Here is a 111475-nt window from a genome sequence, read left to right on the forward strand (position 1 = left end):
TCTTTTAACCCATCTTCCCAAAATCTGCAGGAAGTAGGATAATCAGGATAAGAAAAAGAAGTTGTTAAAAATAAAAAATCTTTAGGAAGATATTGTGGTTGCCAAGGTTTATCTCCAGCACAAAAAACAAACCAGGTAAAATCTTTTAAAATTTTGAAAAAAATAGATTCATAAAAATGAGATTTTTCGTGCGTATAAAGAGCTTCAAAATGATTAAAATAAACTAAAGAACCTGAAAGTAAGGCTTCACGAAATATTATACTTAACAACTCTTCTAATTTAGTGGGAGAATCTATAACATAACTGGTATTTACTTCAAGAAGATTATAGCCTATGGCTTGAGCTAAATCTAAAGCAAAATTTTTTCTCCCAGAGCCATATGGGCCATAAATATAGAAAAAGAATTTTTTCCTTTTTTCTATACCTGTGTTTATAGCATTTAATAAATTTTTTATTTTAACTGATGATTCTCTTTTTTTGGAAACAGAAAAAAACAGCTGAGCAAATGTCTTTACTCGGTTATCTAAACTATAATATCCCAAAATAAAATTTCTAACCGATTCTTCTAATCTCAGTGGACAGGAAAGCCAAGAAGTTTCTGTAGAATTTCCTACAAATCTTAAAAGGCGGAATTTAAAAAGGGGAGAATGAGGTAAAAAATAAGGTAAAATCTTTAGTCTTTCTGTTTTATTTTTACAAAGGAGGAAAGAAATTAAAGAAATGGTAGGATATTTGCGAGTAAGATCATCTTGAAGATAGGCATATATCCTTTCATACTTCACATCAATTTCAGGAGCAAGAACAATTAAAAGAATCTGTTTTTCTAATTCAGAAAGATGAAATAACTTTCCTAAAATATCTAAACCTGGTAAACACTGCTTTGATATAAATGTCTGTTTAGCATCAGAATTAGAAGATTTTAAATGTCTTTCTACTTCTTCAGGTGTAATACAAAAGAATTTAAATTCTGTTGATTTTAAAATATTTTCTTTTTCTATCTTTTGACTGATAAGTCCATCAAGATAAGCAAATACTTCATGGAAATTTAATTCCATAATTATTTTTTTATAATGGATTTTTAGATTTTATGTCAAGAAAAAAATTTTTCAAAGGTCCGAAATTTTTTGGAGCCAGCGAGGGGATTTGAACCCCTGACCTGCTGATTACGAATCAGCTGCTCTACCACTGAGCTACGCTGGCTTTGGTAAATTTAAGCAATTTGTATAAATTCGTCAATGATTTACTTTTTCCATTTTTTATCAAGTACATAAATAAAAGCTAATACTTCAGCTACTGCTTGATACAAACGAGGGGGTATTTCTTGCATTATATCTAATTGATATAATATTTCAGTTAAAGCTGGATCAAGATAAATAGGTATATTGTGTTTTTTTGCCAATGTAATTATTTTTTCAGCTAAATTACCGGCTCCTTTAGCTATTACTTTTGGCGCTCTCTCACTTATTTTATATTTCAAAGCTACTGCTTTTTGTCTTTTTTTATTCATTATACCCTCACATCTACTAATGTAATTTGGGTTAAATTTATCCAAAGATCTTTTTGCCAATATTCTTTATTTGCTACTTCACAATGAAATCCTTTTATTTTGAAATTTAAAATTTCAAGTATTTTATAAAGTTGAAAAATATTTGTTTGGATAAATTTGGCTATCTCTTCTTTTTCTACTAAAAAATCCAAAAATAGGTCATTTTGATTCTCCAATCTAATGATCCCTTCTAGCTTTTTTAAATGCTCAAGTTCTAACCTAAAATGAAAAAAATAATGTCCTATAAAGACTTCAAAATCTTTAAATTCTTTATTCCATTGAATAGGCCAACGAAGATAAAATCCTTTTTCTTTTAAATGATGATTTATATCTCTTAACCAAGTTAAATAAGATAAAAAATTTTTAATTATTTCTTTTTTCTCCTTATCACTTTCGCTTTCTAGAAAAGTAAAAAATAATTTTTCTAATATACTCTTTTCTTTCTTTTTAGAGCTTAAGCAGATGCCTGCTAAAAGTTTCCAGAAAAAATCTTTTTTAATTTTTTCTTTATCTGCTAAAAGCAAATATAATGTTTGTTTTATATCATGTTCTTGCCAAGATAAAATTTTTTTAAAAAGGGCAGAGATAGGGTCTTTAAATTCCAAATCCTTTATTGATTTAGAAGATGAAGATTGTTTTTTTGGTAAGAGTTTAAGTAATATTTTTGGACGTAAAGCCTCTACCTTTACTTTAATAATTTCTCCAGGGATTAAGGGAATAGATGTTTCAGCTAAAATAAGCTGTTCATTAAATTTGAGGAAAAAACGAGAATCAGTTAATTTTTCTATCACCTGAGCTTTTAATATTTGGCCAATGCGTGTAAAAATTGTTTGAGCTTCTTTTTGAGAAACTAAAATTAATTCTGAAAGTCGATGAAGTGGCTCCATTTAATTTATTTTTCGGCCAGAAATAGAAGCTGTTCGAGTGAGAATGATAGTTATTTCTCCTTTGATTTCTTTTAATTTTTCTTGAATTTCTTTTATTTTTCCTCTTATTATTTCTTCATGAAGTTTTGTCACTTCTCTAGCAATTACTATGTTAGATTCTGGATAGATTTCTTCAAGAAGTTTTAATGTTTTTTTGAGTCGATGAGGTGATTCAAAAAATACAATTGTATAATGTATGTTCTTTAAGCTTTCAAATAATTTTCTTTTTTTTCCTTCTTTTTGTGGTAAAAAACCAAGAAAAAGAAATGGATGTATAGGAACACCAGCAATGCTTAAAGCTGCTACTAAAGCAGATGGTCCTGGTATAGAGACTACTTTTATTCCTTCTTTTAAAGCTAAGTCTACTAAATGTACACCCGGATCAGAGATACAAGGTGTGCCAGCATCACTTACTAAAGCAACATTTTTTCCTTCTTTTAAAAGCTTAAGTATCTTTTTTCCTTGTTTTTCTCTGTTTTGTTCCCGATAACTAATAATACGTGTTTTTATATTATAAAAATTAAGTAATTTTTTTGTATGGCGTGTATCTTCTGCAGCAATTAAATTTACTTCTTTAAGAACTTTTAAAGCCCTTAATGTTATATCTTCTAAATTTCCAATAGGAGTAGCAACAATATAAAGGATACCTGATTTAGAGAGTGAATGCATTATGAATATGTTCTATCTCTTTATTTTTAAGATTTATAGCTATAACATCGAATCTTACTTTTAAATTTTTCTCATTAAGTGTTTTTAAATAACACATTGCTACTTTTATAATTTGTTTTTGTTTATGTTTATTTACTGCTTCTTTAGCTAAACCAAATCGTTTGGTAGTCCTTGTTTTTACTTCTACAAATACAAGGGTATCTTTTTCTAAAGCAATTATGTCAATTTCACCTAATTTGTTTTTATAATTAGTAGCAATAATTTTATACCCTTTTTTCTGCAAAAATTTCTTGGCTAATATTTCCCCTTCTGTGCCTATTTTAGTCTTGCCAAACTTCCAAAATTTCATATTGTTCTAAATGAAAATTGGGCTCAGAGATAAATTCAATTTCTTTCCCTAAGGATTTTAAGATATCTTGCCAAATAATTGTCTCTTTTTCACGAATATGATTAATTAAATCTGGGTGTGCTCTTAATTTCAATCGTTTTGCTAAAGTTGTATGCTGTTCTAATTCACGTAATATTTCATAAAAAATAGTTCTTTTTGATTTTGTAAATCCTCTTCCTTTACAACATGCACAGGTTTCACCAAGGCATTTAAGCAAACTTTCTCGCGTACGTTTTCTGGTCATCTCTACTAATCCAAGTTCTGACATGTGAATAATGCGTGTTCGACTTCTATCTTTTTTTAAAGCTTCTGCTAGTGTGTCTAACACTTTTTTCCGATTGCTTTCCTTTTGCATATCAATAAAATCAATAATTATAATACCTCCTAAATCTCTTAACCTTAATTGTCTTACAATTTCATGAACAGCTTCAAGATTTGTTTTTACAATAGTTTCTTCTAAACCATTTTCACCTACAAAACTTCCAGTATTTACATCAATAGTTACCAAAGCTTCTGTTTCTTCTATTACAATATAACCACCAGATTTTAATTCTACTCTTGGTTGTAAAGCTTGATTAATAGCTGTATCTACCCCAAATTTAGTAAAAAGTGGTTCTTTTTCCTGATAAAATTCAATGGCAAATTCAAGATGAGGCAAGAATTCTCGTGCATAGGCTAATAGATTTTTATAAACTAAAGGATCATCTACTATAAGACGTTTTGTTTCCTTTACAAAAAAGTCTCTTAATGCCCTTAAGCCCAAATCTAACTCTGCATATACTAACCCTGGCAAAGATGTATGTCTTTTTTTCTCTAATATTTTTTGCCAAAGAGCAATTAGTTTTTCCATTTCATGAAGAAGTTTTTCAGCTTCAACTCCCTCACTAGCAGTGCGTACAATAAATCCCATATTTTGAGGTTTAGATGAAGAAACTATATTTCGTAAACGTTCCCTTTCTGCCTCATCTTCAATACGACGTGAAACTCCAACATAATTAAGCATAGGCAAAAGCACTAAATAATGGCCAGGAAGGGTAATACGGGTAGTGAGTCGTGCACCTTTTGTACCTATTGGTTCACGTACAATTTGAACTAAAACTTCCTGCCCTTCTTTAAGAAGATTTTCAATCCTTTCAGAAGGAGGATTTAGAGAACCAAATTCGCTTTCTAAATCCCATATATTAGGTAGTATATCGGAGACATAAAGAAACCCTGCTTTCCCAAAACCAATATCTACAAATGCTGCTTCCATCCCAGGTAATATTTTAAGTACCTGTCCTCGATAAATATTACCTACTAAACTAGGTTCAAGTTTACGTTCTAAATGAAATTCTACTACTACTCCATCTTCTAGTACTGCTAATCTTGTTTCGTAAGGACGAGCATTTAACAACAATTCTGTTATCACATTTCTACTCCTACTTTTAAGATCTGCAATCTAGGAATATCTTCTTTTTTAAGTGAAAAAATTGCACTTATAGCTTCAGTAATTTTAATGCCTCCCTGTGAAGGGAGAAGTAAAACAATTTCTACTTTTTCTCCCTGTTTAGGTATAAGACATTTTACAACTTTCTTTAAATCAACTTGTCTTACTTTTCCATTATGTAATACCTGCCAGATGAAACTCTTTTTTGCTTGGAATTCTTCTATTTTTTTTCTATCCAGGCCAAATGCTGAAAAGTCAACAAGGAATCGCTGTGCAGAAGGAGGAGATAAAGAGGCATTAAGTGGAACTTCTATGGCATGAGTGATGCGTAAACCTTCAGGAAGATGTGGATTGATTTTGCCTAAAAGACTTTTTCCATCATATTTACCATAAATTTCTATATCTAATATCTCAACTAAACTTTCCACTCCCACAGGTAAAGCAACAGCAAAACTCATTTTTGGTAAAGGATGAAATCCTTTTGAATAAACTAATTTTAATCCAGCTCGACGAAAGGCACGATGGAAGATATTTATTAATTCTAAGTGACCAAAAAAACGGGCTGTATTGAGTTTACTAAAAGTTAGTCGATATTTATGTGGTTCATTAAATTTAAATGTTTGCTCTTTTAAAATAATTTCACTTTTTTCTTTATAAATTATTGGGGCAATTTCCTTAAAATCACATACACCACATTGCTGGCAAGCTTCATAACGACAATCAGGGGTTATTTCTCCTCGCTGGCTTTTAAGTCTTTCTTGCCATAAAAATTCTGCATCTACACCTATATCAATCTTTGCCCAAGGTAAAATTTCATCTTTGCTTCTTTCTACTAAATAAAAATAAGGATTAAGTCTTGCATCTTCAAAAGCTGCTTGCCATAATTCAAATCTAAATCTATCACGCCAACTATCAAATCTAGCTCCTTTAAGCCATGCTCTAAGTATTACTTCATGTAAACGCCTATCTCCTCTAGAAAAAATACCTTCTAAAAAACTTTGTTCTGGTTCATGCCATCTTATCCGAAAACCATATTTCCAAGCCATCTTACGTAAAAATTTTATTTTTTCTCGGCTTTCTTGAAGAGAAATCTGGCGTTCCCATTGAAAAGGAGTATGAGATTTAGGGACAAAAGTAGAAATACTTACAGTGATTTGAAGTTTATGTTTGCCTAATTTTACTAATTGTCTTGCAAGTTCTGCAATAGCTTTTATATCTTCATCAGTTTCACCTGGTAAGCCAATCATAAAATAAAGTTTTAAAGAAGGCCATTTTCTAGAAAAAACTTCCTTTGCTGTTTCAAAAAGCTCTTCTTCATTAATTTTTTTATTTATTCGATTGCGCATCTCTTGTGTAGCAGCTTCTGGTGCAAACGTAAAACCTGTACGTCTCACTCTGCTAATTTGTTCCATTATCTTTGAACTAATTGTACCTACACGTAAACTTGGTAAACTTAGTGCTATTCCTTCATTACTCAATCTATCCATTAAAACAGGTAGTAAATCTTTTAAAGGTTGATAATCACCAATACTTAAAGAGAGCAAAGAGACTTCTTCATATCCTGTATTTTTAAGAGACTTTTCTACAATTTCAAACACCTTTTCAGGTGAGCGTTCTCGAACAGGTCTATAAATAAATCCAGCTTGGCAGAAACGACAACCATGAGTGCAACCACGTGTAACTTCAATAGAAAGGCGATCATGAACAGGTTTGTGATAAGGCACTATAGGGCAGGTAGGAAATGGGGCTGTATTTAAATCTTTTAATATGCGTCTTTTTACTTTATGATAACCTGTTAATAATTCTTCAATTTCTTTGATACTACCATCTAAATAATATCGAGGATAAAAGGCGAAGGGCAGATAAAAACCAGGTATTTGAGTTAAACGATTTAATAATTCTTCCTTATTTCCTCCTTCTTTTTTCCAAGAGATATAAGTTTCAATTATTTCCAAAATCGCTTCTTCACCATCACCAACAATAAATCCATCTAAAAATGGACTAATAGGTTCTGGATTCATACTAATAGGTCCACCACCAATAACTAAGGGATGATTCTCATTACGCTGGCGAGAATAAAGAGGTATTTGTCCTAAGTTTAAAATATTCAATACATTGGTAAAACAAAGTTCATGTTGAAGGCTAAATCCAATGATTTCACACTCTTTTAAAGGAATTCCTGATTCCAGTGTAGTTAGAGGTACTCGATTCCGACGTAACCACTCTTCTAAATCAATATCTGGAGCAAAAACACGCTCAGCTGCCACACGTGGATCTCTATTAAGAATATGATAAAGTATTTGTAAACCTAAATGAGACATACCGACTTCATAAAGGTCAGGAAAACAGAGAGCAAATTTTACTTCTACTTTTTCTAAATCTTTTCGTATAACATTTATTTCATTACCTAAATAACGACTTGGTCCTTTTACATAGGGAATAAAATCCTTCATAAAACACCTCTTTTTTTCAGTATATTCCAAGCATTTTTGATAGATTCTTCAAAGTCTTTTTCATCTAAACCTGCTCCTAAAGTAATCTTCTTTGCCATTTCAAAATTTAAAAAATCAGAAGGAGCATGTCCGTCTGAATTTATCACTATTTTTGCCCCTATTTTTTTTGCTAGTTTAGCTACATGACCATTAGAAAAACAATGTCCTTTTCTACCAGAAATTTCTAAACAAATATCTCTTTCTTTTGCTAATATTACTTCTTCTTCACTGATAAGACCTGGGTGAGCAAGAATATCTATGTCTGCTTCAAGGGCAGCTCGATTAGTACCAGGAGCTACTGGCTCAACTAATGTTTCGCCATGAACAACAATAATCTTTGCTCCTAATGTTCTTGCTTTTTTTGTTAATGAAGCAATAAGTTTTGGTGGAACATGAGTTAATTCAACTCCAGGAATAAGTTTTAATGAAGAATGGGCATTCCATAAAGAGGCAGCTTTTAATAAAGATTTAATAACAATTTCTAAATTTGAACTATCTACATGATCAGTGATAGCTACCGCACCATAATCCATTACTTCAAGACGTCGACATAATTCAAATGGTATAAGCTCACCATCACTGAAAATAGAATGGGTATGTAAATCAATCATTTTAAAAGCCATTTTCCACTCCAAATACTAGCCAAAAGACCGCCTAAAGAATTTGCTAAAGCATCAAAAAAACTAGGTTGCCTATTGGGAACAAAAGTTTGAGCAATTTCATTAAAGATGCCATAAAAAGTACAAACAAAAACAGTAATAAGGCCAATCTGAAAGAGAGAAAGAGAACTAAAACTACGATTGCAAGCTTTAAATACCAATATACCTAAGATAAAATAAGCAAGAAAGTGAAAAAATTTATCCTGATAAGAAAAACTGTTTTTAATTGGCAAACTGCTTTTAATAGAAAGAAAAAACAATAATAAAGCATAAATAATTGTTAATAACCATAACCAATAATTTCCCTTCATTATTACATCTTGTATTTTCCAAAATCATCAGGAGAAAGATTTTCCAAAAGTTCTGTCCACTTTTTAGCTTCTTCACTTTCCACACCTTCCTGAACCTGATAAGCCTGTCGTGATTTTTCTAATACTTTTTCATCTACAAAAATAGGTGCTTTTACACGCAAAGCAAGGGCAATAGCATCACTAGGTCTAGCATCAATTTCATATTTTCTTTCTCCAACAGTTAAGTATATGAGGGCATAATAGGTATTTTCTCGTAAATCGCATACTACAATACGTTCTACTTTAGCTCCAATAGTATCTAAAATATTTTTCAATAAATCATGAGTCATCGGACGACTAAACTTTATCTCTTCTAATTCACTGGCAATAGCAGTGGCTTCCATTACACCAATCCAAATAGGTAAGGCATCATCACCATCCATTGCTTTTAAAATAACAATAGGTGAGTTTGTTACAGGATCTACTGTCAAACCAAAAACCCGCATTTGTAATAACATATGACCTCTCCTTTAAAAATTTTTTAATCTATTATTTTAACTACTTTTCCCCTTAAAGAATGAGCTAAAGCTCTTTCTATTTTTACCTCCACTAAATGTCCTAATAATTTAGGTTCTGCCTCAACATTAACTACACGATAACATCTGGTTCTACCAGAAAGTTGTTTTGGATCCTTTTTACTATAATTATCTAAAAGCACTTCAACTACTTTACCTTCCTTTTCTTTATTTTTGGCTTCAGTAATAGGTGCCTGAATTTCAAGGACTGTTTTGAGTCTCTCTGCTTTGATTTTTTCGTCTATCTTATCTGGAAATAACACTGCTTTAGCCGGTGGTCTATCTGAATATTTAAAGGCAAAGATAGCATCAAACTCTACCTCTTTCAAGAGAGAGAGTGTATCTTTAAAATCATCTTCTGTTTCACCAGGAAAACCTACAATAATATCAGTAGTAATAGCAATATTAGGACAAATTTTACGTAATGCCTCAATTTTTTTTAAATAATCACTTCTAGTATATTTTCGCCCCATTTTCTTTAAAATTCGATCCGAACCTGCTTGTACTGGTAAATGAATTTGCTCACATAAAATATCAATTTCTTTAAATGTTTTAATAAGTTCTAAAGAAAGATCTTTAGGATGAGAGGTAATAAAACGCAATCTTTTTAATCCAGGAATCTTTGCTAAAGAATGTAATAATTCAGGAAAACTTATTTCATCTGGTCTATCTTGTCCATAAGCATTCACATTTTGCCCCAATAAAATAATTTCTTTTACTCCTTGCTCTACTAAAGTTTTTGCCTCTTGCAAAATTTTTTCACTTTTGCGGCTGATTATCCTTCCTCGTACATAAGGCACAATACAATAAGTACAGAAATTATTGCAACCCTGTATAATAGTAATATAGGCACGTCCATAACCATCTCTTGGAAATGGTATTAAATCATAAGGAGGTTCAATCTGATTAAATTCTATAAAACAAATTTGTTTTTTATTTTCTTTAATATACTCAATAAATTCTAAAATACGATAAAATTGATGTGTGCCAAAAACAAGATCTACAAAAGGCATTTTTTTTAAAATTTTTTCTCCTTCTTTTTGAGCTACACAACCTCCAACACCAATGATTAAATCAGGTTTCCTTTTTTTAAGAGACTTAAGTCTTCCAAGGAAACTATATACTTTTTCTTCTGATTTTTGTCTTACAGCACAAGTATTAACAATAATAATATCTGCTTTTTTAACATCTTTAGTTTCAATATAACCAGCTTTTTCTAAAAGAGTAGCCATATATTCACTATCATGTACATTCATCTGACAACCATATGTTTCAATAAAGAACTTCCCCTTCACTTTTTCTCCTCTTTCATCTTATCGTTTAAAGAAAAATTTGACAAGGAATTTAAAAAATTTTTCTTTTAAAAAGATAATGCCCCCGACTGGAGTCGAACCAGTGGCCTAGGGATTAGGAATCCCTCGCTCTATCCTCCTGAGCTACGGGGGCAACAATAATATTTAAACCTTTCTTTATTTACTTTGTCAAGGTTAAGTAATATTCAATGGTTTTTTTAAGACCTTCTTCTAATTCCCACTTAGGAAAATAATTTAGCTGTTTTTTTGCTTTTTCTATACTTGCTAAAGAATGACGTATATCTCCAGGACGAGGAGCGACATGAATTGGTTCAATTTTTGTTTGTAAAATATCTTTTATAATCCCTGCTAATTGATTGATGCTTGTACTTTGTCCATAAGCAATATTAAAAACTTCTCCTCCAATACCAGGTGTTTTCATTGCCAAAATATTGGCTGTTACAACATCTAATACATAAGTAAAATCCCTTGTTTGTTCACCATCACCGTATATTTCAGGAGATTTATCTTGTAAAAAAGCTGTAATAAATTTTGGAATAACAGCTGCATAAGGGGAATTTGGATCCTGACGAGGGCCAAAAACATTAAAATATCTTAAAGATACAGTTTCTAAACCATAAACATGATAAAATATAGAACAATAATATTCACCTGCTAGTTTAGAACCAGCATAAGGAGAAAGAGGTTGAGGGATAAGCGTTTCTGTTTTAGGAGAGATTGGCTGGTCACCATAAACTGAAGAGGAACTTGCATAGATAAATCGTTTTATTCCTTTTTCTTTAGCAGCCCAAAGCAAATTGAGAGTTCCTTTGATGTTAATTTCATTAGTAGTAAATGGATCTTCTATTGAACGGGGTACTGAAGGTAAGGCTGCTTGATGTAAAACATAATCTATATCTTCCATTACTTTTCTGCAAGTTTCTATTTCTCGAATATCTCCTTCAATAATTTCAATTTGTTCAGAAGGAATATCTAAGCTTTGGATAAATGCTAAATTTTCTTTTTTTCCAGTAATAAAATTATCTATTACTCTAACTTTATATCCTTTTTTTAATAATACTTCCACTAAATGCGAGCCAATAAATCCTGCACCACCTGTAACTAAAACATTAGACATCTTTTCTCCTTTTAAAGTTTAATAATTTTTTCATTATGAAATTTCTTAAAAGCATTTCTTGTATCTATTATTAATTTAGCATTTTCAGCAATATAGGCATAATCGAATGCTTTATGATTAGTGATTAATACGGTGCAATCTGCTTTAGTTACTTCTTTAAGAGGCTTTGCTTCAAGCGTAATTGTTCCTAAAACAATTTTTGGTACATATGGATCAGAATAAGAAAGTATAGCACCTTTACGATGAAGTAATGTTATAATATCTAAAGCAGGAGATTCACGAACATCATTTACATCTGCTTTATAAGCAACGCCTAAAATATGAATATGGGAATTTTTAATACTTTTACCATAATCATTAAGGGCATCAGTAATTTTATCCACAACAAAATGTGGCATCTGACTATTTATTTGTGTAGCTAATTCTATTAATCTTGCTTCAAAACCAATCATCCTTGCTTTCCAGGTAAGATAAAGTGGATCAATAGGAATGCAATGCCCCCCAATTCCTGGTCCTGGGTAAAATGGCATAAATCCAAAAGGCTTAGTTGCTGCAGCTTCTATTACTTCCCAAACATCTATTCCTAATTTATCACACATAAGTGCCATTTCATTAACAAGGGCAATATTAACACTACGGAAGGTATTTTCCAAAAGTTTGACCATTTCTGCTACTGTAGCAGAAGATACAGGTATTACTGTTTCAATTGCTTGATTATAAAGACTACAAGCAAGCTTAGTACATATTGGTGTAACACCACCAATAATTTTTGGAATATTTCTGGTGGTATATTTTTGATTTCCAGGGTCTACCCTTTCTGGAGAAAATGCTAAAAAAATATCCTTTCCTACTTTAAAATTGTTTTTTTCTAAAATAGGTTTTACCATTTCTTCTGTTGTGCCAGGATAGGTAGTGCTTTCTAAAACTATCAATTGAGGTGGATTTAGATATTTGCTTATACCTTCAACTGCTGACATAACAAAAGAAAGGTCTGGGTCCTTTGTTTTGCGTAAAGGGGTAGGAACGCAAATGATAATGGCATCACATTCTTTAACAAGTTTATAATTTGAAGTGGCTTGAATTTTTTTCTCTTTAACTAAAAGATTTAATTCTTCAGATTCTACATCTAAAATATAAGAAATTCCTTCGTTGATTTTTTTAACTTTTTCTTTATCTATTTCAATACCAAGGATATAAAAGCCATTTTTAGCAAATTCTACTGCTAATGGTAATCCAACATAACCTAGACCAATAATAGCTATTTTTGCATGTTTATTTTCAAATTTTTCTTTTAAATAAATTTCCTGATTCATCTTGCTCCTCTCCTTAACAAAACAACTTTTGAAGTTTCAAAGACAATGGCTAAATCAAAAAGAATGGACATATTCTTGATATAATACAAGTCATATTTTAACTTCTCTAAAGCATCTTCAACTGAAGCACCATAAGGATATCTAATTTGTGCCCACCCAGTAATGCCAGGTTTTACAGCATGTCTTTGAATATAATAAGGAATTATTTTTTTCAATTGTTTAACAAAATATGGTCTTTCTGGACGAGGGCCAACAAAACTCATATCTCCTTTAAGTACATTAAACATTTGAGGGATTTCATCAATTCTCAATTTACGAATAATTTTACCTACTCGTGTTACTCTTGGATCTTTTTCTTTTGCCCAAACAGGTTTGTCTTTTTCTGCTCCAATATGCATAGAACGAAATTTATAAAGTATAAATATTTTTCCTCTTTCTCCTACACGTTCTTGTTTAAAAAGCACAGGACCTGGACTGTCTAGTTTAATAGCAATAGCTGTGATTATGGAGATAGGTAGAGAAAGGAGAAGACCTAAAGAGGCAAAAATAATATCTAAACACCTTTTTATTCTTCTTTTTATCCCATTGGTTTTAAATCCATCAGAGAAAATAAAATAACTTGGATGGACTCTTTCTACCATTACCTTTCCTGTAAGATGTTCATAAAACTCTACACCATCTTGAATAGTAGTGCCTTTTAATTTAATTTCTAAGAGTTCTTTAAGAGGTAAAAATCCTCTTTTTTCCTTCATAGCTATAATAAGTCGATCATAGCAAAGATTTTCAGTTACAGAAAGAATGTCATTTATTTTCCCTAATATTTGATATTTATATGGTTTCTTTGGAAGAGAGTTTTCAGCAAGGATGCCTACAATTTTAAAAGCACTGTCTTTTCTTTTTTTTATTTCAGTTATAATTTTGTCTGTCAACTCATCAGATCCAAGGATCAATACCTTTTCGGTAAGTTTTTCCGTTTTCAATACCCAATTGTAGACAAGACGCCAACAAAGGACAAAGCTTACAATAAAAAATAAACTAAGCATGAATACTTTTTCAGCAATAATAAAGTTTGGGAAAAAGAAATAAATAGCAGCCAAAGTAAGACAAGAAATTCCTAATGCTTGCAATAATCTAATGATTAACTCTCCATATTCACTTACTTTATTAAAGTCATAAAGATCAAGATAATAAAGACTAAGAATACATATAACTGTAATTAGTGCTACTTTTGGTAATACATTTGTCCATTGAAAGACCTGAGCATCAATAAATTCAATTTTAATAATAGAGGCAATTAAAATAGAAGAAAAAATTGAAAAGGTTTCAATAAGAAAAAAAACAAGATTTCTAATAGGATAATAGAAATTGAATATTTGAAAAATCATATTTTTTTCTTTTTATCTTTTGATCGGTAATAAGAATAACCGTATTTATATTTTAATAATTTGAAATCTACTCTATTAAATACAATACCTAATATCTTTTCTCTAGGCAAGGACAATAATGCTCTTTCTAAAGAATTTTTTGGAGTTTTACCATATTGAACTACAAGGATAATCCCATCTACTTGTTTTACTAAAATATCTGGTTCAGAAGTAAGCAAGATAGGTGTAGAGTCAATAAGAATATAGCGATCTGGATATCTATTTTTAACTTCTGTGACTAAATTACGCATTAATGACGAAGAAAGAAGTTCAGCTGGACTCTTTGTACGTTTTCCAGCAGGGATAAGAGAAAGTTTTGGTATTAGTGTTTTATAAAAAATTTCTGAAATTTTAACTTTTTTTTGAAGATATTCAGAAAGTCCTTTTTTTTCTTGCATTCCTAAAAGCTTATGCAAACTTGGTTTTCTTAAATCTGCATCTATTAAAAGCACATAACTTTCTGGTAACTGAGCAAAACATACTCCTAAATTAGTTGTAACTACAGTTTTTCCTTCTAAAGGTAAAGCACTTGTTATAAGAATGACTTTTTTATCAGAAAAATTTGTTAAAATTTTCATACAAAGTTTTCTAAATTGTTCAGCAACTTCTGATTCTGGGTCCTTCCAAGCAATAACTAAGTCGTCAATTTCAGATGGCTTTTCTTCTTTAATAGGCTCTTTTGAAATAAATTTCTCAATTTTCATAATTTGAATAGAATCTTTTTTCTCTTTTTCTGCTTTTTTTAAAGCTTTATATATTTTACTCAATTTAACTCCTTTTTATTAAACGTTTTTGCTTTTTCTTTATTTCAGGAATGTTAGCAATAACAGTTAAACCAGTAGCTTTTTCTAAATCTTCAACTTTATAAAAAGATTGATTAAGATATTCTACAAGAACAACTAAACCAATACCAGCAGCTAATCCAAGGAAAAGACCCATTAAAAGAAGCTTTGGCCGGTTTGGTCTAATAGGTTTTTCTGGAACTTTGGCTGGATCAAGTATTCTAAATGTTTGTCCTTTTTGTTTCCTTTCCATATTAGCTGCTAATTCAGCCTGAAGTTTTTTATCTAGTAAAGATTGATATTCTTTTTGTGTTACTTCATACCCACGAGAAAGTTCTTTAAGCTGTTGTTCTACTTTTGGTGTAATTTCCACTCTTTCTTCATATTTTTTTATTTCGGCTTTTAATCTTTTTTGTTCGGCTTTAAGCTGAGCAATTTCTGTATCTAATTGAGCTAATTGAGCCTCAATTTGAGCTTTCCAGGGAGAAGTACTTTCTGAAAATGTTTCAGTTTCATCTTCCTGTTCTTTCTTTCTTTCTTCTTTTTCAAAACGAGCAATAAGTTTCTTTAACCTTATTATCTCTGGATGCTTATCTGTATATCTAAGTTTAAGTTGAGCAAGTTGTTTTTTTAACTCAGTAAGTGTCGGATTTTCATATGAAGTATCTATAGATTCTTCAGTATCATCAATGGTAATAAATGAGCCCATATTTTCCATTTGAGAAAGTTGTTGAAGTAATGATCTTTTTGTCTCTTCTGCTACTTTTAAAGATTGTGTAACATTTTGGAGTTGTAATTGTAATCTATCAAGTGTTCGTAAATTAGCCTCCAGTTGTTCTGGTAATACTCCAAGATGTTTTGCTCTAAATTCTGAAATCTTTTTTTCTTGTTCTTTTAAAAGCTTACGTACCCTTTCTAATTCTTTTTCTAAAAATAAAAGAGTTCCTTCTGCCATTTCCTCTCTCACTTTTAAATTTTCTTCTATAAAAATAGAAGCCAAACGATTAGTTACTTTCATAGCTATTATAGGGTCTTTATCTTCGAAGGAAACACTAAAAGCACGTCCTTTTCTTACCTGAACCTTAATACATTTTCTCATTCTTTCAATAATATTTTCCATAGGAAATTTATTTCTCATTTCAGAATAGAGATTAAATTCTTTAATGACCTTTTCTAAATAAGCTCTACTCATAATCTGTTCTGTAATAGTACGTAATTGTGTTTGTATACTTTCTGTTACTGTTGGTCTAACATAAGAAGTTGGTACTTTTTGAGATTCAACAAGAATTAATGTTGTAGCTTGATATATATTAGGTGCAGTTTTTACATAAAATATAGTAGCAGCCATAATAAGAACAAATGGAATAATGAAATACCATTTTCGTCTTAAACCAATTTCTATATAATCACGAAGATTAATAGCTTCATTTGTCATTTTAATCCCCCTAATAAATTAATCTGATTGAAAGTATAACTCGATTTATATCATAATTTCCATAAAATCCAGTAGTATCAAGGTCTTCATGTTGATAATTGATTTGTCCATGAAACCATCTTCTGGGTGTCCAATTAAGACTAACATGAGTAGACCAATATTTATCTTTTATTGAAAAATATTGATACTTGCTTTCACGATAAGAACCACCCATATTTCCTGACCAATGAGGTGTAAATGTATGTTTAAAATCTAATGATACTTGCCAATAAGTACTAAAGCCAAGGTTTAAAACAGTAAAAAATACTTCATTATAACTTCTTTCTGCTCTAAGATTTAATTGAGAACGTTCATAAATATAAGTTAGTAGAATATTTCCAGAAAACCCTTTACTATCTTCTCCTAATTCAGGATGATAGAAAAAATATCCTCCTTGTAATGCAGTTAAAAATCTTGGGGTTAATTTTTTTTCTATACCTAACCCAATTTGATAAATTTCATAATCCGGTGCCAAACTATATTCGCGCAAACTATAACCACCTGTTAAAGTAATAGTTGTATAAGGATTTAAGAGCCAATTATAACCTATATTTATAAGATGGCCATTTAAAATTCCCCATTGTTGGTATAAATCACCATATGTGTAAATATATCCTAAATTTAAAATTCCTTTTTCAGTTAATCCATAATTAAAATTAAGATTTACAGAGTGTTCTTCGCTATTTTGATAACCACCTGAAAAATGCAAAATATTATATTGATAACTTAATCCAAAACTATTTCTTTCTGCAAATTGCCAGTTTATGCTAGGGTTTAAACGATTTTGCCAATAGGAAATCCTTGCTCTTCTAATCCCATAAATGTCTATTTCTGAAAGACTACGAGACTTTATATAGTTTTCTGTTAATTTAAAGGTTAAATTTTCAGTAGCTTGATAACTTGCTTCTCCATTAAAATTATGAGTAACTGTATTTTCAATACTATTTTCTACAAAGAACTCAAAATTTGCTTGATAACTTAATGTTAATTCTTTATGATATTTAGGCATATGTAATACAATTCCTGGTGTGATTCTATTAATTATGTCATCTTCTTTTATTTCTCCACCATAAATATTATCATTGTATTCTGTAGAAAGACCTATACTTAAAGTTAATTCTTTCGCATATACGTAGAAATTGGGTAAGAAAAAAAAGAGAATAATAAAACTAAGGAACAATAATTCTATCTCCAGGTTGTAATTTAATATCCATTGCCCCTTTTCCTTTGATAATCTTTTCAATGTTGACCACAATTCTTTCATCTCCCTTTCCTGTTTTTCGCAAGATTATCACTCTACTCTTTTTTGCCCATTCTGCAAATCCACCTGCCATGGCTATGGCTTGTAAAAGGGTAATTTCACTTCGCAATGGATAAGCACCAGGTTGGTTTACTCGGCCAAGAACATAAAACTTTGCTCCATTAATTTGTTGTATAATAACAGTAACAACTGGATTTTCTAAATATTGAGAAAATGCCTTTTCTAAGTCTTTTGCTAAAGTTGCTGGTGTTTTTCCTTGTGCTTGAATATCACCTATAAGAGGTAAAGAAATTTTTCCGTCAGGTCGTACTAATACTACCCTTGAAATATCTGGCTCTTTCCAAACATTAACTTCAATAACATCTTCAGGTGCAATTAAATACTTTTCAGCAAAAACCAAACTACAATAAAATACTATAAAAAAAATAAAAAATAATTTTTTCATTTTAATCCTCTATTTTTTCAGTTAAATGTGGGAAACAAATAATATTTCCTCCCCTTTTTTGAGCCATTTTAAGCATTTTTTCTGCCATAAGCATTAATTCATTTTTTTCTACACTATTTGTTGGAAAACAAGCTCCACCAATGCTTACAGGAAGTTTTTTATCTGGTTCTTTAAGAAATTCATAATTATTCACATGTTCCAATACTCTTTTAGCCATTATCCAAGCACCATCTAAATCAGCACCTATCAAAATAATGCCAAATTTATAACCATTTAATCTTCCAATAATGTCAGTTTCTCTTATGTTTCTTTTGAGTACTTTTACAAGTTCTCCAATGCTTTCTATATGTGATACCTTTCTATCTGGTTGAAGCATAACCAAAGTAGCAAATGCTTGATACCGAAAACTCCTTTTGATTTCATATTCTAAGAAAAAATCAAATACTGGAGTGCAAAATACCCCTGTTTCCTTATCAAAAAGATCAATTTTGTTAATAATCATTTTATCTTCAACTCCCTTATTTTATAAAGCAAAGCCTTATAACTAATGTTTAAGATTTTAGCTGCTTCTTTCTTATTCCATTTTACTTTTTCTAAAACTTCTTTAATAGCTTTTCTTTCAGCTTCCATAACTGCCATTTTAGCAATTCTTTTTAAATCATAAGTTTCAACAGGTTTAGGAGTACTTTCCAATTTAGATTCCAATTCTCGTATTACTGCTTTTTCTCCTAATATAACCAATCGTTTCATAGCATTTTCTAATTCCCTTACATTACCAGGCCAAGGGTATGTGGTTAAAAGATCTATACAATGAGATGAAAGCTTCACAATAGGTTTATTGTATTCAGCTGCAAATTTCTTTTGAAAGAACTTGATAAGATATGGGATTTCTTCTTTTCTTTCTCGAAGAGGAGGCACTTCTAATTTAACAACATTTATACGAAAATATAAATCTTCCCTAAATTTTCCTTCTTGAACCATATCTTCAAGACAACGATTAGTAGCCGAAATTACTCGAATATCCACTTTTATATCTCGATAACTACCCAATCTTGAAAATTCTCCTTCCTGCAATAATCTTAATAATTTTCCTTGAATAACAAGAGGGACATCACCAATTTCATCTAAAAATAAACTTCCTTTATTAGCAAATTCTACCCGTCCTGGTTTACTATGATACGCACCAGTGAACGCTCCTTTTTCATAGCCAAAAAGCTCGCTTTCTAAAAGTTCTGCTGGAATATTTACACAATTCACTTTAATAAAAGGTTTATCTGCACGTATAGAACGTTTATGAATAGCTCTAGCAACCAAATCTTTACCTGTTCCACTTTCTCCTGTAATCAATACAGGAATATTTGTGGGAGCAACTTCTTCAACAATTTTTCTCAATTCTTGCATTGCTCTACTTTGCCCAAATAAGTGCTCAAAAGTGATACCTTCAACTATTTCAAGCATACGCAAAATCTATACCAATTTTTTATTTTCAGGAAGTATAGGCAAATCCAAGAAAACTGTCAAGGTAAAAGGTGAAATTTTTGAGAAAAATTCCCCTTTTTTTCCCAAAATAGGAAAAATTTTTCTTATTTTTATCATTGTTTTAATTTTAAATTTTTCAACATTTCATTAGCTTTTTCACGATAAGGAGAATTTGTTTTTAAAAGTTTTTCTAATTCTTTTTTAGCCATTTCTTTTTCACCTTGTTTTAAGTATGCCATAGCTAAATGATAACGGATGACTGCAGCTTCAGGTATTTGTTTTAAAGCATCTTGAAATAAACCAATAGCTTTTAAATAAAGACCTTTTTTATAATAAATCCAACCTAAGGTATCAGTTATAGCTGGATTATCCGGCATTTTTTCTTTTGCTCTTTCTGCCAAAATCAAAGCTTCATCTAAGTTACCTCCATATTCAGCATAATTCCAAGCAAGATTATTAGCTGCAGGTGCAAAATCTGGATCTATTTTCAATGCTTGTTTATAATAATAATTAGCTTTTTCTATTTTTCCTAAAGAATTGTAAATTGCTCCCAAAATCATGTATGCCTGTATAAAGTTTGGTCTTAATTCAATAATTTTTTTATATTCTTTTATTGCTTCTTCTGGTTTTTTTTCAGATAAATATACATTTGCTAAAAGCACATATGGCTCAATTAATTTTGAATTTTCTTCAATAGCTTTTGTAAGATAAGTTTTTGCTGTTTTATAATCTTTTATATTTACATGAATCCTGCCCAGTTGGTAATAAATAAATCCTTTATCTTTAACTTGTTCTAAATATTTCTTACAAAGAGCAATAGCTTGTTTTGATTTTTTTTCAATCAAATAAATGCTTACTAAATTAGCCAATGATGCCTTTGAGTTAGGATTTAAATTTAATGCTTTCTCAAAATGTCTTATTGCCTTTTCAAACTCTCTTTTTGCCATATACACTCCACCGAGTCTTGAATAAACTAAAAAATTTTTTGGCATTAATTTCATAGCTCTTTCATAATTATTAATAGCTTTATCTAGCTTATTTTGCATTAAATAAATATCGCCAATGGCTATATAAGCATTAAAATTATTAGGGTTTATTTTTAAAACAGTCTTTAATTCTTCAATAGCTAAATCAAAATTTCTTTCACGAGTATAAATACTAGCCAAAAGACTATGTGCTCTTTCATGATGAGGATTAAGTTTTATAGTTTGAAATAACTTTCCTTTAGCCATATTTTCATTACCTTTTGCCAAATAAGCAATAGCAAGGAAATAATGTGCCATTGCATATCTTGGTCTATTTTTTATTACTTTATTTAATTTGGCTATGGCTTCATCCCATTTTCTTTCTATCATTTCTATTCTAGCTTGCAAAAAAATGGCATCTATATTTTTTGGATTAGTTTTTAGTATTTTTGTTAAAATTTCTTTTGCTTTTTTTGGTTGATTTAAATCTAAATATAAACTAGCTAATTTTATACTGGCTATTTGTCCCTTCTTTTCAAGAGTTTCTGCTTTTTTGTATGCTTCTATTGCCTTTTGTGTTTCTTTTAAAATAAGATAAAAATCCCCTAAAATAATAAAACTTTTTGCATTTGGACTTAAACGTGTAAGTTCTAGAAGTAATTTTTCTGATTTATCTTTTTGACCACGGCGATAATAAAATTCAGCTAAAAATAGTCTTGCTTGCAAATTTTTAGGTTTTAGAGAGATTGCTTTTTGTAAAATAATTTCTGTTTCTTTAAAACGTTTTTCACGAAAATAAAGTCGAGCAAGAGCAAGATGAAAACTGATAGCTTCAGGTATAGCTTTCATTCCTCTTTTTAAAATTTCTTCTGCATTTTTAAAATCTCTTTTTGAAACATAATAATTAGCTAGTAAAAGATAGCCCATTTCATATTTTGGATCTATTTGAAAAATTTTTTCAAATATTTCTTTACCCTCTTTCTCTTTTCCTTCTTTTAACAGTCCTTTTCCTTTTACAAATAAGGCATCTTTATTTTCTGGTTCTGCTTTTAATACAGGTTCAATGAGTTCCATTGCCTCTTTTGCTCTACCAGTGACAAGATAAATGTTAGCTAAATTTATTCGCGCTTTAAAAAGTTTTGGATCAGAATCAATAGCCTTTTTTAATTCAGATATTGCTTGTAAAATATTACCTGTTTTTTGATAAATTTCTGCTAATTCAAAATGGGCTAATGCTGATTTTGGTTTAATCTTAATAGCATTCTTATATTCAATAATAGCTGCTTGAAAATTACCTTTTTCTTTGTATGCTCTGGCTCTTTCTAAATGATTTGAAAATTTTTTTTCTGGATTACTACAACTAATTCCTAAAAAAAGACAAAACAATAAAAACTTAACTATTAATTTTTTCATTTAATACTCTTTATTAATTTCTTATTTTGAATGTAGCAGAAGTTTTATATTGTGTCAAACACCACTTGATTTCAGTTTAAATTTGGTCTTGAATTAAATTATGATAAAAATTAAATTTTTTCCTGAAGGTAAAGAATTAACGTTGGAAAAATCAATTACTGTAAAAACACTTTTAAAAAGGCTAAATCTTTTACCAGGTACAGTTTTAATTATTAAAGATAAACAACTATTAACCTCTGATATGGTAATTAAGGATGGGGAAGAGATAGAGATTCGTTCTGTACTTTCTAGAGGATAATCATGAAATGCCGCCGTTGTGGAAAACAAGCTGAAGTTGAATTAAGAAGCCATCATGCGGCTTTTTGTCGTGATTGTTTTTTTATTTTTTTTAGAAGGCAAGTAGAAAGAGCTATAAAAAGATGGCGCATGTTTAAACCACAAGATAGAATTTTAGTAGCTATATCTGGTGGAAAAGACAGTCTTAGTCTTTGGGATATTTTGTTAAATATGGGTTATAAAGCAACTGGTCTTTATATTGATTTAAAAATAGATGGTTTTTCTGAAAAGGCAAAAGAAAAAGTGGAAAAATTTGCTCAAGAAAGGAAAAGCGATTTAATAATTGTTGATTTAGAAAAAGAAGGTATCCCTATACCAAAAATTATTCATTATAGTGGCAAAGAGCCATGTTCAATATGTGGTCAGATAAAACGATATTACTTTAACCGTATGGCATATGAAAAAAATTTTCATGTTTTGGCTACAGGTCATAATCTAGATGATGAAACTACAAGGCTTTTAGCAAATATTTTACGCTGGCAGATGACTTATCTCATTGATCAAGCACCAGTATTACCACCTATTTATCGTTTTGTTAAAAAAGTAAAACCACTTTATCGTTTAGGAGAATATGAAATAGCTGCTTATGCTTTTTTAAAAAATATTGATTATTTTGCCTATCGCTGCCCATTTAGTAAAGGAGCTACTTTTTTAAAATATAAAGAATACATAGCATATATAGAATATAAATTTCCTGGCACAAAATTAGATTTTTATGAAGGTTTTTTAAAAAAATTAAGACCTCTATTACAACCACTTCAGCGTCAATCAGCTAATACTTTTCATATTTGTCCTGAATGTGGTTATCCTACTTTAGCTCCTCAGTGCAGTATATGCCGACTTAAAGCAGAAATGAAAAAGTAGCTTGTTTTTTTACAATTTTCTTGATAAAAAGAAAATATGAACTTTCTTCAAAATAAGCGGATTCTCTTAGGTGTATCAGGAAGTATTGCTGCTTATCGTAGTTTAGATTTGATTAGACTTTTACAAGAAAAGGACGCAGAAATAAAAGTAATTTTGACAAAAGGGGCAACAAATTTTATTACCCCTTTAAGTTTTTCTGCTATAAGTCGTCATCATGTATATACTGATATTTTTAAAAATTATCCTACAATAATTCATTTAGAATTGGCTAATTGGGCAGATGTTCTTATTATTGTTCCAGCTACTGCTAATATTATTGCTAAACTTGCACAAGGTATAGCAGATGATCTTTTAAGTAGTATAATTTTAGCTTTTAACAAACCTATTTTAATTGTTCCGGCTATGAATCCAAAAATGTATGCTCATCCAACTGTAAAAGAAAATATTGAAAGATTAAAAAGCTATGGTTATCAAATAATGCAACCTGCTGAAGGGAAACTTGCTTGTAATGAAGAAGGAAAAGGTAGATTGCCTTCTGTTGAAGATATTTTAGAAACAATAGAAGCCTTATTTTTACCTAAAGATTTAAAAGGTTATTGTGCTATAATTACTGCTGGGCCTACAAGGGAGGCTATTGATCCAGTAAGATTTATTAGTAATTATTCTTCAGGTCTTATGGGTTTTGCTTTAGCGAAAATTGCAGCTCAACGTGGAGCAAATGTTATCCTCATAAGTGGACCAACAAATTTAAAGCCTCCTTATAATGTTAATTTTATATCAGTAATTACAGCAGAAGAAATGAAAGAAACTGTTTTAAAATACTTCCCTCAAGCAGATGTTGTAATGATGGCAGCTGCTGTAGTAGATTTTAAACCAATTTATCAGTCTGAAAAGATTAAAAAAAGAGATAAAATAAATTTAAATTTTGAACTCACGCCAGATATTCTCAAAATACTTGGTGAAAGGAAAAAACATCAATTTTTAATAGGTTTTGCTGCTGAAACTGGAGAACTTGTCGTAGAAGCTATAAAAAAACTTAAAGAAAAAAATTTAGATATAATTGTTTTAAATGATATTACCTATCCTAATGCAGGTTTTGGAGTACTTACTAATAAAGTAAGGATAATTTATAAAAATGGTGTTCAAGAAGTATGGCCTTTATTAAGTAAAGAAGAAATAGCTATGCGTCTTTGGGATAGGGTAAAAATGGCGTTATGCAGGAATTATTAGAAGATATTAAAACTTATTTATCTTGGTTACCTGAAATAAGCATAAAATATATATTTCTTTCAGAAAAGATGAAAGATCAGCTTGAAGAATTAAAAGAATCTTCTTTAAGAAAAATTAAAGAAGAATTAGGTGAATGTAAACGCTGCCCTTTATGGGAAAATCGACATCATATTGTATTTGGTGAAGGACCAGCTAATGCTCGTTTAGTGATTGTTGGTGAGGCACCAGGAGAAGAAGAAGATTTACAAGGGAAACCTTTTGTAGGTGCAGCTGGGGAGCTTTTGACTAAGATGTTAAAAGCTATAAATCTTTCTCGAGAAGAAGTCTATATTACTAATATTGTGAAGTGTCGTCCTCCTAATAATCGTAATCCTCGACCAAAAGAGATTGAAAAATGTAAACCATTTTTATTAAAACAGTTAGAAACTATTCATCCAAAAGTAATTTGCACACTTGGTAGTATAGCAGCTCAAACTTTACTTGAAACAAAAACCTCTATTTCTCTTCTTAGAGGAAAGATTTATATATGGCATGGAATCAAACTTATACCAACATTTCATCCTGCCTATCTATTGCGTAATCCCCGTCAGAAAAAATTTGTCTGGGAGGATTTAAAATTATTAGAAAAAACTCTTAAAAGTATTTGATAATGAAAAAATATATTATTTTAACGGTTTTTATAATTCTTATTTTTCCTGTTTCTGTATTAACAAAAGAGGTTTATTTTCTTGAAATTGAAGAGATTATTTCTCCAGCAGTAGCTGAGCTTATTCTCTCTACATTAGAAAAAGCAAAAACACACAAACCTGAATGTGTAATTATTCAGTTAGATACCCCAGGTGGCTTAGCTAATTCTATGTATAAAATTGTGAAAATTATTTTAAATAGTCCTATACCAGTAGTAGTTTATGTAGCTCCTAGTGGAGCTAGAGCTGCTTCAGCTGGTGCTATTATTACTATGGCAGCACATATTGCTGCTATGGCACCTGGAACAAATATCGGTGCTGCTCATCCAGTAAATTTAGGAGGGAAAACATCTAAAGAAATGACTGAAAAAATAGTTAATGATATGGTAGCTTATGTAAAAAGTATTGCTCTTAAGAGAAATAGAAATGCTAAAATAGCAGAAAAAATGGTTAAAAAAAGTATTTCTCTTACAGCCAAAGAAGCATTAAAAGTGAATATAGTTGATATAATAGCAGATTCTTTCTCTGAACTTTTAGAAAAAATAAATGGCAAAAAAGTTTCTACTGTTTTAGGTAAGAAAATAATTAAAACTAAAGATTGCAATGTGATAGAGATTAAAGGTGGGATACGTTATGAAATTTTGCGCATTTTAAGTAATCCAAATATTGCTTACTTATTAATGATGATAGGTTTAGCTGGACTTTATTTTGAACTTGCTCATCCAGGAGTGGTTTTGCCAGGAGTAATTGGCGCCATTTCTTTAGTACTTGCCTTTTTTGCCTTTCAAGTATTGCCAGTAAATTATGCAGGTGTGCTTCTTATTTTATTAGGAATCATCTTTTTTATTCTTGAGCTTAAAATAACTAGTTATGGTCTTTTAACAATAGCAGCTATTTTTTGTTATGCTTTAGGTTCCTTAATGCTTTTTCATGAAGCTCCAGGTTATTTTCACATTTCTTGGAGTGTTTTATGTCCTACTTTATTATTTATTTCTTTATTCTTTATTGGTGTGATGGGTTTAGTAGTTAAAGCTCAAAGAGCAAGGGTAAAGATAGGTAAAGAATCATTAATTGGAGAAATTGGAGAAGTGGTTGAGGCTATTTCTCCAGGTAGTTTGGGTAAAGTCTTTGTTCATGGAGAATATTGGAATGCTGAAAGTGAAGAACATATTTCTAAAAAGGAAAAAGTAAAAATAATTGATGTTAAAGGGTTGAAATTAAAAGTAAAAAAAATAAAAAATGGAGGAAGTTATGTATAGTTATGCCCTTATCACAATTTTAATTTTAATTCTTTTATTTCTTGCTAGTGCCATTAGGGTGCTAGCAGAGTATGAGCGTGGAGTGATTTTTCGATTAGGACGGGTTATAGCAGCCAAAGGGCCTGGTTTGATTATTCTTATTCCTATTGTTGATAGGATGGTAAAGATTAGCCTTAGGCTTGTAGCTATGGATGTTCCTCCTCAAGATGTAATTACAAGAGATAATGTTTCAGTCAAAGTAAATGCAGTTGTCTATTTTAGAGTGGTAGATCCAATAAAGGCTGTAGTAGAAGTAGAGAATTATCTTTATGCTACCTCTCAGTTGGCTCAAACTACTTTGCGAAGTGTGTGTGGTGAGGCTGAACTAGATGAACTTTTATCAGAAAGAGAAAAGATCAATACAAAGTTACAAGATATTTTAGATAGACATACTGATCCATGGGGAATAAAAGTAACTACTGTTGAGATAAAACACATTGATCTTCCACAGGAGATGCAAAGAGCAATGGCTAAACAAGCAGAAGCAGAAAGAGAAAGGCGTTCAAAGATTATTAATGCAGAAGGTGAATTTCAAGCTGCTACTCGACTTGCTGAAGCAGCAGCTATTATTGAAAAGTATCCTGTAGCTATTCAACTTCGTTATTTGCAAACTTTAAGGGAAATTGCTACTGAAAACAATTCTGTTACTGTATTCCCAATACCAGTAGATCTCATCACACCATTTATTAAATTTAAAGCAGAAAAATGAAAAAAATAATCATCTTTTATCTTTTCTTTTTTTTATTTGCCTGCATGACCAATGTGAGAATAAAAGGAAAACCACCTGTTATAAAAGCTGCTTTTGCACCAAAAGTAGTAAAGCCAGGGACAGATTGGCGAGTATATTTAGAAGTAGAGGATTCTGATGGTGATTTAGAGAAAATTTATGTATTTATCTATCAACCTGGTATTGGTATGTATCCACCTTGGGTGGCCAAAATTCCTCAAAAACATAGTTTAAAATTAAAAGGTTATTTTACACTTTTTATCCCTAACAACTTATGGTGTTCAAAATTAAAGATAGAAATATTTTTTAAAGATAAAGCTGGTCAGAAAACTGAAACTGTTTACTTCCCATTAAAAGTAGTTTATAAAAAAGAGCCTTTATTAAATGTGAATTCAGATTTTAAAAAATATTTAGGTAGGATTGACATAAATTTAATTTCACCTTTATTTGATAGGTATAAATTAGGAACAGATTGGATATGGGGGAGGTAAAAAGATGGAAGAAACTCAAGAAAAATTAACTCTGCCTGATAAACCTATTGAAAAACTTACTATTAAAGAATTAAGGGAAATTGCTTTAAAAATTCCTGGTGTAGAAGGTGTACATGGAATGAATAAAGAAGAGCTTATCATTCTTATTAAGCGTTATTTTGGGATTAAGGAGGAAAAGAAGAAAGATGTTGCTTCGATTCGTGAGTTGAAAAGGAAAATAAAAGAATTAAAAGCAAAAAAGGAAGAGGCAAGGGCAAGAGGAGATAAAAAGATGGTAGAGATATTAAGGCGTCGTATTAGTCGTTTGAAAAAAAGGACAAGACGTTTGGCTGCCTAATTGATTTTTTAAAAAAATTAAGTTATAAGCAAGACTGTTTATAAGCTTTTTTAATTTTAGGGGAGATTGGTGAATCTAACATTGCCAAAATATTTGCAAGAACTTAAACCTTATATAGCTGGTAAATCAATTAGTGAAGTGCAAAAAAAATATGGAATTTCTAAATTAATAAAATTGGCTTCTAATGAAAATCCTCTTGGCCCATCTCCTAAGGCAATAGAGGCAATTAAAAATGCATTAAAAGATATTCATAGATACCCAGATAGTCAGATAAAAGAATTGAGATATAAAATTGCTGCTATTTCTCAATTAAAACCTGAACAAGTAGTAGTAGGTAATGGTTCAGATGAAATTATGGGATTAATTGGACAAGCCTTGCTTTTACCTAAAGAAGAGGTAATTATTCCTTATCCTGCCTTTTCTATTTATGAAAAGGTGGCTACCCTTGCCCAGGCTATATTGATTAAAGTACCATTGAAAAACTTAGCTATAGATCTGGAAACAATCAAAGAAAAAATTTCAAAAAAGACAAAATTGATATTTCTTACAAATCCTCATAATCCTACTGGCAGTTTCTTTGATGCAAATGCCTTAGAAGCATTTCTTAAAAATATTCCATCTTCTACTTTAGTTGTATTAGATGAAGCTTATGTTAATTTTGTTTCTCAAGAGAAAAGATTTGATAGTGTTATTTATTTAAAAAAATTTCCAAATCTTATTATATTACGCACTTTTTCTAAAGCTTATGGTCTAGCAGGATTGCGAATAGGTTATGGGCTTATGAGTGCAGAATTAGCTAGTTTTTTAGAAGCTGTACGTTATCCTTTTAATGTTAATTTTCTTGCTCAAGTAGCAGCAGCCGCTGCACTTGAGGATAAAGAATTTCTTGAAAAAACTTGTCAAATTGTTCAAAAAGAAAGAAATTTTCTTATTAAATCTTTAACATCCATAGGAGTGAAAGTTTATCCTAGTGAAGCCAATTTTCTCTTGATTTATGTAGGAAAGCGAGCTATGGAAATTTATGAAAATTTGCTTAAAAAGGGTATTATTGTTAGACCATTAACAAGTTATGGTTTATCTGATTATTTAAGAATAAGTGTAGGTAAACATGCAGAAAATCAGGTTTTTATTGAAGTTTTTAAGGAATTATGGCAGAGATAGTGATTACTATTGATGGGCCGGCAGGAGTGGGAAAAACATCAGTGGCACAGATATTGGCAAAAAGGCTTGGTTTTAAATATTTTGATACAGGAGCAATGTATCGAACCTTGGCTTTAGTTGCTTTTGAAAAAAATATTTCACCAACAGAGAATGTTTTGCTTGGCAAACTTGCTCTATCTTTACCAATTTCTTTTCATGAAAATGAGACAGGATTAAAGATTTTTTTGGGGAAAAGAGATATCTCTAAAAGTATCCGTCGTCCTGAAATAGGAATGTTAGCTTCTACTATTTCGCAATTAAAAGAAGTAAGAGAGGCTATGTGGAAATTGCAGAGGCAGTTAGCAAAAAAAGCAAAAAAAGCAGTTTTTGAAGGAAGAGATATGGGGACTGTTGTTTTTCCTAAAGCACAAGTAAAATTTTTTCTTACAGCTTCACCTGAAATAAGGGCAGAAAGACGTTGGAAACAACTTAAAGCAATGGGAAAGGAGGTTAGTTATAAAGATATTTATGAATCTCTTTTAAAAAGAGATAAGCAAGATACTGAAAGAGTTATATCTCCTTTAGAACCAGCCAAGGATGCAATTATTATTGATACCACTGCCCTTAGTTTAAAAAGGGTAGTGGAAATGGTTTTGAAATATACTTTGAATAAATTGGGAGGTCTTTGGGATGAGCAATCTGGAAGAGAGAACAGAGACGAACGATGAAAATTTAATAGCTTTTTATGATGAAAGTCTTAAAAATATACGTCCTGGCGAAATTGTCCAAGGTAAAGTTGTGCATGTAGGGAATGATTATGTAATGGTAGATGTGGGTTTTAAATCAGAAGGGGCAATTCCTGTAAGTGAATTTAAAGACAGTGAAGGCAATTTGGCTATAAAGGAAGGTGATGTTGTGGATGTGCTTTTTCAAGGAGTAAATGAAAGGGATGGAAGTGTTTCTCTCTCTAGAATAAAAGCTATACAAATACTCACATGGCAAAAGATTGAAAAAATATATGAAAAAGGTGGGACTATCCATGGGAAGATTGTTGGACGAGTTAAAGGAGGTTTTACAGTAAATATTGGTATACCTGCATTTTTGCCAGGTTCTCAGGTAGATATTAAGCCAGTCCGTGACTATGAAAGTTTTGTAGGGAAAAGTTATAATTTTAAAATTCTCAATTATAATCGTAAATTACGTAATGTTGTCCTTTCCCGTCGTCGTTATTTAGAGGAAGAAAGAAAAAAAAGAAAACAGCAAACATTAGCAAGACTTAAAGAAGGGGCTATTGTTTATGGTCGGGTAAAAAATATTACTGATTATGGAGTTTTTATAGATTTAGGAGGAATAGATGGTCTTTTACATATTAGTGATATTTCATGGGGAAAAATAGGACATCCAGCAGATCGATTTGAGATTGGTGATGAAGTAAAAGTAAAAGTGCTTAAATTTGATCGAGAAAAGGAAAAGATTGCTTTAGGTATGAAACAGCTTTATCCAGATCCTTGGGAAAAAGTACCCCAAAAATATCCGGTTGGTAGTAGAATTAAAGGGAGAGTAACAAATTTAGCTGACTATGGTGCTTTTGTAGAGATAGAAGAAGGAGTAGAAGGTCTTATTCATATTTCTGAAATGACTTGGTCAAAACGTTTAAAACATCCTTCTGAGATTATCTCTGTAGGTGATATTGTAGAAGCAGTTGTGCTTGGTATAGATAAAAAAAGGAGGCGTTTATCTTTAGGTTTAAAACAAATTGGGCCTGACCCATGGGAAGAGATAGAAAAGAATTATCCAGTAGGTAGCATTATAGAAGGTAAGGTAAAAGGTGTAACTGATTTTGGTATTTTTGTAGAAGTAGTAGAAGGTATTGATGGTTTAGTGCATATTTCTGATATTTCCTGGACAAAGAGAATTAAACATCCAAAAGAACTTTATAAAAAAGGAGATATTGTTAAGGCTAAAGTACTTGAAATCAATAAAAGTGCTGGTAAGCTGGCTTTAGGTATTAAACAGCTTTTTCCAGATCCTTGGTTAGAAGTGTCAAAGAAATTCCCTGTAGGAAGTATAATTAAAGGAAAAGTTACTCATGTTACTGATTTTGGTCTTTTTGTTGAAGTAGAGGAAGGAATAGAAGGGTTAGTACATATTTCAGAGGTAAGTTATGAGAAGATGAAAAACTTAAAAGAAAAATTTAAAGTAGGAGATGAAGTTAGAGCAAAGGTTATTCGTGTAAACCCAGAAGAAAGAAAATTGGGTCTTTCTATTAAACAATTAGAAGAAGAGGAAGAAAGAAATCAATGGCGTAAATATACTTCAAGTCAAAAGGGTATAAAATTAGCAGATTTGATTAGGATTAAACAAGGCAATGTATAAGTGTTGGTTGCAATTAATATGTGGAGCTTTAGTTATATTTTTTGCAGGTAAAAATTATACTCCATATAGTCAATTTTTTATTGCACAAGCAGAGATTAAAACATCCTGGTTTCAAGCATTACTTTGGGAAGTTTTAAAAGCATTTCCTGAATGTTGTGTAATGGCTCTTATCTTATATATTACAAAAGACCCAATTTTAGGGTTAAGTACAGCTTTAGGAATAATCTTAGTGCATTTTGTTATAATTGCTTGGATCTTATATCATCGAATCGAAAAAATAAAAGTTCCTTTTTCTTTTTGGTTGCTAATGAGTTTTGTCATATTACTCACTATTTCTATAACGCAAAAATTAGGATTTGGCTTTTTAAAAGTAGGTCTTGCAAGTATCTTGCTTTTAGCTGGTTATGTAGCCTATTTTAGGATTATGTTAGTTGAAAAAGAGGTGTCATTACCTGACCTTCATTTAAAACCTATGATAATTTATTTGCGCTTTTTTATTGCTACTATTTTAATTATAGGAGGTGCTGGTCAAGTAACTTATGCTTCTAAAGAGATTATTACTCAACTCCATTGGTCAAGTCCATGGGTTGGAGCATTAATTCTTGCTCCTATTGCCTGTTTCCCCAAACTTTCATTTGTTTTGTCAAAAAAAGATTTTGATATTGAAGAATTACTTCAATCAAGTATTTTTATTTTAGGAGTATTTGTATTTTTAATAGATTTTTTCCATTTTCATGAAGTAGTCTTTATAAAAGCAGAAAAAGGGCTTTTTTATTTAGTTTTAGAAACAATGATTTTTTCTTTTTTAATTTTGGGAGCTATTACTTGGTTGAAGCAGAAAAAAATTTTTAGCATATTAGTAATACTTGGTTATTTGGGTAGCTTTATTTCTTTTAGTCGACTTTTGAGGTAAAGATGACAGAAGGGAAACATAGTTTTTTACGTTTTTGGCTAAAGCTTTTTATTCTTCTTTTTGTATTTTTATTAGGATTTGGCTTAGCTAAACGTGTTACAGAAGAAGGAAAAATATCCAAAGATACTATTGGGGTGATTGAAATTAAAGGTATCATAAAAACAGCTCGACCTATATTAGAACATTTGGTTAAATTTCAAAAAAATAAAAATATTAAAGCAGTAATTTTAAGGATAGAATCACCTGGTGGGGCAGTGGGCCCTTCACAAGAAATATATTTAGAAGTAATGAAATTGAGAAAAATTAAACCTGTAGTGGCTTCTCTTGGAGCTATAGCTGCTTCTGGTGGATATTATATTGCAGCAGCAGCTAACAAAATTGTTGCTGTACCTGGTACCCTTACTGGAAGTATTGGTGTAAAAATGGAGTTTCCAAATCTTGAAAAACTTTTTAAAAAATTGGGAATAGAGTCTGAAGTAATAAAAAGTGGGCCGTATAAAGATATTGGTTCTCCTATAAGAGAAATGACAGAAGCAGAAAAAATGTTGCTTGAAAGGGTAGTAAAGGATGTGCATCGACAGTTTTTGGAAGCTATAGCTAAAGGTAGGAATCTTCCTTTAGAAAAAGTAGAAGCAGTTGCTGATGGTTCTATTTTTACAGGTGAACAAGCTAAAAAACTTGGGTTGGTAGATGAGTTGGGCAATTTTGAAGATGCAGTGAGATTGGCTGCCAAATTAGGCGGTATTAAAGGGGAACCAAAACTTTATTTTCCTAAAGAGAAATCTCGTTTAACAAAATTGCTTTTTGAAAGTTTAAGCGAATTATTGTGGGAAAATATTCATCAAATAAAATTTCATTATTAGGTGGAGGCAATGCTGAAGAAAGATTTGGTTGTTGAGTTAAGGAAAAGGTTTCCGCAGTTTTCTAAAAAAGATATGGAATTGTTTGTAGATGTATTGTTTGAAGTATTGAAAGATGGTGTAAAAGCTGGCCGGATAGAGTTAAGAGGGTTTGGTGTGTTTACTTCAAAAATTAGAGCATCTCGGCAGATGCAGCATCCAAAGACTAAAAAAATTGTAAAAACTACTCCTCATCGAGCTGTAAAATTTAAACCAAGTTTTGAAGTGCCGTTAAATGTTTTAAAAAAGAAATAAAATTTAATTCCGGCCAGGATTATTAAAAGAAAAGTTACCTAAAATATTTTCTATTTTTTTGACAAGTAAGGGTAAAGTTTCTGGCTGGATGGCAGATATTGCTATAGCTTTATAACGTTGGCATTGTTGAGCTACATATTCAGCAGAAACTAGATCTTTTTTGTTAAATACTTTTAATACAGGAATGTGAGTAAGGTTTAATTTGTCAATGATTCCTTCTACTGTTTCTATATGTTCTTCAAAATGAGGATTACTAATATCAATAAGATGAATGAGAAGATCTGCTTCTTTTAACTCTTCTAAAGTTGCAGCAAATGCTTCTATTAAATCTTTTGGTAAATTGCGGATAAAACCCACTGTATCAGTAATGATAGCTTCCTTTTCATTAGGGAAACGAAGACGACGACTTGTGGGATCAAGAGTGGCAAAAAGTTTATTTTCAGTTAATATATTGCTTTTTGTTAAAGCATTAAGAAGTGTGGATTTACCTGAATTTGTATAACCAATAATAGAGATTATTGGTAAATTTGCTTTTTTGCGTTTTATCCTTCTCTGTTTTCTTTCATTTCGAATAGCCTTTAATTCTTGTTGTAATCGATGAAGGCGTTTTTTTATTCGACGTCTATCAATTTCTAATTTAGTTTCTCCAGGACCTCTTCCACCAATACCACCTGCCAATCTAGACATTGAAGCATCTTGTTTAACTAAACGAGGTAAAAGATATTTGAGTTGAGCTATTTCTACTTGAATCTTTCCTTCACGACTCCTTGCCCTTTGGGCAAATATGTCTAAAATTAATTGAGTACGGTCAATTACTCGCAAATCAGTAAAACTTGTGATTGCTTTTACTTGAGAAGGATTAAGTTCATGATCAAAAATAAGAAGATCAGCACCTGCTTGTAAAGCACGGATTACCACTTCAGCTAATTTCCCTTTACCAATAAAAAATTTTGGATTAATTTTTTTTCGATACTGAATAATCTTATCTACTACTTCTACACCTGCAGTATATGCTAATTCACTTAACTCCATTAAAGAGATTTCAGCTTCAGTTTTAGTATTAGAAGTGCTAACATGGATTAAGATAGCTCTATCTTTATTTCTTTTTACAGTATGTGCCCTTTGTACTCTTTGAAATTCTTCTTCAAGTGCCTCTATTAATTGAGAAAAGTTAAGATTTAAATTTCCATAACGTATTGGTTCTAAAATTCTCCAGCCTTGACCGTTTTCATTTACTGGTAAGAGATGAGCAATATGATAAAAAGAAGGCAATCCATTTTGATTTGTAGTGATAGCACACATTAGATCAAGACGTAATAAGGCAAGGTCCGTTAAGTCTTCTTCATTTAAACCTTCTTCTTTAAGATGAGTGTGAATACATCTTAAACCTCTTAATCGTGCTAGTCCACTACGATATCGACTTAAATCAGGCAATAAAACACTTTTTTGGTCACCTATTACAACAAACTCTATTTTACCACTTCTTTCAATAAGAAGTGCTATTTGGCGGTTAATTTCAAGTGAAATTTCACAGATTTGTCGTGCTAATTCATGTGTAATGATTTTATCAGGAGGAATGCGCTTTTGATAAATCTTCTCTAAACGCCGAAGATGATTAGGTTTTAAACCTTGAAGATTCCCAAAAACTTTTGGGATAAATCACACCTCCTTGTTTTTATAAAAATAATAAACATTTATACAAAAAGTGACAACTCTTTTTATGAAATTATATGTGGCCAATGATGAATAATAATGGCTGTTAAAATAATAAAAAATTGACGTAATCCATTAGAAAGAAGCATGATTTGAGTTCCTAAACGTGGACCAAAAATACCCCAATAATAAGGAATAAGATAACGGAGACTTACAATACTAGTTATTACTGTGCCCCAAAGAAGAGCAAGAATTATTTCATAATTTTTAAGAAGTCCATTGACAAGCAAATTAGAGGCTACAGTATAAGCAGCAATATGTCCGCCAAACTGAGCAATAATGATAGAAAATGCTTCAGGAGATAATGGTAAATACCTTATAATAGGTTTTAAATGCTGAGAAATAAATTCAAAAAAACCAAAATGAATAAGGTAAAAAGTAAAGATGGTAATAGGTATGGTCATAAATATAATTCGTTTCAATATGAAACGAGACTGTATTAAACTTTGTTTAAAAGCTTGATATAGAGATAAATGGGGGGATATAGATTTATTTGTTTTAAAAATAGGAGGGGGAGGCAATAAATAACGAGCGATGATAAGTGTTAAGCTTGTTTTTAAAAAACCTATTAATACAAGTAATCCAAAATAAATTAGTCCTACTTTTCCTAACAAAGGGATAATTATAGGTAACATAGTACGTCCATGCATAAGAATAGCTGGGAAAGAATTGCTTAAGGAAGCAATAAAAAGCTCTTTTTTATTAATTTTACCTTTTTGAAAAAATTCCATAAGCATGGTATTAGCAGCTGTAGGTGAAGCAAAGGCTGTAATAAAAGAAAGGGCACATTCACTACGTAAATGACTAATTTTCATAAATGGTTTAATTATCCAAGTTAAGCGATTTAAAATGCCAAGAGCAATAAGAAAGTTTACTAAAATTACTCCAATAATCATGGAAGGAAGTATAAAAGAAAGATATTTAATAGCTATAAAAAAAGGTTTCATGGAACGGATAATAGACTTATAAAATCTAATTGGCAATAGGATTTAGTTATGTTATACAATGACAAATTAAAAGGAGGAAAGCGTTGCCAGTTTTTTGGACAATCATCATTTTAGGTTTACTTATCTTTGTTCATGAATGGGGTCATTTTTTAATGGCTAGATGGTGTGGGGTAAAGGTAAAAACATTTTCTTTAGGCTTTGGCCCAAAGTTAATTAGTAAGGAGTTTGGGGAAACAGAATATGCCATTTCTGCTTTTCCATTAGGTGGATATGTAAAACTTTTAGGAGAATCTTTAGAAGAATATATTCCTGAAGAAGAAAAATATCATGCTTTTTTATGCCAACCACTTTGGAAACGTATTTTAATTGTTCTTGCTGGCCCCTTTTTTAATATTTTATTTGCTGTAGTGATATTTATTTCTCTTTTCGCTATTAAAGGACAACCATTGCTTTTACCTAAAATTGGTGATGTTCACCCTAATTCTCCAGCAGCTATTGCTGGATTGAAAAAAGGTGATTTGATTCTTGCAGTTAATCAAACACCAATAAAAACATGGGATGAGCTTGCCTTTAAAATTAAAGAATCAAAGGGAAAATCATTAATATTGCTTATAAGTCGTAATGGAAAGAAAATTTCTGTTGTTGTGAAGCCTAAAATAGAAAAGTTAAAAACTATTTTAGGTGAAGTAGTGGAACGCCCAATAATTGGTATTGTAGCAGCAGGTGAAGTAAAAATTCGTTATCTTTCTCCTTGGATGGCTGTTTGGGAGGGATTAAAACAGAGTTGGATAACAACAAAATTAACAATTATTTCTTTGAAAAACCTTATTTTAGGTAAAATTTCTTTAAAAATGCTTGCAGGACCTGTAGGTATAATTCAATTAACAACTAGACAAGCTAAAGCTGGCTTAGCAGCTCTTTTTGCATTTGCTGCTTTGCTCTCCATTAATCTAGGCATTATAAATCTTTTCCCTATCCCTATATTAGATGGCGGTCATTTAGTATTATTTGCAATTGAAGCAGTAAGAAGGCGACCTTTAAGCAAAAAAACAGTAGAAATTGCCCAAAAAATAGGCATAGCTATCTTGGCAGTCATAATGATTATGGTTATGTATAATGATATCTTACGCATAGTACAAAAGACATCCTTTCCATGAAAATATTAACTATTGATACATCTACTAGCATAGGTAATGTTGCAATTGTAGAAGAGGGGGAGATAAAAGGTGAAGTAACCCTTAATTTACCTTTAACTCACAATCAACGATTAATAAAAAGCTTAGAAACACTTTTAAGGATTACAAAAATTTCTTTTTCTGAAATAGATTTGCTAGCAGTAATAAAAGGGCCAGGTAGTTTTACAGGTCTTCGTATTGGTGTAGCAACAGCTAAAGGATTGGCTTTTGCTTTAAAAAAACCACTTATTGGTGTTAATGGATTAGATACATTAGCATACAATTTTTCCTATATATCTTATTTAATTTGTCCTATGTTGGATGCTCGTAAAAAACAAGTATTTGCTGCATTTTATATAGTAGAAAAAGGAGAGATAAAACGTATTTCTGATTATTATTCCATATTTCCTGAAATTTTATTAAAAGATCTGAGACGTAAAACCATTTTTATTGGTACAGGTGCATTGATTTATAAAGAACTTATTAGACAAAAATTAAAAGAAAAAGCTATTTTTCCTCCTTCTCACCTTCATCGTATTCATCCTGAAACTATTGCTCAATTAGCTCTTAAAGCTATAGAAAAAGGAGAAAAAACTGATCCAATTACTTTTGTACCTTTTTATATTCGTCCTTCTGATGCAGAAATTAACTTTTATAGAAAAAATTAAATTATTAGAAAAACTATATGCACAATTTGAAGAAGAGGTAAAAGAGTTTAAAAAGAATGCTGTTTGCCATAAAGGTTGTGCTGATTGTTGTAAACAAATGGCAAAGATTGATTTGACTACCCTTGAAGCTTTACGTATAAAGGCAAAGATTGAAACATTTGATGAATCTACTAAATTATGGATTAAAAAGCAGTTAAAAAAAGATTTAAAAAAAAGAAAAAAGAAAAATTATGCCACTTGTCCTTTTCTCACTAAAGAAGATACGTGTCTTATTTATGAAGTACGTCCATTTAGCTGTCGATGGATTTATTCTTTGAAAAAGTGTAAAGGCAATCCACCACTTATACATAGCTGTGTTTTTGAAAAAGCCAAAGAAGCTATAAAAAAAATAAAACAACTTGATAATAATGGTTATTCAGGACATATTAGCATTATTCTTCAATTATTAGATCAAACGGAATTCAGAGAGAATTATCTTTTAGATAAACCTAATAAAATTAAAATAAAAAGTTTTCTTCCTTACATTTTACCTAATAAAAACAAATAATGTAGTCAACAACTAGCGATCGTTAAATTTCTTTTCATATCTTATAATTTCTTTAAGTTTTTCTCTTATTCTGCGTTCATCATATATGTTAAGGGACTTTTGAAGACGTGCATCTCCAAGTCTTATAACCATTTTTAGATTTTCCTCTAACTTTCTTTTGTTTCCAAGAATTTGATAGATACGTGCTTTAGCAAGATAAGCAGGGGCATATGTAGGATTGATTCTCAATGCTTCATCAAAATCTGCAAGGGCTTTTTTATATTCTTTAAGCTGTAAATAAACCAACCCTCGATTATAATAAGCACGGGCATTTCTAGGATCTAATCGAATAGCTTCATCAAAATCTTTACAGGCATTTTGATAATCAGAAATCATTACATATGCTACACCACGGCTTCTATAGACCTCACTAGATTTTTCGCCATTTTTAATTGCTCTAGAAAAGGCATCAATACTTTCTTTATATTCCTTTTGAACTAAATGTTGTTTACCTTTTTTTATTAAATCTTCCATTTGTTAAAATTTACAAAATACCATTTATTTTTGCAAGTAAAATTTTAAAATGTTATTATTTTTTAAAAATTAAAAGAGGGATTGAAAAATGTTTAAAATAGGTTGTTGTGGTTTCCCAATAGCTCAAAATAAATATTTTAAAGAATTTTCTACAATAGAAATACAACAAAGTTTTTATCGCAACCTTACCGAAAAACAAGTAAAAAATTGGCGGAATAAAGCTCCATTAGAATTTGAATTTGTCTTAAAAGCCCCTCAATGTGTTACTCATCCTCCTAATAGTCCTACTTATCGACGTTCAGATTTAACAGAAGAAAAAAGAAAATATTGTGGTGGGTTTAGGTTAAATGAAGTAATAGAAGAGATAATGGATATATTTTTTAAACGAGCAGCAATATTAAATACAGAAAAATTTGTCTTTCAAACACCTGCTTCTTTTAAACCTAATTCAGAAAATATTAAAACTATGATTGAATTTTTCAATTATTATAAAAATAAAGGAATTTTTATTTGGGAACCAAGAGGAAAGGAATGGACACAAGAAATTGTTAAACATATTTGTCAGAAAGCCAATCTCATTCATGCAGTTGATCCATTTTTACATGGCCCTCCAGTTTGGGGTAATTTCACTTATTTCAGACTTCATGGAAATCTAAAAAATTATGTTTATTCTTATTCTGATGAGGAGCTTAGAAATATTATTAAAATTTCCTCTCCTTCTGGTTACATTATGTTCAACAATTCTGAAATGTATGAAAATGCTTTAAGATTAAAAAAGATGTTAGCAGAAGACAAATAAATTTTGTGTCAAAATGGCACAGTCTTTTTAGAGGACATATTTAATGGCAGTTTTATTCTTTCATTCAAAACTTTAAAGTGCCTTTTTGACACATTTAAAATCTGTCTTCTAATAAAGTCCTTTCTATTTATTGGAATTTCGTTTGGCACATAAGTTGCTCAAAGCTTCAAAATGAAAACATGACTATCTTAAAGATATCAATAGGAATTTTATTGATAATGATGTCTGTATCTTTTGGAAAGGCAGAGAATTTGGAAGAAGGGATTAAGGCATTTAGGACAGGCAAATATGAAGAAGCCAAGAATAAACTAGAATTATTTTTAAAAAAACATCCACAGTCTCCCAAAGCTATTTTGTTTTTAGGACGAGTTTACAAGAAAATGGGTAAATTTTCTGAAGCTGAAAAAATATGGCAAGAAGCCATTCGCAAGTATCCTAAAAATTCATACTATCATTTATTTTTCTATGAATTAGGTATTCTTGCTTATGAATTAAAACAACCAGAAAAAGCCATAAAATTGCTTTTAAAGGCTTTAGAAAACTGTAAAGATAAGCAGCTTTCTATGGAAATCTGTTTTGCTATTGGTAACTGCTATGTAGATATGAATAATTATTTAGCTGCTCGCAATTTTTATCAAGAAGCTTTAAATAAAGGAATTTTGCCTTATGAATATCTTAAAAAGCATCCTAAAACTTATCTCAATGTAGCTGAAATATTCTTTATTTATGGAAATTATGAAAAAGCAGTTGATGCTTATTTAGAAATCGCTTCTCTTTTTCCTAAATCAGATTTTGCTCCAAAAGCATGGTTAAGAGCAGGGGATGCTTTAATAAAAATGAAAAAGTTTAAAAAGGGATTAGAAGCTTATGCAAAGGTTATTTATCTCTACCCAGAAAGTGAAGAGGTATGGCTTAGTAAATTTCGTATGGCAGATTTAGCTACTGAAAAACCTGGTTTAAAATTACCACTTACTAGTTATTATGAAGCATATAAGCATCCATATGAAACATATCTAGAGCTTACAAAAGCTCCATTACCAGAATTATCAGAATTAGCCTATTTTAGGCTAGCACAAATTTTTTTACGAGAAAATCAATTTGCTCAAGCAGTAAAGTTTCTGGAAAAACATCAAAATAAATTTCATCAGCTTAAAGAACATGTATTAGATTTAATGAAAAAAGCTATTATTGGCTGGATTAAAAAGGCATATCAAGATCATCAATATTTGCTTGTTTTGGAAATCTATATGAAATATCAGTCTTATCTTGATAAGGTTGATAAAGATTTCCTTGAAAAGATTGCTGAAGCTTATTATGAACTCGGTTTTTATGAAGAAGCTTTAAAAATTTATCAAAAAATCTCTTTAAATTCAGAAAGCTTATTAAAACTTGCTAAAATATATTATGCTCTTCGTTGTTATCCTGATGCTTATCATCTATTACAATCATTTCTTACAAAAGTAGCAGAATTTTCTAAAAAATGTGATGCCACTTATTTATTAGCAGAAGTTAATTTAGCTCAAGGCAAATATAAAGAAGCAATACCACTTTATATTGAATTCCTTGAACAATGTACTCCTTCTAATCCATATGCCCTTTATATACCGATTGCTAAATGCTATGCCGAGATAAATGCCTATCAGGATGCTATTTCATTTCTTGAAACTATGTTCAGTTTTATTGAAAAAAAGGAATTTGAAAAACAATTTATTAGAGAAGGACATTGGCTTCTAGCAAATTGTTATTACCAGGTAGGAGATTATGAAAATGCTTTAAAACATTATTATGAAGTACTATCTCTTGAAAATGACGAAGATTTTACTCTCCTTGTTTGGTATTTTATTGCTGATTGTTATCTTAAAACTGGCCAAAAAGAAAAAGCAATTAGTACTTATCAAAAACTTAAAGAAAAAGATTCTTTTTGGCAAAGCTTAGCTAATTATGCACTAGACAATATAAATTGGAATAAAAAGTATCAAAGGTATCTAAAAGTCTTTACATTTACAGGAGGAAATAATGATAGAGAGAGTTAGTTTTAATGATTTTGAGATAGTAAAAAATATAGCAGAAAAAAAGGATTCTTCTTTTGGAGAAATTTTAAAAACTTATCTTCAAAAGGTTAATGCTGAACAAAAAATAGCTGATGAAATGATAAATCGTTTTCTTGCTGGAGAAGCAGATATTCATCAAGTTATGATTGCTTTGGAAAAAGCAGAACTTTCTTTTCAATTAATGATGCAAGTGAGAAATAAGCTAATTGAAGCTTATCATGAAATTATGAGGATGCAAATATAATGATGGATAGGTTAAGAGAAATTATTAAAAAAATTAAATCTTTATCTTTAAGTCAAAAAATTGCTTTAGTTATTATTGTTGCTTTGATTATAAGTAGCATTTGTGTAAGTTTTCTTTGGATATCTTCTCCTGAATATCAACTTCTCTATGGTAATCTTTCTCCAGAAGATGCAGGTACAATAGTAAAAAGATTAAAAGAATTGCATATTCCATATAAATTGAAAAATGGTGGACGAGATATCTATGTACCTCAAAATAGAGTATATGAAACCCGTCTTACTTTAGCCAGTGAAGGTTTACCAAAAGGTGGACAGATTGGATTTGAAATCTTTGATCGCCGTATATTTGGCATAACTGATTTTGTGCAGAAGTTGAATTATCAGCGAGCCCTTCAGGGAGAATTGGCTCGGACAATTTCTAGTCTTAACGAAGTTAAATGGGCTAGGGTACATATTGTAATACCTGAAGAATCTTTATTTACTACTGAAAAAAAGCATCCTTCAGCTTCAGTACTATTAAAATTAAATCCTGGTCAACAACTTAATCGAGAACAGATTAAAGCTATTACTTATTTAGTAGCTGCAAGCATTCCTCAATTAAAACCTGAGGAAGTAGTTGTAGTAGATACTAGTGGAAATATGTTGGCTGGAGGTAAAAGTAATGTCTACTCCGGAGAAAGACTAACAGAGCTTTTAAAGGTTCAACACCAATTGGAAAATCAATTAGAGCAAAAAATAAAAGATTTATTAGAAAAAGTCGTAGGGTCAGGAAAGGTAGTGGCAAAGGTTTCAGTTGAAATGGACTTTTCAAAATTAGAAAAAACACAAGAACTTTATGACCCAGAATTAAAAGTAGCTAGAAGTGAGCAAGTAACTGAAGAGATAGCAAGTGGAAGTGAAAATATTCCTGCTGGAATTCCAGGTGTAGTTTCCAATTTACCTCAAACACAAGCTACTGCTTCATCTACTAAAACTACACCTTACAAGCAAAAAAGAACAAATAAGATAGTCAATTATGAGATTACTAAAACAATTCAGCATATTACAGAACCTATGGGAAAAATTAGGAAAATATCAGCAGCTGTTCTTGTAGATGGTATTTATAAAGAAATAGAGGGAGAAATGCGTTATTTTCCTCGTACAGAAGAAGAAATAGAAAAATTTAAAGCTATTGTAGAGAAAGCAATTGGTTTTAGTAAAGAAAGAGGTGATCAAGTAGAAGTAGTAAATATACCATTTGATCAAACATTCTTTAAAGAGCAAGCCAAGATTGAAAAGGAAATGGAAAATATAGCAAAACGGCAATGGTGGTATCAATTAGCTATTTCTGTTATTAAAGGTATTGTACTATTAGTTCTTATCTTTACACTTATACGTCTACTGAAAAATTTAACAAAATCTATAACTCCAGAAGTATCTGTACCTAAAGAATTACCAAAACCTGTTAAGGAACTTGAAGCTACTGTAGGTGCTTTACCTGCTGAGAAAGATCTTGAAGAGATGAAAGAAGAGATAAAACAAATCGCTCAAAAAGAACCTGCTCGTCTAGCTCAAGTAGCTCAGGCATGGCTTAGGGAGGAATAAATGCATAAGAAATTGAATGGTTTAGAAAAAGCCTCAATTTTACTACTTAGTTTGGATGAAAATTTAGCTGCTCAAGTGTTAAGAAATCTAGATGATAGAGAGATTCAAAAGTTAACTCAATGTATGTCTCAATTAGAAGTTGTTAGTAAAGAAGAAATAAAAGAAGTATTAAAGGAAGCTATACAGAAGTTAAAAGAAGTTGGGATTGTAGGAAAAGGAAAAGATTTTGTCTCTAGACTTCTTACTAAAGCCTTAGGAGAAAAAAGAAGTGAAGAGCTTTTGAAGGTATTAAAAGGAATTTCCACTTTTCCAGGTGAAACAGGAAGTACATTTCAATTGGATAGCAAAATGCTAGCTACACTTATCCAAGATGAACATCCTCAGATTATTGCCCTTATTCTTTCATGTATGGATCCAGAAAAAGCAAAAGAAGTTATTAGTGAATTGCCTCAAGAATACAGAGCAGACATCATTTATCGAATTTCTACTATGGAAAGTATTCCTCCTGAAGTAGTAGAGGAGATTCAAGAGACACTACGTAATAAAATTACTGGCACAGGTATAGGAGAGGCAAGACATGGAGGATTAGATAAAGTTTTAGAGATTGTGAAAAAAATGGATAAAAATACAATTGAAGCTATTTTAACTGATCTTCAAGAATTAGATTCAAATCTTGCTGTTAAAATAGAAAATCAATTGTTTACTTTTGAAGATCTAATTCATCTAGATGATCGTAGTGTTCAAACTTTACTTCGTGAGATTGATACTCGTGATTTAGTATTAGCCTTAAAAGCCGCTAGTGAAGAGCTTAAAGACCTATTTTTGAGAAATGTTTCTCAAAGAGCACGGGAGATGATTTTAGATGACATGGAAGCCATGGGGCCAGTAAGATTGAAAGATGTAGAAGCAGCTCAACAAAGAATCGTTGATGTAGCAAAGAAATTAGAAGAGGAAGGTAAGATTATTTTACAAAGAAGTGGAGAAGAAAATGTCTTTGTCTAATGTGAAAAATTTTGAGTATCAAGATGCTTCTGTTTTTGAGATTAAAGGGGATGTAAAAGAAATAACACCACTTTTCTCTTTACCCAAAGAGGCATCATCTGAAGATTTACTTGTTAAAGCAAAGGAAGAAGCAGAGCAAATTAAAAAACAAGCTTATGAAACTGGTTTTAAACAAGGATTAAAAGAAGGAATAAAACAAGGAGAGAAAGAAGCAAAAATAGAAATTTTGAAAAAAGCTGAAAAAAAATTGGAAAACTTAGAGAAAATAATTGAGGAAATTGCACAGTTTAGACAAAAACTTTTCCAAAAAATGGAAAAAGAGATCCTTGGATTAGCATTAGCTATTGCAAAAAAAATTGTCAAACAAGAAGTAAATATAAACAAAGAGGTAATTTTAAATAACATTCGAGAAGCAATTAATAAATTAACAGAAGTTGATAGGGTTTTTGTAAAAGTAAATCCTGAAGATTATGAATTTATTCAACAATATAGACCAGATTTTTTAGAAACATTAAATCAAAAGCAAAAGATAAAACTGATAAAGGATGAGACAATAAAACGTGGTGGATGTTTGATTGAAACAGATTTTGGACAGATAGATGCTAGAATTGAAACACAATTGGAAAATCTTACAAAAGACTTATGCAGGGCATGATAGATTTAAATAAATATTATCGAAGAATTGTTGAATCTGAACCGATTTTAGTAAGGGGTAAAGTGAAAAAAGTAGTTGGACTTGTTGTTGAGGGTGCGGGTGTGAAGGCTGCTGTAGGTGATGTATGCGAGATTGTAACAAGTGATAAAAAAATAGAGGCAGAGGTGATTGGTTTTAAAGAAAATATGCTTCTTTTAATGCCTTTTGGTGAAATACGAGGAGTTTTACCTGGAAGTGAAATTCTACATTTGGAAAGACGAGCTACAGTAGGTGTAGGTAAAGGATTATTGGGGAGAATAATAAATGCTTTAGGAGAACCACTTGATGATAAAGGAGGAATAAAAATAGAAGAAGAATACCAACTTTATGCTCTATCTTCCAATCCACTTGAAAGAATTCCTATAGATACACCACTTGATGTAGGCATAAGAAGTATAAATGGATTACTTACTTTAGGAAAAGGCCAAAGAATAGGCATCTTTTCTGGTAGTGGAGTGGGAAAAACAACTCTGCTTGGGATGATGGTGAGGAATGCTGAAGCTGATGTGAAAGTAGTTGCCCTTATTGGAGAAAGAGGAAGAGAAGTGAGAGATTTTGTGGAAAAGCATATTAAAAATGCTATGAATAAAACAGTTCTAGTAGTAGCAACTTCTGATCAACCGCCTCTTTTACGTATGCGAGGTGCTTTTGTAGCAACAGCTATTGCCGAATATTTTAGGGATCAGGGAAAAGATGTGCTTTTAATTATGGATTCTCTTACCCGTTTTGCTATGGCTCAACGTGAATTAGGGCTTTCTGCAGGTGAACCACCTACTACTAAAGGCTATACACCTTCAGTTTTTGCTACTTTACCAAAGCTGTTAGAAAGGGCAGGTTATTGGCAAAAGGGTAGTATTACTGCTCTTTATACAGTATTAGTAGAAGGTGATGATATGTCAGATCCTATTGCTGATGCTTCAAGGGCAATCTTAGATGGACATATCATACTTGCACGAGAACTTGCCAGACAAAATCATTATCCTCCAATAGATATTTTAAACAGCGTTAGTAGAGTAATGCCAGATATTGTAGATCAAAAGCATCTTTATTTAGCAAATGAATTTCGAGATGCTTTGGCTGCTTATAAGTCTGCAGAAGATTTAATTAATATTGGTGCCTATGTGAAAGGAAGTAATCCGCGCATAGATAGATCTTTAGAACTTATAGAAAAACTTAGGACTTATTTAAAGCAAGATATGAATGAAAAAGTTTCTTTTGAAAAAAGCATAGAACAATTACAGGAGATCTTCTATGAAATTTAAATTAGAACAAGTTTTAACATTTCATCAAAAACAAGAAGAAAGATTATCAAAAGAATTAGCAGATATTAAATTAAAACTAGAAAATCAACGAGCTCATTTGCAGTCTTTAAATGATGAAAGAATAAATTTGCTTAATTCTATTCGTGATCATCAAGAAAAATCAGAAGGATTGTGGGATGTTATTGCCTGTTTTCATTATTTAAGTGTTTTAGACAAAAAAATCGAAAAGGCAAAGGAAGGGATTAATATTCTTAAAATTCAATATGAAGTAAAGCAGAAACAGCTTATTGAGACAGCTAAAGAAAGGAAAATCTTAGAAAAACTTAAGGAAAGATGGTGGAGACAGGAACAGAAAGTTTTGCTTAAAAAAGAACAAGTATTATTAGATGAATTTGCTATTAATGGTTATGTGCGCAGGGAAGGTTAAAAAAATAATTTGTTTAATCATAATTTGTTTAATTTTAAATTGGATTAAAGTACTTGCACAAGAAGATGCTCCAAGGTTTGAAAAAGAAATTAAGCTTATAGAGCTTTTAAAACAAAAGGAAAAAAAGCTTATGGAAAAAGAAGCTATTTTAAAAGAGAAAGAGAAAAAATTATCTGCTATTAAAGATGAAATCACTGCATTATTAAAAAAATTAATGGCATTAAAAAAGGAATTAGAAAAATATTTTGCTCAATTAGAAGCTGTAAATGATGACCGTCTTAATCAATTAGCTAAAATGTATGAATCCACTCCACCAGAACAAGCTGGAAAAATGCTAGAAGTGCTTGAACCAAAATTGGCAGCACAGATTATTTTACGCATGGATAAAACAAAAGCAGGTGCTATTTTAGGATATTTAAATCCTCAAATTGCTCGAAAAATCACTGAAGAAATGACAAAGCTGAGGTAATTATGGATATTGCTACTATTTTAGGTATTATTTCTGCCTTTGGTTTAATGATTGCAGCTATTTTGCAAGGTAGTGGTTTAACACTTTTTATAGATATTCCATCTGTCTTAATAGTAGCTGGAGGAACTATTGGTGCTACATTAATAGACTTTCCTTTAAAAGAAGTTTTTCGAGCAGTAAAGGTAGCCAAAAATGCTTTTTTTAACAAACTGGAAGTTCCTACAGAGTATGTACGCCTTCTTGTTTCTTTTGCTGAAAGAGCACGTAAAGAAGGGATTCTTGCTTTAGAAGCAGAAACTGAAAAGATAGATAATCCATTTCTTAAAAAAGGTCTTCAAATGCTTGTAGATGGTTTTGAACCAAGAGTAATAGAAGATACTTTAGGGAAAGAGATAGATTATTTAAAAGAAAGACATAAATTGGGAGCAGATATTTTCACTGCTATGGGTACATTTTCTCCAGCTATGGGAATGATTGGTACTCTTATAGGTTTAGTGCAGATGCTTCAAAATATGTCTGATCCAAGTTCTATTGGGCCAGCAATGGCTGTTGCATTGATTACCACTTTTTATGGAGCTGTCTTGGCTAATGTAGTTTTTCTTCCTATTAGTGGCAAACTTCAAGTATTAAGTAAATATGAGTGTTTAATAAAAGAAATGATTTTGGAAGGAATATTGGCTATTTCAGAAGGACTCAATCCTCGAATAGTTGAGCAAAAACTTCATGTATTTTTAGAACCAAGGCTAAGGGCATTAACTGAAAAGAAGGGAGAGTAATGCCAAGGAAGAAAAAAGAAGAAGAAAGTAAAAGACCTAATACTTTTGTAATTAGTTTTGCTGCACTCTCTACTATTATTCTAGCATTTTTCATCACTATGACTACAATGGCCACCATTGTTGAAGAAAAGGTAGTAAGAGGTTTTTATTCTATTAGAGCAAGCTTTGGGGTAACTGGTGGGAAAATCTCTCCATTAGAAAGTTTCTTAGGTACCCTAGAGGAATACACTTTGGAAGGTGTAGATCATAAAGCAATTTTACAATTACAAGAGTTTTTACGTAAGCATCCTTTAGCAAAGGATATTCATTTAGGTATTACAAAAAGAGGATTGATTGTAGCATTGGGAGCTGATTTGCTATTTTCACCAGGAAGTGCAGAATTACATCCTCGCATTTACCCAATTTTGGAAAAAGTTGCTTGGTTAATTAGTAGTTGTAAAAATCAAATAAGGATAGAAGGTTATACTGATAATACTCCTATTCATACTTCACTTTTCCCTTCTAATTGGGAGCTCTCAGGGAATAGGGCATTAGCTGTTTTGAAATATTTCTTAAATAAAGGAATTCCAGCCAAAAGAATGGTAGCTGTTGGCTATGGAGAAACAAATCCTCTTTTCCCTAACGATACTCCAGAACATCGAGCAAAGAATAGAAGAGTATGGATTGTTTTAGAAGGAATACCAAAAAAAATAAAGAAATCAGAAATTTTAAATGTACGAGGTTTTATTTTCAAAGTGAGGTAAAGAATGGCTAAAAGAGATCCAAATTTTTGGATGCTTACTTATTCTGATATGATGACACTCCTTCTTACCTTTTTTGTGATGTTAATTTCAATGTCTTCATTTGATATTGAGAAATTTAAAACATATGCAGCTAGTGTAGGTCATGCTTTAATAAGTGGAAATGGTCTTGGTATATTTAAAAAAGGAGGAACAGGAAAGATTGAATTAATTTCTCGTCGTGAGATTTTAGAACAATTAAAGAAAACTGTACCAAAAAACATAGTAGCAGAGCTTACCAGAAATATAGAAGTAATACCAAGAAAAGATGGGTGGATTTTTAGAATTCCTGCTGATATTCTTTTTGCTCCAAATAGTCAAGAAATTTCTCCTAATGCTTATCCCATTTTAGATAAAATTTCTATGTTAATTAAAAATTTATTAGTTGATGTGGAAGTAAGAGGTCATACTGATGACAAAGAGAAAAATAAATGGGAACTTTCTTTAAGACGGGCAGCAAAGGTACTTCGATATTTTACTGAAAAGAAAAAACTAAATCCTGAGCGTTTTGTTCTTATGGGGTTTGCTGATACAAAACCTATAGTGCCTAACATTAATGAAGAAAATAGAGCAAAAAATAGAAGAGTAGAAATTATTGTTAAAAAGAAAAAATTTATTATAGGGAGCTAATTATGGCAGAAGAAGAAACTCAAAAATTGGAAGAGAAAAAAGAAAAAAAGGACTTTCTTAAGCTAATAATGGTGATTTCTCAAATTCTCATTCTGCTTTTAGTTGTAGCAATATTTGTTTATTTTAAATTCTTTTTCTCTTTACCCACTGTTCCTGCTACAGTGGAATCACAAGAAAAAATAAAGAAGCAAGAAGAGTCTACTGTACAAAAACAAGTAATTTCTCATTTAGATCCTTTTGTTGTTAATCTTTTAGATGAAGAAGGGAGACGTTTTTTAAAAGTAACAATAGATTTAGTAGTGGAGTCTGAAAAAGTAAGTAAAGAAATAGGAGAAAGATTGCCAGAAATAAGGGACCTTATTATTGTATGTCTTAGTGATAAAAGTTTTAATGAAATTTCAGACCAAATGGGGAAAATGAGGTTAAGGAATGAAATTAAACAGCAGCTTAACAGTCTACTTACCACAGGAAAAGTAACCAAAGTTTTATTTACTGAGTTTGTAGTGCAATAAGGAGGAAAAATGTCTCAAATATTAACAGAAAAAGAAGTAGAGGTTCTACAAAAAGCCCTTAGTGAAAAGCAAGTCTCATTGGAAGGAGAGAAAAGAGTACCAAAGGTTCAAAAATATGATTTTATTGTTCAAAAAAGGATAACTCCCCGCATTGCAGCTATTTTAAATGTAGTTTTTAACCGTTTTTTAGTAAACTTTAGGGCTTCTCTTTCTTTAAAATTAAGACGAGTTATTAGAATGCAACTTTTGCCTTTTGATAATCAAAAATTTAATGAATTGACCGAAGGATTACCACCTGTATGTTGGTTAGAAATTATTGAAATAGCACCATTACCAGGTCAATGTCTTTTTATTATTAATCCTGAACTTGTTTCCGTCTTAGTAGACCTTCTTTGTGGTGGAAATGGGAAAAGACCAACAAAAGAAATTCAAGCTGTTTTTGCTCCCTTAGAACAATCAGTAATGAATAAAATTGTTGTTTTAGCCCTTAAAGATTTGGAAAGTGCTTGGGAAACAGTGATGAAGGTAAAAGTAAAGTCAGTAGGATTAGAATTTAATCCACAATTACTTACAGGATTTTCTCCTGATGATTATTTCTGTCTTATTCCTGTTAAGGTTACATTAGGAGAATTCAATAGCATGATGGCCTTTGGTTTGCCTCATTATACTTTAGAACCTTTAAAAGAACAATTTTTAGAAAAAAAAGAAGTCCAACCAGTTGACCAAGAAGCTATGCAAAAACTACTAAATCATCTTTTAGATACAGAAGTTGAAGTTACTGTAGAATTAGCAACCAAAGAAATGCGTTTGAAAGACATTATGGAAATGGAAAGAGAGAAAATCATTGATCTTAATAAAAGTCTTTCAGAGGAAGTAATTGTAAAAGTGGAAGGTATGCCTTTGTTTAAAGGTTATCCTGTCCAATTTAAGGGCAACAAAGCAGTAAAGATTTCAGAGGTATTAAAATCTTTTTCTCTAGAGGAGGAAGTTCATGAAACAAACAATACCAAAGGATAAAGTGAAGGAAATCTTAAAAGAAGCTGCAGATCAACATATAGCAGCACCAAATTTAGAATTAATTTTAGATGTTCCTTTACAAGTTACTGTAGAGTTGGGAAGGACAAAAATGACTATTAGAGATCTTTTACGTTTAAGAGAAGGCTCAGTAATAGAGCTTTCCACTCCAGTAGGAGAGCCGTTAGATATTCTTGTTAATCAGAAACCCGTTGCTAAAGGAGAAGTTGTGGTTGTGAATGAAAGATATGGCGTGAGAATCCTTTCAGTAATAAGTCAGATGGAAAGACTAGAACAGCTTAAATAATGGAGGAGATATGAGATTTTTAGTAACTTTTATCACTCTTTTTCTTATAATGATTTCCTTATGTTTTGCAAATGAAGCAAAAAAAGATATTGTAAATGAAACTTTAGACAAATACATTTCTCCTCTTAAAACAAATCCTGATAGAAAAATGATATCTGAAAATTTTCCTCAATCATCACTTCCTTCTTTATTGAAAAGTTTAAGTGCTTTATTTTTCGTTTTAGGGATAATTTTATTAAGTTTTTGGGGTTTTAAAAAAATAATAAAACGGGGAATGAAAAATATTAGTGGGCAAATGATAAAGGTAATAGCTCTTCATCATCTTTCACCACGTCAAATGATTGCAGTAGTAGACATTATTGGTGAAAGGTTGGTTTTAGGAATAACACCTAATCAGATTACTACTTTAGCTAAATTAAATACATCTAAAGTAGATACAGAATTTGCTGTGAATTTTAGACAAGAAGCTTTAAAGACAGAAAATGCTATGTCTCAGATGTTGGCGATTTTAAAAGAGAAAATGGGGGAATTAAAGCGAATATGAAGAAAGTAATTGCAATAATCATTTTAACTATTTTTTGCTGTCCTAATATAGGTTTTTCTCAAGAGTTTTTCAATCATTCTTATACTATAAGTACAGTTATACAAATTGCTATTTTACTTACAATTCTTTCCTTAGCTCCTGCTATTTTAATTATGCTTACTTCTTTTACTCGCTTTATAATAGTTTTTTCTATCTTAAGACAAGCTATGGGTACTCAACAGATGCCTCCTAATCAGGTACTGATTGGAATTTCTCTTTTCCTTACTTTCTTTGTAATGACTCCTGTATGGCAAAAAATTAATCAGCAAGCATTTAAACCTTATCTTTCTCATCAACTTTCTTTAGAAGCTGCCTTTGTTAAAGCTTCAATTCCTTTACGTGAATTTATGCTTAAACAAACTCGAGAAAAGGATTTAGCCCTATTTGCAAAATTAGCAAAAATTACCCCAGCGACACCAGCTGATTTACCAATGACAATTATTATCCCAGCTTTTGTCATTAGTGAATTGAAAACAGCATTTCAAATAGGCTTTTTCATTTATATACCATTTCTTGTTATTGATATGGTTGTAGCCTCTGTCTTACTTTCTATGGGAATGTTGATGCTACCGCCTATTATGATTTCTCTACCATTTAAATTAATGCTTTTCGTATTAGTAGATGGATGGGGATTGATTGTGGGTTCACTGTTACAAAGCATTAATTTTTAGGAGGAGAAAGATGACACCTGAATTTGTTTTAGGTATAGGACAGGAGACTTTAAAAATAACACTGCTTATCTCTGCACCTATGCTTTTAGCTGGTTTAATTGCAGGAGTACTAGTAAGTCTTTTTCAAGCTGTTACTCAAATCCATGAAATGACTTTAATTTTTGTACCTAAAATTTTAGCAGTAGTAGTAGCTTTAATCTTTTTTTCACCATGGATGTTACGTTTAATGTTAGATTTTACTATACGCATTTTTACTCAATTTCCTATTTATTTGGGATGAAAAATGAAGGAATTAACTATTTTAATAACAAAATATTTACCTTATAGTACTTACTTTTTCCTTATCTTTGTCCGAGTCTTTGGTATAGTTTATTTCTTTCCTTTCTTTAACAGTATGATTGTGCCTTGGCAGGTAAAAGCAGGACTAGCAGCTATTATGAGTTTTATTATTTTACCATTTTTTAAGTTTCAAGTTATATCATTTGATATTTGGGAATTGGGAATAGCAGTTATCCGTGAATTATGTGTTGGTCTCAGCTTAGGATTTATCATTCAAATAATATTTGATGGTATTCATTTAGCAGGTCAAATAGTCGGTTATCAAATGGGTTTTGCTATTGTAAATGTGATTGATCCATATATGAATACTCAAATTTCTATTATTGCTCGATTTAAAGGATTATTAGCTTTATTAATATTCTTTAGCCTAAATGCCCATTATTTAGTAATTTCAGGTTTACTTAAAAGCTTTGAGCTTGTGCCTATTGCTGGATGGACATTCAAAAACCGCATGGCAGCTCAACTTGTTCGGTGGACAGGAGACATATTTATTATGGCATTAAAAATTGCCTCTCCTGTACTTGTCACTCTTTTTTTAACTAACATCGCCTTAGCTCTTATTGCCCGCACTATGCCCCAAATAAATGTATTTATTATTGGTTTTCCATTAGAAATAGGCATAGGCTTTTTAATGCTTGGAATTACTATGCCTTTTTTCTCTTGGTGTTTCCGACAATTTTTTGAAAAAGGGCTTTATGAAATGTGGTTTAATCTCCGTTTAGGAGGATTATAGTGCCTTGGTTTAGAGAAGAAGATAAAACTGAACCGGCAACGCCGAAAAGGCGAGAAGAAGCTCGCAGTAAAGGGCAAGTAGCTAGGAGTCAAGAAATCCCTTCAGCCTTTATCATTTTAGGAAGTACTTTAGTTCTTTATTTCTGTGGAAATTATATGTGTCGTCAGTTGGTTTGTTTTAGTAAAGAGATTTTTATAGAAGCAGGTCGTTTCCCATTAAATGATGTAAATTTCCTTAAAATAAGCATTTTAAGTATAAAAACTATAAGTTATATAATGTGTCCATTATTTGTAACCTTGGTGATAATTGGTTTTTCAGGTAATTGTTTACAAACAGGTTTCCTTTTCACTACTTATCCAATCATTCCTGATATTTCCCGTATTAATCCTATAAATGGTATAAAACGTTTATTTTCAATGAGTTCTTTTATCGAATTAATTAAATCTTTATTTAAATTGTTACTTATAGGTTTTGTTACTTATAGGACTATTAAATCAGAATTACCTTATCTTTCTATGTTAAGTACTACTTCTTATTATGATGTATTTGTTTATACAGCGAAAATAACATTAAAACTTTGTCTACAAGTAGGTTTAATTATGTGTATTTTAGCTATAGCAGATTATTGTTATCAAAGATATGAATATGAAGAAGGCTTAAAGATGACAAAACAGGAAGTAAAGGAAGAATATAAAGAAAGAGAAGGTGATCCAAAGATTAAGGCAAGATTAAGAAGTATGCAACGGCAGCTTGCTAGAAGACGTATGCTTCAGGAAGTACCTAAAGCTGATGTAGTTATTACTAACCCAACATTAATAGCTGTAGCACTCAAATATACCTATGGAGAGATGCCAGCACCTCAGGTAGTAGCTAAAGGAGCAGGATTTTTAGCAGAAAAAATAAAACAAATTGCTATAACACACAATATTATGATTGTAGAGAATAAATGGCTAGCGCAAATTCTTTATAGAACTGTAAATGTTGGTGATTTTATACCTCCTAAACTATATCAAGCAGTAGCTGAAGTTTTAGCATATGTCTATCAGATTAAAGGGAGGAGGATAGCAGTCTGATGTTAGAACAATTAAAACGAAGTGATCTTTTTGCCGCAATAGGGATTGTTGTTATTTTGATGGTGATGATCATCCCTATACCTCCTTTCTTAATGGATATTTTACTTACTTTTAGCATTAGTTTTTCCCTTATTATTTTGCTTGTAGCTATGTATATTTTAAAACCTTTAGAATTTTCAGTATTTCCTTCTATTCTTCTTGTAGCTACTCTATTTCGACTTTCTCTTAATATTGCCTCTACTCGCCTAATTTTACTTCATGGAAATGAAGGACCAACAGCAGCTGGACAGGTAATACGTGCCTTTGGCCAATTTGTGGTAGGCGGAAATTATGTTGTTGGATTTATAGTATTTCTCATCCTTGTAGTTATTAACTTTGTAGTAATTACCAAAGGTGCAGGTCGTATCGCAGAAGTAGCTGCCCGTTTCACACTTGATGCTATGCCTGGAAAGCAAATGAGTATTGATGCGGATTTAAATAGTGGTCTTATTGATGAAGCTGAAGCAAGAAGACGGCGAGAATTAATTTCAAAAGAAGCGGATTTTTATGGTGCTATGGATGGAGCAAGCAAGTTTGTAAGAGGTGATGCTATTGCTGGCATTATTATTACTCTCATCAATATTGTTGGAGGACTAATTATTGGTGTCCTTCAACAGGGGATGTCTTTATCTAAGGCAGCTAAGACTTACACTATTTTAACTGTTGGTGATGGTCTTGTAAGTCAAATACCAGCCCTTATTGTCTCTACAGCTGCTGGCATTATTGTTTCTAGAGCTGCTTCTGAATCTAACCTTGGTCAAGATATGGCTAAGCAATTATTTAACTATCCTAGAGCAGTATTTACTGCTGCTTTTATTGTCTTTTGCTTTGGCTTTTTGCCTGGTTTGCCTCATATTCCTTTTTTGCTTCTTGGACTTGCAATTGGTGGTTTAGGTTATGTGGTAATGCAAGCACAGCAAAGAATAGAAGAAGAGACTATGGCTGAAGTACCTCTGGAGGAAGAAGAAGAAATAACAGAAGTGCCTCCTTTAGATCCTATTGGACTTGAAATTGGTTATCGCTTAATTCGTTTAGTAGACACATCTCAGGGAGGTGATTTATTAGAGAGAATAAAACTTTTGAGAAAAAAATACGCACAGGAAATGGGCTTTATTTTACCCCCTGTGCGGATAAGAGACAATCTTCAATTATCTCCTAATGCTTATTCAATCCTTATTAAAGGAATAGAAATAGCTAAAGGAGAGTTAATGATGGGTTACCATTTAGCCATTAATCCAGGAAATGTAAAAGGGAAAATAGAGGGTATTGAGACTAAAGAGCCAGTTTTTGGACTTCCTGCCCTTTGGATACCAGAAAAGGAGGTTAAAAAAGCTCAAGCCCTAGGTTATACAGTTGTTGATCCCACAACAGTACTTATTACTCATTTTACTGAAGTAATCAAAAGACATTGTTATGAGCTTCTTGATAGACAAGAAGTGCAAGCACTATTGGATAGTTTGCGAAAGACACATCCTAAAGTAGTGGATGATCTTATTCCAAATGTATTAAGCCTTGGTATTGTGCAGAAAGTGCTTCAGAATCTTTTACGCGAACAAGTGCCTATTAGAGATTTAGTAACCATTTTAGAGACTTTAGCTGATTATGCACCAATGACAAAGGATCCAGAAGTTCTTACAGAATATGTAAGAGAAAGATTGGGTCGCTATATTGTAAAACAATATCAAACAGAAGATGGCACACTTCCTGCTATTATGCTTGATCAGGAAGTGGAAGATCTTATTAAAAAGGGTATTGAACAAGCAGAATTTAAATCATATCCAGTGTTGGAGCCTCAAGTGCTTAATAAACTTACTGCCCAATTAAATAAAGCCATTTCTCAATTAACAACTCAAGGATATTTGCCCGTAATTTTATGTTCTACTAATGTGCGCAGATATTTTAAAAGACTATTTGAAAGAATAATGCCACAATTAATAGTGCTTTCATATAACGAAATACCGAGCAATATCAAAATAAAGTCCCTAGGAGTAGTGAGGTTAGGAGATGAAGATTAAACGTTTTGAAGCACAAACTGTTCAAGAGGCAATAAAGCAAATAAAAGAAACATTAGGTCCTGATGCTGTAATTCTTTCTATTAAAGAAATCAAGAGAGGAAAGGGTATTTTAGGTTTTTTACATAAAGGAGTGGAAGTAACAGCTGCTATAGATATGCCTGTAGAGCATTCTGAAAGTCCTGTTGAAGAAAAATTTGAAAAGATAGAGTCTTTTTCTAATTTAGTTCGAGTAATGGAGGAACTTAAATTAGAGATAAAAGAGCTTAAAGATTACATTCAAACATTTATGCCAAGTCCTACAGAAGCTAGTACAGAAATTTTTAATCTTTGCCAACAAATGAGAATGAATGGTTTAGCAGCGGAGATTGCCTTAAAGTTAATTGAAGGATTTAAAGAAGGATTTTTAGATACAATTGATGAAAATATGAACATTCAAGAATTTCTTAGTTATTTGTTAAGTAGTTTAGTTAAAATTTTACCACCATTAGAGGATATAAAAGATGAGCAAAAAATTGCTGTTTTTGTAGGTCCTACAGGTACAGGTAAAACTACCACATTAGCTAAGATTGCAGGAAATTTAGTTAAAGTAGGTAAAAATGTAGGTATTATTACATTAGATCCTCGAAAATTTGCTTTAGAACAGCTTAACTTTTATGCCAATAACTGGGGAATACCAATAGAAAAGGTAAAATCACCAAAAGGACTAATAAAGGCAATTAGACGTTATGTAGAAAAGGATGTGATTTTTATAGATACTTGTGGTTGTAGCCCTAACAATGAATTTCAGATTAAAGACCTTGGTCGCTATTTACATCAATTGTCAAAACCATTGTTAATTTATCTAGTCTTAAGTGTGACAACAAAAGAAGAGATACTTTTAAAAACAGCAAAACAATTTGATTTTCTTTCTATTTCTAGCCTTCTTTTTACCAAACTAGATGAAGGAGATGCACATGGCACTATTTTCAATCAGATGATTTATACAGGTAAACCGTTGTCTTATTTAACTACAGGGCAACGGGTGCCTGAGGATATAGAGATAGCCACCCCTGAACGGGTGATTGATTTAGTTATCAATAACTTAAGAGGTGATAGCGATGTTGAGAGAAACGCTCAGATATCGTGAGAAAATGCCAAATGCTGCGTATTATGCAGGTAATAGGTATAAAATTAAAGCTCCTCAGGCCCGAGTTATATCTATTACTAGTGGTAAAGGAGGGGTAGGTAAGACAAATGTAGTAGCTAATCTTGCCTATGTCTTAAGCCAAATAGGGAAAAAGGTTTTAGTAGTAGATGCGGATTTGGGGTTAGCAAATATAGATATCCTTTTAGGTCTTACTCCTAAATATAACCTCCAACATGTGATTTTGGGAGAGAAAAGACTAAGTGAGGTCATTATTTCTGGCCCAGGTGGTGTACGAATTCTTCCAGCTAGTTCTGGTGTAGAAGAACTTGCTGCACTTAATTCTGAACAGAAAAAAAGGCTAATAGTAGAATTTTCTTTTTTAGATGATAATTATGATTTTCTTCTTATTGATACAGCTGCAGGAATTTCACCAAATGTTATTTACTTTAACTTAGCTGCTTCAGAGATTGTTATTTTAGTTGAGCCAGATCCTACTTCATTTACTGATTCTTATGCAATGATAAAAGTGCTTTCAGTAAAATATGGTGTGGATTATTTTAAAATTCTTTTAAATAATGTAACTTCTGAGAATGAAGCAAAAGAAATTTTTGAAAAACTTCATCTAGTTACAGATAAATTCTTGCAAGTTCGTTTAGAATATCTCGGCTATATCTTTCATGACAAAAAACTACGTGAGGCAGTAAGGATGCAACGTGCTGTTGTTGAAATTTTTCCTTATGCTAAATCAAGCCAGTGTTTTCATCAAATTGTTAAAGCCCTTTGTGATGAGCCAACAAATCTAGGTGGGAATAGTGTTAACCGATTTATAAACCGTTTATTAGGGAGGGATTATCTATGAAACCACTGGCTGAACGAATTACTGATGTAAATAAAGAGAAAGAAACAATACGAACTCAAATGATTCTTCAGTATCTTCCATTAGTGAAATACACTTTAGAAAGGATGAGTCTTTTTATTCCGCCTACAGTGGATAAAGAAGACCTTATAGAAGCTGGTATTCTTGGATTAATTGATGCAGTTGAAAAGTTTGATCCTACAAAAAAATGCGATTTTAGTACTTATGCAAAATTTCGGATTAGAGGTGCTATTTTAGATGAACTTCGAAATTTAGATTGGATGCCAAAGTCATTAAGGCAAAAGGCTAGACGATTAGAAGAGATTTATCTGCGTCTGGAGCAAAAATTAGGTCGCCCTCCATCAGATGAAGATGTGGCTATGACATTGGGTATTAGTGAGGAAGAATATCAACAATTAATTCAAAAATTAAAAGGCATTAGTATAGTCTATTTAGAGGATCTTCTTAATAATGCAGAATTAGAACGGGGTAATATTTCTGATATTGTAGTAGATCAAAATGCTGAATCAGCTATTGAATTTATCTATTCTAAAGAGCTTGTATCTATTTTAAGTCAGGCCATAGCAGAATTGCCAGAAAGAGAAAGACTTGTAATTTCTCTTTATTACTACAATGGTCTTACTTTAAGGGAAATTGGTGAAGTTATAGGGGTGGCTAAATCTACTGTATGTGAATTACAAACAAAAGCTTTAATTCGTTTACGAGCTAAATTAAGACATAAACTAAAGGAGAGATAAATGAAGTTAATAGAATTAAACCAAATTATATCAAATACTCCTTTAGTAGAAAAAACACAACAAAGCCATCAAAAAATGGATGAAGAAGCTAAAAAAATGTTTTTTCTCAATTTGCATAAAGAATTAATGCGTAAAGATAAACAAATTTCTAAACCTCCTGAGACAAAAGAAGCAAGGTTAGAAGAGAAAAAAGAAAAGACAAAGGAAGAGAGAAAAAAAAGAGAAAAGAAAGGGAAATCTAAAACAGAAGGAGGTCTTGATATTAAGGTATAGGAGGTAAACATGGAGTTATTTGGTGGTGCTTTTAAAAACATGGAAAAAGTTTTAGATTTTTATGCTTTAAGACACAATTTATTGAGTGCTAATATTGCAAATGCTGAAACACCTAATTATCGAGCTTTTGATCTTGTATTTAAAGAACAGTTAAAAAAGGTTTTTTCTGATAAAAACTTACCTTTATTGCTTACTAATAGTCGCCATATTTCATCAAAACCAAAGGATATTTATGAAATAAAACCTGTTTTAGTTGCTACTTCTCCTCTTACTTTAGGTCTTGATGGAAACTTTGTAGATATTGATTATCAGATGTCTCAACTCGCTCAAAACACTTTAGAATATCAAGCATTAGTGCAAATGTTAATAAGGAAAATTGCAATTTTGAGATATGCCATTAATGAAGGAAGGAGGTAAGTATGGATCCTTTTTTAGCTTTTAAAATTGGTGCAACTGGTTTAGCTGTACAAAGATTGCGTATAAACCTTATTGCAAGCAACATAGCTAATATAGAAACAACTCGCACTCTTAAAGGCACACCTTATCGGCGTAAGGATCTAGTTGTTATGGCAATGCCTGTTATACGTCCAGCAAATTCTAATAATCCTTTTGAAGAGAAATTAATCAGAGCACTTAAAGCAGTAATACCTGTAGAAGTAGTGGAAGATTCAAGACCCTTTAAATTAGTTTACAAACCAAGCCATCCTGATGCTGATGATAAAGGTTATGTAAGATTGCCAAATGTTAATCCTATTGAGGAAATGGTGAATATGATTTCAGCATTAAGAGCTTATGAAGCAAATATTACAGTAATTAACAATACCAAAATGATGATGATAAAAGCATTAGAAATAGGTCGTTAGGAGTAATGATGATAAAGAGTGATTTAATAATAGAATCATTTAATAAAAAATTTATTAATCTGAATTTGAAATCTTTTATACAAAATGGGGCTGATTTTGGTGAGCTTTTACAGTTATTAATGCAGTTAATTTCTGATGTTAAACCTATTTTGAATGAAGATAAAAATGTTTCTCTTTCAATTTCTTCAAAGGAATTTCCAAAAAAATTAATAAATCTTAAGGAACCATTAAAAGGAGAAGAAATAGTAAAAAATGAATATTTGGAAGAACCATTAGAAAAACTATCAAAAGACAAAGGTATTTATCCAGATTTAATGATTATTGTTGAAACTGGAAGAAATCAAGAAAAGAAAACACTATTTTTTACAAATCCAGAATTAAAAGAAAAAAATTGTTCTAAGTTTTGTCTTTTTCAAATAAAAGATGAGTTTGAAAAAAAGATTGAATATAAAAAATCTTTAGAAAAAACTATAAAAATTGATTTTGCTCCAAAAGAAATTAATATTGAAGAGGAAAAATTATTTATGTTTAAACAAGTAGAAAAAAATATTGATTATAAAAAAGCATTCCAAAATGGAAAAAGATACACTTCATCTAAATCTTTTGAAAATCTTCCTCAAAATAAAGTTATAATTCACAACACAATACATTGTTTAAAGCAACCAAAATTAAAAATAAAACAAGAAAATATTTATCCTATAAATTTGGAGAATCAAACTGTAACTATAAATGAAAAGGAAAATATTGAAAAAAACACAATAAAACTAATTTTTCCCCAATTGGAGATAGAAGAAATGCCTAAAAAATTAAAAGAAGTTTCAAAATTAAAGATAGATGAAAATAAAGAGCAAAAATCTGTTATTGGCAATCTCTTTAACACTGACATAAAGAAAGAAGTTGAAAAATTGCAGATTTTGAAAATGAATAGACCACTTATTAAAATTGATCAGGATGCAATTATTGAACAAATTGTAAAAAAAATAGAGGTTCAATTTCAAAATGGGAAGCAAGAAATTATACTAGATTTGAAACCAGAGGTATTAGGAAAACTTAAAATTCATATAAGTATAGATAAGGGCACTCTTAAGGTGCACTTTTTTACTAACACATACATAGTGAAAGAAGTGATAGAAAAAGGACTAGAGATGCTTAAACAGAGCTTTGGACAACAAGGATTTTTAATAAGTGAGTTTAATGTTTCTTTAGCTAATGAACATTCTGAATTTTATATGCCTAGAAATGGAAGACAATTGCCTCAAACTTATAAAAAAGAGAAAAGAGAAAAAGTTGAAATAATAAAACCAAAAATTTCAAAAAATCTTTCAATTAACTCAAAAAGTATAGATTTTTGGGCTTAAAGGAGGTAAAAAATGCAAGTAAACAGTATTTATACCCCACAAAGGACTTCTGAAGATAAAATAAAAAACCCTAATACATTAGATGAAAATGATTTTTACCAAATTTTAATTACTCAATTACAAAATCAGGATCCACTTGATCCACTTAAACCAGATGAATATGTTGCTCAACTGACTCAGTTTGCCCAATTAGAAGCAGTAAATGATGTAAAGCATATGTTTGAAAATCTTATGCTTTATCAAACTTCTATAAATAATCTACTTGCTTTAAACCTTCTAGGAAAGGAAGTTAAAGCAGAAGGCGATATTATTCATTTAGAAAAAGATAAAGATGCTACGATTCATTATCAACTTCTTGATGATGCACAAAAAGTTTCCATTCATATTTATAATGAAGACGGAAAACTTGTTCGAACTATAGAAGTGGGTGCTCAATCAAAGGGAGAACAAAGTATTATTTGGGATGGTAGAGATGATAAAGGTCATCATTTACCTTCAGGTGATTATACATTTTCTGTAACAGCTATAAAAGATGGTCTTTCTGTTGGTGTTAATACATATATGTTAGGGCCTGTAACAAAAGTAGAATTTGATAATAATAAACTTTATTTAACTATTGGTGAAAGTAAACATCTTGTAAATTTAGAAGACATTATAGAAATTAAACAATAAATGAAAGGAGGTGTTAGAAGATGTTAAAGTCATTATTTACTGGTGTGAGTGGTCTAAATGCTATGAGTTTGGCGATGGGGACTATAGGCAATAACATTGCCAATGTAAATACAGTAGGTTTTAAGGGTTCACGTAATGTTTTTGCTGATTTGCTTTCCTCTTCAATAGGAAGGCTTAGTATTGGTGGTGGAGTCAGAATGAGTCGTGTGGTACCCAATTTTATGCAAGGTTCTATTATTACTACTGGCAATACTACTGATTTAGCTATTGATGGTGATGGTTTTTTTATAGTTAATACTGGTAATGGGATTTATTATACACGTAATGGTCTTTTTCTCTTAGATGCTGATGGTTATTTGGTAACTTCCGAAGGTTATAGATTACAAGGATGGCAAATCAATCAAAATGGCACTATCAGCAGTACATTAGGAGATATAAATCTTTCAAATATCATGAGTGAAGCACACGCAACATCAAATGTAAGCTTGAAAGCTAATCTTGATGCCGAAGCTGAAATTATTACTGTTCCATTTGATCGGGATGATCCCTCTACTTATAACTATTCTACTACTCTCACTGTTTATGACTCCCTTGGAAAAGCTCATGCTATAAGTATATATTTTGTTAAAACTAACGTTAATACTTGGGATGCTCATTATGTATATGTAGATGGGACAGGTACAATTAGAGATGCAGGTACTCAGACACTAACTTTTAATTCTGATGGTTCATTAAATGATGACAATGATACACCTATTAATTTTGATTTTGGTGGTGGCGCAGTTTCCCCTCAGGCTATTTCTTTTAATTATGGTACTGGCACTAGTGAAGGAGGCACAGGTTTAGATGGTTCTACACAATTTGCTGCACCTTTTTCCACTAATTTTTTAGGACAAGATGGTTATCCAGCAGGGGATTTAAAGAGTATTTCTATTAATGAAGATGGAATAATAGAAGGTTTATTTTCTAATGGTCAAGTAAGAAATCTTTATCAAATCGCTTTAGCTGATTTTGTTAGCCCATGGAATTTAGCCAAAGTAGGAGACAATCTTTATGCTGAAACTGGGGCTTCAGGTCAACCTATTATTGATGTGCCTAATACAGGAGGTAGAGGAAAGATTATTTCTGGTGCTTTAGAGATGTCTAATGTTGATTTAGCTACAGAATTTACTAATTTAATCCTTATTCAACGAGCTTTTCAAGCAAATGCTCGTGTAATTACTACTAGCGATGAAATGCTTACAGAATTAGTAAATATTAAACGTTAATTTAGGAGGTAATTATGCATCCCAGCATTTACATAGCGCTTTCTGGCAGTATTGTTCAAGAGGAAAGGTTAAATACTATTACGCATAATTTAGCTAATGTGAATACTCCTGGTTATAAAAAGGATATAATAGGATTCCGCCAATATTTTCTTTCAGCCCTAGAATATATTCAAATAGATTTTACTCCCGGACCTCTTCTACCTACAGATAATCCCTTTGATTTAGCTATAGAAGGAGATGGCTTTTTTGTAATAGAAACCCCAGATGGTATAAGATACACTCGCCGTGGGGATTTTAAACTGGATCAGAAACATCGATTAGTGACAAAACAAGGTTTTTTGGTATTGGGTAAAAAGGGGGTGATTTTCGTTAGAGGAAAGGATTTTGTTGTTGATCAAGATGGAATAGTAAGAGTAGATGGTGTAGCAGTAGATTCCTTAAGAATAGAGAATTTTCCAAAAGGAACTATTTTAAAAAAAGAACAAAATGGACTTTTTGTTCCTATGAATGGAGCTACTTCATCATCTGTTCAAGCAAAGGTGAAACAAGGTTATTTGGAAGGTGCCAATGTTAATATTGTTAAAGAAATGGCAAACATGATTCAGACATTGCGTAATTATGAAACCTGCCAGAAGTTAATTCAATGTATTGATGAAATTACTGGAAGAGCAATTAATGAAGTTGGAATAATAAAAATTTAAGGGGGTGATAAAATGATTCGAGCATTATGGATTGCCGCTAGTGGTATGGAAGCTCAAAATTTAAACGTAGATGTTATTGCTAATAATTTAGCTAATGTTAATACTGTAGGATTTAAAAAATCTCGAGCTGATTTTCAGGATTTAATGTATCAAAGCTTATTAGCACCAGGTACAGCCTCTACTACTCAAACAACAGTACCTACAGGTATTGAATTGGGTCAAGGTGTGAGACCAGTAGCTGTACAGAAAATTTTCTCTCAAGGTGATTTTCAAAAAACAGATAATCCTTTGGATATGGCTATAGAAGGGGATGGATTTTTCCAAATCCTTTTACCAAATGGTGAATTGGCTTATACCCGTTCTGGTGCCTTTAAACTAGATAGAGAAGGTAGAATAGTAACTTCAGATGGTTATCTACTTCAACCTGAAATTGCTATCCCCGAAGACACAATCAATATTACTATCGGTTCTGATGGCACTATTTCTGTAACTCAACCTGGCCAAAGTGTAGCTAGTCAAGTAGGTCAATTACAAATTGTTAAGTTTATTAATCCTGCTGGTTTAAAAAGTATTGGAAGAAATCTTTTTATCCCTACAGAATCTTCAGGAGAACCTATAATCGGCATACCAGGTGAAGAAGGTTTTGGAACAATTGCTCAAGGTTATTTGGAACTTTCTAATGTTAGTGTTGTTGAAGAAATGGTGAATATGATTATTGCCCAGCGGGCTTATGAAGTAAATGCCAAAGCCATCCAGACAGCAGATGAAATGCTGCAGATGGCAAATAATGTTAAAAGGTAAAAGAATATGAAAAAAATATGTATTATTTTATTGATTAGCTTTTTTATCAATATTACTGCTGCTGTAAAAAATATGGCAGATTCTCCTAATTTGTATATACCAAAAGAAATTAATCTCTGGTTAGATAAAGAATTTTTTGAACTCTTTCACTGTCAGCCTTCGGATGTAGTAATTTATGCAACAAATGCTGATGAAAAGATGTTATTACGTCAAATCGTTGAGTTGATGCAACTTCAATTAAAGACTAATCTTATGCTTATAAAGCAAAATGAACGTATTATTAATCTTTTGGAAAAAATTGAAAAGAAAAAGCAATGATGAGGATTATTTTAACATTTTTTGTTTTTCTTTTAATAATATTACCTTTAAATGCTGAAATTTTACATATAAAAATACCTTCAGAAATAAAAGTAAAAAATTCTATTGTTCGATTAGCTGATATTGTTGAAGAGCCAAATAAGCTACCAAAAGTTTGGCAGAAAATGGTTTTAGGAAATATTGTCAATCCTGGTGGTAGTCTTGAGATTTCGAGAGATTATTTAAAAGCAAGGCTTTTACAGGCAGGGGTTTTTCTTGAAGATTGGACATTAGAAATGCCAAATAAGGTAAAAATTATACGAGATTATTTGCTTATTTCTAGAGAGAAGATAGAAAAGATTGCCTATCGTTGTGTTTATGAAAGACATCCTTGGAAAAATTATCTTAAAATTTTAGAAATAAAAGCACCTTCAGATGTAATTTTACCTTCTGGTAAAGTAAGCTTTTTTTGCCAATTTCCTAGTCAAAAACAATTTTTAAGTAGTTTTTCTCTTCCAATTGCATTTTCTATAAATGGTCAAATAGTAAATAGAACTTGGGTTACAGTAAAAGCTAAAATAAGTCTACCAGTGGTAGTGACATTACGTCCCTTAGCTAGAGGAGAAGTAATAAAAAAAGAAGATGTTAAAATTGAAAAAAGAGAATTTTCTAAAATAAATCCTAGAATGTTTTCTCGTTTAGAAGAAGTTATTGGTAAAAGGATGAAAGTAAGTATTGGTGCTGGTGAAATACTTACTTATGCACAAGTGCAACCTATTCCTTTAATTCATCGAGGTGATATTGTAACTATTGTAGCTGAATCTCCAGTGTTAAAAGTGACAGTTAAAGGTAGGGCAAAAGAAGATGGATGCAGGGGAGATTTAATTAAAGTTTTAAATTTAAATTCTAAAAAAATTGTTTATGGACGAGTAATTGACAATCATACCGTTAAAGTGGAGTTTTAAAATGAAGCTTAAGAAATTAATAATATTTTTAATATCAATTATAGGCTGTGCCACTATTCATAAAACTACACAAAAGACTCCTTCTTTTGTTACACCACCTCCCACTGAACTTAAAAAACATTCACTTTTATTAGAAAATAGTCCTCAGGCTCGCCTTTTTTCTGACTTACGAGCATATCAAGTGGGAGACATTATTACAATTAAAGTAGTTGAAACAACTATAGCTTATAATAAAGCAGAGACAAAAACTTCACGAAAGTCAGAAGTAAAAAGTGGTATTAGCAATTTTTTTGGTATTGATTTAACAGATCATACTTCTCTTTCTGCTAGTGCTGAAAATGCCTTTGAAGGTAAAGGAGAAACTAATCGAAGTGAAAAACTTATAACAACTTTTACTGCTCAAGTAATAAAAGTATTTCCAAATGGAAATCTTTTGGTAGAAGGAAAAAGAGAATTAGTAATTAATAATGAAAAAAGAATCATGATTTTAAGAGGGATTGTGCGTCCTATTGATATTTCCCGTGAAAATGTAGTGCTTTCTACTCATATTGCTAATGCAGAAATAATTTATAAAGGTAAAGGAGTAGTATCAGACAAGCAAAAAACAGGATGGTTTATAAGAATTTTGGATAATATTTGGCCATTTTAGAGATGAAAAAACTATTTTTAATTATTTTAATTTTAATCCCATTAAATGTTTTAGGTGCTCGTTTAAAAGATATTGGTTATATTTATGGTGTAAGGGAAAATCAGCTTATTGGTTATGGTTTAGTAGTAGGACTTGCAGGTACAGGAGATCGAGAACAAACAATATTTCCCATTCAATCATTAGTAAATATGCTTGAAAGATTTGGAGTAAAAGTTGATCCTAAGCAAATTCGTACTCGTAATGTGGCTGCTGTTATGGTTACAGCCGAAGTTCCACCATTTGCTAAAATAGGTATGAAATTAGATGCTCTTGTATCATCTATGGGTGATGCTAAAAGCCTTGAAGGGGGTGTGTTATTAATGACACCTTTAAGAGGACCTGATGGCAACATTTATGCTATTGCTCAAGGTCCCATTTCAGTAGGAGGTTTTGCAGCACGAGGTGCTGGAGCAAGGGTTCGGAAAAACTTTCTTACTGTAGGTCGAGTTGTTGGAGGGGTAACAATAGAAAGAGAAATCCCTATAAATTTTATGGAAAATGGCAAACTTTATTTTATTTTAAATGAACCAGATTTTAATACAGCAGCCCAAGTTGCAAATGTGATCAATGAAGAACTTAATGCTTATGTTGCTGAAGCTATAGATGCTAGTACAGTAAAAATTGTTATTCCTAATGAGTATCTAACAAGTCCAGTAGATTTAATAGCTAGATTAGAAAACCTAACTGTTGCTCCAAGTTCTATAGCTAAAGTAGTAATTAATGAACGCACTGGTACAGTTGTAATCGGTGAAAATGTTCATATTTCTACTGTAGCAGTTGCACAAGGAGGTTTAAGTGTAATTATTAAAGAAACTCCAAAAATTTCTCAACCAATGCCATTTTCAGCAGGAGAAACAGTAGAAACATTTGAAACAGAAATAGAAATAAAAGAAGAAAAAACACCTCTTTATCTTGTACCTCCTGCTGCTACTATTGGTGAGCTTGTGCGAGCTCTTAATGCTATTGGAGCCACACCACGCGATTTAATTGCTATCTTACAAGCAATAAAAGCAGCCGGTGCCTTACATGCTGAATTGGAGGTGATATAATGCCAAATATTTTTTTATCTCCTTTAGAAGGAAATAAAAATCAAATTCAAAAGGAACAGGCATTAAAAAAAGCTTGTCAAGATTTTGAGGCATTTTTTATTTATTATTTATTAAAAGTAATGCGAAAAACTATTCCTAAAACAAAATTGTTTTATGGTGGGATTGCCCAAGATATTTATACTTCTATATTAGATGAACAACTTGCCAAAAAAGCAGGAGAAACTAATAGCCTAGGTTTAGCAACATTACTTTATCAGCAACTTAGCACTTTACAAAAATTTCCGAACATTTTAAGAAAATAGTCGATATTAAAACTAGGTAAAAGCTCAAAGTGAGGTGATAAAGATGAAGATTTCTAAAAAGACTGTGGGATTAGAACCTGGTTATCTTGAACAAATGAAAAGTGTTCAAGAAAAGGTTAATGTAAAGAAGGTATCTAAATTTAACAAAGTTAAAGAAAAAGTAGAAATTTCAGCTAAAGCTCAAGAACTGCAAAAATTTAAAAAGATATTAAAAGAAATACCTGCTGTAAGGAAAGAAAAAGTAGCAGAATTGAAAGAAGCTTTAGAAAAAGGCGTCTATCAAGTGAATAACAAAAAATTGGCAGTAAAAATCCTTCAAGAAGGTATTTTAAATATTTTTAAAGTTAAATAATGCACGGCATATATGGTCTTATTGATATAGGTATTAGTGCTATAAGGGCTTCACAGATGGCCCTTATGGTTACTGGAGATAATATTGCTAATGCAGAAAATCCTAAATTTTGTCGTCGTCAAATAATCTTTCAAGAAAAACCTCCATTACTTTCTCTGCCACTTTTAATTGGTCGAGGGTCAGAAGTAACTAATGTTAAACGTGCTTATGATTCATTTTTAGCAAGACAATGGCGTCAAGAACTGGGTATCTTAGGTTATTATGAAGTAAAAGAAGAAACTTTAGGGCGTTTAGAAACAATATTTAATGAAGCTGAAGGAGGATTAAGTGAATCTCTTAATGCTTTTTGGAATGCTTGGGAAGAAATCAGTGCTGATCCAACAAATATGGTAAATCGTTATAATTTAATTAATACAACAAAGACACTTACAGCTACCTTCCAAAGAATGAGTAACAATTTAAAAGAATTACGTAAAGAAATGGATACTGAAATAAAAAATATTATTGAAGAAATAAATACTATTATTCAACAAATTGCCTATTTGAATGAAAAAATAAAGGCTATTGAAGTTAAAGGTGTAAATGCTAATAATTTTCGTGATGAAAGAGATGATTTAATAAGAAAAATTTCAGAGTTAGCAAATGTTACTGCCTTTGAAGATGAAGGAATGGTGACAGTACTTATTGGAGGAGTTGCTGTTGTTCAAGAAAAAAATGCTTACTCTCTTACTGTTGAGACAGGTAGTGAAGGATTTTATCATATAGTTTGGTATGGTGAAAGTGGTTTAAGGGTTGATGTTACTGACCGTATTGATGGTGGGAAATTAGGTGGTTTTTTAGAGATGAGAGATGAAATTATCCCTCAATATCAAAATGATTTAGATCGCCTTGCTTATAATCTAGTTACAGAAATAAATTCACAACATCAATTGGGTTATGGATTAGATGGCTCTACAGGTAATGATTTTTTTGAACCTTTAACTGGAACAAATGATGCAGCAAGTCTTATTCAGATAAGTTCAATTATAGAAATGACACCTGAAGCTATTGCTGCAGCATCAGCTGCTGGTGAACCAGGTAATAATGAAAATGCATTAGCTATTATTGATTTAAAAGAAACAGCTATAGCTGGTTTAGATAATTTTACTTTTAATGACTTTTATTATTCTTTAGTAGGAGCAGCAGGCAGTATTGCTAAAGATAGTCAACTTAATCTTGAATATCAAAAGTTGGTTATAAAAGAGATAGAAAATAGCTTTGAAGCTGTTTCTGGTGTTTCCTTAGATGAAGAAGCAGCTAATTTAGTAAGATTCCAACAAATGTACACTGCTTCAGCTAGATTGATTTCTTTAGCAGATGAAATGATGGAAATTTTAGTTAATCTGGGGGCCTAATGCGTGTCACTCATCACATGCTTTATCAAAATTTTCTTTTCCATTTGGAATATTTAAACAAACATTTAAAAGATAATTTTGAAAAGATTGCTTCAGGTAAAAAGATTATCAAACCATCAGATGATCCTTTTGGTATGAGCAAAGCCCTTACTTATAAAGCTCAATTAGCAGATATAGAGCAATATAAACGAAATATCCAAACTGCTATTTCTTGGCAAAATGCAACAGAAACAGCTTTACAGGCAATGACCAATTTATTGATTGAGACAAAAGAAATAGCTATCTCTCAAGGAAGTGATACAGCTACAGCAGAAACAAGAGCAATGTTGGCAGTTCAAGTAGGAGAACTAAAAAAACAAGCATTGCAGATTGCTAATACAAAATTAGGTAATCAATATATATTTGCTGGCTATTTAACAGATACACAACCTTTTGTAGAGACAGATAACAATTATCATGGAGATGAAAAACAAATCAAAGTAAATATCAGTCCATATATGCAGCTTTCTTTTAATATTCCAGGAAGTGTTTTTACTGATGGAGTCAATATATTTCAAATGTTTGACGACTTAAAAACAGCTCTTGAAAGCAATGATGCTGAAACTATAAGATATTTGATTGGAACAATAGATGAAGCAATTAAACAAATTACAACCGCTCATGCTAATTTAGGTAGTCTTATGAATCGTTTTGAGAGTGTAAAAAATGAACTAAATAATTCTTATGTTGATATTACAGCATATCTCTCTGAAACAGAGGATAGTGATTTAAGTAAAGCAGCTTCCTCTTTAGCTATGTATCAAACAGCATATCAATCTACATTAGCTGGTATGGCTAGGATTATGCAAGTTAATCTTTTTAATTACTTAAGCTAAATCAAACCATATTTTTTTAATTTTCTATAAAGAGAACGTCGGCTTACACCTAAAATGCGAGCAGCTTGAGAACGATTGCCAGAAGTAAGTTTTAATACTTTCATTATGTATTTCTTTTCCATCTCTGCCAATGTGGTTTGAACTGGAAGATCTGCAAAGGAAATTTTATCTAATTTTCTTTGGCGATATTCTAGAGGTAAATCTTTTAAAGTAATATGTTCTCCAGTAGCCATAATATAGGCTCTTTCTAAAACATTCTTTAATTCTCTAATATTTCCATCCCAAGGTAATTGTTGGAATAATTCACTAACTTGAATATCTAATCCTTTTATTCCTTTTCCTATCTCTTGATTTAATTGTTTAATAAAATACTGACATAGAATAGGGATATCTTCTTTTCTTTCTCTTAAAGGAGGTATATGGATATGGACTACATTTAATCGATAAAAAAGGTCTTTTCTGTATTTTCCTTCTTCTACCATTTTCTTCAAATCTCGATTAGTGGCTGCAATTACCCTTACATCCACTTTCTTTACTTTAACATCACCTACTCGTTGTATTTCATGATGTTCAAGAACTCTAAGTAATTTACTTTGTAAAGAAAGTGGCATATCACCAATTTCATCTAAAAAGATAGTACCTTGATCAGCAATTTCAAAAAGCCCTGGCTTATCTCTTAAAGCACCTGTAAATGCACCTTTAACATGTCCAAATAATTCACTTTCTAAAAGAGTTTCAACTAGACCTGCGCAATTTACTGTAATAAATGGTTTATTTGCTCGACGACTAAGATTATGAATGGCTCTAGCTACCATCTCTTTGCCAGTACCTGTTTCACCAGTAATAAGAATACTAATTGGATATTTAGCTACATGTTTAATAGTGGCAAATATATTAAGCATAGCTAAACTTTGCCCAACCATACCTTCAAATACATAATCTCCACTGAATTTTTTCTCTAAAAGAGAAATCCTCTTTTTAAGTGCACGTTGTTCTAAAAGTTTTTCTAACATTACTTTTAATCTGCGGAAATCTATAGGTTTTGTAAGATAATCATAAGCTCCAAGTTTTACTGACTCTACTGCTGTATCAATAGAAGGGTAACCAGTTAACATTACTACATCAATAGTTGGGTCAAATGCCTTTATATGTTTAATAAGCTGAATTCCATCAATACCAGGCATACGTAAATCTGAAATAACAATATCAATAACATTGTTCTCAATAATATGTAAAGCTTCTTCTCCACTATAGGCAGTATAAACATGATAATCAGCCTTTTCCAAAAACTCTTTTAATATATTACAAATCTCTTTATTATCATCCACAACTAAAATTTGAGGGGTATGACTCGTCATCTTTAACACTATGAGCTAATATAATTGAAAGTGTTTTATTGTCAAGTACTCAAATTTAAAGTAAAATTTAAAAGATGGCAAATTTAACATTAAAACAGTGGATTTTACTAATCATTATTTTTCTTCTTCCAATGGTGCCTAATTTTTGGGCAATTATTGAATTGTTCCTCAAAAGAACTTCTAGGTTATATTTAAAAACATTTTGGCTTGGTGTTGTTATTTTTATCCCTTGCCTTGGTGGTCTATCTTATTTATTTTTTGGCCGTCGCATGTTTAAGGAGAAAAAAGATGAATAAAGAAGCTGTCTTAGTGATTGATATGGTTAATGATTTTATAGATCCAAAAGGAGCTCTTTTTTGTGGTGAAAAAGTAAGAAAGATTATTCCATATATCAAAGAACTAGTAGAAAATAAAAGAAAAGCTGGTATTCCAATTATTTATTTAATTGATCAACATGATCCAGATGATAAAGAATTTAAACGTTTTCCACCACATTGTATAAAAGGGACAAAAGGGGCAGAAGTCATATCAGAACTTGCACCACAAAAAGGCGACTATATCATACCTAAAAAAAGATTTAGTGGTTTTTTTAATACTGAACTTGAAGAAATTTTAAAAAAAGAAAAAATTACTTCTGTACATGTAGTAGGAGTATGTACTTCTATCTGTGTTATGGAGACAGTAAGTGATTTATGTGATAGGGATTATGAAGTCTATATTCATGTAAAAGGAGTAGCTGATTTTGATGAAAAAGCACATTCTTTTGCTTTAGAAAGAATGAAAAAAATCTTTGGAGCAAAAATTGTTTAATAATGCTTCAAAGCTTACATATAGAACATTTGGCTATTATTGATCATTTAGAAATGGATTTTTCTCCTGGCCTTAATATTATTACTGGTGAAACAGGGGCAGGAAAGTCCATTATTATCAATGCTATCAAATTGCTTTGGGGAGAAAGAGCAAGTGCAGAGCTGATAAGATATGGGGAAGAAACAGCAATAATAGAAGCCTTATTTTTATTAGATGAACCTATCATTCAATTGTTACAAGAAAAAGGATTTAATGTTTCTAAAGAGTTGCTTATAAAGAGAATTATTAATCGTAGTGGAAGAAGTAAAGTTTTTATCAATGATCAATTAGTTACTTTACCCATTTTGAATCAAATAACTAAAAATCTTTTTACTTTATCAGGACAGTATGAATATCAAAATATCCTTTCATCAGAATATCAATTATCATTGTTAGATAATTTTTGTGATTTAGAAGAAAAGAAAATCTTTCAAGAAATATATAAAAAATTAATTAGACTTATTGAACAAAAAAAGAAAATTTTAGAAAAAATTGCCTATTATCAAGAAAAACAAGAATTACTTAAATTTCAACAAAGAGAGCTTGAAGAAGCAAAGTTACAAATAGGTGAAGAAGAAGAATTATTGCAAGAAAGAGAAATTTTGCGAAATGCTGAATTTTTAAAAAAAGTAGCAGAAAATGGATACCTACAACTTTATGGTGGAGAAAGAACAGTAATTGAAGTTTTAGCCAATTTACAAAAGCAAATGGAAATAGCTGCAAGTTATGAACCTAAATGGCAAGAATGGCTTAAAACATTAAAAGATTGTTTTTATCAATTGGAAGATATTGCTCATGTTTTAAAAAATTATAAAGAATCTATGGTTTTTGAACCAGATAAACTTGAGAGGATAGAAAGACGTTTAGCAGAATTAAATGAATTGAAAAATAAATATAAAGCAAAAAGTATAGCTGAATTATTGGAAATAAAAGAAAAAATAGAAAAAGAATTAAATTCTAGCGAAGATTTAAATATTTTCCTTGAGCAATTAGATAAAGAGATTTTTTCTCTTAAAGAAAAATTAGCTAAATTAGCCGAAGAATTAACAGAAAAGAGAAAAAAAGCAGCTAAGTTTTTTGAGAATCTATTGCAAGATTATCTTAAAAATTTAGGAATGCCATATGCTAGATGTGAAATTAAATTTACTCCTTTAAAAATAGGTTTACTTTTAAAAGAAAATCTTTGGGTAAATGAAGAAGGAGCTGAAGAGATAGAGTTTCTTTTTTCTGCCAATTTAGGTGAGCCATCAAAACCTCTTGCTAAGATTGCTTCAGGTGGTGAATTATCTCGATTTTTATTAGCATTGAAGACAATTCTTGGTAAAAAAGCTGGTACAGAGACTGTAATTTTTGATGAAATTGATACAGGTGTTGGTGGAGATTTAGGTAGTATTATTGGTCGTCATTTAAAAGAATTATCAAAGCATTATCAAATAATCTGTATTACTCATTTACCTCAGATTGCATGTTATGGAGATGCCCATTTTAAAGTAGAAAAACAAATAATTTCTGGTCGTACGGTTACTGGCGTACGCTTACTTAAAAAAGATGAAAAAATAAGAGAACTCGTACGCATGCTTGGCGGGAAACCATCTTCATATATTTATGCTCAATCTTTAATTGAACAGGCTAATAAATAATCGAAAACCTTGCAAATTCGCCTTTATAAGGTTCCCAACTTATTTTTACTTCTTTCACTCTAGCCCAAGGTGGACCAGAATGGCACCATTTAATGATTTCTTCAATAGATTTTTTATCTCCTTCAAATACTGCTTCTACTGCACCATCTGGTCTGTTTTTTACCCAACCAGTAAGACCAAGTCTTACTGCTTCATCTTGAGTGGAGGCACGAAAAAATACTCCTTGAACTTTTCCTGTAATTATGACATGAGCTCGTGCCTTCTCCATTTTTTCCTCCTGATTAAATTATTCTCCCCATTCTGATCTTACTTGAAGCCAGCGTAAAAGATCATTGCGTGTAATAACTCCTACAAGACGATTATTTTCTAATACAGGCATTTGATGAATATTTCGACTAGTTAATCTTTGAAGTACAATAGAAGCATCATCTTCTGGAGATACAACTTCTAAATGTGCACGCGGAGTCATAATTTCTTTTACAGCTATTATTGACCAATTTGTAGGTTCAATTTTTTTAATATCATCTAAACAAACAATCCCAACAATTTCATCATCTCCAACAAAAAACGATCGCTGCCCTTTTTTTAATATATAATCATCTACTAATGTCCGCAATGCTGTTTCTGGGTGAACAACAATAAAATCTTGACTCATTAAATCTTTTGCTTTTATTCCTTTTAAAAATTCTATTAACATTACCTGTTGATAATTCCGTAGGGATGCTTGATATAAGAAAAAACCAATAAACATCATCCAGATCCCATTTAACCAAAAACCACTAAAAATTTGAAAGAGCCCAAAAAATATAAAAAGAAATGCCATAGCTTGACCTGCTCTAGCAGCAAGATGCGTAGCTTTTCTTAAATTACCAGTAAATTTCCAAACTATTGCACGTAAGATGCGCCCTCCATCCATAGGATAACCTGGAAGTAAATTAAAACCTGCTAAAAGAAAATTGATAAAGGCAAGATATTCTGCTAAGGCCATAAAAGGTTCACTAATAGATGTTAAAGCAATTCTTAAAAAAAGAAAAAATATGCCTAATATTAAGCTTGCTAATGGCCCAGCAATAGCCATTTTAAACTCAGCCATAGGAGTAGCTGGTTCTTTAGCAATCTGTGCCACACCTCCTAATATAAAAAGAGTAATGCGTCTTACTTCTTCTCCTTGCTTTTGAGCAACAACAGAATGTGCAAGTTCATGGAATAAAACAGAGGCAAAAAGGAAAAAACTAGCTAAAATTCCCATACCCCAGTTTATACCTATTGGCCAAGTGGGATAATGTTTTGGAAAATAATAAGTGGCAAGTGTCCAACTAAGAAGTACAAAAATAATAAACCAGCTAAAATCAAGATGTATTTCAATACCTCTAATTTTGCCTAATTTAATACTAGTCATAATGATACTTCTTTCCCAAAAAGGGTTGGTTGAAGACGCTTTTTAAATGTTAAAGGTAAATGAGATAAACAAGTTTTAGAGAGATTTAAATCAGGATTCTTACATCGACAGACAGTAACCTTAAGTCCTAAGCTTTTTGCTTTTTGCTCAATATATGTATAAGTGCGTTTACGTAAGGAAATGGGAATAAGTTTTGCAAGTGTTTTGCTTCCAACAATTTGCCAATTGCTTGGAAAACAGCTAAAAATTACCTTAGCTATTGTTAAAGGTAATTCTTGATTTAATTGTTCAATAATACGAGGGCGTAAATGAAGGTAATTAACAATAATTTCTGAAATACCTATTTTTTTCAATTCTAAAAGAATAAAATCTATATTTTCTTTTGTATCGCTAAAAAAAGGAATTAAGGGGTCAAGGCGAGCTCTTACATTTATTCCCCATTCTAAAAGTCTTTTTGCATTTTTAAGTCGTTCTTCCCCTATGGGTGCCCCTGGTTCAAAAAGATTACAATATTTTTTTTCTAAAGAGACAACATTAATTGTGGCATAAATCTGAGACTTATATCGACAAAATAAATCTTTAAAACTCTCTGGTACTATTCCTTTAGTAAGAAAGCTAATATAAAAACCTCTTCTGAGCAAAATGTTCATAACCCTATAAGCAATTTCTAAAACCTGTGGATGTGTTTGAAAACAATCAGAAGCAGTATTAAAAATAATTGTTGTCCCAATTGGCAAATGTTTTATCTCCTTTTGTATAAGTTCTGGTAAATTTCTATAAAAATAAACTATACCTTTAGGCGGAGCAATAGCATATCCACGAGCGTAACAGTAAACACAACTAAAACTACATCCTTGAGTAACATTTAAAGCATAAGCCTTTTTTAAACAGCCAAATTCTGCTCGATGAATAACAGGCGGTTTTTTAATCTTTGGAATAAATAAAAAATTACCAGAATCCATATTCCTTTAAAAAATTTTCATTAAGTTTTTTCTCTTCTCTTATAGCAAGTAATTTAGCTACATATTTTCCTATTAAATCTGTTTCAATATTTACTTTATCACCAATTTTACGCTTGCCCAATATAGTTACTTGAGCAGTATGAGGGATAATATTAACAGTAAAGTTATTTTCAAAACATTGATTGACTGTAAGACTTACACCATCAACTGCTATTGATCCTTTTTCTACTACATATTGTATCCATTCTTTTGGTATTTGAATAGTGAGTTCAAAATGAGTTCCTCTTTCTTTTCTAGCTATAATTATACCAATAGTATCCACATGACCTGTAACAAAATGACCTCCTAAACGATCGCCTAGTCTTAAAGCACGTTCTAAATTTACTTCTTCTCCTACATGAGAAAATTGAAATGTTGTGCGAGAAAGGGTTTCTGGAGAGACTTCTACTATAAATATATCTTTTTCCTTTTTTACTACTGTAAGGCATACACCATTTACAGCAATACTTTCTCCAATCTTTAGTTTATTTAAATTAAATAAAGGCATTAAATATATTTTAGCTCCATAGCTACTTCTTTCAAAACGTATAATTTTCCCTTTTCCTTCTATCAATCCTGTAAACATATTTCAAAGTAGGAAATAATTAATACAATGTCAATAATCATTTTTTATCTATAAGATGTAATTCTATTTCTTTTCGGCGAGGATTAACATTAATAACTCTTACTCTTACTTGATCACCTAATCGAAAGGTCTTTTTTCGCCGTTTTCCTTTTAAAGAAAAAGTTTTTTCATCAAAAAAATAATAATCATCATGTAAAGAAGATATTTTTACTAATCCTTCTACAAATACTTCATTAAGCTCTACGAAAAAACCAAAGCTGTTTACACCAGAGATGGTACCATTATATTCTTCACCAATTTTTTTAAGCATAAACTGAATCCTCAATCTATCTACAATTTCTCTTTCAGCTTCCATAGCAATGCGTTCTCTTTCAGAAATATGTTGGCAAATTCTATCCAAATATTTTATTAATCCATTTTTGGGCAGCTCATTTTTTAATGCTCTCTTTAAAATCCTATGCACCATTAAGTCAGCATAGCGTCTAATAGGCGAAGTAAAATGAGTATAACAATTGGATGCTAAGCCAAAATGGCCAATATTATAAGGACTATATCTAGCTTGTTTAAGTGAACGTAATAAAATTCGATTTACTAAAAATTCATGTGGTGTGCCTTTTACTTGTTTTAAAAGCTTTTGAAAATCAATAGGTTTATACATATTTGTTTTTGGTAAACTATATCCTAATGTTTCAAAAAATTTAGCAAATGTTTCAATTTTTTCTCTACTGGGTCTATCATGTACCCGATAAACCATAGGCCAATTTTTTTCTGTAAGATACATGGCAATTGTTTCATTAGCAGCAATCATAAATTCTTCAATAATTTGGTGTGAAAACCATCTTTTAGTACGCAAAATATTACTTGGATGACCTAAAATGTCTAAAAATACTTCAGGTTCTGGTAAATCAAAATCAAGACTTCCCCTTTTTATACGCCTTTTTCTAAGAATTTCAGCTAACTCTGCCATACAATTTAATGATCGTAAAATACTTTTCTTTTTAATAACCCCTTTTTCTCCATTAAGTGCTTGCTGAACTTGACAATAAGTTAGTCTTTCTTTACTTTGAATAATACTTTCATAAATATCATAATCAATTAATTCTCCATGATTATTAAAACGCATCTCTACTGTTATAGTTAAACGATCTTCTCCTGGGTTTAGGCTACAAATTCCTTGTGAGATTGAGAAGGGTAACATAGGCAAAACTCTATCAGGAAAATATATGCTATTTCCTCTTTGATAAGCCTCTTCATCTAAAGCAGAATGAGGTTTAACATAATAAGATACATCTGCAATAGAAACATAAAGTCGATAACCATTTTTTTCTTTTTTTATAGCTACAGCATCATCAAAATCTTTAGCCATTTCACCATCAATGGTAAAAAAAGAAATTCTACGTAGATCCTTTCGTTCTTCTCTTTTTATTTCTTTTTTTATTGCCTCTTCTGCTTCATCTTCAGCAATATCTGAAAATTTGGTTGGTAAATTATATTTAAATATAACAATCTGACTTTGTGTGCTGGCTAAAGATTCATCTCCTAAAACTTCTATTATTTTAGCAAGTGCTCCATGTCTTATTGTGGGGAAACGAACGATTTCAGCTATTACCATTTGACCTGAAGCTGCATCTTTTGCCCATGCTAAAGGAACAATTATTTCTGTAGTAAACCGTTCATCTTCGGGTAAAAGAAAACCAACTTGCCCATCTGTTTCAAAAACTCCAATTAAATATTTATTTCTTCTTTCAAGGATACGAATAATTTCACCTTCATATTTTTTCCCTTTTTTCTTTTTTTCAACTCTTACAAGTACTCTATCACCATGCATTGCCTCTTTTATATTTCTAGGACTGATAAATATATCTTTTTGCCCATTTTCAGGAATAACAAAGCCATATCCATCTGGATGGCAGGAAAGATGACCAACTATTAAGTTCATCTTTTTTGTAAGTCCAAACCTTTTGCTACTAATTTCAATTACTTCTCCTTTCTCTTCTAATTCTGCTAAAATTTTTCTTACTTTTTCTCTATCTTTTACTCCAAAATGGCGACAGATTTCCCGTAAAGTAATAGGTCTTCCAATACGAGCAAGAAATTTAGTAATATTTATAGATGTAAGTGCCTTTTTAGATTTTTTCTTTTTTCCCATTATTTGCTCGAGATACGTTCTACATATTCACCTGTTCTTGTATCTATCCTTATAATATCACCTTCATTTATAAAAAGTGGTACTTGCACTACTGCACCTGTTTCTAACTTAGCAGGTTTACTACCTCCAGTAGCTGTATCGCCTCTTACTCCAGGTTCTGTTTCTATTACTTCAAGATCTACTGTAGTAGGTAATTCAATAGCTACAGGTTTTTCATTAAAAAATAAAATTTTTACAACAAGATTTTCTTTTAAAAATTTTTTTTGTTCCCCTAAACGGTCTGCTTCCATAAATATTTGATCATAAGTTTCTAAATCCATAAAACAAAAATGTTCGTCTTCTCTATACAAAAATTGCATTTCTTTCTCTTCTAAATTTGGTCTAGGGATACGGTCACTTGTGCGAAAATTGTGTTCTATAACTGCCCCTGTTATTAAATTTTTCAATTTTGTACGTACAAATGCTTGCCCTTTTCCTGGCTTTACATGGAGAAACTCTATAATTTCATAAGGTTCACCTTTAAATTCAATTTTAAGCCCTCGACGAATATCACTAGTTGTATACATTGTTTTCCTCCTGTAAAATTATTTTTGTTGAGAAATTGCAGCAGCCGCTTTTATTGCTAATAGATAACTTTGAGCTCCAAAACCACAAATTTGACCAATAGCTACATCACTAATATAAGAATGATGTCTAAAAGGTTCTCTTTTATAAATATTTGAAAGATGTACTTCAATAGTTGGGATATTTACAGCCAAAATAGCATCTCTTATAGCAATACTTGTATGTGTATAAGCTGCAGGATTAATAATAATTACATCATATTTCCCTTTTGCCTTTTGTATAGCCTCTACTAAAGCCCCTTCATAATTTGATTGAAAAAAATCTACTTCTAATCCATATTTTTCTGCCTCAATTTTAATCATTTCATTAATCTCTTCAAGTCTTAAGTTGCCATAAAAAGAAGTTTCTCTTTCTCCTAATAAATTAAGATTTGGGCCGTTTAATATAAGAATGCGCTTCATAATCTACTCCTTCATTAATTCTTTAAAATATTCTATTTTAGCAAAATTATTTAATGGCAATTTAGGTGGCAATTTATTGCTAGGACGGCTTTTAAAAAAAAGATATTTAATCCCTGCTTCTCTAGCAGCAAGTAAAGGTTCTTCAGTATCATCAATAAATAATGTGCGTTCTGGGTTAAATTTTAAAATTTCTTTAAGTTTATACCAAAATTCTTTACTTTCTTTAGGAAGACCAATATCAAAGGCAGTAATTACTCTATCAAAATAAGAACCAAGTTTTGTACGTTTTAACTTTAAATTTAAAGTTTTATAATGAGCATTTGTTACAAGTGCTACTTTTTTTCCTTTCTGACGTAAAAATTTTAAAAAATCTTCTACATAAGGATGAACATTTATCAAATGACTTACTTGTTCCTTTAAAGCTGGAATATCTAAATCTAGTCTTTTTGACCAAAAATCTACGTCTGTCCAATTTAATGTACCTTCTTCTCGCCGATATAACTCCATTACTTTTGCCTTAGCTTCCGAAAAACTAAGTCCATATTTTTTTGCATATTTTTGTGGTACAAGAGTTTCCCAAAAAAAATCATCAAAATATTTGTCTAAAAGGGTACCATCCATATCTAAAAGTACCCAATCTATTTTTCTCCAAAATCCCTTTTTCACAGCTCAAACACCACCTGCATTTCTTCATTTGAGACATCAAATACAGTATTATGGGGTGGAAGTGGTTCTTCTAAAAAGAATTCTGGTAAGCTATCATGAACTGGAGTGAAACCTGCTCTTAAATTAAAATCTCTTTCTAGTTTAATTACTTCCTCCCCTAAAGTAAACAAATCATGTTGTGTCCATTTCCACCCATACCGTGCATTAATCATAGTTACTACATCATCCCATGATTTTTGGTTTTCTAGCATCATCATTGCACAAAAAAGACAAAGTCCTGTACAGTCCAAAGCAGCTGTAGCTACTTGTAATTTTTTGGAAAGGTCTACTTGCCCTTCTTTGCTCAATGGATCAACTTTACCACCTAATCCTAAAACATTAGTAGCTACAGTATAACCAGCAGTATGATCTGCCCCCATTGTTGAGGTAGCATAAGTAACACCAATGCCCTTTATTGCCCTTGGATCATAGGCAGGTAAAGATTGTCCTTTTACTGCTGGTATTTTAGAAAGTCCAAAAGCTTTTGCTACACTTACCAATCCATTTCCAACAATTCTGCCTAAATAAGTACCTTTAGCTACTTCATGATATAAATTAATAGCTCCCTCAGCATCACCAAAAGCAATTAAACCTGCCTCCATAGCAGCAGCAATGGCATTGCCCATTTCAATAGTATCTAAACCATAATCATCAGCCAATCTATCCATCTGAGCAATGGCATCAAGGTCAGAAATACCTAAATTTGGGCCATGTGCCCATACAGTTTCATATTCTGGCCCTTTAGTAAGATATTCTCCTTTTTTATCCAAATATATCCTTGAACAGCGAATAACACATCCAGCATGACAGGGATGTCCAATTTTTCCTCCTCTTTCTTTAATAATTTCATATTGCCTTTCACCACTTATTGCCTCAACTCCCTCAAACTGTCCTGATTTAAAATAACGGGTAGGTAAAGCACCAGCTTCATTTATCACTTTCATAAGAACATTTGTGCCAAAAGTTGGTAATCCTTGTCCTGTTACTGGATGTTTTGTTAAAGCTTCACTAAATCTTTTAACTGCTTCTTTAAATTGCTCTTTATTTGAAAAATTAGGCCCATCTGCATCTTTAGCATCAATAATAATAGCCTTAATTCCTTTACTTCCCATCACTGCTCCAAGTCCTCCTCTTCCTGCATGGCGAGTTGGACGTCCTTCCATATCAGTTACTGCCACACTGGCAGCTGCCAATCGATATTCACCTGCTTGACCAATAGAAATAATAGCTACTTTATTTCCAAATTTTTCTTTAATTTTATCTGTTGTTTCATAATTACCTAATCCCTTTAATTCAAGCGCTGGAATAAGTTCTGTTTTTTCCTTTGTTATATAAAGACAATAAGTCTTTCCATCCTTTGGTGTCCCTTCAATGATTATTCCTTTTATTCCTAATTTCCCTAAAGCATTAGCTGCTTCCCCACCAACATTTGTTTCCTTAATTGTCCAAGTAAGTGGGCTTTTTGCTCCCACAGAAAGTCTTCCAGCACTTGGAGCATTTGTTCCACTTAGAAGACCAGGTGCAAAAATTAATTTGTTATGTTTACCTAAAGGATGACATGTAGGTAATACTTCTTTATTAACTATAACAGAACTAAGTCCTCTTCCACCATATTTGCGATAAATTTCTGGTACATCTTCCTTTTTTACCTCTAAATTGTCCATATTAATTCTTAAAATAGTATTCATCTTTCCCTCCTTTAAAAATTTTTTGACATTATTACCATAATTTCCCTTTAAAGGGAATGATTTAAAAGTTTTGGTTATTTTTTACGATAAACGAATATATTTTGGCTGTGAATGGTTTAAGTCTAAAATAGTTATTTAAAACCCATTTGTCTTGAACTCATCAAAGTTAATCCAATACAGCCACCATTTATCGTTTTCAATTAGCCTTTTTTAAAACCACATGTTAAAGATTTTGAAAAAAATTTTGTGAGGTATTTGTGATGGGTAAAACATTAACTCAAAAGATTTTAGAGACCCATTTAGTGTCAGGGAAATATATACCAGGTGAAGAAATAGCTATCCATATTGATCAGACTTTGACTCAGGATGCTACTGGTACAATGTGTTATTTACAATTTGAGGCAATGGGTATTCCTCGAGTAAGAACAAAGCTTTCAGTAAGTTACATTGATCACAATACCATTCAAGCAGGTTTTGAAAATCCAGATGATCACAAATATCTTCAAACAGTTGCTGCTAAATATGGGATTATTCTTTCAAGAGCTGGTAATGGTATTTGTCATCAAGTTCATTTAGAGCGTTTTGCTAAACCAGGACAAACCCTATTAGGTTCAGATAGTCATACTCCCACTGCAGGCGGTGTTGGGATGGTAGGTATTGGCGCAGGTGGATTGGATGTAGCTGTTGCTATGGCTGGTGGGCCTTTTCATATGGTCTGTCCAAAGGTGGTAGGGATTCATCTTATTGGTAAGCTTCAGCCATGGGTAAGTGCAAAGGATGTAATTCTTAAAGTTCTTGAGTTATTTGGCACAAAAGGAAATGTTGGATGGGTATTTGAATATATGGGAGAAGGTGCAAAGGCATTAACTGTGCCTGAACGAGCAACTATTACTAATATGGGTGCTGAATGTGGTGTAACTTTCTCTATCTTTCCAAGTGATGAAGTTACTTATAGATTTTTAAAATCTCAAGCAAGAGAAATAGATTGGGTGCCACTTTCACCTGATGAAGATGCAAAATATGACAAAGAGATAGAGATAAATCTAAATGAGATTGTTCCACTTATTGCCTGTCCACATAGCCCAGGAAATGTCAAAAAAGTGGAAGAAGTTGCAGGCATACCTGTAGATCAAGTATGCATTGGCAGTTGTACTAATTCTTCTTATCGAGATTTGATGATTGTTGCAGAGATGCTTGATGGCAAAAGGTGTCATCCTAATGTGAGTTTTGTTGTAGCACCAGGTTCAAGACAAGTTTTGAGAATGTTAGCCAAAAATGGTGCTTTAGATAAATTGATTGCAGCTGGTGCTAGGGTCGCTGAATGTGCATGTACTTTTTGTATCGGAAATAGTTTTGCCCCAAGAAGTAATGGTGTTTCACTACGTACTATAAATAGAAATTTTTTGGGTCGTTGTGGAACAAAGACAGCTCAAGTATATTTGGTAAGTCCTGAAACTGCTGCTGCCGCTGTAATTACAGGTAAGATTACAGATCCCCGTACTTTAGATATTCCTTATCCAAAGATTGAAATGCCTGAGCAGTTTCTTATTGATGATTCTATGTTTATTCATCCCTCTCCTGAACCAGAAAAGATTGAGATTTATCGTGGGCCAAATATTGGTGAACCACCTAAAAATGAACCTATGCCAGAAAAGATAGATGGAGTAGTAACGATAAAAGTAGGTGATGAAATTACAACTGATCACATTATTCCTGCTGGTAGTCGGATGAAGTATCGTTCAAATGTGCCAAAATATGCAGAGTTTGTATTTGAAGTAATTGATCCTGATTTTCACAAAAGGGCAAAGGCATATAAAGAGCAAGGAAAACACAATATTATTGTTGGTGGCTTAAGTTATGGACAGGGTTCTTCTAGAGAACATGCAGCTATCTGTCCTATGTATTTGGGGGTAAAAGCGGTAATTGCAAAATCATTTGAAAGAATTCATGCAGCTAATCTTATAAATTTTGGTATTGCTCCTTTACTATTTAAAGATGAAGCAGATTATGAGGCAATTGAGCAGGGCGATGAAATAGAGATTCCAGACATTAGAGAGAAAATTAAAACAGGAGAGGATTTAACAGTGATTAATAAAACAAAAGGTAAAGAATTTAAAGTAATTTATAAGTTATCTGATAGAGAAAAAGAGATTTTATTAGCAGGTGGGACTTTGGCTTATATGAAAAACAAAGCTTAGGAGGTAAAGATGGCTCAAAGAGGCATTAGAGAATATGATGCAAAGAGATTATTATTTCAATATTTATCAAAAGAAGGGCTAAATTATCCATTTAAAGCAGTATTGGTAACAAAAGAAACAGATTGGAAGCAATTAGAGAAGGAGAATCCTTGGTTAAAAAAAGAAAAATTAGTAGCAAAACCTGATCAACTTTTTGGTAAAAGAGGAAAACATGGTTTAGTTCTACTAAATGCTTCTTTGGAAGAAGTAAAATCTTGGATTGAGGAAAAAATGGGCAAAGAAGTGACTATTGGTAGGGTGACAGATCAATTAACTCATTTCTTAATAGAACCATTCGTTTCACATGAACAGGAGTATTATTTAGCCATCACTATGGAGAGAGAAGGGGATAAAATTTATATCTCTGCTGAAGGTGGAGTAGATATCGAAGAAATGTGGGGAAAGGTAAAAGAAATTTTCATTCCAGTTTTAAGTGATAAAAAAGAAGTGAAAAAACTTATAGAAGAGAATTTACCTGAAGGAATAAAAGAAAAAGAGACTTTTATCCAATTTGCAGTAGCTATTTATAACTTCTTTGTAGATTATCATTTTACTTATCTAGAATTTAATCCTCTTACAATTTTGGATAATGCATTTTATCCTTTAGACGCAGTTGCTCGTTTAGATGACACAGCTCATTTTGAATGCGCTGAAAAATGGGGTGATATAGAATTCCCTGCGCCTTTTGGTCGTAAATATACACCAGAGGAGCTCTATATTCGACAACTTGATGAAAAGAGTGGATCTTCTTTAAAGCTTACAGTCTTAAATCCAAAAGGTCGTATCTGGACAATGGTAGCAGGAGGTGGAGCAAGTGTAGTTTATACAGATACTGTTTCAGACTTGGGATTTGCTCATGAATTGGGAAATTATGGTGAATATAGTGGTAATCCTACAACAGGAGAGACATATGAATATGCCAAAACCATTTTGGATTTAATGACTAGGGAACCTGATAAAGATGGTAGACCAAAAGTACTTATTATTGGTGGTGGAATTGCCAATTTCACTGATGTAGCAAAAACATTTGATGGAATTGTTAAAGCTTTAGAAGATTATGTGGATAAACTAAAGGCTGTTAATGCAAAGATTTATGTGCGAAGAGGTGGACCAAATTATGAAAAAGGATTGGCAAAAATAAAAGAAGCAGGAGAAAGGTTAGGTTTACCTATAGAAGTCTATGGGCCAGAAACCCATATGACAAGGATTGTAAAATTAGCTTTAGAAGAAAATTAGTAAAATGGAGGTTTTAAAATGGGAGAAAAACCAGATTATTTATTATTTGATAAACAAACGCAGGCTATCTTTTATGGCTATCATGCTAATGCTATACAACGTATGTTAGATTTTGATTATATCTGTCGCCGTGAGAAACCTAGTGTAGCTGCTATTGTTGCACCTACAAGGAGCAATGGCTATCATAAATGTTTTTGGGGAAATAAAGAAATTTTAATCCCCATTTACCGCCATTTTGAAGAAGCAGTAGAAAGACATCCAAATGCAGATGTAGTAATTAACTTTTCATCCTATCGTTCTGCCTATCCAACTACTCTTCAAGCCTTAGAAACAGAGACTATTCGTACAATTGCTATTATTGCTGAAGGTATACCAGAAAGGTATGCTAGAGAGATAGCTGCCTTAGCTAAAGAAAAAGGTAAATGGATTATTGGACCAGCTACTGTTGGAGCAATTATGGCAGGTGCCTTTAAGATTGGTAATGCTGCTGGTACACTTGAAAATATTATTCGCTGCAAACTTTATCGACCTGGAAATGTCGCTTTTGTCTCTACCTCAGGAGGTCTTTTTAATGAATTAAACAATATTATTTCTCAAGCAACAAATGGTGTTTATGAAGGTGTAGCTATAGGTGGTGATTTGTATCCTGGTTCTACTTTTATTGACCATTGTCTTCGTTATGAAGCTAATCAAGATGTAAAAATGATTGTAATTTTAGGAGAATTGGGTGGAGTAGATGAATATAAAGTAATTGAAGCTATAAAAGCAGGAAAGATTACTAAACCAGTAGTTGCATGGTGTATTGGCACTTGTTCAAAATTGTTTCCCACTGAAGTGCAATTTGGCCATGCTAAAGCAAGAGCAAGAGGTTTAGAGGAGACAGCAGATGCTAAAAATCAAGCCTTTCGTGAAGCTGGAGCAATTGTGCCTAATTCTTTTGATGAATTAAGAAAGGTTATTAGAGAAACATTTAATAGATTGAAAGAAAAAGGTGTGATTCCAGAGATAGAAGAACCAGAAGTACCTCCTATTCCAGAAGATTTTTCAATTGCTCTAAAACAAGGTAAGGTAAGACGTCCAACAGGATTTATTTGCACTGTTACTGATGATCGTGGAGAAGATGTTCTTTATGCAGGCATACCTTTGACAGAGATTATTGAAAAGAAATACAGTCTTGGTGAGATTATTGGTCTATTATGGTTAAAAACACTTCTTCCTAAATGGGCATCAGAATTTATAGAAATGTGTTTGAAAATAGTAGCTGACCATGGCCCTTGTGTTTCTGGTGCACATAATGCCATTGTGACAGCCAGGGCTGGGAAAGATTTGGTTTCTGCTTTAGTTAGTGGACTTTTAACCATTGGGCCAAGATTTGGTGGAGCTATTGATGGTGCTGCCTATTATTTTAGAAAGTTCTATTTAGAAAACAAAACACCCAGACAAATGGTAGATGAAATGAAAGCAGCTGGCATTTTAATTCCAGGTATTGGTCATAGGGTAAAGAGTGTGCGTAATCCTGATAAAAGAGTAGAATTGCTTAAAAATTATGCAAAAAACCATTTCCCACAAACAAAACTTTTGGATTTTGCTTTAGAAGTAGAAAAGATTACAACAGCCAAAAGGGGCAATCTTATACTAAATGTGGATGGCTGTATTGGTGTTTTGTTTGTAGATATGCTTGATAACTGTGGATTTAGTCCAGAAGAAATAGATGAAATTATTGAAGCAGGTACTTTAAATGCAATATTTGTTTTAGGTAGAAGTATTGGGATTATTGGACATATTTTGGATCAGAAGAGACTTAAGGAAAGACTTTACCGTCACCCTTGGGATGATGTTTTGTTTGCGGTAGAGTTTCCTAAAGTTATTGAGGAGATAAAAGAAGAAAAAGTTTATAATTTACGTTATGCCGTTGCTAAATAATAAAACAAAAGTGTGTATATATATGCGGACAGCTACAAAAAAGAACGTAGAATATCTTGAAAGACAAAGACAGCTTTTAAAAGAACACTGTCATAAAAAAGGATATGAAATAGTGGCAGAAATATCTGAAATTGCTAGTGGTATAAATGAACATAGAAAAGGTTTACAGCGTTTAATGAATTTAGCAAAAAGAGGTGAGATTGAGAAAGTGGTTGTAGAGAATGAAAGCCGCTTGGCTCGTTTTGGTTTGAGTTATTTAAAAGCTTTTTTTTCTAGTCATGGAGTGGATTTAGAAATTATCAAAAAATCAGATAATAAAGAGTCAAGACAAGAATTAATGAAAGATCTTGGGGCAGTAGTCAATTTTTTAATAAAACAATTGGAGGGGAATTATGAAGTTTAATGGTTTAGAATTAAAATTTTTTACTCCACCCACTGAAGGGGAAAAGATTGAATTAAATTCAGATGGAACTCTTGACGTTCCTGATAATCCTGTCATTCCTTATATAGAAGGCGACGGTATAGGACCTGATATTTGGCGAGCGGCTATGCCAGTTTTTAATACAGCCGTAGAATTGGCTTATGAAGGGAAAAAACATATTGTCTGGTGGGAAATATATGCTGGTATTAAAGCACAAGAGAAATTTGGAGAGTTTGCGCCAGAAGATTTATTCAATGCAATTCGTTATTTTCGTGTAGCAATAAAAGGGCCTCTAATTACACCAGTTGGTGGTGGTTATAGAAGTATAAATGTTACTTTGAGACAGAGGCTTGATTTATATGCTTGTGTTAGACCTGCTAAGCACTATCCAGGTGTGCCAAGCCCCCTTAAATATCCAGAAAAAGTAAATATGGTAGTTTTTAGAGAGAATTCAGAAGATGTATATGCAGGCATTGAATGGGCAGGTGATACCCCTGAAGCAAAAAAGGTGATAAATTTTCTTACAAATGAAATGGGTTGCAAAGTTCCTAATTTAGAGCATAATACTCCTATTGGTATTGGTGTAAAACCAATAAGTGAATTTGGTACAAAAAGACTTGTAAGACGTGCTATTCGTTATGCACTTGAACAAGGTTATAATAGTGTTACTTTAGTGCATAAAGGTAATATTATGAAATTTACTGAAGGGGCTTTTCGTGCATGGGGTTATGAAGTAGCTAAAGAAGAGTTTCCTAATGAAACTGTTACAGAAGAGGAGTTATATGAAAAATACAATGGGGAGTTGCCTCTTGGAAAAATTGTGATAAAGGATAGAATTGCTGATGCTATGTTTCAACAAATCTTGCTTAGACCAGAAGAATATGGTGTTTTGGCAATGCCAAATTTAAATGGTGATTATATGTCTGATGCAATCATTGCAGCAGTAGGAGGATTAGGGCTAGGACCAGGAGCAAATATTGGAGATGAAGGTGCACTTTTTGAAGCAACACATGGAGCTGCTCCAAAATATGCAGGTCAAGATAAAGTAAATCCTGGCTCTCTTATTCTCTCTGGAGTGATGATGTTCAGATACATGGGGTGGCATAAGGCAGCAGATTTAATTGAAGAGGGTCTTACCAAGGCTATTCAAAATAAAACTGTTACTTATGATTTAGCAAGACAAATGGAAGGAGCAAAAGAAGTCAAATGTTCTGAGTTTGGCCAAGAAATTGTTAAACATATGAAAAATCTTATTGAAGGAAAATGATATGAGAAGATATAAAGTAAGTATTATAGGGGCGGGAATGGTGGGTGCCACTACCGCCCAATGCATTGCTCAGAGAGATATAGCAAATGTGGTATTGATAGATATAGTTGGAGATGTAGCTGCAGGTAAGGCTTTAGATATATTTGAGGCCTCACCTTTATGCAGTTTTCATGGTACTATGGAAGGTGGAGATGACTATATATTGACAAAAGATTCTGATGTCGTTGTAATTACAGCCGGTTCTCCGAGAAAACCTGGGATGAGTCGTAAAGATTTATTAGAAATTAATGCACGTATTGTTACAGATGTGGTTAAAAAAATAACAAATCAATCTCCAGATGCTGTAATCATTGTTGTAACAAATCCAGTAGATGCTTTGACTTATGCAGCTTGGCAAGTAAGTGGTTTTCCTCGCAATAGAATTATGGGTATGTCAGGTATGCTTGATTCTAGTCGTCTTAAAAGTTTTATTGCTTCAGCTATTGGTGTTTCTGTAGATGATGTTGTAGCAATGGTTGTTGGCGCTCACTCTGAAAATCATATGCTTCCTCTATTAAGATTAGCAAATGTAAATGGGATTCCCATTAAAGAGTTTTTAGATGAAGAAACCTTGCAAAATCTAGCTGAACGTACAAAACAAGCAGGTAAAGAAATTGTCTCTTTATTAAAGACAGGTAGTGCCTATTATGCACCAGCTGCAGCTATTACAGAAATGGTGGAGGCAATATTGTTAGATAAAAAGAGACTTATGCCTTGCTCTGTTTGTTTAGAAGGTGAATATGGGCTTTCTGGATGTGCTATTTGTGTGCCAGCTATTTTGGGGAAAAATGGTGTGGAAAGGGTTATTGAAATAAATCTTACAGATGAAGAGAAATCTCAAGTGGAGCAAGGTGCACATGCAGTTAAAGAGATGCTTTCTTCTTTGGAATTATGAGAGAAATTCATATTGGGGAAATTAAAGAAGCTATAAAATGTTTATGTCAAGAAGCATGCTTTTCTCTTAATACAGATATGATAATGGCTTTAAAAAAGGCACAAGAAGAAGAAATTTCTCCATTAGGAAAGGAGATAATTGGACAACTTTTAGAAAATGCTAAATTGGCTGAAGATAAAAAAATACCACTTTGTCAAGATACAGGTGTAGTAACTATATTTTTAGAGATTGGGCAAGATGTGCATTTAATAGGAGGTGATATTAGAGAAGCTATTCAAGAAGGTGTGCGTCAAGGGTATAAAGAAGGTTTTTTGAGAAAATCTGTCTGTCATCCCTTGACCCGAAAAAATACTGATGACAATACACCTGCAATTATTCATTTTGATATTGTGCCTGGAAAGAAAGTAAAAATTATAATTATGCCAAAAGGGGCTGGAAGTGAAAATATGTCAAAAGCAACTGTTTTTCCGCCATCTGTAGGTGTTGAAGGAATAGAAAACTTTGTTTATGAAACTGTAAAAAGAGCAGCTGTAAATACGTGTAGTCCTTTAATTGTAGGTGTAGGTATTGGTGGAAGTCTTGAAAAAGCAGCTTTATTAGCAAAGAAGGCTTTATTAAGACCTATTGGTCAAAAGGCATCTGATTCTGAATTGGCTAATTTAGAAAAAAAATGGCTTGAAAAAATAAATAAATTTGGTTTTGGCCCTTTGGGTCTTGGTGGCAGGGTTACATGTTTGGCAGTACACATAGAATCCTATCCCTGCCATATTGCCAGTCTTCCGGTGGCAATCAATATTCAATGTCATGCCCACCGGCTTAAAGAAGTAATTATTTAAATAATAATGAAATATATAACCACACCTTTAACTGAAAGTTTGTTAAATGGATTAAAAGTTGGAGATAAGGTTTTGTTGAATGGGATAATTTATACAGCAAGAGACGCAGCCCATAAAAAATTAGTAGAACTTATTAAAAATAATAAACCTTTACCTTTTTCTTTAGAAGGACAGGTTATTTATTATGTTGGACCTACACCTGCCCCACCTGGTAGACCTATTGGCTCAGCTGGTCCTACTACTAGTTCTCGTCTTGATCCATATACGCCTATATTATTATCTGTAGGTTTAAAAGGTATGATTGGTAAAGGAAAAAGAGGAAAAGAGGTAATAGAAGCTATAAAAAAATACAAAGCAATATATTTTGTTACAATAGGAGGAGCAGGTGCCCTTTTATCTCAATGTATTTTAGAAGCAAAGATTATAGCCTATCCAGAATTGGGTCCAGAAGCTATTTATAAATTAAAAGTAAAAGACTTTCCTTTGTTTGTTGCTAATGATATAGAGGGGAATGATTTGTATGAAATTGGTAGAAAATCGTATCAAATTACCAATTAAATTTAAACGTAGTTTTGAAATATTAAGAAAAATAGAAGATATTAGCGGTGAGAATGTGTTTGCCTGTTATCAATGCGGGATGTGTTCTGCTGGTTGTCCTATGGCTCCAGAAATGGATATTTTGCCAAATCAAGTATTAAGACTATTGCAAATAGGGGCAATTGAAGAAGTTTTAGAAACACGTACTGTTTGGCTTTGTGCTTCTTGTTTCACTTGTAGTGCTAGATGTCCAAAAGGAGTAAATTTGGCAAAACTAATGGAAGGTGTGAGAATAGTGATATTGCGCGAAAAAAATAAAGATTATTTTAAACCTGAAGAAATGATAAAGGAGCCTTTACCTGCAATTGCCCTTGTTAGTGCTTTAAGAAAATTTACAACTTAAATGAAAATGAATATTGGCTACTTTCCAGGATGTACTTTAAAAGCAACTGCTTTAAATTTTGAAAAATCTGCTCTAGAGGTAGCAAAAATTTTAGGTTTTCAATTAGAAGAACTTTCACAATGGCATTGTTGTGGTACAGTACCTTCTTTATCTCAAGATGATTTATTAAAACAAATAAGTCCTGTAAGAAATCTTATTTATGCTCAATCATTAGGTTATAATAAAATCGTTACCCTCTGTTCTATGTGTTATAATACACTTGCACAAAGCAATTTATTTGTAAAAGAAAATAAGGAGAAATTGAGAAAAATAAATCAGTTTATGTCCGAAATGCCAGATTATGATGGAGGAGTTGAAGTAAAACATTTTTTAAGTTTCTTAAAAGAGCAAATAACATTAGAAAAAATTAGAGAAAGTGTAAAAACAAGTCTTTCTGGAATTAAAATTGCTTGTTATTATGGTTGCTTACTTTTAAGACCAAAAATTATAGGTATAGATGATAGTGAACAACCTAAAATTCTTGAAGAATTAATGCAAGTTTTAGGAGCAGAACCAGTATACTTTCCTTATAAGACAGAATGTTGTGGTGCATATCATACTGTAATTAAGCCAGATATTGTGGCAAGAAGAGTTTATCGTATTTTAGAAAATGCTAAGGAAAATAAGGCACAAATAGTAATTACTAGTTGCCCTTTATGTCATTTTAATCTGACTAAAAGGCAAGAAGAGATAAAAAAAATTTATCCAGATTTTAAGGGAATACCTGTAGTATATTTTACAGAAATCATGCTACAAGCACTAGGAGAAAATTTTAAATGCGTATAGGTGTATTTGTTTGCCATTGTGGAAGAAATATTGCTGGTATTGTTGATGTAAAAACAGTAGTTGATGAAATTGCTAAATTAAAAGATGTAGTTTTTTGCACAGATTATATTTATCTTTGTAGTGAACCTGGTCAAAAGACTATTCAGGAAAAAATAAAAGAGTTAAATCTCACTCATATAATTGTAGCTGCCTGTAGTCCTTCTTTACATGGTATTACTTTTTCTAGGGCAGTTGAGGCAGCTGGTGTTAATCCTTATCTTTTTGAAATGGTAAATATTAGAGAACAATGTTCTTGGGTACATTCCCATAATCCAGAATTAGCTACTAAAAAAGCAATAAGTTTAATTAAAGCTAGTTTAGCTAAGTTACGTTATTCTCAACCCCTTACACCTATTAAGGTACCTCTTATCCAAAAAGTTTTGGTTATTGGTGGTGGAATAGCTGGCATAAGGGTAGCTTTAGACATTGCTCAGGCAGGATTTGAGGTTTGTTTAGTAGAAAAGTCACCTTCTTTAGGCGGGCGAATGGCACAATTAAGTGAAACCTTTCCTACTTTAGATTGTTCTTCTTGTATTTTAACCCCCTTAATGGTTGAAGTAGCTAGACATAAAAAGATCCATCTTTTTACTTATGCAGAAGTAAAAAAAGTAGAAGGTATAATTGGCAATTTTAAAGTTACTATTGAAAAGAAACCTCGATATGTAATTCCAGAAAAATGTACTGGATGTGGTGATTGTGTGGATGTTTGTCCAGTAGTAGTACCTAATGAGTTTGATCAAGGTTTAGGAGCTAGAAAGGCTATCTATGTTCCATTTCCTCAAGCTGTCCCATTAGTTTATACAATTGATTTTGAAAATTGTTTAAACACAGAAAAACTAATTATCTGTGAACAATGTTTTAAGATTTGTGGCCCAAAGGCTATAGATTTTCTTATGAGACCAGAAGAAATTCAAATAGAAGTAGGAGCTATTGTTGTAGCAACAGGTTATGAATTGTTGCCTTTAGAAGCCCTTAAAGAATATGGAGCTGGAGAATATGAAGATGTAATTACAAGTTTAGATTTTGAACGTTTAATTTCTGCATCTGGCCCAACAGGTGGAATATTGAGGCGCCCATCTGATGGACGTATCCCAAAGAGTGTGGTCTTTATTCAATGTGCAGGTTCTAGGAGCCCAGAACAAGGGCGTCCTTATTGCTCAAAAATTTGCTGTATGTATACAGCAAAACATGCCTTAATTTACAAGCACCTTGTACCAGATGGTGAAGTTTATGTCTTCTACATTGATATTAGAGCAGCAGGCAAAAGATATGAAGAATTTGTTCAGCGGGTAATGGGAGATGGTGTGCTTTATTTAAGAGGAAAGGTTTCTAAAGTATTTCGCCATAATGAAAAAATGGTTGTTTTAGGAGTAGACACTTTAAGTGGTAAGACTGTAGAAGTAGAAACTGATTTAGTTGTACTTGCCCCAGCCATTATACCTAGTAAAGGAGCGCAAGAATTGGCTAAAATGCTTAAAATCCCTGTAGATGAATTTGGATTTTTTAGTGAAATTCATCCCAAATTAAGACCAGTTGAAACTACCAGTCCTGGCATTTATTTAGCAGGAGCTGCACAATCACCAAAAGATATTTCTGAGACTGTAGCTCAAGCAAGTGCTGCTGCAAGCAAAGTTTTATCTCTTCTTTCACAAAAAGAAGCCACTTTAGAACCCATTGTTGCATATGTGGATAAAGAGATTTGTAAAGGATGTGGTTTGTGTCGAAGAGTTTGCCCATTTAAAGCTATTACTATTGTAAGGGAAGATAAAAAGAGATATGCAAAGGTAGAACCAGCTATTTGTCAAGGTTGTGGCTGTTGTATGGCTATTTGTGAAGAAAATGCTATAAATGTAGCTGGCTTTACATATCAACAACTTTCTGCTCAAGTTAGGGCATTATTAGAGGATAAATATGAAGTTAGCAAGAAAACCGCTGAATTTAGAAAAATTTAAGATACCTAGAGGTAAAATTACTATTTTTCCCGAAAGATGTAAAGGATGCAGTTTGTGTATTGAGTATTGTCCAAATGAGGTTTTGGAATTTTCAGAGGATTTTAATGAAAAAGGTTATCATTATCCTGTTATTAAACCAGGGAAAGAAAAAGAATGTATTTTTTGCCAATTTTGCCAGGGAGTATGCCCTGATTTTGCAATTTTTGTTGAAAAATGGGAGGAATAATGAGTAGGGATGTTTTAACAGGAATCCATTTTTTAAGTGGTAATTATGCTTGTGTGGAAGGGGCAATAGCAGCTGGTTGTCGTTTTTATGCCGGCTATCCTATTACCCCTTCTAATGAAATTGCTGAAAGGATGTCTGCTAGATTGCCACAAGTAGGTGGAATATATATTCAGATGGAAGATGAGTTAGGTTCAATGGCTGCTATTTTAGGTGCCTCTTGGGGTGGAGCAAAATCTATGACAGCTACTTCTGGTCCAGGTTTTAGTTTAATGCAAGAAAATATTGGTCTTGGAGCTATGACAGAAACACCATGTGTGGTAGTAAATGTGATGAGAGGAGGCCCTTCTACTGGATTGCCTACATTAGTTGGTCAAGCAGATGTAATGCAAGCAAGATGGGGGAGTCATGGTGATTATGAAATTATTGCTATTTCTCCATCATCACCGCAAGAATGTTTTTCCTTTATGATAAAGGCATTTAATTTAGCAGAAATATGGAGAGTACCAGTAATTGTGCTCATGGATGAAGTAGTTGGTCATATGTGGGAAAAGGTAGTTATTCCTAAAAAAGAGGAAATAAAACTTGTTCCTAGACGCACTCCAACAAAACCACCAGAAATATTTAAACCATATAAAGCTGGAAAGGACTTAGTGCCAGAGATGGCTATTGCAGGCACAGGCTATAGGGTTCATGTAACTGGACTTACACATGATGAACGTGGTTATCCAGCAACCAATCCAGAGGCGCAGGCAAAACTTGTAAAAAGATTGGTAGAAAAGATAAGAAAAAATGTCAAAAAAATTGTTGAATATGAAGAATATAAGATGAAAGACGCAGAAGTAGTACTTGTAAGTTATGGTATTTCTGCTAGACTTTCCCGTCAAGCAGTAGACTGGGCTAGAGAAAAAGGGATAAAAGCAGGTCTTTTAAAATTAATTACTGTATGGCCATTTCCAGAAGAAGAGATAAATAAGCTTTCTAAAAAAGTAAAGGCATTGATTACTGTAGAAATAAATTTTGGACAGATATTCTTTGAAGTAGAAAGGTGTGCTAAAGGAAACTGTCCTTGTCTTTTAGTTAGTCATGCTGGTGGTACTACTCATGATCCAAATGATATCCTTTCTGTAATAGAGGAGGCAATAAAATGAGACCTTTAGAGAAAAAACAAATGCACCCTTTAGAAGTCCTCATACGCACTGAAAGAATGCCACATATTTTTTGTCCTGGTTGTGGTATTGGTACAGTATTGACAAGTTTTGTAGAGGCACTTCTTGAAAGTGAGCTTGATTTAGATAAAGTAGCAGTTTGTTCAGGTATTGGTTGTTCAAGTCGTGTGCCAGGATACCTTAAATTGGATGGCTTTCATACAACACATGGTAGATCTATTGCCTTTGCTACTGGTTTAAAATTAGCTAATCCAGACTTAACCGTGTTTATCTTTGCTGGTGATGGAGATTTGGTGGCAATAGGTGGTAATCACCTCATTCATGCAGCAAGAAGAAACATTGACATGAAGGTAATTTGCATAAACAATTTTAATTATGGTATGACAGGAGGGCAAGTTGGTCCAACTACTCCACTTAAAGCAAAAAGTACAACAAGTGTGTATGGAAACTTTGAAGAACCATTTAATTTGGTTCATCTTATGTGGGCTTGTGGGGCAGTTTATGTTGCTCGTTGGACATCAGCCCATCCTCATTATATAAAGCGCTCTATATTAGAAGCTTTGGAAAAACCTGGATTTTGTTTTATAGAGGTAATTACACCTTGTCCTACTAATTGGGGAAGAAGAAATAAGATGAGGACAGGGATTGATATGACAAAGTTTTTCTTAGAAAGGACAGTAATAAAACTTCATCCTGATCCTTCAGAGGCTCAAATTGAAATGGGGAATCCAATTGTATGTGGAGTTTTTGTTGATAGAGAAAGACCTGATTTTATCAGTGCCATGAAAGAGCAAGTGGCAGATAAAGTAAAAATTTATGAATTTAGAGGTGATGGTCGAGTGGAAATCCCACAAGTGCCTAAAAAATCAGTATTAACACCTTCTACTAAAAAGAAGTTAAAAGATATTTATAAGATAAAAATTGCTGGTCTTGGTGGGCAAGGTATGGGACTCTTAGGTTTAATTATTGGAAGGGCAGCTACTATATTTGATGGCAATGAAGCCCTTTACACTCAAGAATATGGCCCAGAGGCTAGAGGAGGAGCTTCTAGTTCAGCAATAATTATTTCTGAAAAAAAAGTAGATGTTCCTTATTTTGCTAAACCTGATGTCTTAATTATCATGGCTCAAGCTGCCTTTCGTAAGTATAAAAAATTACTCCATCCAGGATGCATTTTAATCATAAATAGTGATTTAGTTAAAGCAAAAGACATACCTGAAGGAATAAAAGTTTATGGTATTCCAGCTTCAAGAATGGCAGAAAAGCTTGGCCGTAGTATTGTAGCTAACATAGTGATATTAGGATTTTTTACTGCTATTACAGATATTATTAGTCTTGAAGCAGCAAAAGAGGCACTTAAAATGTCCATACCAAAGGGCACAGAAGAATTTAATTTAAAGGCATTTGAAAAAGGGTATGAATATGGAAAGGGTAAAAAAACAAATACCTGAATTTGACTATGAAAAGGTAGAAGTAAAAAAGGTTCCTATTTTTATTATGGGTAAAAGGTATGAGGTGCCTGAAGGGCTTACTATTATGAAAGCGGTTGAATATGCAGGTTATAGATATATACGTGGTTGTGGTTGCAGAGCTGGTATTTGTGGGGCTTGTGTTACTGTATATCGAATAGCAGGAGATTATCGACTTTACTTTGGACTTGCTTGTCAAACGCCTATTCAGCCTAATATGTATCTTACTCAAATTCCATTTGTTCCAGCAAATAAAGCTATTTATGACATTAATCAGCTTAAGCCAGATATTTTTACTATTGAAAAACTATACCCAGAAACTTTTCGTTGTCTTGCTTGTAATACATGTACCAAAGCCTGTCCAATGGAGATTCCAGTGATGGATTACATTCAGGCTTTAATTAAAGGCGATATAAAAAGTTGTGCTGAGATTTCCCATAGTTGCATTATGTGTGGGATGTGCAGTTTACGTTGTCCAGCAGAAATTCAACATTTTCATGTAGCCATGTTAGCTAGAAGATTATATGGAAAATATTTAATGCCTAAAGCAAAACATCTAGAAAAAAGAGTGAAACAGATAAAGGAAGGGAAATTTGATTGGATGTTAGATGAATTGATGAAATTATCAGATGAGGAATTAAAAAAACGTTATGCAGAAAGGGAATGGGAGCCAGAGCCTTATGATCCAAATTGGCGTCCAAAAGAAACAAAATATTTAATTATTGAGGATTGATTATGAAAACATCCGGATATCCAGAAAGTTTACAGGAGTCATTGGCAAAGGTAGAAAGTTCAAGGGCTAAGAGAGTTGAATTAGCTAAAAAACAAAAGTATTTCCATAAACTCTCACCTAATGAATATGAAGAAATTTTAAAAAAATATCATCCAGATTATAAGCCTGAAGGCAGAAAAAGATTAAAGGTTGGCCCAAATAAAGGAGAAAAATTACAAACAGAATTAATTGAAATATTACAAGGACAACCATGGATTGATCCTATTGATTTTAAAAAGAGATTAAAATCGCCTGATTTTAGTACCGATGTTTTAATTATTGGTGGAGGAGGGGCTGGAAGTACAGCTGCTTTAATGGCATCAGAAAATGGTTGTCAAGTGATTTTGGCAACAAAATTAAGACATGGGGATGCTAATACCATAATGGCAGAAGGAGGAATTCAGGCAGCTGATTTACCTTATGATTCACCTTATTATCACTTTTTAGATACAATTGGAGGGGGTCACTTCACTAATGACAAAAGGTTAGTAAGAACTTTAGTTTTAGATGCACCTATTGTTATTAAATGGCTTGAGGATCTAGGTGTAATGTTTGATAAGGAGCCAGATGGTACAATGAAGGAGTTAAAGGGAGGTGGTCTTTGTCGTCGTCGGATGCATTCTTCAAAAGATATGACAGGTCTAGAGATTATGAGAGTTTTACGAGATGAAGTTAGAAATAGAGCAGATAGGATTGAAATTTTGGAATTTTGTCCTGCTGTTGAGCTATTGTTAGATGAAACTGGAGCTATAGGTGGAGCAATTTTATATAACTTAGAAACAGAAGAATTTTTGGTAGCAAAGGCAAAGGCAGTAATTTTAGCTACTGGTGGTTATGGTCGTTTACACTTATATGGTTTTGCTACTACAAATCACTATGGAGCAACAGGAGATGGTTTAGTATTAGGTTATCGTTTAGGTATTCCTCTAAGAAATTTAAAATATGCCCAATTTCATCCTACAGGAGCTGCTTTTCCTGAACAATGCATAGGGATGCTTATTACTGAAAAAGTGAGAACCCTTGGAGCAGAGCCAATTAATTGTGATGGAGAAAGATTTTGTCATCCCCTTGAGCCAAGGGATGTGGAATCAGCTTTAATTATACGAGAATGTGTTGAAAGAAATAAAGGTGTAATTACGCCTACTGGTAGGGTTGGAGTTTGGCTTGATTCACCGATGATTGATATGATTTGGGGTGAAGGCACAGTTGAGAAAGCATTGGCAAGTAAATACTTACAATTTAAAAGGTATGGAATTGATATTGCTAAAGAGCCCATGCTTGTTTTTCCCACTTTACATTATCAAAATGGAGGTTTGGCTATTAATGAATGGGGTGAGACAGTAATACCTGGGCTCTTTGCAGCTGGAGAGGTAACAGGTGGAGTGCATGGAGATAATCGATTGATGGGTAATTCCCTCTTGGACATAAATGTCTTTGGTAGAAGAGCAGGAACAAAGGCAGCAGAATTTGCTAAAAAAAGAAAAAAAGTAAAGTCACTTACTTTAAAACATCTTGAAGAATATCTTAAAGCCTTAAAAGAAGCCAAGATAAAGCCACAAAAAAAATCGCCTATTATTTTGCCTGATTATAGGAAAAAAGAGATATTGGGGTAAATTTGAAATGAAAATTCATGAGTATCAAGCAAAGGAGCTATTTAAAAAATTTTTTATTTCTGTACCTGAAGGAAGATTAGCAGAAACAGTAGATGAAGTAAGACAGATTGCTGAAGAATTAGGTTTGCCTTTAGTAATTAAAGCTCAGATTCAAGCAGGTGGTCGAGGTAAAGGAGGGGGTATAAAACTGGCTAAAACTTTAGAAGAGGCAAAAAATATTGCTCAAAGTTTATTAGGAAAACCTTTGATCACACCTCAAACTGGACCAGAAGGGAAGATAGTAAGAAAGGTTTTAGTAGAAAAGGCAGTTAATATTAAAAAAGAATTTTATGTAGGTCTTGTGATAGATAGAAGTAAAAATAGACCAGTTATAATGGTCAGCCCTGCTGGTGGAATGGAGATAGAAGAGCTGGCTAGAGAAAAGCCAGAGTTAATTTTTAAAGAAACAATTGATCCTTTTTTAGGATTTTTACCTTATCAAGCAAGAAATTTATGTTTTAAAACCGGTCTTCCTGTAAAAGAGGCAACAAAATTATTAATTTCTTTATATAAATTATTTGTGGATTATGATTGCTCATTAGCTGAAATAAATCCATTAGCTATTACAGAAGATAATAAGCTTTTGGCTATAGATGCCAAATTAAATTTTGATGATAGTGCCCTTTATCGCCATCCAGATATAAAAGAGATGCTTGATCCAGAAGAACTTGATCCACTTGAATATGAGGCAATGAAACATCGCTTAAATTATGTTCGTTTAGATGGAAATGTAGGTATTATGGTAAATGGTGCAGGTTTGGCTATGGCAACTATGGATGTAATTAAGCTTTATGGAGCAAAACCAGCCAATTTTTTAGATGTAGGTGGTGGGGCAAATGTAGAGATGATTTCTCAGGGATTAAAGATTTTACTTTCTGATCCAAATGTAAAATTGATTTTTATTAATATTTTTGGTGGCATATTGCGTTGTGATGTTTTAGCAGAGGGACTAATTGAGGCAGCTAAAAAAGTAAATATTAATGTGCCAATTTTAATAAGATTAGAAGGTACAAATGTGGAAAAAGGGCGTAAGATGCTTTCTGATTCAGATTTAAATTTTATTGTGGCAAAGGATATTAGTGATGCAGGAAAAAAGATTATGGAGATTTTAAGGGGTTGAATATGGCTATTTTAGTGAATGAAGATACAAAAGTGCTTGTTCAAGGTATTACTGGAAAAGAAGGTGCATTTCATACAAAACAGATGCTTTCTTATGGAACAAAAATTGTTGCAGGAGTAACACCTGGCAAAGGAGGGCAGGAGATAGAGGGAGTGCCAGTATTTAATACTGTGGAAGAAGCAGTAAAAGAGACAGGAGCAAATGCTTCAGTTATATTTGTACCAGCTCCATTTGCTCCTGATGCCATTTATGAAGCTACTTCTGCTGGAATAAAGTTAATTGTTTGTATTACAGAAGGTATACCTACTTTTGATATGATGAAGGTAAAGCGTTATTTAGAAGAACATCCTGATGTAACACTTATTGGCCCGAATTGTCCTGGTTTAATTGCCCCTCCATTTAAATGTAAGCTTGGGATAATGCCTGGTCATATTCATACTCCTGGTTCAATTGGTGTTGTTTCTCGCAGTGGTACGCTTACTTATGAAATAGACTATCAATTAACATTAGCTGGCTTAGGTCAAACTACTTGTGTTGGTATTGGTGGTGATGCCATTCCTGGAAGCAGTTTTATTGATATTTTAAAGCTATTCAATGAAGATGAAGAGACAAAGGGTGTGGTTATGGTAGGAGAGATTGGTGGTACAGCTGAAGAAGAGGCAGCTATATATATCAAAAAATACTTTAAAAAGCCAGTTATAGCTTTTATTGCTGGACGCACAGCCCCTCCTGGAAAACGTATGGGACACGCTGGTGCTATCATTTCTGGAGGTCAAGGGACAGCTGAAAGCAAAATAAAGGCTTTAAAAGAAGCAGGTATCTTTGTAGCTGAAGATTTAGGTAAACTTGGAGAAACTGTAAAAGAAGTGGTGGGTGTATAAATGGCACAAAAAAAGAAAAAATTGCCAAGACATGCCTTTTTAAAATGTCGAGGAGGTAAAAGGGCACAGCGTACATTTGAATATCCAAGTGATTTAGATTGTAAAGAGGCAGTAAAAAGATATGGTATTAATCTTTTATGTAAGATTGGTTGTCTTGGGCTTGGTAGTTGCGTTAAAGCCTGTCCAGAAGAAGCAATTGTTATTGGTGAGCAAGGATTGCCTATTATTGATGAAGAAAAATGCATTGGTTGTGGTAAGTGTATAGCAGCTTGTCCTCAAAAAGTTCTAGAATTGGTTTCTCCTATTTCACCTATTTTACGTTTTAATCGTACTGATGATTGCTTAGCACCATGTCAACAAGCCTGTCCTGCTCAGATAGATATTCCAAGGTTTATTCAAAAAATTAAAGCAGGCGATTATAAAAAGGCACTTTCTATAATTAAAGAACATATGCCTATGCCTTTAATATTAGGTAGGGTATGTCCAAGACCCTGTGAAGAGCACTGTCGTCGTAATCAAATAGATGAACCTGTAGCCATTAATTATTTAAAGCGTTTTGTAGCAGATTATGAATGGAAAAAAGGAGAAAGATCATCTGTATTTATTGCTCCTGATACTGGATATAAAGTAGCCATTATTGGAGGAGGGCCAGCCGGGCTTGCCTGTGCCTATTTTTTACGCCGTTTAGGTCATAAAGTGACTATTTTTGAAGCTATGCCTAATTTAGGTGGCATGTTGCGTTATGGAATTCCAGATTTTAGATTACCTCAAAGAATATTAGATTGGGAAATAGAAGGCATTTTAAAACTAGGAATTGAAGTTCAGACACAAAAGGCGTTAGGAAAAGATTTTACTTTAGCTGATCTGCATAAGGATTATGAAGCTATTTTTTTGGCTATTGGTGCTTGGAAAGGTCGGGAATTAAAAATTGAAGGAAAAGATATAAAAGGTGTGATTTCTGGGATAAAATTTTTAAGGGAAGTTGCTGAAGGCAAAAGACCAGAATTAGGGAAAAAGGTGATAGTAATTGGTGGTGGCAATGTAGCTATGGATGCGGCAAGGACTGCCTTAAGGCTTGGAGCAAAAGAAGTCTGTATTGTCTATCGAAGGAGCAGAACAGAAATGCCTGCTCTAAAAGAGGAAATAGAAGCAGCTGAAGAAGAGGGGATAAAATTTATTTTTTTAACTGCTCCTTTGTGTTTTGTTGGAGAAAATGGTCATTTATCTGCATTAAAATGTATTAAGATGAAATTAGGTGAACCAGATGAAAGTGGCCGCTGTCGTCCTATTCCTATTCCTGGTACTGAGGAATATCTACCTGCAAATACAGTAATTCTGGCTATTGGTCAGCAGCCTGATACTGAATTTTTAAAAAATGATCCTATTGGTAAAGACTTAGAAATTAGTAAAAGAGGTACAGTTGTTGTTAATCCTGAAACTTACCAAACAAACATTCCATTTATTTTTGCTGCCGGAGATGCTGTATTGGGGCCAAAGCGGGTAGTAGATGCTATTGGTACAGCTAGATTAGCGGCAAGAAGTATTCATCTATTTTTGAAAAAAGGTGAAGTAAAAATTATTCAGAATAGACTTAAAGAGTTTTTGCCAGAACCTGTTATAGATAAACAAAAAATAAAAATTTTACCTCGTCAGAAAATGCCTAAACGTGCTGTTGCTGAAAGGATAAAAGATTTTGAAGAGATAGAAAAGGGTTTTAATGAAGAAATAGCATTAACAGAGGCAAAAAGATGTCTCAACTGTGGCCTAACTTGCTATGGTGAGGAATAATAAAAAGCAATTTATTTCACCTTGTCGTTATGCCTGTCCACTTATGAGACCTATTCAAAGGCATAATATTATTTTAGGACAATTAGCCAAAAAGGTAAAAGTACAAGGAGATGAAAAAACTTTTTTAAATCTCTATGATGAATGGTTTAATTTTAATCCATTATTTGGTATTTGCGGTTATGTATGTGGTATTTGTGAAGATTTTTGTAATCGACTTAAAGTAGATGAAAAAGTGCACATTCGGCTTATTGAAAGGTTTTTATTTGATTGGTACAAAGATGCAGTTATAAAGGGAAAAATTCCTCCATATCGTTCCTTTAATATCTTTCCTTTAAAAGAGAAAGTGGCAATAATAGGTAGCGGACCTGCAGGTTTAACTGCTGCTTTCTTTTTAGCTAAAGAAGGTTATCAAGTTACTATATTTGAAACAAAAAAAAGACCTGGTGGAGCTTTATATCTTATTCCTTCATTTCGTTTACCTAAAGAAGTAGTCAATTTTGTTGTAGACCAAATAATTACTCCTTTAAATATTAAGTTAGAACTAAATACAAAAATACCTATTACTGAGCTTAAAAAAGATTATAAAGCTATTATTATTGCCACTGGTACACCATTACCTCGTCCTGTACCACCATTTGCTAAAGGTTTTGAAGGTGTAGAAAGTGCTATTGAGATTCTTTCTCAAATTAGTGAAGGTACAATAGATAAAGGGAAATATCAGGGAAAACAAGTAGTAGTTATTGGTGGTAGTGGTGTGGCTATTGATGTTGCACGCTCTATAAGAAGATTAGGAGCAAATGTAAGTCTTGCTTGCCTTGAATCAGAGGATAGAACTTCTAAAGATGGTATTTTAGCTAATATAGAAGATGAGAGATGTGGAAAAGAAGAAGGCATAACTTTTTATTATTCTTATGGATTACAAAAAATAGAAAAAGAAAATAATAAACTTAAACTTATTTTTATTAAATGTACTTCTGTTTATGATTTAAAAGATGGAATAAAAATTTTTAATCCCCAATTTGATTCAAGTGATACTATGTTTCTTACTACCAATTATCTTGTATTTGCTATTGGTCAGGTACCTGACAGGGAATACTTAAAAGAAATACTGGATGAGAATGGACGCTTAAATGTAGATCCTGTTACTTTAGCCACCTCAGTAGAGGGTATCTTTGTTGCTGGTGATGTTTTTAGAATTGGCAGAGTAGCTGATGCAATTAAAGCAGGAAAGAAAGTAGCTGAATCAGTAAAGCATTTTCTTAAAAATCAAGATTTAAAGACCAATCAAGAAAAAAAAGATTTTATTGTTGTTGAATTACCTTGCCAAATAGAGCGAATCCCAAAAAAACCTGCACAATATCCAAGCTTTTTGCCAGTTGAAGAGCGCTTAAAAGGTTTTTCCTTACAACAGAGGGGATTGAATCTAGATGAGGTTATCCTTGAGACAAGTCGATGTTTACATTGTGATTACTGTGAAAACTGTGAAGCTTGTATTGCATTAGGATTTAGAGAAAAAGTTTATAAAATGTATGTTATTGAAGAAAATTGTGATGGCTGTGGTTATTGTGTAGATGTTTGTGTATATAATGCTATAAAACTTATTGAATATATAAAAAATGGTGAAATAAAAAAGACTGTAGAAATAAATACTATGAGTTGTCGCGGCTGTGGAGCTTGTCAAGCTACTTGTCCAAAAGAGGGATGTGCTATTCCTGGTTTTAGTATAAAAGAACTTAAAGCAGAATTAGAAAAACATTTACATGCATGAAGAAATTAAAAAAGCATGTAAAATTATATCAGATACAAAGAAATTAACTGTTCTTACTGGTGCTGGTATTTCAGCTGAAAGCGGAATACCTACATTTAGAGGTCCTGGAGGTCTTTGGCAAAAATATAATGTAGCTGAACTTGCTACTCCAGAAGCATTTAAAAAAGACCCAAAACTTGTTTGGGAATTTTATAACTGGCGAAGGGAATTAATTTCAAAGGCAAAATGTAATCCTGCTCATAAAGCATTAGTTAAATTAGAAGAAAAAATGCCTAAATTTTGTCTGATTACTCAAAATATAGATGGTCTTCATCTTAAAGCAGGTAATAGAAATATTATAGAACTTCATGGAAATATCTGGTGGGTAAGGTGTACAAGATGTAGCTTTTTAAAAGAAGATAGAAGAGTACCTTTACCTTTTCCACCCCTTTGCCCAAACTGTCAAAATTTGCTCCGTCCGCATGTTGTTTGGTTTGGTGAACCTTTAGATCTTGATATATTAAACCTAGCAATAAGAGAAGCAGAAACTGCAGAAACTTTTTTAATTATAGGTACATCAGCTACTGTTCAGCCAGCAGCTTCTTTAATATGGCTAGCTAAAGAAAAAGGTGCTTTTTTAATTGAGATAAACCCAGAACCCAGTGAAGCTACACCTATTGTAGATATTTATCTCAAGGGAAAATCAGGGGAAATATTACCTAAATTGGTTTAGCTAGGATTCTTGACAAAATTAGGCTTTAAATATACAAAGATTATATAGGTCGGGACGTGGCGCAGCCTGGTAGCGCACCTGCATGGGGCGCAGGTGGTCGCAGGTTCAAATCCTGTCGTCCCGACCATTAAAAAATTTCTTTTACTTTTATCTTAAAACCAGGAAGAATTTTTGAGCTAGCGACTTGAGATGAACTATATTTACCTAAAAGTATATATTTTCTTTCTTTTAAAGTATAAACTTCTACAATCTTTTTTTCAGGGTCTACCAGCCAATACTCCTTTACCCCTGCTTTAGCATATTCATTAAATTTATCCACCCTATCGATCCTTTCTGTATTGGGTGATATTATTTCTATGATAAGGTCTGGAACTCCATAAAATTTTTCTCCTGCTCTATCAGAATGCTCCTTTGACAAAAAGAATATATCAGGTTCTCTTATCTTTCCAGGCCAAAGCCTTACAGGAAGTGGTGCAATAAGTACTTCGCCTAAGTTTCTTTCTTTGACAAATGTCCTTAATCTAAAAGCCAACTCTAGAAGAACAATTTGATGGCTCCTTGTAGGATGTGGTGGCATTATAAGCTTCCCTTCTGATAGCTCCACATAAAGGTTTGTGTCAGGAAGGGAAAAGTAGTCCTCTTCAGTCCACTCTCCTTGAGAAGGATATAAATTGGCTACTTCAAGCGTCAAATCTCTCTTTATCTCTGTCTGCATAGTCTTAACTTACCTCAAAAGGTATAAACATGCAACGTATCCGACAGTGGTTTTTTAAAGCGTATTACATCACAAAAAGTCTTGAAAAACAAGGGCATATTGTGGTATATGGGAAATACTTAAAAATTAAAAGAAAAAGGAGGTTATTATGACAAAACAGGAACTTGTTAAGGAAGTGGCATCAAGGACAAGTATGAAAAAAGCTGATGTTATTAAGATAATTGATAGTCTGGTTGAAGTGGTAAGGACACAGCTTGCAGAGGGAAAGAAAGTGAGGATTAACGGTCTTGGAATATTTAACGTGGTGAAACGCAACAAGAGGACAGTGAGAAATCCTCAAACAGGAAAGAAAATGACTGTGCCTGAGAAAAATGTGGTAAAGTTTAAGGCAGCAAAGGCTTTAAATGATGCTATTAAGTAGTTATATCGTATCTTTATAACCCCAGATGGTGAAGTAATAACATATGATGATTTGGCAACAGACTCTCCATGAAGGAGGCAATATGATTATGAAAACAGGCTGATTAGACTACCTATCCAGATGGTTTGACAAATTCATTTGCATATAGCCTGATGGAATTGGCTACTTCAAAATCATTTTATTATGCCACACTTGTAGTTTCTTGTAGGACAAACAAGGATTTGGGAAGATTTTGCTTGACAAAATTTTTTATGTTATTTTATATTTTTAACAAAAATTTAAAATGAAAGTAGGAGGAAAGAAATGAAAAAGATTGCAATAGTACTTATATGTATTGTTTCTTTGGTCTTTGGTACTAAATTAGTTTGGGCTTCAAACGAAGCAACATGGGTTACAGATGCAGTTCAATTATCTGCACAGGAAACGGGAATTAATGTCAGTTTAATCTCATTTGACAGAAAACAATTGGTTGATGATATCTACAAATATACTTTGATATTGAAAGTGGGTTTTGGCGAATTTGACAAGATAGGTGTCTATAGGGTGATAAAAGAAAGAGCGCCATGGGTTCCGATTATAGCACCAAAAGCGGTGATGATGATTCATGGTGATGCAACAAACTTTGACAATTCCTTCTTGGGTAGCACAGTTTCTGATAAGGTATCTATATACCAATCCTTGGGCATCTTTCTGGCACAGAACAATGTGGATGTCTGGGGAGTAGACCGTAGATGGACATTTGTACCAGATTACTACCCTGGGACAGAATATCCATACTGCTATATTGATGGCTGTGAATTTATGAAAAACTGGAATACTGCGTTGCATGTTAATGACATTATGGTAGGCGTGAAAATTGCCAGAGTAGCGAGAGGTTTGACAGGCAGCGGTTTTGGCAAGCTGTTTATGTTGGGACACAGCAGGGGCGCTCAGTTTGCCTTAGCCTACGCTAACAGAGAGACGCAGATACCGGTGTTTTTGCGTGATTTGAAAGGAATCATCATTCTGGATAAGGTCTATAAGTTTTCACCAGAGAATCAGAAGTTAAAAGATGCCGCTTATGAAAGGTACCTTGCATTAAAGAAAAAGTACGACTCAGGGATATATTACAGCGATGAGGGAGCAGTTATGAAGTATATGGCCTATTTGGCAGCTACGTTTCCGGATGACCAATCACCAATCATTCCAGAGCTTACAAACAAACAAGCAGCTCTATTCGTCTTGTCCGCAACGTATGCCACATTTGAACCACTCGAGCCATATGTGCCATTCTACCACTATCTTGCTGGAGTATTTGATGAATTCGGAATCCCACAAGGACTGCAGTTCACAAATACTGACTATGCCCTCGACATTGGTCTTGCAACACCGAGCTTCCAGAGTATTGCAGAAAATATCGATGGAGAAGCACTAATGTCTGATAAGGTTGAAGTGCCTTACGATGACCACTTAAGTGAGATAAATATTCCGGTCTTTTATGTGGGTGCAGCAGGCGGGTTTGGTGAATATGGCATATATACCGTAACACTCCTTGGAAGCACTGATAAGGAGACATTGGTTGTTCAGCTATATCCACCGGAAGATGTAGCACTGGATTATGGACATGTTGATCTTTTGTGGGCAGATAATGCAAAATCTCTTGTTTGGCAGCCAATATATGAGTGGATAAACACACATTAAAAAGAAATAAAGTAATCAATAAAGTAAGACTACCGGAACCAATTTCTGGAGGATTATTGCTTTCTTCATTTTAGTGGTGGAGAACCCTTTTTGAATTTCAATCTTTTGTTAAGAGCAGTAGAGGTTGCTCACAAACTAGTGGCTTTGATTTTCCTATGGGTAATATATTATTTTTAAAAAAGTGATGAGCATGAAGTGGTTGATGGACAACAAAGAGTAACCACTTCTCTAATAACTTATCAAATCCATTATTGATAGACTCGAAGATTTCGGATACAAAAGAAAAGCAAATGAGTTAAAGGATAAATATATATAATTTTTCAAGAAAAAGATTTCACCAGAATTAAATTTAGACCACAGAAATATGATAGAAACTTTAGGGAGGAATAAAAGATGTCAAGTAGATTAATAGAAATATTTGAG

The 111475-nt window shown here is 32.3% G+C and carries 118 protein-coding genes and 3 tRNA genes; 84 read left to right on the plus strand and 37 right to left on the minus strand.

The genetic code is table 11. The annotated features are described in order from the left end of the window. The 23 genes from LWW95_05135 to LWW95_05245 form a co-directional block, all read right to left on the minus strand. On the minus strand, nucleotides 1-1055 hold a 1055-nt coding region (locus tag LWW95_05135), incomplete at its 3' end, for a hypothetical protein (GenBank protein MDL1956417.1). A 70-nt stretch (nucleotides 1056-1125) separates the two neighbouring features. Next, nucleotides 1126-1200 (minus strand) — tRNA-Thr (locus LWW95_05140). Nucleotides 1201-1240: 40 nt separating this feature from the next. Next, complete coding sequence (locus LWW95_05145; protein ID MDL1956418.1) at nucleotides 1241-1507, minus strand: EscU/YscU/HrcU family type III secretion system export apparatus switch protein; 267 nt, start codon at nucleotides 1505-1507, stop codon at nucleotides 1241-1243. Continuing rightward, a complete protein-coding gene (locus LWW95_05150) occupies nucleotides 1507-2433 on the minus strand; it encodes a flagellar hook-length control protein FliK (GenBank protein MDL1956419.1) in 927 nt (308 codons plus the stop codon). The genes LWW95_05145 and LWW95_05150 overlap by 1 nt, the downstream gene beginning before the upstream one ends. Beyond that, nucleotides 2434-3141, minus strand: a complete 708-nt coding sequence (gene rsmI / locus LWW95_05155; protein MDL1956420.1) for a 16S rRNA (cytidine(1402)-2'-O)-methyltransferase — start codon at nucleotides 3139-3141, stop codon at nucleotides 2434-2436. Beyond that, nucleotides 3125-3490 carry a YraN family protein gene (locus tag LWW95_05160; GenBank protein ID MDL1956421.1) on the minus strand — a complete coding sequence of 122 codons (366 nt, stop codon included), beginning with the start codon at nucleotides 3488-3490 and terminating at the stop codon, nucleotides 3125-3127. The genes rsmI and LWW95_05160 overlap by 17 nt, the downstream gene beginning before the upstream one ends. Next, the gene (locus LWW95_05165) at nucleotides 3462-4937 is read right to left on the minus strand and encodes an Rne/Rng family ribonuclease (GenBank protein ID MDL1956422.1); all 1476 of its coding nucleotides are present in this window, start codon (nucleotides 4935-4937) and stop codon (nucleotides 3462-3464) included. Before LWW95_05165 ends, LWW95_05160 begins: the two co-directional genes overlap by 29 nt. Next, on the minus strand, nucleotides 4934-7408 hold the full coding sequence (locus LWW95_05170; protein MDL1956423.1) for a TIGR03960 family B12-binding radical SAM protein: 2475 nt from the start codon (nucleotides 7406-7408) through the stop codon (nucleotides 4934-4936). Before LWW95_05170 ends, LWW95_05165 begins: the two co-directional genes overlap by 4 nt. Then, nucleotides 7405-8058: a histidinol phosphate phosphatase domain-containing protein gene (locus LWW95_05175; GenBank protein MDL1956424.1), complete on the minus strand. Its 654-nt coding sequence runs from the start codon at nucleotides 8056-8058 to the stop codon at nucleotides 7405-7407. Before LWW95_05175 ends, LWW95_05170 begins: the two co-directional genes overlap by 4 nt. Further along, nucleotides 8055-8417: a VanZ family protein gene (locus LWW95_05180; GenBank protein MDL1956425.1), complete on the minus strand. Its 363-nt coding sequence runs from the start codon at nucleotides 8415-8417 to the stop codon at nucleotides 8055-8057. The genes LWW95_05175 and LWW95_05180 overlap by 4 nt, the downstream gene beginning before the upstream one ends. A gap of 2 nt (nucleotides 8418-8419) precedes the next feature. Beyond that, nucleotides 8420-8914, minus strand: a complete 495-nt coding sequence (locus tag LWW95_05185) for a bifunctional nuclease family protein (protein MDL1956426.1) — start codon at nucleotides 8912-8914, stop codon at nucleotides 8420-8422. A gap of 23 nt (nucleotides 8915-8937) precedes the next feature. Continuing rightward, on the minus strand, nucleotides 8938-10266 hold the full coding sequence (miaB, locus tag LWW95_05190) for a tRNA (N6-isopentenyl adenosine(37)-C2)-methylthiotransferase MiaB (GenBank protein ID MDL1956427.1): 1329 nt from the start codon (nucleotides 10264-10266) through the stop codon (nucleotides 8938-8940). A gap of 77 nt (nucleotides 10267-10343) precedes the next feature. Continuing rightward, nucleotides 10344-10417: transfer RNA gene (locus LWW95_05195), tRNA-Arg, on the minus strand. Between the two features lie 27 nt (nucleotides 10418-10444). Next, nucleotides 10445-11401, minus strand: a complete 957-nt coding sequence (locus LWW95_05200) for an SDR family oxidoreductase (protein ID MDL1956428.1) — start codon at nucleotides 11399-11401, stop codon at nucleotides 10445-10447. An 11-nt stretch (nucleotides 11402-11412) separates the two neighbouring features. Then, nucleotides 11413-12714, minus strand: a complete 1302-nt coding sequence (locus tag LWW95_05205) for a nucleotide sugar dehydrogenase (protein ID MDL1956429.1) — start codon at nucleotides 12712-12714, stop codon at nucleotides 11413-11415. Continuing rightward, a complete protein-coding gene (locus LWW95_05210; protein MDL1956430.1) occupies nucleotides 12711-14099 on the minus strand; it encodes a TIGR03013 family PEP-CTERM/XrtA system glycosyltransferase in 1389 nt (462 codons plus the stop codon). The genes LWW95_05205 and LWW95_05210 overlap by 4 nt, the downstream gene beginning before the upstream one ends. Further along, nucleotides 14096-14905 (minus strand): polysaccharide biosynthesis tyrosine autokinase, encoded by an 810-nt coding sequence (locus LWW95_05215; protein MDL1956431.1) that lies wholly within the window; start codon nucleotides 14903-14905, stop codon nucleotides 14096-14098. The genes LWW95_05210 and LWW95_05215 overlap by 4 nt, the downstream gene beginning before the upstream one ends. A gap of 1 nt (nucleotide 14906) precedes the next feature. After that, nucleotides 14907-16355: a Wzz/FepE/Etk N-terminal domain-containing protein gene (locus LWW95_05220; GenBank protein ID MDL1956432.1), complete on the minus strand. Its 1449-nt coding sequence runs from the start codon at nucleotides 16353-16355 to the stop codon at nucleotides 14907-14909. A 10-nt stretch (nucleotides 16356-16365) separates the two neighbouring features. Then, nucleotides 16366-17574, minus strand: coding sequence for an outer membrane beta-barrel protein (locus LWW95_05225; protein ID MDL1956433.1), 1209 nt, complete (start codon nucleotides 17572-17574; stop codon nucleotides 16366-16368). Continuing rightward, the gene (locus LWW95_05230) at nucleotides 17564-18100 is read right to left on the minus strand and encodes a polysaccharide biosynthesis/export family protein (GenBank protein ID MDL1956434.1); all 537 of its coding nucleotides are present in this window, start codon (nucleotides 18098-18100) and stop codon (nucleotides 17564-17566) included. Before LWW95_05230 ends, LWW95_05225 begins: the two co-directional genes overlap by 11 nt. 1 nt (nucleotide 18101) lies before the next feature. Next, nucleotides 18102-18602, minus strand: coding sequence for a GGDEF domain-containing protein (locus tag LWW95_05235; protein ID MDL1956435.1), 501 nt, complete (start codon nucleotides 18600-18602; stop codon nucleotides 18102-18104). Further along, on the minus strand, nucleotides 18599-19558 hold the full coding sequence (locus LWW95_05240; protein MDL1956436.1) for a sigma-54 dependent transcriptional regulator: 960 nt from the start codon (nucleotides 19556-19558) through the stop codon (nucleotides 18599-18601). The genes LWW95_05235 and LWW95_05240 overlap by 4 nt, the downstream gene beginning before the upstream one ends. A 134-nt stretch (nucleotides 19559-19692) precedes the next feature. Beyond that, nucleotides 19693-21957, minus strand: coding sequence for a tetratricopeptide repeat protein (locus LWW95_05245; protein ID MDL1956437.1), 2265 nt, complete (start codon nucleotides 21955-21957; stop codon nucleotides 19693-19695). A gap of 100 nt (nucleotides 21958-22057) precedes the next feature. Between LWW95_05245 and LWW95_05250 the strand changes: the two genes are divergently transcribed. The 14 genes from LWW95_05250 (at nucleotide 22058) to LWW95_05315 (ending at nucleotide 33509) form a co-directional block, all read left to right on the plus strand. Next, nucleotides 22058-22255 (plus strand): hypothetical protein, encoded by a 198-nt coding sequence (locus tag LWW95_05250; GenBank protein MDL1956438.1) that lies wholly within the window; start codon nucleotides 22058-22060, stop codon nucleotides 22253-22255. A 2-nt stretch (nucleotides 22256-22257) separates the two neighbouring features. Beyond that, a complete protein-coding gene (locus LWW95_05255) occupies nucleotides 22258-23157 on the plus strand; it encodes an adenine nucleotide alpha hydrolase family protein (GenBank protein MDL1956439.1) in 900 nt (299 codons plus the stop codon). A 36-nt stretch (nucleotides 23158-23193) separates the two neighbouring features. Next, nucleotides 23194-24387, plus strand: coding sequence for a bifunctional phosphopantothenoylcysteine decarboxylase/phosphopantothenate--cysteine ligase CoaBC (gene coaBC, locus LWW95_05260; protein MDL1956440.1), 1194 nt, complete (start codon nucleotides 23194-23196; stop codon nucleotides 24385-24387). Continuing rightward, nucleotides 24372-25034, plus strand: coding sequence for a uracil-DNA glycosylase (locus LWW95_05265; GenBank protein MDL1956441.1), 663 nt, complete (start codon nucleotides 24372-24374; stop codon nucleotides 25032-25034). Before coaBC ends, LWW95_05265 begins: the two co-directional genes overlap by 16 nt. 2 nt (nucleotides 25035-25036) lie before the next feature. After that, complete coding sequence (locus LWW95_05270) at nucleotides 25037-26332, plus strand: nodulation protein NfeD (protein MDL1956442.1); 1296 nt, start codon at nucleotides 25037-25039, stop codon at nucleotides 26330-26332. Further along, entirely contained in the window at nucleotides 26325-27080 is a 756-nt protein-coding gene (locus LWW95_05275; GenBank protein ID MDL1956443.1) for a slipin family protein, read from the plus strand. Before LWW95_05270 ends, LWW95_05275 begins: the two co-directional genes overlap by 8 nt. Continuing rightward, nucleotides 27077-27589, plus strand: coding sequence for a hypothetical protein (locus tag LWW95_05280; GenBank protein MDL1956444.1), 513 nt, complete (start codon nucleotides 27077-27079; stop codon nucleotides 27587-27589). Before LWW95_05275 ends, LWW95_05280 begins: the two co-directional genes overlap by 4 nt. Nucleotides 27590-27593: 4 nt before the next feature. Then, on the plus strand, nucleotides 27594-27926 hold the full coding sequence (locus LWW95_05285; GenBank protein ID MDL1956445.1) for a transcription termination factor Rho: 333 nt from the start codon (nucleotides 27594-27596) through the stop codon (nucleotides 27924-27926). 69 nt (nucleotides 27927-27995) lie between these two features. Then, the gene (gene hisC / locus LWW95_05290; protein ID MDL1956446.1) at nucleotides 27996-29087 is read left to right on the plus strand and encodes a histidinol-phosphate transaminase; all 1092 of its coding nucleotides are present in this window, start codon (nucleotides 27996-27998) and stop codon (nucleotides 29085-29087) included. Continuing rightward, complete coding sequence (gene cmk, locus LWW95_05295; GenBank protein MDL1956447.1) at nucleotides 29075-29794, plus strand: (d)CMP kinase; 720 nt, start codon at nucleotides 29075-29077, stop codon at nucleotides 29792-29794. Before hisC ends, cmk begins: the two co-directional genes overlap by 13 nt. Further along, nucleotides 29757-31442, plus strand: coding sequence for a 30S ribosomal protein S1 (locus LWW95_05300; GenBank protein ID MDL1956448.1), 1686 nt, complete (start codon nucleotides 29757-29759; stop codon nucleotides 31440-31442). Before cmk ends, LWW95_05300 begins: the two co-directional genes overlap by 38 nt. Beyond that, nucleotides 31435-32355, plus strand: a complete 921-nt coding sequence (locus LWW95_05305) for a hypothetical protein (protein ID MDL1956449.1) — start codon at nucleotides 31435-31437, stop codon at nucleotides 32353-32355. The genes LWW95_05300 and LWW95_05305 overlap by 8 nt, the downstream gene beginning before the upstream one ends. A gap of 2 nt (nucleotides 32356-32357) precedes the next feature. Continuing rightward, a complete protein-coding gene (gene sppA / locus LWW95_05310) occupies nucleotides 32358-33218 on the plus strand; it encodes a signal peptide peptidase SppA (protein MDL1956450.1) in 861 nt (286 codons plus the stop codon). Between the two features lie 9 nt (nucleotides 33219-33227). Further along, the gene (locus tag LWW95_05315) at nucleotides 33228-33509 is read left to right on the plus strand and encodes an integration host factor subunit beta (GenBank protein MDL1956451.1); all 282 of its coding nucleotides are present in this window, start codon (nucleotides 33228-33230) and stop codon (nucleotides 33507-33509) included. Between the two features lie 3 nt (nucleotides 33510-33512). Here LWW95_05315 and hflX read toward each other — a convergent pair whose 3' ends face one another. Together hflX and LWW95_05325 are read right to left on the minus strand one after the other, a co-directional pair. After that, nucleotides 33513-34943: a GTPase HflX gene (gene hflX, locus LWW95_05320; GenBank protein MDL1956452.1), complete on the minus strand. Its 1431-nt coding sequence runs from the start codon at nucleotides 34941-34943 to the stop codon at nucleotides 33513-33515. A gap of 284 nt (nucleotides 34944-35227) precedes the next feature. Further along, entirely contained in the window at nucleotides 35228-36169 is a 942-nt protein-coding gene (locus tag LWW95_05325; GenBank protein MDL1956453.1) for a nucleoside recognition protein, read from the minus strand. An 83-nt stretch (nucleotides 36170-36252) separates the two neighbouring features. Here LWW95_05325 and rseP point away from each other — a divergent pair, with 83 nt between their 5' ends. The 3 genes from rseP to LWW95_05340 are packed head-to-tail and all read left to right on the plus strand — an operon-like array spanning nucleotide 36253 to nucleotide 38559. Beyond that, on the plus strand, nucleotides 36253-37326 hold the full coding sequence (rseP, locus tag LWW95_05330) for an RIP metalloprotease RseP (GenBank protein MDL1956454.1): 1074 nt from the start codon (nucleotides 36253-36255) through the stop codon (nucleotides 37324-37326). Continuing rightward, nucleotides 37323-38012, plus strand: a complete 690-nt coding sequence (gene tsaB, locus LWW95_05335) for a tRNA (adenosine(37)-N6)-threonylcarbamoyltransferase complex dimerization subunit type 1 TsaB (GenBank protein MDL1956455.1) — start codon at nucleotides 37323-37325, stop codon at nucleotides 38010-38012. Before rseP ends, tsaB begins: the two co-directional genes overlap by 4 nt. Continuing rightward, entirely contained in the window at nucleotides 37981-38559 is a 579-nt protein-coding gene (locus LWW95_05340) for a YkgJ family cysteine cluster protein (GenBank protein MDL1956456.1), read from the plus strand. The genes tsaB and LWW95_05340 overlap by 32 nt, the downstream gene beginning before the upstream one ends. Nucleotides 38560-38571: 12 nt before the next feature. Here the strand turns inward: LWW95_05340 and LWW95_05345 are convergent, their stop codons facing one another. Continuing rightward, a complete protein-coding gene (locus LWW95_05345; GenBank protein ID MDL1956457.1) occupies nucleotides 38572-39072 on the minus strand; it encodes a tetratricopeptide repeat protein in 501 nt (166 codons plus the stop codon). An 88-nt stretch (nucleotides 39073-39160) separates the two neighbouring features. On the opposite strand from LWW95_05345, the gene LWW95_05350 reads away from it, so the two are divergent. From LWW95_05350 to flgL, 40 genes are all read left to right on the plus strand, one after another. Beyond that, entirely contained in the window at nucleotides 39161-39871 is a 711-nt protein-coding gene (locus LWW95_05350; protein MDL1956458.1) for a DUF72 domain-containing protein, read from the plus strand. A gap of 218 nt (nucleotides 39872-40089) precedes the next feature. Beyond that, nucleotides 40090-41904, plus strand: a complete 1815-nt coding sequence (locus LWW95_05355) for a tetratricopeptide repeat protein (protein MDL1956459.1) — start codon at nucleotides 40090-40092, stop codon at nucleotides 41902-41904. Next, a complete protein-coding gene (fliE, locus tag LWW95_05360; protein ID MDL1956460.1) occupies nucleotides 41888-42166 on the plus strand; it encodes a flagellar hook-basal body complex protein FliE in 279 nt (92 codons plus the stop codon). Before LWW95_05355 ends, fliE begins: the two co-directional genes overlap by 17 nt. Nucleotides 42167-42168: 2 nt before the next feature. Further along, nucleotides 42169-43749, plus strand: coding sequence for a flagellar M-ring protein FliF (gene fliF / locus LWW95_05365; GenBank protein MDL1956461.1), 1581 nt, complete (start codon nucleotides 42169-42171; stop codon nucleotides 43747-43749). After that, nucleotides 43750-44751 carry a flagellar motor switch protein FliG gene (gene fliG / locus LWW95_05370; protein MDL1956462.1) on the plus strand — a complete coding sequence of 334 codons (1002 nt, stop codon included), beginning with the start codon at nucleotides 43750-43752 and terminating at the stop codon, nucleotides 44749-44751. It abuts the gene before it with no gap. Beyond that, the gene (locus LWW95_05375) at nucleotides 44738-45406 is read left to right on the plus strand and encodes a hypothetical protein (protein MDL1956463.1); all 669 of its coding nucleotides are present in this window, start codon (nucleotides 44738-44740) and stop codon (nucleotides 45404-45406) included. The genes fliG and LWW95_05375 overlap by 14 nt, the downstream gene beginning before the upstream one ends. Beyond that, nucleotides 45403-46707 carry a FliI/YscN family ATPase gene (locus tag LWW95_05380; GenBank protein ID MDL1956464.1) on the plus strand — a complete coding sequence of 435 codons (1305 nt, stop codon included), beginning with the start codon at nucleotides 45403-45405 and terminating at the stop codon, nucleotides 46705-46707. Before LWW95_05375 ends, LWW95_05380 begins: the two co-directional genes overlap by 4 nt. Beyond that, entirely contained in the window at nucleotides 46697-47134 is a 438-nt protein-coding gene (fliJ, locus tag LWW95_05385; GenBank protein MDL1956465.1) for a flagellar export protein FliJ, read from the plus strand. Before LWW95_05380 ends, fliJ begins: the two co-directional genes overlap by 11 nt. Further along, nucleotides 47094-47603: a hypothetical protein gene (locus tag LWW95_05390; GenBank protein ID MDL1956466.1), complete on the plus strand. Its 510-nt coding sequence runs from the start codon at nucleotides 47094-47096 to the stop codon at nucleotides 47601-47603. The genes fliJ and LWW95_05390 overlap by 41 nt, the downstream gene beginning before the upstream one ends. 2 nt (nucleotides 47604-47605) lie before the next feature. Next, nucleotides 47606-48379, plus strand: coding sequence for a MotA/TolQ/ExbB proton channel family protein (locus LWW95_05395; protein ID MDL1956467.1), 774 nt, complete (start codon nucleotides 47606-47608; stop codon nucleotides 48377-48379). Then, nucleotides 48379-49122, plus strand: a complete 744-nt coding sequence (locus LWW95_05400; protein ID MDL1956468.1) for an OmpA family protein — start codon at nucleotides 48379-48381, stop codon at nucleotides 49120-49122. The genes LWW95_05395 and LWW95_05400 overlap by 1 nt, the downstream gene beginning before the upstream one ends. A gap of 3 nt (nucleotides 49123-49125) precedes the next feature. Continuing rightward, entirely contained in the window at nucleotides 49126-49788 is a 663-nt protein-coding gene (locus LWW95_05405) for an OmpA family protein (protein MDL1956469.1), read from the plus strand. Between the two features lie 2 nt (nucleotides 49789-49790). After that, nucleotides 49791-50300, plus strand: a complete 510-nt coding sequence (locus LWW95_05410; protein MDL1956470.1) for a flagellar basal body-associated FliL family protein — start codon at nucleotides 49791-49793, stop codon at nucleotides 50298-50300. A gap of 9 nt (nucleotides 50301-50309) precedes the next feature. After that, nucleotides 50310-51317, plus strand: a complete 1008-nt coding sequence (locus LWW95_05415) for a FliM/FliN family flagellar motor switch protein (GenBank protein ID MDL1956471.1) — start codon at nucleotides 50310-50312, stop codon at nucleotides 51315-51317. Beyond that, on the plus strand, nucleotides 51292-51621 hold the full coding sequence (fliN, locus tag LWW95_05420) for a flagellar motor switch protein FliN (protein MDL1956472.1): 330 nt from the start codon (nucleotides 51292-51294) through the stop codon (nucleotides 51619-51621). The genes LWW95_05415 and fliN overlap by 26 nt, the downstream gene beginning before the upstream one ends. 10 nt (nucleotides 51622-51631) lie before the next feature. After that, nucleotides 51632-52165: a flagellar biosynthetic protein FliO gene (fliO, locus tag LWW95_05425; protein ID MDL1956473.1), complete on the plus strand. Its 534-nt coding sequence runs from the start codon at nucleotides 51632-51634 to the stop codon at nucleotides 52163-52165. Continuing rightward, nucleotides 52162-52875, plus strand: a complete 714-nt coding sequence (fliP, locus tag LWW95_05430; GenBank protein MDL1956474.1) for a flagellar type III secretion system pore protein FliP — start codon at nucleotides 52162-52164, stop codon at nucleotides 52873-52875. The genes fliO and fliP overlap by 4 nt, the downstream gene beginning before the upstream one ends. 10 nt (nucleotides 52876-52885) lie before the next feature. Next, nucleotides 52886-53155 carry a flagellar biosynthesis protein FliQ gene (fliQ, locus tag LWW95_05435; GenBank protein ID MDL1956475.1) on the plus strand — a complete coding sequence of 90 codons (270 nt, stop codon included), beginning with the start codon at nucleotides 52886-52888 and terminating at the stop codon, nucleotides 53153-53155. A gap of 3 nt (nucleotides 53156-53158) precedes the next feature. Then, nucleotides 53159-53947, plus strand: coding sequence for a flagellar type III secretion system protein FliR (gene fliR, locus LWW95_05440; GenBank protein MDL1956476.1), 789 nt, complete (start codon nucleotides 53159-53161; stop codon nucleotides 53945-53947). Beyond that, on the plus strand, nucleotides 53947-55020 hold the full coding sequence (flhB, locus tag LWW95_05445) for a flagellar biosynthesis protein FlhB (protein ID MDL1956477.1): 1074 nt from the start codon (nucleotides 53947-53949) through the stop codon (nucleotides 55018-55020). The genes fliR and flhB overlap by 1 nt, the downstream gene beginning before the upstream one ends. Next, entirely contained in the window at nucleotides 55020-57074 is a 2055-nt protein-coding gene (gene flhA, locus LWW95_05450; protein ID MDL1956478.1) for a flagellar biosynthesis protein FlhA, read from the plus strand. The genes flhB and flhA overlap by 1 nt, the downstream gene beginning before the upstream one ends. After that, nucleotides 57064-58200 (plus strand): flagellar biosynthesis protein FlhF, encoded by a 1137-nt coding sequence (flhF, locus tag LWW95_05455; protein ID MDL1956479.1) that lies wholly within the window; start codon nucleotides 57064-57066, stop codon nucleotides 58198-58200. Before flhA ends, flhF begins: the two co-directional genes overlap by 11 nt. Beyond that, complete coding sequence (locus tag LWW95_05460; GenBank protein MDL1956480.1) at nucleotides 58172-59059, plus strand: MinD/ParA family protein; 888 nt, start codon at nucleotides 58172-58174, stop codon at nucleotides 59057-59059. Before flhF ends, LWW95_05460 begins: the two co-directional genes overlap by 29 nt. Further along, nucleotides 59056-59814 carry a FliA/WhiG family RNA polymerase sigma factor gene (locus LWW95_05465; GenBank protein ID MDL1956481.1) on the plus strand — a complete coding sequence of 253 codons (759 nt, stop codon included), beginning with the start codon at nucleotides 59056-59058 and terminating at the stop codon, nucleotides 59812-59814. Before LWW95_05460 ends, LWW95_05465 begins: the two co-directional genes overlap by 4 nt. Continuing rightward, a complete protein-coding gene (locus LWW95_05470) occupies nucleotides 59815-60087 on the plus strand; it encodes a hypothetical protein (GenBank protein ID MDL1956482.1) in 273 nt (90 codons plus the stop codon). 9 nt (nucleotides 60088-60096) lie between these two features. Beyond that, complete coding sequence (gene flgB / locus LWW95_05475; GenBank protein MDL1956483.1) at nucleotides 60097-60504, plus strand: flagellar basal body rod protein FlgB; 408 nt, start codon at nucleotides 60097-60099, stop codon at nucleotides 60502-60504. A 2-nt stretch (nucleotides 60505-60506) separates the two neighbouring features. Further along, complete coding sequence (gene flgC / locus LWW95_05480) at nucleotides 60507-60950, plus strand: flagellar basal body rod protein FlgC (GenBank protein ID MDL1956484.1); 444 nt, start codon at nucleotides 60507-60509, stop codon at nucleotides 60948-60950. A gap of 8 nt (nucleotides 60951-60958) precedes the next feature. Beyond that, on the plus strand, nucleotides 60959-62308 hold the full coding sequence (locus LWW95_05485; protein ID MDL1956485.1) for a flagellar hook-length control protein FliK: 1350 nt from the start codon (nucleotides 60959-60961) through the stop codon (nucleotides 62306-62308). Between the two features lie 12 nt (nucleotides 62309-62320). Further along, entirely contained in the window at nucleotides 62321-62980 is a 660-nt protein-coding gene (locus LWW95_05490; GenBank protein ID MDL1956486.1) for a hypothetical protein, read from the plus strand. A 20-nt stretch (nucleotides 62981-63000) separates the two neighbouring features. Continuing rightward, complete coding sequence (locus LWW95_05495) at nucleotides 63001-64248, plus strand: flagellar hook protein FlgE (GenBank protein ID MDL1956487.1); 1248 nt, start codon at nucleotides 63001-63003, stop codon at nucleotides 64246-64248. A 14-nt stretch (nucleotides 64249-64262) separates the two neighbouring features. After that, a complete protein-coding gene (locus LWW95_05500) occupies nucleotides 64263-64949 on the plus strand; it encodes a flagellar hook-basal body protein (GenBank protein MDL1956488.1) in 687 nt (228 codons plus the stop codon). A 12-nt stretch (nucleotides 64950-64961) separates the two neighbouring features. Next, on the plus strand, nucleotides 64962-65750 hold the full coding sequence (gene flgG / locus LWW95_05505; protein ID MDL1956489.1) for a flagellar basal-body rod protein FlgG: 789 nt from the start codon (nucleotides 64962-64964) through the stop codon (nucleotides 65748-65750). A gap of 6 nt (nucleotides 65751-65756) precedes the next feature. Beyond that, complete coding sequence (locus LWW95_05510) at nucleotides 65757-66068, plus strand: hypothetical protein (GenBank protein ID MDL1956490.1); 312 nt, start codon at nucleotides 65757-65759, stop codon at nucleotides 66066-66068. Continuing rightward, nucleotides 66065-67012 (plus strand): flagellar basal body P-ring formation chaperone FlgA, encoded by a 948-nt coding sequence (gene flgA, locus LWW95_05515; GenBank protein ID MDL1956491.1) that lies wholly within the window; start codon nucleotides 66065-66067, stop codon nucleotides 67010-67012. The genes LWW95_05510 and flgA overlap by 4 nt, the downstream gene beginning before the upstream one ends. A gap of 1 nt (nucleotide 67013) precedes the next feature. Continuing rightward, nucleotides 67014-67661 (plus strand): flagellar basal body L-ring protein FlgH, encoded by a 648-nt coding sequence (locus tag LWW95_05520; protein MDL1956492.1) that lies wholly within the window; start codon nucleotides 67014-67016, stop codon nucleotides 67659-67661. 2 nt (nucleotides 67662-67663) lie between these two features. Next, nucleotides 67664-68749 (plus strand): flagellar basal body P-ring protein FlgI, encoded by a 1086-nt coding sequence (locus LWW95_05525; GenBank protein ID MDL1956493.1) that lies wholly within the window; start codon nucleotides 67664-67666, stop codon nucleotides 68747-68749. Beyond that, nucleotides 68749-69051 (plus strand): rod-binding protein, encoded by a 303-nt coding sequence (locus LWW95_05530; GenBank protein MDL1956494.1) that lies wholly within the window; start codon nucleotides 68749-68751, stop codon nucleotides 69049-69051. The genes LWW95_05525 and LWW95_05530 overlap by 1 nt, the downstream gene beginning before the upstream one ends. Nucleotides 69052-69094: 43 nt before the next feature. Next, entirely contained in the window at nucleotides 69095-69403 is a 309-nt protein-coding gene (gene flgM, locus LWW95_05535; GenBank protein MDL1956495.1) for a flagellar biosynthesis anti-sigma factor FlgM, read from the plus strand. After that, nucleotides 69403-70797, plus strand: coding sequence for a flagellar hook-associated protein FlgK (gene flgK, locus LWW95_05540; GenBank protein ID MDL1956496.1), 1395 nt, complete (start codon nucleotides 69403-69405; stop codon nucleotides 70795-70797). Before flgM ends, flgK begins: the two co-directional genes overlap by 1 nt. Continuing rightward, nucleotides 70797-71672 (plus strand): flagellar hook-associated protein FlgL, encoded by an 876-nt coding sequence (gene flgL / locus LWW95_05545; protein ID MDL1956497.1) that lies wholly within the window; start codon nucleotides 70797-70799, stop codon nucleotides 71670-71672. The genes flgK and flgL overlap by 1 nt, the downstream gene beginning before the upstream one ends. Here flgL and LWW95_05550 read toward each other — a convergent pair. Next, nucleotides 71669-73030: a sigma-54 dependent transcriptional regulator gene (locus tag LWW95_05550; GenBank protein ID MDL1956498.1), complete on the minus strand. Its 1362-nt coding sequence runs from the start codon at nucleotides 73028-73030 to the stop codon at nucleotides 71669-71671. The two genes, flgL and LWW95_05550, sit on opposite strands and share 4 nt — an antisense overlap. Before the next feature lie 74 nt (nucleotides 73031-73104). Between LWW95_05550 and LWW95_05555 the strand changes: the two genes are divergently transcribed. From LWW95_05555 to recN, 3 genes are read left to right on the plus strand one after another with little or no spacing between them, the layout of a single operon-like run. After that, entirely contained in the window at nucleotides 73105-73326 is a 222-nt protein-coding gene (locus tag LWW95_05555) for a PLD nuclease N-terminal domain-containing protein (protein MDL1956499.1), read from the plus strand. After that, entirely contained in the window at nucleotides 73319-73840 is a 522-nt protein-coding gene (locus LWW95_05560) for a cysteine hydrolase (protein ID MDL1956500.1), read from the plus strand. Before LWW95_05555 ends, LWW95_05560 begins: the two co-directional genes overlap by 8 nt. Before the next feature lie 2 nt (nucleotides 73841-73842). Further along, nucleotides 73843-75519 (plus strand): DNA repair protein RecN, encoded by a 1677-nt coding sequence (recN, locus tag LWW95_05565; GenBank protein MDL1956501.1) that lies wholly within the window; start codon nucleotides 73843-73845, stop codon nucleotides 75517-75519. On the opposite strand, the gene LWW95_05570 is transcribed toward recN, so the two are convergent. Genes LWW95_05570 through LWW95_05610 form a run of 9 tightly spaced genes read right to left on the minus strand, consistent with a single transcriptional unit; the run spans nucleotide 75509 to nucleotide 84072 of the window. Beyond that, nucleotides 75509-75787, minus strand: a complete 279-nt coding sequence (locus tag LWW95_05570) for an acylphosphatase (GenBank protein ID MDL1956502.1) — start codon at nucleotides 75785-75787, stop codon at nucleotides 75509-75511. The genes recN and LWW95_05570 overlap by 11 nt on opposite strands. Before the next feature lie 18 nt (nucleotides 75788-75805). Then, complete coding sequence (locus tag LWW95_05575; GenBank protein ID MDL1956503.1) at nucleotides 75806-76918, minus strand: site-2 protease family protein; 1113 nt, start codon at nucleotides 76916-76918, stop codon at nucleotides 75806-75808. Further along, nucleotides 76915-77880, minus strand: coding sequence for a hypothetical protein (locus LWW95_05580; protein MDL1956504.1), 966 nt, complete (start codon nucleotides 77878-77880; stop codon nucleotides 76915-76917). Before LWW95_05580 ends, LWW95_05575 begins: the two co-directional genes overlap by 4 nt. After that, entirely contained in the window at nucleotides 77867-78505 is a 639-nt protein-coding gene (locus LWW95_05585) for a riboflavin synthase (GenBank protein MDL1956505.1), read from the minus strand. The genes LWW95_05580 and LWW95_05585 overlap by 14 nt, the downstream gene beginning before the upstream one ends. 37 nt (nucleotides 78506-78542) lie before the next feature. Next, a complete protein-coding gene (rnr, locus tag LWW95_05590) occupies nucleotides 78543-80654 on the minus strand; it encodes a ribonuclease R (GenBank protein MDL1956506.1) in 2112 nt (703 codons plus the stop codon). Continuing rightward, on the minus strand, nucleotides 80654-81220 hold the full coding sequence (gene efp / locus LWW95_05595) for an elongation factor P (GenBank protein MDL1956507.1): 567 nt from the start codon (nucleotides 81218-81220) through the stop codon (nucleotides 80654-80656). The genes rnr and efp overlap by 1 nt, the downstream gene beginning before the upstream one ends. A gap of 18 nt (nucleotides 81221-81238) precedes the next feature. After that, nucleotides 81239-81679: a type II 3-dehydroquinate dehydratase gene (aroQ, locus tag LWW95_05600; protein MDL1956508.1), complete on the minus strand. Its 441-nt coding sequence runs from the start codon at nucleotides 81677-81679 to the stop codon at nucleotides 81239-81241. A gap of 3 nt (nucleotides 81680-81682) precedes the next feature. Continuing rightward, complete coding sequence (locus LWW95_05605) at nucleotides 81683-82345, minus strand: HAD-IA family hydrolase (GenBank protein ID MDL1956509.1); 663 nt, start codon at nucleotides 82343-82345, stop codon at nucleotides 81683-81685. Continuing rightward, entirely contained in the window at nucleotides 82342-84072 is a 1731-nt protein-coding gene (locus LWW95_05610) for an aldehyde ferredoxin oxidoreductase (GenBank protein ID MDL1956510.1), read from the minus strand. The genes LWW95_05605 and LWW95_05610 overlap by 4 nt, the downstream gene beginning before the upstream one ends. 260 nt (nucleotides 84073-84332) lie before the next feature. On the opposite strand from LWW95_05610, the gene LWW95_05615 reads away from it, so the two are divergent. The 22 genes from LWW95_05615 (at nucleotide 84333) to LWW95_05720 (ending at nucleotide 108363) form a co-directional block, all read left to right on the plus strand. Then, nucleotides 84333-86270 (plus strand): aconitate hydratase, encoded by a 1938-nt coding sequence (locus LWW95_05615; GenBank protein ID MDL1956511.1) that lies wholly within the window; start codon nucleotides 84333-84335, stop codon nucleotides 86268-86270. A gap of 9 nt (nucleotides 86271-86279) precedes the next feature. Then, nucleotides 86280-87545, plus strand: coding sequence for an ATPase (locus LWW95_05620; protein ID MDL1956512.1), 1266 nt, complete (start codon nucleotides 86280-86282; stop codon nucleotides 87543-87545). Nucleotides 87546-87563: 18 nt separating this feature from the next. Beyond that, on the plus strand, nucleotides 87564-89468 hold the full coding sequence (locus LWW95_05625; protein ID MDL1956513.1) for an ATP citrate synthase: 1905 nt from the start codon (nucleotides 87564-87566) through the stop codon (nucleotides 89466-89468). Nucleotides 89469-89490: 22 nt separating this feature from the next. Beyond that, nucleotides 89491-89871, plus strand: coding sequence for a recombinase family protein (locus LWW95_05630; GenBank protein MDL1956514.1), 381 nt, complete (start codon nucleotides 89491-89493; stop codon nucleotides 89869-89871). Beyond that, the gene (gene icd / locus LWW95_05635) at nucleotides 89861-91156 is read left to right on the plus strand and encodes an isocitrate dehydrogenase (NADP(+)) (GenBank protein MDL1956515.1); all 1296 of its coding nucleotides are present in this window, start codon (nucleotides 89861-89863) and stop codon (nucleotides 91154-91156) included. Before LWW95_05630 ends, icd begins: the two co-directional genes overlap by 11 nt. 1 nt (nucleotide 91157) lies before the next feature. Further along, nucleotides 91158-92090, plus strand: coding sequence for a malate dehydrogenase (gene mdh / locus LWW95_05640; GenBank protein MDL1956516.1), 933 nt, complete (start codon nucleotides 91158-91160; stop codon nucleotides 92088-92090). Further along, entirely contained in the window at nucleotides 92087-92926 is an 840-nt protein-coding gene (locus LWW95_05645) for a fumarate hydratase (GenBank protein ID MDL1956517.1), read from the plus strand. The genes mdh and LWW95_05645 overlap by 4 nt, the downstream gene beginning before the upstream one ends. Before the next feature lie 6 nt (nucleotides 92927-92932). Further along, nucleotides 92933-93484 (plus strand): Fe-S-containing hydro-lyase, encoded by a 552-nt coding sequence (locus LWW95_05650; protein ID MDL1956518.1) that lies wholly within the window; start codon nucleotides 92933-92935, stop codon nucleotides 93482-93484. Next, nucleotides 93447-93866 carry a 4Fe-4S dicluster domain-containing protein gene (locus LWW95_05655; protein ID MDL1956519.1) on the plus strand — a complete coding sequence of 140 codons (420 nt, stop codon included), beginning with the start codon at nucleotides 93447-93449 and terminating at the stop codon, nucleotides 93864-93866. The genes LWW95_05650 and LWW95_05655 overlap by 38 nt, the downstream gene beginning before the upstream one ends. Then, nucleotides 93867-94691: a CoB--CoM heterodisulfide reductase iron-sulfur subunit B family protein gene (locus tag LWW95_05660; protein MDL1956520.1), complete on the plus strand. Its 825-nt coding sequence runs from the start codon at nucleotides 93867-93869 to the stop codon at nucleotides 94689-94691. It begins immediately after the preceding gene. Next, the gene (locus LWW95_05665; protein ID MDL1956521.1) at nucleotides 94682-96682 is read left to right on the plus strand and encodes a CoB--CoM heterodisulfide reductase iron-sulfur subunit A family protein; all 2001 of its coding nucleotides are present in this window, start codon (nucleotides 94682-94684) and stop codon (nucleotides 96680-96682) included. The genes LWW95_05660 and LWW95_05665 overlap by 10 nt, the downstream gene beginning before the upstream one ends. Then, nucleotides 96642-96908 (plus strand): 4Fe-4S dicluster domain-containing protein, encoded by a 267-nt coding sequence (locus LWW95_05670; GenBank protein ID MDL1956522.1) that lies wholly within the window; start codon nucleotides 96642-96644, stop codon nucleotides 96906-96908. The genes LWW95_05665 and LWW95_05670 overlap by 41 nt, the downstream gene beginning before the upstream one ends. After that, on the plus strand, nucleotides 96908-98056 hold the full coding sequence (locus LWW95_05675; GenBank protein MDL1956523.1) for a 2-oxoacid:acceptor oxidoreductase subunit alpha: 1149 nt from the start codon (nucleotides 96908-96910) through the stop codon (nucleotides 98054-98056). Before LWW95_05670 ends, LWW95_05675 begins: the two co-directional genes overlap by 1 nt. Then, nucleotides 98053-99525, plus strand: coding sequence for a thiamine pyrophosphate-dependent enzyme (locus tag LWW95_05680; protein MDL1956524.1), 1473 nt, complete (start codon nucleotides 98053-98055; stop codon nucleotides 99523-99525). Before LWW95_05675 ends, LWW95_05680 begins: the two co-directional genes overlap by 4 nt. After that, entirely contained in the window at nucleotides 99497-100276 is a 780-nt protein-coding gene (locus tag LWW95_05685) for a 4Fe-4S dicluster domain-containing protein (protein ID MDL1956525.1), read from the plus strand. Before LWW95_05680 ends, LWW95_05685 begins: the two co-directional genes overlap by 29 nt. Nucleotides 100277-100278: 2 nt before the next feature. Next, on the plus strand, nucleotides 100279-101928 hold the full coding sequence (locus tag LWW95_05690; protein ID MDL1956526.1) for an FAD-binding protein: 1650 nt from the start codon (nucleotides 100279-100281) through the stop codon (nucleotides 101926-101928). 7 nt (nucleotides 101929-101935) lie between these two features. Continuing rightward, entirely contained in the window at nucleotides 101936-103087 is a 1152-nt protein-coding gene (sucC, locus tag LWW95_05695) for an ADP-forming succinate--CoA ligase subunit beta (GenBank protein MDL1956527.1), read from the plus strand. Nucleotides 103088-103089: 2 nt separating this feature from the next. Continuing rightward, nucleotides 103090-103968 carry a succinate--CoA ligase subunit alpha gene (gene sucD / locus LWW95_05700; protein MDL1956528.1) on the plus strand — a complete coding sequence of 293 codons (879 nt, stop codon included), beginning with the start codon at nucleotides 103090-103092 and terminating at the stop codon, nucleotides 103966-103968. After that, on the plus strand, nucleotides 103969-105756 hold the full coding sequence (locus tag LWW95_05705; GenBank protein MDL1956529.1) for an FAD-dependent oxidoreductase: 1788 nt from the start codon (nucleotides 103969-103971) through the stop codon (nucleotides 105754-105756). After that, complete coding sequence (locus LWW95_05710) at nucleotides 105743-107524, plus strand: FAD-dependent oxidoreductase (GenBank protein ID MDL1956530.1); 1782 nt, start codon at nucleotides 105743-105745, stop codon at nucleotides 107522-107524. Before LWW95_05705 ends, LWW95_05710 begins: the two co-directional genes overlap by 14 nt. Then, complete coding sequence (locus tag LWW95_05715) at nucleotides 107517-108236, plus strand: NAD-dependent deacylase (protein ID MDL1956531.1); 720 nt, start codon at nucleotides 107517-107519, stop codon at nucleotides 108234-108236. The genes LWW95_05710 and LWW95_05715 overlap by 8 nt, the downstream gene beginning before the upstream one ends. 50 nt (nucleotides 108237-108286) lie before the next feature. Further along, nucleotides 108287-108363, plus strand: a tRNA-Pro gene (locus tag LWW95_05720). On the opposite strand, the gene LWW95_05725 is transcribed toward LWW95_05720, so the two are convergent. Continuing rightward, nucleotides 108364-108951 (minus strand): Uma2 family endonuclease, encoded by a 588-nt coding sequence (locus tag LWW95_05725; GenBank protein ID MDL1956532.1) that lies wholly within the window; start codon nucleotides 108949-108951, stop codon nucleotides 108364-108366. It abuts the tRNA gene before it with no gap. A 148-nt stretch (nucleotides 108952-109099) separates the two neighbouring features. Between LWW95_05725 and LWW95_05730 the strand changes: the two genes are divergently transcribed. Beyond that, on the plus strand, nucleotides 109100-109372 hold the full coding sequence (locus LWW95_05730; GenBank protein MDL1956533.1) for an HU family DNA-binding protein: 273 nt from the start codon (nucleotides 109100-109102) through the stop codon (nucleotides 109370-109372). A gap of 303 nt (nucleotides 109373-109675) precedes the next feature. After that, nucleotides 109676-111052, plus strand: a complete 1377-nt coding sequence (locus LWW95_05735) for a hypothetical protein (protein ID MDL1956534.1) — start codon at nucleotides 109676-109678, stop codon at nucleotides 111050-111052. The last annotated feature ends 423 nt before the right edge of the window (nucleotides 111053-111475 follow it).

The organism is Candidatus Desulfofervidus auxilii (assembly GCA_030262725.1).
Taxonomy (GTDB): domain Bacteria; phylum Desulfobacterota; class Desulfofervidia; order Desulfofervidales; family Desulfofervidaceae; genus JAJSZS01.

Excerpts from the sequence above, each read along its gene's own strand:
- LWW95_05145 (MDL1956418.1), bottom strand. The coding sequence starts at position 1,507 with ATGAATAAAAAAAGACAAAAAGCAGTAGCTTTGAAATATAAAATAAGT.
- LWW95_05150 (MDL1956419.1), bottom strand. The coding sequence starts at position 2,433 with ATGGAGCCACTTCATCGACTTTCAGAATTAATTTTAGTTTCTCAAAAA.
- rsmI (MDL1956420.1), bottom strand. The coding sequence starts at position 3,141 with ATGCATTCACTCTCTAAATCAGGTATCCTTTATATTGTTGCTACTCCT.
- LWW95_05160 (MDL1956421.1), bottom strand. The coding sequence starts at position 3,490 with ATGAAATTTTGGAAGTTTGGCAAGACTAAAATAGGCACAGAAGGGGAA.
- LWW95_05170 (MDL1956423.1), bottom strand. The coding sequence starts at position 7,408 with ATGAAGGATTTTATTCCCTATGTAAAAGGACCAAGTCGTTATTTAGGT.
- LWW95_05175 (MDL1956424.1), bottom strand. The coding sequence starts at position 8,058 with ATGATTGATTTACATACCCATTCTATTTTCAGTGATGGTGAGCTTATA.
- LWW95_05180 (MDL1956425.1), bottom strand. The coding sequence starts at position 8,417 with ATGAAGGGAAATTATTGGTTATGGTTATTAACAATTATTTATGCTTTA.
- LWW95_05185 (MDL1956426.1), bottom strand. The coding sequence starts at position 8,914 with ATGTTATTACAAATGCGGGTTTTTGGTTTGACAGTAGATCCTGTAACA.
- LWW95_05200 (MDL1956428.1), bottom strand. The coding sequence starts at position 11,401 with ATGTCTAATGTTTTAGTTACAGGTGGTGCAGGATTTATTGGCTCGCAT.
- LWW95_05205 (MDL1956429.1), bottom strand. The coding sequence starts at position 12,714 with ATGAATCAGGAAATTTATTTAAAAGAAAAATTTGAAAATAAACATGCA.
- LWW95_05210 (MDL1956430.1), bottom strand. The coding sequence starts at position 14,099 with ATGATTTTTCAAATATTCAATTTCTATTATCCTATTAGAAATCTTGTT.
- LWW95_05220 (MDL1956432.1), bottom strand. The coding sequence starts at position 16,355 with ATGACAAATGAAGCTATTAATCTTCGTGATTATATAGAAATTGGTTTA.
- LWW95_05230 (MDL1956434.1), bottom strand. The coding sequence starts at position 18,100 with ATGAAAAAATTATTTTTTATTTTTTTTATAGTATTTTATTGTAGTTTG.
- LWW95_05235 (MDL1956435.1), bottom strand. The coding sequence starts at position 18,602 with ATGATTATTAACAAAATTGATCTTTTTGATAAGGAAACAGGGGTATTT.
- LWW95_05240 (MDL1956436.1), bottom strand. The coding sequence starts at position 19,558 with ATGCTTGAAATAGTTGAAGGTATCACTTTTGAGCACTTATTTGGGCAA.
- LWW95_05245 (MDL1956437.1), bottom strand. The coding sequence starts at position 21,957 with ATGAAAAAATTAATAGTTAAGTTTTTATTGTTTTGTCTTTTTTTAGGA.
- LWW95_05250 (MDL1956438.1), top strand. The coding sequence starts at position 22,058 with ATGATAAAAATTAAATTTTTTCCTGAAGGTAAAGAATTAACGTTGGAA.
- LWW95_05255 (MDL1956439.1), top strand. The coding sequence starts at position 22,258 with ATGAAATGCCGCCGTTGTGGAAAACAAGCTGAAGTTGAATTAAGAAGC.
- coaBC (MDL1956440.1), top strand. The coding sequence starts at position 23,194 with ATGAACTTTCTTCAAAATAAGCGGATTCTCTTAGGTGTATCAGGAAGT.
- LWW95_05265 (MDL1956441.1), top strand. The coding sequence starts at position 24,372 with ATGCAGGAATTATTAGAAGATATTAAAACTTATTTATCTTGGTTACCT.
- LWW95_05270 (MDL1956442.1), top strand. The coding sequence starts at position 25,037 with ATGAAAAAATATATTATTTTAACGGTTTTTATAATTCTTATTTTTCCT.
- LWW95_05275 (MDL1956443.1), top strand. The coding sequence starts at position 26,325 with ATGTATAGTTATGCCCTTATCACAATTTTAATTTTAATTCTTTTATTT.
- LWW95_05280 (MDL1956444.1), top strand. The coding sequence starts at position 27,077 with ATGAAAAAAATAATCATCTTTTATCTTTTCTTTTTTTTATTTGCCTGC.
- LWW95_05285 (MDL1956445.1), top strand. The coding sequence starts at position 27,594 with ATGGAAGAAACTCAAGAAAAATTAACTCTGCCTGATAAACCTATTGAA.
- cmk (MDL1956447.1), top strand. The coding sequence starts at position 29,075 with ATGGCAGAGATAGTGATTACTATTGATGGGCCGGCAGGAGTGGGAAAA.
- LWW95_05300 (MDL1956448.1), top strand. The coding sequence starts at position 29,757 with ATGAGCAATCTGGAAGAGAGAACAGAGACGAACGATGAAAATTTAATA.
- LWW95_05305 (MDL1956449.1), top strand. The coding sequence starts at position 31,435 with ATGTATAAGTGTTGGTTGCAATTAATATGTGGAGCTTTAGTTATATTT.
- sppA (MDL1956450.1), top strand. The coding sequence starts at position 32,358 with ATGACAGAAGGGAAACATAGTTTTTTACGTTTTTGGCTAAAGCTTTTT.
- LWW95_05315 (MDL1956451.1), top strand. The coding sequence starts at position 33,228 with ATGCTGAAGAAAGATTTGGTTGTTGAGTTAAGGAAAAGGTTTCCGCAG.
- LWW95_05325 (MDL1956453.1), bottom strand. The coding sequence starts at position 36,169 with ATGAAACCTTTTTTTATAGCTATTAAATATCTTTCTTTTATACTTCCT.
- tsaB (MDL1956455.1), top strand. The coding sequence starts at position 37,323 with ATGAAAATATTAACTATTGATACATCTACTAGCATAGGTAATGTTGCA.
- LWW95_05340 (MDL1956456.1), top strand. The coding sequence starts at position 37,981 with ATGCAGAAATTAACTTTTATAGAAAAAATTAAATTATTAGAAAAACTA.
- LWW95_05345 (MDL1956457.1), bottom strand. The coding sequence starts at position 39,072 with ATGGAAGATTTAATAAAAAAAGGTAAACAACATTTAGTTCAAAAGGAA.
- LWW95_05350 (MDL1956458.1), top strand. The coding sequence starts at position 39,161 with ATGTTTAAAATAGGTTGTTGTGGTTTCCCAATAGCTCAAAATAAATAT.
- LWW95_05355 (MDL1956459.1), top strand. The coding sequence starts at position 40,090 with ATGATGTCTGTATCTTTTGGAAAGGCAGAGAATTTGGAAGAAGGGATT.
- fliE (MDL1956460.1), top strand. The coding sequence starts at position 41,888 with ATGATAGAGAGAGTTAGTTTTAATGATTTTGAGATAGTAAAAAATATA.
- fliF (MDL1956461.1), top strand. The coding sequence starts at position 42,169 with ATGGATAGGTTAAGAGAAATTATTAAAAAAATTAAATCTTTATCTTTA.
- fliG (MDL1956462.1), top strand. The coding sequence starts at position 43,750 with ATGCATAAGAAATTGAATGGTTTAGAAAAAGCCTCAATTTTACTACTT.
- LWW95_05375 (MDL1956463.1), top strand. The coding sequence starts at position 44,738 with ATGTCTTTGTCTAATGTGAAAAATTTTGAGTATCAAGATGCTTCTGTT.
- LWW95_05380 (MDL1956464.1), top strand. The coding sequence starts at position 45,403 with ATGATAGATTTAAATAAATATTATCGAAGAATTGTTGAATCTGAACCG.
- fliJ (MDL1956465.1), top strand. The coding sequence starts at position 46,697 with ATGAAATTTAAATTAGAACAAGTTTTAACATTTCATCAAAAACAAGAA.
- LWW95_05390 (MDL1956466.1), top strand. The coding sequence starts at position 47,094 with ATGAATTTGCTATTAATGGTTATGTGCGCAGGGAAGGTTAAAAAAATA.
- LWW95_05395 (MDL1956467.1), top strand. The coding sequence starts at position 47,606 with ATGGATATTGCTACTATTTTAGGTATTATTTCTGCCTTTGGTTTAATG.
- LWW95_05400 (MDL1956468.1), top strand. The coding sequence starts at position 48,379 with ATGCCAAGGAAGAAAAAAGAAGAAGAAAGTAAAAGACCTAATACTTTT.
- LWW95_05405 (MDL1956469.1), top strand. The coding sequence starts at position 49,126 with ATGGCTAAAAGAGATCCAAATTTTTGGATGCTTACTTATTCTGATATG.
- LWW95_05410 (MDL1956470.1), top strand. The coding sequence starts at position 49,791 with ATGGCAGAAGAAGAAACTCAAAAATTGGAAGAGAAAAAAGAAAAAAAG.
- LWW95_05415 (MDL1956471.1), top strand. The coding sequence starts at position 50,310 with ATGTCTCAAATATTAACAGAAAAAGAAGTAGAGGTTCTACAAAAAGCC.
- fliN (MDL1956472.1), top strand. The coding sequence starts at position 51,292 with ATGAAACAAACAATACCAAAGGATAAAGTGAAGGAAATCTTAAAAGAA.
- fliO (MDL1956473.1), top strand. The coding sequence starts at position 51,632 with ATGAGATTTTTAGTAACTTTTATCACTCTTTTTCTTATAATGATTTCC.
- fliP (MDL1956474.1), top strand. The coding sequence starts at position 52,162 with ATGAAGAAAGTAATTGCAATAATCATTTTAACTATTTTTTGCTGTCCT.
- fliQ (MDL1956475.1), top strand. The coding sequence starts at position 52,886 with ATGACACCTGAATTTGTTTTAGGTATAGGACAGGAGACTTTAAAAATA.
- fliR (MDL1956476.1), top strand. The coding sequence starts at position 53,159 with ATGAAGGAATTAACTATTTTAATAACAAAATATTTACCTTATAGTACT.
- flhA (MDL1956478.1), top strand. The coding sequence starts at position 55,020 with ATGTTAGAACAATTAAAACGAAGTGATCTTTTTGCCGCAATAGGGATT.
- flhF (MDL1956479.1), top strand. The coding sequence starts at position 57,064 with ATGAAGATTAAACGTTTTGAAGCACAAACTGTTCAAGAGGCAATAAAG.
- LWW95_05460 (MDL1956480.1), top strand. The coding sequence starts at position 58,172 with ATGTTGAGAGAAACGCTCAGATATCGTGAGAAAATGCCAAATGCTGCG.
- LWW95_05465 (MDL1956481.1), top strand. The coding sequence starts at position 59,056 with ATGAAACCACTGGCTGAACGAATTACTGATGTAAATAAAGAGAAAGAA.
- LWW95_05470 (MDL1956482.1), top strand. The coding sequence starts at position 59,815 with ATGAAGTTAATAGAATTAAACCAAATTATATCAAATACTCCTTTAGTA.
- flgB (MDL1956483.1), top strand. The coding sequence starts at position 60,097 with ATGGAGTTATTTGGTGGTGCTTTTAAAAACATGGAAAAAGTTTTAGAT.
- flgC (MDL1956484.1), top strand. The coding sequence starts at position 60,507 with ATGGATCCTTTTTTAGCTTTTAAAATTGGTGCAACTGGTTTAGCTGTA.
- LWW95_05485 (MDL1956485.1), top strand. The coding sequence starts at position 60,959 with ATGATAAAGAGTGATTTAATAATAGAATCATTTAATAAAAAATTTATT.
- LWW95_05490 (MDL1956486.1), top strand. The coding sequence starts at position 62,321 with ATGCAAGTAAACAGTATTTATACCCCACAAAGGACTTCTGAAGATAAA.
- LWW95_05495 (MDL1956487.1), top strand. The coding sequence starts at position 63,001 with ATGTTAAAGTCATTATTTACTGGTGTGAGTGGTCTAAATGCTATGAGT.
- LWW95_05500 (MDL1956488.1), top strand. The coding sequence starts at position 64,263 with ATGCATCCCAGCATTTACATAGCGCTTTCTGGCAGTATTGTTCAAGAG.
- flgG (MDL1956489.1), top strand. The coding sequence starts at position 64,962 with ATGATTCGAGCATTATGGATTGCCGCTAGTGGTATGGAAGCTCAAAAT.
- LWW95_05510 (MDL1956490.1), top strand. The coding sequence starts at position 65,757 with ATGAAAAAAATATGTATTATTTTATTGATTAGCTTTTTTATCAATATT.
- flgA (MDL1956491.1), top strand. The coding sequence starts at position 66,065 with ATGATGAGGATTATTTTAACATTTTTTGTTTTTCTTTTAATAATATTA.
- LWW95_05520 (MDL1956492.1), top strand. The coding sequence starts at position 67,014 with ATGAAGCTTAAGAAATTAATAATATTTTTAATATCAATTATAGGCTGT.
- LWW95_05525 (MDL1956493.1), top strand. The coding sequence starts at position 67,664 with ATGAAAAAACTATTTTTAATTATTTTAATTTTAATCCCATTAAATGTT.
- LWW95_05530 (MDL1956494.1), top strand. The coding sequence starts at position 68,749 with ATGCCAAATATTTTTTTATCTCCTTTAGAAGGAAATAAAAATCAAATT.
- flgM (MDL1956495.1), top strand. The coding sequence starts at position 69,095 with ATGAAGATTTCTAAAAAGACTGTGGGATTAGAACCTGGTTATCTTGAA.
- flgK (MDL1956496.1), top strand. The coding sequence starts at position 69,403 with ATGCACGGCATATATGGTCTTATTGATATAGGTATTAGTGCTATAAGG.
- flgL (MDL1956497.1), top strand. The coding sequence starts at position 70,797 with ATGCGTGTCACTCATCACATGCTTTATCAAAATTTTCTTTTCCATTTG.
- LWW95_05550 (MDL1956498.1), bottom strand. The coding sequence starts at position 73,030 with ATGACGAGTCATACCCCTCAAATTTTAGTTGTGGATGATAATAAAGAG.
- LWW95_05555 (MDL1956499.1), top strand. The coding sequence starts at position 73,105 with ATGGCAAATTTAACATTAAAACAGTGGATTTTACTAATCATTATTTTT.
- LWW95_05560 (MDL1956500.1), top strand. The coding sequence starts at position 73,319 with ATGAATAAAGAAGCTGTCTTAGTGATTGATATGGTTAATGATTTTATA.
- recN (MDL1956501.1), top strand. The coding sequence starts at position 73,843 with ATGCTTCAAAGCTTACATATAGAACATTTGGCTATTATTGATCATTTA.
- LWW95_05570 (MDL1956502.1), bottom strand. The coding sequence starts at position 75,787 with ATGGAGAAGGCACGAGCTCATGTCATAATTACAGGAAAAGTTCAAGGA.
- LWW95_05575 (MDL1956503.1), bottom strand. The coding sequence starts at position 76,918 with ATGACTAGTATTAAATTAGGCAAAATTAGAGGTATTGAAATACATCTT.
- LWW95_05580 (MDL1956504.1), bottom strand. The coding sequence starts at position 77,880 with ATGGATTCTGGTAATTTTTTATTTATTCCAAAGATTAAAAAACCGCCT.
- LWW95_05585 (MDL1956505.1), bottom strand. The coding sequence starts at position 78,505 with ATGTTTACAGGATTGATAGAAGGAAAAGGGAAAATTATACGTTTTGAA.
- rnr (MDL1956506.1), bottom strand. The coding sequence starts at position 80,654 with ATGGGAAAAAAGAAAAAATCTAAAAAGGCACTTACATCTATAAATATT.
- efp (MDL1956507.1), bottom strand. The coding sequence starts at position 81,220 with ATGTATACAACTAGTGATATTCGTCGAGGGCTTAAAATTGAATTTAAA.
- aroQ (MDL1956508.1), bottom strand. The coding sequence starts at position 81,679 with ATGAAGCGCATTCTTATATTAAACGGCCCAAATCTTAATTTATTAGGA.
- LWW95_05610 (MDL1956510.1), bottom strand. The coding sequence starts at position 84,072 with ATGAATACTATTTTAAGAATTAATATGGACAATTTAGAGGTAAAAAAG.
- LWW95_05615 (MDL1956511.1), top strand. The coding sequence starts at position 84,333 with ATGGGTAAAACATTAACTCAAAAGATTTTAGAGACCCATTTAGTGTCA.
- LWW95_05620 (MDL1956512.1), top strand. The coding sequence starts at position 86,280 with ATGGCTCAAAGAGGCATTAGAGAATATGATGCAAAGAGATTATTATTT.
- LWW95_05625 (MDL1956513.1), top strand. The coding sequence starts at position 87,564 with ATGGGAGAAAAACCAGATTATTTATTATTTGATAAACAAACGCAGGCT.
- LWW95_05630 (MDL1956514.1), top strand. The coding sequence starts at position 89,491 with ATGCGGACAGCTACAAAAAAGAACGTAGAATATCTTGAAAGACAAAGA.
- icd (MDL1956515.1), top strand. The coding sequence starts at position 89,861 with ATGAAGTTTAATGGTTTAGAATTAAAATTTTTTACTCCACCCACTGAA.
- mdh (MDL1956516.1), top strand. The coding sequence starts at position 91,158 with ATGAGAAGATATAAAGTAAGTATTATAGGGGCGGGAATGGTGGGTGCC.
- LWW95_05645 (MDL1956517.1), top strand. The coding sequence starts at position 92,087 with ATGAGAGAAATTCATATTGGGGAAATTAAAGAAGCTATAAAATGTTTA.
- LWW95_05650 (MDL1956518.1), top strand. The coding sequence starts at position 92,933 with ATGAAATATATAACCACACCTTTAACTGAAAGTTTGTTAAATGGATTA.
- LWW95_05655 (MDL1956519.1), top strand. The coding sequence starts at position 93,447 with ATGAAATTGGTAGAAAATCGTATCAAATTACCAATTAAATTTAAACGT.
- LWW95_05660 (MDL1956520.1), top strand. The coding sequence starts at position 93,867 with ATGAAAATGAATATTGGCTACTTTCCAGGATGTACTTTAAAAGCAACT.
- LWW95_05665 (MDL1956521.1), top strand. The coding sequence starts at position 94,682 with ATGCGTATAGGTGTATTTGTTTGCCATTGTGGAAGAAATATTGCTGGT.
- LWW95_05670 (MDL1956522.1), top strand. The coding sequence starts at position 96,642 with ATGAAGTTAGCAAGAAAACCGCTGAATTTAGAAAAATTTAAGATACCT.
- LWW95_05675 (MDL1956523.1), top strand. The coding sequence starts at position 96,908 with ATGAGTAGGGATGTTTTAACAGGAATCCATTTTTTAAGTGGTAATTAT.
- LWW95_05680 (MDL1956524.1), top strand. The coding sequence starts at position 98,053 with ATGAGACCTTTAGAGAAAAAACAAATGCACCCTTTAGAAGTCCTCATA.
- LWW95_05685 (MDL1956525.1), top strand. The coding sequence starts at position 99,497 with ATGGAAAGGGTAAAAAAACAAATACCTGAATTTGACTATGAAAAGGTA.
- LWW95_05690 (MDL1956526.1), top strand. The coding sequence starts at position 100,279 with ATGAAAACATCCGGATATCCAGAAAGTTTACAGGAGTCATTGGCAAAG.
- sucC (MDL1956527.1), top strand. The coding sequence starts at position 101,936 with ATGAAAATTCATGAGTATCAAGCAAAGGAGCTATTTAAAAAATTTTTT.
- sucD (MDL1956528.1), top strand. The coding sequence starts at position 103,090 with ATGGCTATTTTAGTGAATGAAGATACAAAAGTGCTTGTTCAAGGTATT.
- LWW95_05705 (MDL1956529.1), top strand. The coding sequence starts at position 103,969 with ATGGCACAAAAAAAGAAAAAATTGCCAAGACATGCCTTTTTAAAATGT.
- LWW95_05710 (MDL1956530.1), top strand. The coding sequence starts at position 105,743 with ATGGTGAGGAATAATAAAAAGCAATTTATTTCACCTTGTCGTTATGCC.
- LWW95_05715 (MDL1956531.1), top strand. The coding sequence starts at position 107,517 with ATGCATGAAGAAATTAAAAAAGCATGTAAAATTATATCAGATACAAAG.
- LWW95_05725 (MDL1956532.1), bottom strand. The coding sequence starts at position 108,951 with ATGCAGACAGAGATAAAGAGAGATTTGACGCTTGAAGTAGCCAATTTA.
- LWW95_05730 (MDL1956533.1), top strand. The coding sequence starts at position 109,100 with ATGACAAAACAGGAACTTGTTAAGGAAGTGGCATCAAGGACAAGTATG.
- LWW95_05735 (MDL1956534.1), top strand. The coding sequence starts at position 109,676 with ATGAAAAAGATTGCAATAGTACTTATATGTATTGTTTCTTTGGTCTTT.